Source organism: Ruminococcus sp., assembly GCF_017549005.1.
GTDB lineage: Bacteria > Bacillota > Clostridia > Oscillospirales > Ruminococcaceae > Ruminococcus.
This window is the reverse complement of record NZ_JAFYYT010000003.1, coordinates 1-115343: the sequence shown is the minus strand read 5'-3', so window position 1 is coordinate 115343 and position 115343 is coordinate 1. Positions and strand designations below refer to the sequence as shown.

The following is a 115343-nucleotide window of genomic DNA, read 5'->3' as shown; positions in this document are numbered from 1 at the left end:
GGCTTCCGTCCGAATCAACGTCGAAGGAGCCGCAGCCCGCAGGTCTTTCAGTACCCTCCGTCTCCTCGGGGTCGTCAAAAGCCGCCGCAAGGGTCTTGCCGTTCATATACAGCACGTCCGAGCGGATAGAGCCTGTTCCCGAGGCTTCGTCGATGTACATTCCGAGGCTTCCGTTGGGGAGCTTTCCGTAGCTTATGTCAAACTCGCTGATATTGTCGCCCAGTTCCAGCTTTGACCTGTGGTACATACCGTTCCTGTCGAGCTTATACGACTCTGCAAGGGCAGGGTCGCCGTTTGAAGCCTTTGTGAACTTCAGGAGCTCATATTCGCTGTCAGCGTCAACGTCCTTTACGTCCATGAACGAATACGGCAGCGAGAACTCGGTCTCCTGCAGCTTTCCGTCGGAATAGATATATATGGTTACATTCTTCTCGGAGCGGTTTATGATACTCGTTCCGACAATGAGGTTCATGCGGTTATTCGAGCCGAGCTTCGATATCATGACCTCTTCTATCTCGCTGCCCACAGCCGCGAGGTCGTGGACCGACGTCCACCTGTCCTCCTTCATGTCGAGGACGTTTATACGCAGGGCGTTCTCATCGGGAGCATGGTTATTCCTCTCATAGAAAACGAGAGCCTCGTCGCCGCCGTCGCCGTCGATATCCTCGATGATGAAAGCCGACAGGTATTTGCCGGATTTCGGGTATTTAAGGCTTATCGCCGTACCCTCTGCCAGCGTCAGGGCGTCGTATATCTGTTCCTGCTCTGCACTGAGCTTCGGCGGAGCCATCAGAGTATCTATACTCGCGCCAAAGGTGCAGCCCGTAAGTGCAGCCCCCGTAAAGAGGGCTGCTGCGATAAATGACATTATCTTCATAGATCAGAGATTCATTCGCGCTCCGAGAGCTTTATGTATTCCTTTTCCTTTGCGATAGCCTTGTATGCAGGACGGATTATCCTTCCGCCAGTGAGTATCTCCTCCATACGATGTGCAGCCCAGCCTGCCATACGTGCGATAGCGAACAGCGGAGTGAACAGTTCGTCGGGGATACCGAGCATTCTGTAAACAAGTCCCGAATACATATCGACATTTGCGCACATCACCTTTGTGCTGCCCTTCATTTCCCTGAACACTTCGGGAGTAAGGCGCTCGATAGTCTCGAGAAGGCGGAACTCCGCCTCAATCTCCTTGCCCTTTGCGAGCTCGAAAGCTTTCTTCTTGAGTATCATCGCACGGGGATCGGAGATAGTGTATACAGCGTGGCCCATACCGTAGATAAGACCCGAATGGTCGTTTGTCTCCTTGAGTATGGTCTTTCGCAGATAATCAGCGACTTCGCCCTCGTCCTCCCAGTTCCTGATGTTCGCCTTGAAGTTGTCGAGCATATTGATGACCTGGAGATTGGCGCCGCCGTGACGGGGTCCCTTGAGGGAGCATATAGCCGATGAATAAGCGGAATACGGGTCTGTACCCGAAGATGTGAGGACGCGGCAGGTGAATGTGGAGTTGTTACCGCCGCCGTGCTCAGCCTGTAACATCAGGAGACGGTCGAGCATCTGCGCCTCTTCCTTTGTGTATTTTCTGTCGGGACGGAGCAGTGAAAGTATGCACTGAGCCGTGTTTTCCTCATAGTTTATGGGGTGCATTATCATGCTCTGATTGTCGAATACCCTGCGCTTTACCTGATAAGCGTTAGCCATGATGACAGGCATTTTTGCGATAAGGCTCACCGCAGTACGCATCTCGTTTTCGAGTCCCTTGTTCTCGCACTCGTCATCGTAGGAATACAGCGCCAGCACGGAACGTGCCAGCTTGTTCATGATATTCTTCGACGGAGCCTTGAGTATCATATCCTCAACGAAACCGTTGGGGAGGTCTCTCTTGACGGATATATAGGAGCTGAAAGTCTTGAGCTCCTTTTCGTTCGGCAGATGACCGAAGAGCAGAAGGAAAGCTGTTTCCTCATAGCCGAAGCGGTCGTCCTTTTCAACGTTCTCAACGAGGTCGTTGACATTATAGCCTCTGTATATGAGCTGTCCGGGTATAGGTTCTCTTTCTCCCTCGTTCATAACATAGCCGTGAACGTTGCATATATTTGTGATACCAGCCATTACGCCTGTACCGTCGCTGTTGCGGAGTCCTCTCTTGACATGATATTTTTCATAAAGCTTTGGATCTATAGCGGAATTATCAGCAAGCTTGCTGCATAAATCTGTAATATTGGCGCCCGAAATAAATGACGGCATCCTGATCACTCTCCTAAAACATATTCATTATTAATTATACACCATTTCTTATTTAATGTCAAACATTATTTCTTATCAGAGCTAAGAGCTGAGAACCGGGAACTAGGTTCCCAGCCATAAAAAATAAAAAAGACAAGGAGTAACGCTATGAAAAAACACGCCGCAGCAGTTCTGCTGCTCATTCTTTCCGTTGTGATGATACCCGCGGTACCTGCCTGTATATCGGGAAAGACCGACAGCTCCGCCGAAGACGCGGAACAGACCGAAGAATACACCACCGCCCCCGAAAAAGCGGACAAACAGCCCGTCTTTTCAGCCGAGCCCTACAAGGTCCTCGACATCGTAAGCGGAAAAGTCCTGGAAGTTCCTGTCCGCGATTACGTAATCGGAGCTGTCTGCGCGGAAATGCCTGCGAATTTCGGCATAGAAGCCCTGAAAGCACAGGCAGTCGCCGCCCACACCTACGCAGAACGCCGCCGAATAAGCGCGGAGAGCTCCCCCGACGGAGAGCTGAAAGGAGCTGATTTCTCCAACGACACTTCAAAATACCAGGGCTATTTCACAAAAGAACGCGCAAAGGAGTGCTTCGGGGAGAGATTCGAGGAGAACTACGCCAAGATATCGGCGGCTGTGGACGATGTGCTCCCCTACATAATCACCTATGAGAACGCGCCTATCATTGCTGCTTTCCACTCCATGTCAGGGGGCTATACGGAAAGCGCCGAGAACGTCTGGGGAGCTCCCGTGGACTACCTTGTGGAGGTGGACAGCCGCTCGGACATGACGGCTCCACATTTCCGCGAAAAGACTGCCTTTTCCCGTGAGGAGCTGAAGGCCGCCCTTGAAGCCGCTTTCCCCGATGTAAAGCTGGGCGGCGATATGAAAGAATGGCTGAAGGTGCTGACCGTTTCCGACTCGGGAACAGTACTGACCGCCGCTGTCGGCGATATGACCGTATCGGGCGGCGATATACGGGACGCCCTCGGGCTGCGCTCTGCAAGCTTCGAGGTCAGCGTCTGCGGCAATGAAGCCGAAATAACCACCAAAGGCTTCGGACACGGCGTAGGTATGAGCCAGTACGGAGCAAACGCCATGGCTGCCGATGGAAAGAGCTGGCGCGAGATACTCGGGCATTACTACCCGAACTGTATCATATCAGGGAACTGACAGGAGTTCCGACGATTTCCTTTTTTGTGCAAAGCGCAATAATTGGTTTCCATTTTTTGCCTAATATGTCAATTGATATTGACATAGCTCTTACGATTTGTTATAATTACTTTGTGTCGTTATTTGCGGCACGGCAAAAGAAAAAGAAAAAAATACAAATCAGAAGGAGACGATCCGTCTCGGCAACGGAAAAGGATATGAATAAAAATAAAGACCTGTATAAAAGATTTGTTACCTTTATCTCAAGCGTTCTGCTGCTCGCAATGATAACAGGGCTTTTCGCCTTTGTATGGTACAAGAATTACAGCGAACAGATAGTACTTCCCTACTACAGACGAGGAAACTGGGTGCTCATCGCTATCTACTGCCTGATAGTATGGCTCTTTTTCAGAGCCTACGGCGGTCTCAAGCTGGGCTACCTGAAAAAGACCGATATGTTCTACGCTCAGATGATATCCATGCTGTGCGTGAATACGGTATCCTACTTCCTGATAAGTCTTATCGGCAGACATTTCATGCCTGCCATGCCCATAGTTATCATGTCCTGCATAGATCTTGGCATACTGGCACTGTGGACGCTGCTCACGGGAAAGCTGTACTTCATGATCTATCCGCCGCGAAAGCTGGTCATCATCTACGGAAGCCACCGTGCGGCGTCACTGGTCCTGAAAATGAGCCAGCGCGTGGACAAATATATGATTTGCGAGTCTATCAGCATAAACGAGCCTGCCGAAAAGGTAAAGGAGCTCATAATGAAGTATGAGGGCGCTATAGTCTGCGATATTCCCGCGGAACAGCGCAACGACTTCCTCAAATTCTGCTTTGCACACTCAAAGCGCGCTTACATAGCGCCTAAGATATCGGACATTATAATAAGAGGCGCAGACGATATACGTCTGTTCGATACGCCTCTAATGCTCTGCCGGAACTACGGCCTCGACTTCGAGCAGCAGCTCATAAAGCGCACATTCGACATACTTTTCTCAGTAATAGCGCTTATCCCTGCCGCTCCATTCATGCTCATATCTGCCATCGCGGTAAAGCTCTACGACAGAGGCCCCGTGCTTTACAAGCAGAAGCGCCTTACCCTCAATGGCAGGGAGTTCTACGTGTACAAGTTCCGCAGCATGATAGTTGACGCTGAAAAGGACGGCAAGCCCCGTCTTGCCACCGAAGAGGACGACCGCATAACTCCCGTCGGAAAGATACTGAGGAAATTCCGTGTGGACGAGTTCCCCCAGCTTTTCAACATACTGAAGGGCGATATGTCCGTGGTAGGTCCCCGTCCGGAACGCCCGGAGCTCACCAGGGAGTACGAGGAGGAAATGCCCGAGTTCGGATTCCGCCTTAAAGTCAAGGCAGGTCTCACGGGCTATGCACAGGTAACGGGAGCTTACGATACCACTCCTTACGACAAGCTGAAAATGGATCTTATGTATATCGAGAATTACTCTATACGCCTTGATCTTCAGATAATACTCATGACATTAAAGACTATGTTCTTCCCGCCAAAGAATAATGCTGAAACAACAGAAGCACTTATCATGCCGAAGAACACCGAAAGGAAGGAAAACACAAAATGAAGATAACAGCAGTCATCATGGCAGGCGGCAGAGGTGAACGTTTCTGGCCGAAGAGCAGAAACAACAACCCGAAGCAGTTCCTCTCCCTCACCAAGGACGGAGAGACCATGATACAGAAGACCGTAAAGCGTCTGCGCCCTCTCGTTGAATCCGGGGACATCTACGTTGTCACAAACGCAGCGTATAAGGAGCTCGTATTCGATCAGCTCCCCGATATACCGAAGGAGAACGTGCTCCTCGAGCCCTGTGCAAGGAATACGGCTCCCTGTATCGCATTTGCAGCAGCTGTGATAAACAGGAAATACGAGGACGCTATAATGCTCGTACTTCCCTCGGATCACCTCATCGGCTATGAGGATATTTACATCAACACCCTTAAAAAGGCTATCAAGGCTGCCGAGAGCGGCAAGCGCCTTGTTACTATAGGCATTACCCCCGAGTATCCCGAAACAGGCTACGGCTACATCAATTTCGGCGCTGCAAAGGAGGACGTTTACGCAGTTGAGCGCTTCGTTGAGAAGCCCGACCTCCCTACTGCAAAGGAGTACCTCGCTTCGGGCAAGTACCTCTGGAACAGCGGTATGTTCGTATGGAAGATATCTTCCGTAATGCTCAATATCAAGACCTTCATGCCCGATATCTATGACGGAGCCGTCCGCATAGGACAGGCTTTCGGAACTCCTGAGTTCAATGAAGTCCTTGTCAGGGAGTTCACCGCTTTCAGGAGCGAATCCATAGACTTCGGCATCATGGAAAAGGCAAAGCACATCTATACTATCCCCGGCAGCTTCGGCTGGGACGACGTGGGAAGCTGGCTCGCCGTTGAGCGCATAAACGAGACCGACGACGACAAGAACTTCATCGACGGCGACGTTGTGACAGTTGACACAAAGCGCACCACTATCTGCGGCGGCAAGCGCCTTATCGCCGCTATCGGCACAAGAGACATCATCATCGTCGATACCGACGATGTGCTCCTCGTTTGCTCGAAGAACAACACTCAGGACGTTAAAAAAGTCATCGCGCAGCTCAAGGAACAGAACAGGAACGAGTTCGTCTGATCTGCCGGCGAAATGCAATAAAAAAGGAGAAGAAACTAATGAAGAACGCACTTATCACAGGAATCACAGGTCAGGACGGCTCATATCTTGCAGAGCTCCTGCTCGAAAAGGGTTATAACGTTTACGGTATCTGGAGAAGAAAGGCTACTGCCGATTACGGCAATATCGCTCATCTCAAGGACAAGGTAACTCTCATCTACGCTGATATGACAGACCCTATCTCTCTCATTTCGGCTATGAAGATATCACAGGCTGACGAGGTATACAACCTTGCTGCCCAGTCATTCGTTGCTACAAGCTGGGATACTCCCCTCGGCACAGCCGACATCGACGCTATCGGCGTTACGAATATGCTGGAGGCTATCCGCACAGTTAAGCCCGAGGCACGCTTCTATCAGGCTTCCACATCAGAGATGTTCGGACTTGTACAGGAGATACCTCAGAAGGAGACAACTCCTTTCTATCCGAGAAGCCCTTACGGAGTTGCAAAGCTCTACGGTCACTGGATAACAAAGAACTACCGCGAGAGCTACAACCTCTTCGCCTGCTCGGGAATACTCTTCAACCACGAGTCTGAGCGCCGCGGAATCGAGTTCGTTACACGTAAGATAACAGACGCAGTCGCACGTATCAAGCTGGGCGTACAGGAGTACGTAGAGCTCGGAAATATGGACTCAAAGCGTGACTGGGGACACTCAAAGGACTATGTAAAGGCTATGTGGCTCATGCTCCAGCAGGACAAGCCCGACGACTATGTAATAGCTACCAACGAGACAAGAACTGTCCGCGAATTCGTTGAGACTGCTTTCGGCCACGTCGGCATCGACATCGAGTGGAAGGGCTCAGGCGTTGACGAGATCGGAATCAACAAGGAAAACGGCAGGACTATCGTCAAGGTAAACAAGAAGTTCTTCCGCCCCGCAGAGGTTGATATACTCCTCGGAGACCCCTCAAAGGCTGAAAAGGCTCTCGGCTGGAAGCGCGAGATTGACTTCTCTCAGCTCGTTGAGCGCATGGTAAAGAACGACCTTGCTCTCGTTGAAAAGGAAATAAAGGTCAAGGAAGTAATCGGCTGATATAAAAGCTTATACAGGGGAAAAACTATGGGCTTTGAAGTACTCAGATCCAAAAAAGGCGGATATGTAAAGAACGACGTAATTATGAAACTGGACGCACTCAATGCGCTCATTTTAGCTCTGGAAAACGGTATGCCGCGGGAACAGGCTTATGCGGAACTAAAAAAGACAGAGCAGATCGTATTGCGTAAGGAAAAGGGCGGTCTCTTCGGTGCATCAGGATTTGACACCGGGGACACCGACGCTTATATAGCAGACCTTACCGCAAAAATAGAAGATCTTATACGCTAAAAGAACATCAAAGGTGGAGAAGTTGATTTGAGGATAACATTCGACGCTGTACCCATATGCAGCGAAAAAATGACGGGCATAGGCTGGTGCGAGCTGGGACAGACTCAGACTCTCGCGGAGCTTTTTCCCGAAAACAGCTATGAATACAGCTTTTTCACAAGCGGTGACAAGGAGCGCGTAAAGCGTGTGAAGAAATTCGCAGGCAAACGCATAAAGCTCAATACTTCGGGATTTTCGGGGTTTGCATACCGTGCAGTCAGCACCTTCCTGCCCGTTCCCTATTCATTTTTCTTCGGCAGGAAGTCCGATATCACCCACTTTTTCAACTACATCGTTCCGCCCTTTGTCCACGGAAAAAAGGTCGTGACCGTACACGATATGGTCTACAAGTCCTTTCCCGGCACGGTACGCGGAAGAACGAAATATATGCTCGATATGGGTCTGAAACGCTCGATGAAGCGTGCGGACCTTATCGTTACCGATTCGGAATTTTCAAAAAAAGAGATAATCAGATACTTTCCGCAGCATGAAAGCAGGATCCGCGTCGTTCCCTGCGGAGTCGATACGGAACGCTTTCACCCCTGCACCGAGCCCGAAAGGATACCCGAGGTGAAGAAGTCGCTGGAAATAGAGGGAGATTACTTCCTCTACGTGGGTACTATCGAGCCGCGAAAGAACCTGGAACGCCTTATCACGGCATACGCCGCCTTTTTCAAGAAAGTCGGCGAGGGCTCTCCGAAGCTTGTGCTTGCAGGCGGAAAGGGCTGGCTCGACCAGGGAATATACAGCCGCGTTGAAAAGCTCGGCATGACAGAAAATATCATCTTCACAAAATACGTACCGTCCGAGGACATGAATCCCCTCATGTGCGGTGCGCTGGCGTTCGTTTTCCCGTCCCTTTACGAGGGCTTCGGTATGCCGCCTCTCGAGGCTATGGCCTGCGGAGTTCCCGTACTTGCTTCGGGCGAGGCTTCACTCCCCGAGGTAACGGGCGACTGCGCCGTGATATGCGACGCTTATGATACCAAGAGCATAGCCGCGGGTATGTACAGACTCTACAGCAGCGAGGAGCTCCGCAGAGAACTGAGCCGGAAGGGACTTCAGCGCGCACAGGGCTTCACATGGAAACGCTCGGCGGAAATGCTCATGGACGTGTACAGGGAGCTTGCAAAATGAAGAAAAAGCTTAACATACTTGAAGTAAACAAGGCTTATTTTCCGCATATCGGCGGTATCGAGACCCTCATACGGCAGTATTCCGAGGAGCTCGGCAGGCTTGACGGCGTAAGCGTAAAAACTCTCGTCTGCCGCGACGGACGGGGCAGGACTATCCGCGAGAAGATATGCGGAGTCGACATAACCCGTGCAGGAAGCTTCGGCACGTATTTCAAATGTCCGATATCCGTTTCTTTCTTCGCTTATATGCGGAAAATGGCTAAAAAAGCCGACGTAGTCCACATACACGTACCATTCCCCCTTGCCGACGCAGCTCTCATGCTCTCGGGCTTCAAGGGAAAAGTTGTAGTTTCGTGGCACAGCGATATCGTCAGACAGAAGAAGCTCATGCTCTTCTACAAGCCTTTCATGCGCTATCTGCTGAAAAGAGCGGACGTTATCCTCACAGCTACGGAGGGACACGTGAAGCACTCCCTCTATCTCCCAGAATACAGGAGCAAATGCAGGGTTCTGCCCTACGGGATAGTCCAGGAGGACTACCTATCCGTGAAGCGCGTACCCTTCCTGACGGAAAAGGCTTCCGACAAAAGCAGCGTGAAAGTATTCTTCACAGGCAGGCTCGTCTACTATAAAGGAGTCGAAGTCCTGCTGAAAGCCTTTGAATCCGTGAAAGGCTGCGAACTTTTCATCGCAGGCACGGGAGATCTTGGCGACAAGCTCAGACACTTCGTTTCTGCGCGGAATATGGGGAACAAAGTCCATTTTCTCGGATTTCTCCCCGATGAACAGCTGAAACAGGCATACGCCGACTGCGATATATTCGTGCTGCCGTCGGTAGCGACCAGCGAAGCCTTCGGCATTGTGCAGCTTGAAGCCATGATATACGGCAAGCCCGTAATAAACACGGCTCTCAGATCGGGAGTCCCCTACGTAAGTCTCAACGGCAAAACGGGCATCACCGTTCCGCCCTCAGACCCGAAAGCTCTCGCAAAGGCGATAAACACCCTTGCAGAGAACAGGGAGCTCCGCGAGAAATACGGAAAAGCTGCCGCCGAAAGAGTGCAGAGCAGCTTCAATGAGAAGAATATACTGAAACAGCTTTACGATATACTGAAATAGAACGATTTTTGCAATGGAGGGCAGCCCCTTGAAAGCATTGATAATTGGTGCGGCAGGCTTTGTGGGCGGATACCTTATCCGCGAGCTCAGCTCCGCAGGCTGGGAAGTTCACGCGACCTGTCTGCCGAACGAAGAAATAAAAGAGGAATGTCATATCCACAGGCTGGATATCATGAAAAAGGACGATATAGCGCAGATACTCGCTGAAACTGTCCCCGATGTGGTCTATCATCTTGCCGCTCAGAGCTCCGTGTCGGTCTCATGGAAACGGCCGCAGCTCACAGCGGAAATAAACATCGTTGGAACTATAAACGTCCTCGAAGCCCTGCGTAAAGCCGAAAAACAGGACACAAGAGTGCTCCTCATAGGCTCGGGCGAGGAATACGGCTATATCCGCGAGGGAGCCTGTCCGCTTTCCGAGTCGGAGCCCCTCAATCCCGGCAATATCTACGCCGCAACCAAAGCCTGTCAGGGAATGATAGGCGAAATATATGCCCGTGCCTACAAAATGGACATCGTAATGGTGCGCGCTTTCAACCATTCGGGCCCCCGTCAGAGCGAGATATTCGTTATTTCCGACTTCTGCAAGCAGATAGCGGAGATAGAAAAGGGCTTACGCGAGCCCGTCATCAGCGTGGGGAATCTCTCCGCAAAGCGCGATTTCACCGACGTCCGCGACGTTGTCAGAGCCTACAGGCTCCTCGGTGAAAAGGGCAGGAGCGGAACAGTATACAATATCGGCAGAGGAAAGGCTGTGGCAATAAGCTTCATACTGGAAACGGCGCTTTCTATGGCGAAGAAGTCCATAGAAGTAAGGCAGGATCCAAGCCGCATGAGAGCCTCTGATATCCCCATAATAGAGCCCGACGTTTCGCGTATCCTGGCAGATACGGGCTGGAGTGCCGGTATAAGCATGGAACAGACCATTGAGGATACCCTTGACTACTGGAGAGAAATGCTCATGGCTTAGTGCTTGTCACAGGGAAACGGCTGAAAAGCCCAAAAGATAAGGAGTGAACAGAATGTCTGATATGAAGCTGACCAAAGACAGAATGCTTACATTCAGCGGACATGAAAAGATAAGTACCCTTAAAGCAGGTGAAAAGCTCACGGAATTCGGCGATAAGCAGAACAACGCCAACGAGCTCCTCGCCGCAAATATAAACGACCTCATCAAAAGAGTCTGCGCCCTCGAGGACCAGCAGCTGAAAACCGCAGAGGTCATGCGCCGCATTGCCGACGAGCTCAATGCGTTCAAAAAGGAGCTCGACCGTATACGCCTTGCGGAAAAACTCAACTCCGGCGCTATTGAACGCCTCGACCGCGCTATAAAACTCTCGGAAGGCGACGGTAAATGACCATGATCCCCGTATGGGGCTTTATATGTAACTATTGAGGGAAACCCTTTGGAAAGGGGGGCGGAGAAGAACCTTTCCTCAGAAAGGTTTGCCCCGATAAATGCATATAAGCTCCCATATGAGCATTATGATTATTATTTTAATGTGAATTTTTTCTCAAAGTCTTGACAATGACCCTTTTTTGTTATATTATATATAAGTGGACACGATATTCCCGCAGCTTGAAAAAGTCCGTCGGACGCGTATCTGTACATTATCAGGACTCAATCAACGGAGATTTGTGTAATTGCAGTCTCCGTTTTATTATTTTGGCGCATTGCCTTACTGAAAGAAGGTGTTATCATGGCAGAAGAGCTGATGGAACAGCTGGACAATCACACCGCCTTTACGATACCTGTATTCGGCGGTATCCCCGTTCCCGATTCATGTGTGGTAACTTGGATAATAATCGCAGTGCTCGTACTGCTTTCCATAATACTTACAAGAAAGCTGAAAAAAGTGCCTACAGGCTCTCAGTGTATACTCGAAGCCTTCATGGACTTCCTTGACAACTTCTTTACGGGGATACTCGGACCAAAGGGAAAGAAGTACGTACCGATACTCGAGACCTTCATTATTTACATAGGCTTTGCGAATATCATCGGCGTATTCGGATTCGTTCCGCCCACAAAGGATATAAACGTGACGGCTGCCCTTGCAGGAATGGCTATCATACTCGTGCAGGCGTCGTTCATAATCGAAAAGGGACCCGTAAAATGGCTTAAAAGCTTCCTGAACCCCATAAACCTGCTTGACCTTGTCACGAGACCGCTGTCGCTGTGTATGCGACTTTTCGGTAACGTTCTCGGAGCTTTCGTCGTTATGGAGCTCATAAAGCATCTCATACCGGGAGGAGTCCCCGTTATCGCAAGCGGATATTTCGATCTTTTTGACGGACTGCTCCAGGCATATGTATTTGCGTTCCTCACCTCGCTGTATATGGCAGAGGCTCTTGAGGAAGAAGAAAAACACGAAAAAAAAGCTAAAAAAAGAGTACAGCTTCACGGAGGTAAATAAATATGGGAATCATCGCATTGGGCGCTGCTGTTGCCGTTCTTACAGGCGCAGGCGCAGGCATAGGTATCGGCTTGGCTACAGCTAAAGCAACAGAATCAATAGCAAAGCAGCCCGAAGCCAAAGGCGATATAAGAACCGCGCTCCTGCTGGGCTGTGCCCTTGCAGAGGCTACCGCTATCTACGGCTTCGTTATAGCGCTTCTTATAATCCTTTCACTCGGAAACAAATAATGATATTACATCTGGAGGTATATTAAAATGGGAATCATCGCATTAGGCGCTGCTGTTGCCGTTCTTACAGGCGCAGGCGCAGGTATCGGTATAGGTCTGGCTACAGCCAAGGCTACAGAGTCAATCGCAAGACAGCCCGAAGCTAAGGGCGACATAAGAACCGCGCTCCTGCTGGGCTGTGCCCTTGCAGAGGCTACCGCTATCTACGGCTTCGTTATAGCGCTCCTTATTATCCTTTCACTCGGCAGCAAATGATCCACTGCAAATCCACATAAGGAGGGCCAATAATGCTTAAATTTGAATTCTGGAGCATTTTCTGGGCTGTTTTCAATACGGTACTGCTTTTCGTACTGCTCAGGATATTCCTTTTCAAGCCTATAAACAAAATGAAGAACGAGCGCACCCGTACTATCCAGGATAACCTCGACTCCGCCGAGAAAGCAAAGGCAGAGGCAGAGGAGCTCCGTCAGCAGTACGAGGACTCGATCAGCGAAGCAAAGGAAAAGGCTAATCAGATTATCATGAAAGCCCATGAGGACGCAGAGTCCGAAAGAGCCGCAATTATAAAGAAATCTCAGGAAGAGGCTGAAAAGATAGTTTCAGAGGCTGACAGGACCATAGAGAACGAGAGAAAGCGCGTTCTCCGTCAGGCTCAGTCCGAGATCGCAGACCTTGCTATCGAGGCTGCTTCAAAGATCATCGGCGAAAACGTTGACGACGAAAAGAACCGCCGTCTTGTTGATAAGTTCCTTTCCGAAGAGGAGGCTAAGAAATGAGAGACTCAGACAGAGAGCTGCTGAAAGAGCTTGTCCGCCTTGACGTTTCTCAGACAGACTGCTCCGAAACAAGAAAGGTGCTCGAGAACTGCCCCGACCTGGGAGATACGCTTTCAAACCCTCTCGTCACCCACGACGAGAAGAGAGCCGTGATAAGCAAGCTTTTCCCCGAGAATATGCAGAAATTCCTGTTCAGCGCAGTCCGCGGAGGAGCTATCGGGCGCATAGACGAGATACTCGACGAATATGAGGACATCCTCCTTGACAAGCAGGGCAGCATCAAGGCTGTAGTACGCTATGTTACGCCGCTTACCGAGGCTCAGCAGGCAGACCTCAGACAGTTTATCATGGATAAATTCGTCAAAGAGGACGTTGATATCGAATACAAGCACGACCCCGACATCATAGGCGGATTTATACTCAATGCGGGCGACCTTGAATACGACAAGAGCTACCGCACAAGCCTCCGTCTCATGAAGGACACTCTGCAGAACAAGGCTACGGAATACGTGGAATCTGTTTCTGCTTCAAAGAGCAAAAACAGCGATATCATCTCAGTACTCAAAACAGAGGTGCGCGATTTCGACGTAAAGTCGGGAGCTACGGAAACAGGCTTCGTTACGCGTCTCGGCGACGGTATCGCAAGAGTTTACGGTATGAATTCCGTAATGTACGGCGAGCTTGTTGAATTTGAGACAGGTATCAGAGGCATCGTTCAGAACCTGGAGGAAAAGTCCGTCGGAGTTGTTCTTCTCGGCGACGACCACGGCCTTACGGAGGGCTCTTCCGTTATCAGAACGGGCAAAAGAGCAGGTATCGGCGTAAGCGACGAGCTCCTCGGACGAGTAGTCGACGCTCTCGGAGCGCCTATAGACGGTCTCGGACAGATAAAAGCCGAGGACTACTTCCCCATAGAGCGCGAAGCTCCGGGCGTTATCGAGCGTAAGCCCGTAAATACGCCTTTGCAGACGGGTATACTCGCTATCGACTCAATGTTCCCTATCGGACGCGGTCAGCGTGAGCTCATAATCGGCGACAGACAGACAGGCAAGACCTCTATCGCCGTTGACACCATCATAAATCAGAAGGGTCAGGACGTTATCTGCATCTATGTCGCCATAGGACAGAAGTCCTCGACTGTTGCACAGATAGTCAACACCCTTAAAAAGTACGGCGCTATGGATTATTCGGTAGTTGTATGCGCTTCCGCCAGTGATCCCGCACCGTTCCAGTATATCGCCCCGTATTCGGGCACGGCTATTGCGGAGTACTTCATGTCCAAGGGCAGGGACGTACTCATAGTATACGACGATCTTTCAAAACACGCCGTTGCCTACAGAGCCATGTCGCTTCTGCTCCACCGTCCTCCCGGACGTGAAGCTTACCCCGGCGACGTATTCTACCTGCATTCGAGACTTCTCGAACGCTCCAGCCGTCTTGACGACGAGCACGGCGGCGGTTCGCTGACGGCTCTCCCTATCATCGAGACCCTTGCAGGCGATATCTCCGCATATATCCCTACAAACGTAATATCTATCACCGACGGTCAGATATTCCTGGAGAGCGAGCTTTTCAACTCGGGTCTCCGTCCTGCGGTAAACTACGGACTTTCCGTATCCCGTGTAGGCGGCGCCGCTCAGACAAAGGCCATGAAGAAGGCTTCGGGAAACCTCCGTATCGACCTTGCACAGTTCAAGGAAATGGAGATATTCACACAGTTCTCCTCTGAGCTGGACCAGTCCACAACGGAGCTCCTTGACCACGGCCATATGCTTACGGAGCTGCTGAAGCAGCCTCTGTACAATCCGCTCCCGCACTATGAACAAGTGATACTTCTCTACGCCGCACAGCACGACTTCTTCAGGGGCATTCCCCTCAAGGAGCTGAGAGAATACCGCACAGACCTCATGAACTATATCAGAAGCTACGGTCAGGACATAATCACTGAAATAGAGGAGAACAAGGTCCTCACAGACGACCTGGCAGAGCGTATCGAAAGAATACTCACAGCTTTTGAAGAGTAAGGCGGTGGACTGCTATGCCAAATATGAGAGAGATCCGCGAAAGGATCGGAAGTATCCAGCAGATACTGAAAATAACCAATGCTATGTACCTCATGTCGTCCTCAAAGCTCAAAAGGGCAAGGGCTTCACTGGAGTGTACAGAACCTTACTTCTATAAGCTCCAGTCAACTATCGAAAGCGTGCTGGAGCATACTCCCCACACCCGTCAGCTCTACTTCGACAGACGTGCGGATATCCCCGAGGATAAGCGTAAAAAGGGATATATCGTAATAACAGGAGACAAGGGACTGTGCGGAAGCTACAATCACAACATACTGAAATATACCGACCAGAAGCTTGATGAAGCTGCCGATCTGGACAACTGCTACCTCTTTGTAATGGGGCAGGTGGGAAGAATGTACTACCAGCGCCGTATCAACAGCGGTAAAAAGGCTTCCGTGGACGGTGAGTTTCTCTATACCACTCAGAACCCCACCCTTTACAGAGCCCGTGAGATAGCCGAGCTGGTACTGGATAAGTTTGAAAAGCTCGAGCTTGACGAGGTATACCTTATCTATACGGACATGGTAAGCTCCAACGTTCAGGAGCCGAGGACCCTGAGGCTTCTCCCGTTCGAGAGAAAGCATTTCGGAAAGGCTGCCGACGGCACCATGAAAAAGCTGCCAAAGGCTTCGTTCATGCCGTCGCCCGAGGAAGTTATGAACTACCTTATCCCCCAGTACGCAAAGGGCATAATCTACGGAGCTATGGTCGAGGCGTTCTGCTGCGAGCAGCAGTCGCGCATGACGGCTATGGACGCAGCTACCACAAGCGCAAAGGACATGATAAAGGATCTGTCCCTCCGCTACAACCGCGCAAGACAGGCGGCTATCACTCAGGAGATAACCGAGGTCTGCGGAGGAGCGCAGTCTCTCGTTGAATGACTGCAGGGACGCGAATTGCGCGTCCGCATAATACAGGCGCACACTGTGCGCCCATACAAGTTCTCTTAAACAAAGGAGAAAGCAATGGAAAAAGGCAGGATAACACAGGTCATCGGACCTGTTATTGATGTCGAGTTCAGCACGGGAAAGCTCCCCATGATAAGGGACGCTCTCACCGTTGAGGTCGACGGCAGAAAGCGCGTTATGGAAGTCGCTCAGCATATGGGCAACCACATCGTGCGCTGTATCATGCTGGCGTCCAGTGAGGGACTCAGCAAAAATATGGAAGTCAGCTCCACAGGCTCGTGTATAAAGGTGCCTGTCGGCGAGGCTACTCTCGGACGTATGTTCAACGTTCTCGGCGAGCCTATCGACAAGAAGGGCGACGTTGTCACCGAGGAAAAATGGGAGATACACAGAAAAGCTCCTACTTTTCAGGATCAGAGCCCTGTTGTTGAGGTCCTCGAAACGGGCATCAAGGTCATAGACCTTATAGCTCCCTATGCAAAGGGCGGTAAGATAGGACTTTTCGGCGGCGCAGGCGTCGGCAAGACAGTCCTCATTCAGGAGCTTATCAGAAATATCGCCACCGAGCACGGCGGCTACTCTATATTCACAGGAGTCGGCGAGCGTTCCCGTGAGGGCAACGACCTCTGGAACGAAATGCAGGAATCGGGAGTTATCTCCAAGACCGCTCTCGTTTTCGGTCAGATGAACGAGCCCCCCGGATCGCGTATGAGAGTTGCTCAGACAGGTCTTACTATGGCTGAGTACTTCCGTGACCGCGAACACAAGGACGTTCTTCTCTTCATCGACAATATCTTCCGTTACGTACAGGCAGGCTCGGAGGTATCCGCTCTTCTCGGACGTATGCCCTCAGCCGTTGGCTATCAGCCTACCCTTGCTACGGAAGTCGGCGAACTGCAGGAGCGTATCACTTCCACCAAGAACGGCTCCATTACATCGGTACAGGCTGTTTACGTCCCTGCGGACGACCTTACAGACCCTGCGCCTGCGGTAACTTTCGCTCACCTTGACGCTACTACCGTTCTTTCCCGTAAGATAGTGGAACAGGGTATCTACCCCGCTGTAGACCCTCTTGAATCGAACTCGCGTATCCTCGAACCCGAAATAGTCGGCGAGGAGCACTACAAGGTTGCAAGACAGACACAGGAGCTTCTCCAGAAGTACAAGGAGCTCCAGGACATCATCGCCATACTCGGTATGGAGGAGCTCAGCGACGAGGATAAGCTTGCGGTATACCGCGCAAGAAAGATACAGAAGTTCCTCTCACAGCCATTCAATGTTGCGGAGAACTTCACAGGCCTCAAGGGCAAGTACGTACCGCTCAAGGACACTATCGAGGGCTTCAGAGCCATCATCGACGGCGACATGGACAAGTACCCCGAGGCAGCCTTCCTCATGGCAGGAACTATCGACGACGTTCTCATGAAAGCCCGTCAGATAGACGAGGAATAAGGGAGGCGGCTGACTATGGCTAAGACCTTTCACCTTGAAATAATCGCTACAGACCGCATATTTTTCAGCGGAGAGACCGAGCACCTCGTTGTTACGGCTATAGACGGACTTCTCGGAATAATGGCAGGGCATGAACCCCTTGTGACCTCGCTCCCCACGGGCGAGCTGAAATACCTCGTTGACGGCGTATGGAAGTACGCGGCCATATCCGAGGGCTTCATACAGGTAATGCCCGATTCTTCCATAATCCTCGCGGATACCTGCGAGCTTCCCGAGGAGATAGACATCAAGCGGGCTCAGGAAGCCCGTGAACGAGCCGAAGAGCGCCTCAGGCAGAAACAGAGCATAAAGGAGTACTACGAAACTCAGGCTGCTCTCAACCGCGCCATGAACCGTCTGAAAATATCGCAGAAGCACTTCAAATGATCTCAGAAAGCACTCCGTCGGGGTGCTTTTTTAGACGTCCATGCAGCCGCAATTTGTTCATAATTCCGAAAAAAACCGTTCTTAATTGTGCATATTTTTGAAATGGAGACTTTTTCCGTTCAGATACTTGACTTTTTTGCAAAAATATAGTACAATTATTGTAATTGTCAAAGAGACAGGAATAATGGGCTCATGCCTGTTCCGCACACTGTGGGAACGGTCTCAGAAGCCCGATTTTTAGGAGGCATGACTGTGAAAAAGACAGGCAAAAAAACTTTCTTCATTGTCGTTGCTTTTATCGCTGTGTTCGCTGTTACAGCCGTAATGGGTATTGATAAGCTCTTCGGCGATAACAGAACTACTTATGTCAAGGGCGTTGACGATATCCGTCTTGGTATAGATATCAAGGGCGGCGTTGACGTTACTTTCGGTCCCGCAGGCGACTTCGACGCTGACTCAGATCAGCTCGCTTCTGCTACCGAAGTAATCAAGACAAGACTCGCTTCACTCGGTATCACCGATAACGAAGTATACAGCGACGAAAAAAGCGACAGAATTATCGTCCGCTTCCCCTGGAAGGTCGGCGAATCAAACTTCGACCCCGAGGCTGCCGTTAAGGAGCTCGGTGAAATGGCTGAACTGACATTCCGTAAGGGCACAGATACAACCACCGACGAGGACGGAAATACTATCCCGTCAGGCGAACTGGTCCTCAACGGCGACGACATCGAATCCGCACAGATGGGTTATATGCCGACTGATGACGGTTCGAGTGCTGAGTACATCGTAAGCCTCAAGCTCAAGACCAGCAGCGCTGACGGCGGAAAATCAGGCTCCGAGAAATTCGCTGAAGCTACTTCCGAACTGGCAGGCACTGATACACCTATATCGATCTGGATGGACAATACCATGATCTCGGCTCCGAGAGTAAACGACGCTATCTCAAACGGAAGCGCTCAGATCTCGGGCAGCTTTACCGCCGAGACTGCTACAAAGCTTGCCAATCAGATCAACTCCGGTGCTCTCCCCTTCAAGATGGAGACCAAGAGCTTCAGAACAATATCACCTACAATGGGTGAAGGTTCACTGGGCGCTATCCTTCTTGCAGCACTTATCGCATTCTGCTTTATCGCTGTATATATGATAGTTCTCTACAGACTCCCCGGCTTTGTTGCTGTTATCGCGCTCTGCGGTCAGGTCGCAGGCTCTCTTGCAGCTGTTACAGGCTGGTTCGGATTCATGAACGGCTCAACTCTCACAATCCCCGGTATCGCAGGTATCATACTTGCAGTCGGCATGGGCGTTGACGCCAACATCATCACAGGCGAGCGTATCAAGGAAGAGCTCAGAACAGGCAAGTCTCTCGACGCTGCCATAAAGATCGCCTACAAGAAGGCTTTCTCAGCTATCCTTGACGGTAACATCACAAACGTTATCATTGCCGTTATCCTCATGGGCGCTTTCGGTGTTCCCGACAGCTTCTTCTCGAAGATCCTCAACAAGACTATCTTCTTCGCATTCGGCGCTACTGCTGAGGGCGTTGTTTACTCCTTCGGATTTACCCTGCTCGCAGGCGTTATCTGCAACTTCATCTTCGGAGTATTTGCTTCAAGACTTATGGTAACATCACTCTCCAAGTTCAAGTGCTTCAGAAACAGAAAGCTTTACGGAGGTGACGAAAAATGAGTAAAAACAACACTCAGACAGAAAAAGTAAGTACTCCCGCAAAGGTTTATGACTTCTGTTCAAAGAAAAGGCTCATCCTCGGCGTTATCATCGCTGTTCTCGTCATATTTGCAGCAGGCGCGATAATCAGAGGAATACACTTTGCTATCGAGTTCAAGGGCGGTACGCTCATTACCTATACCTATCAGGGCGATATCAATACAAACGATGTTGCTTCCGCTGTCAAGGAGATCGTCGATTCAAATGTTACTGTAAGAACAGGTGAGAGTCTTGATTCCGGCGGAAAACAGGTAACTATCTCATTCACCTCCGATCAGGGCCTTACAGCCGACAGACAGACCGAGCTCACAACAAAGCTCAGGGAAAAGTTCGCAGACAACGACCTCGTTATCTACGACTCAAACGACGTTAACCCTGCGTCAGGACGTGAATTCCTGCTCAAGTGCTTCATCGCAGTACTCTTTGCAGCTTTCATCGTTATCATCTATATCGCAATCAGATTCAGGAATATCGGCGGCTGGTCGGCAGGCGTATGCTCTATATTCGCCCTCTGCCTCGATATTTTCGTAGCCTTCACAACTACGGTAGTATGCAAGTTCAGCATCGACTCAAATATCGTTGCCGTTATCCTTACTATCCTCGGCTACTCTATCAACAACACTATCGTTATCTACGACAGAATCAGAGAAAACCGCAAGCTTATGCCAAAGGCTTCACTCAATGAGCTTATCAACGTAAGCTGCGCACAGTCTCTTACAAGATCTATCAGAACATCGATCACAACTATCGGCACAATGCTCGTTATCACCATCGTTGTTCTGGCAACAGGCTACAAGTCGCTTCTCAGCTTCTCTGTACCGCTTATGATGGGTCTTATCTCGGGTACGTTCTCCTCACTCTTCGTTGCACCTGTTACATGGTCATGGTGGAAGAACAAGTCCGCAGCAAAGAAAAAGAGCTCAAAGTAATATCAAGGGACCGTCCTTCGGGGCGGTCCTTTTATTTAGCAGTCATTTCGGGCTGCGTCCTCTGCAAATAATACTTGCTCTTGATATTTTTGATATGTTATGTTATAATAGAAAACAGAATAGCCGAAAGGAGTGGTAACGTGGCAAAGCTCAGATTCACAGAAAAAAACGGCGAGGTATCCATTGTATGCAGATTCACAGGCAATGAAATGCTCAATGACGCCGAATATCAGTATTTCATCGACAACCGCATAAAGGGCTGGCTCGTTCCCGACGCGCTCTCCGGCGATAAGCTCGTCTTCACAGGCGCTCATGGATTACCGCTCATAAATGTGCTCAAAAACGGTATCGACAAGACGCAGTATTTCCGCATAGTCCTCAATCTGCTGAATATTCTCGAAATTGCGGACAAATGCGGCTTCAATATGCAGAATATCGTTCTCGACCCCAATTATATCGTCGCCGAGCCGCATAAACTGGATATCCACCTCTTCTATCTGCCGCTCTGGTACAACGAGAGCACCAACGACGGCATTATAAACTGCCTGAGGAAGATATCATCTTTCGCCAATTACAGCTCACAGTACGACTACGACCGTATCGACAGCTTCATGAGCTTCGTTATAAGCAAGCCTGCGTTCAGCATTTATGAGACAAAGGAGCGTATCCGCACGGAGGCTCCCGAGCTTTTTGCCGCACCCGACCGCAGCGAGTTCAGCAGACCTGCCTCACAGAGCGCAAACAGCGCCCACAAGCCCAAACCGCTGCCGCCTGTGCAGAGCAAGGGCGATACTCACCCGTTCGTGCTGCCAAAGTCTGCAAAAACCGCAGTTCCCCTGTTCAGCAGACCCGAGCCGAAGTCCATTCCGCCTCTTTCAGCAGAGAAAAAACAGGGGCTCCCCGAGCTGGTGAAAAAGGAGATACCGCGTACTGCTCCGAAGTATCCGACGCTTACACGCCGTTCCACGGGAGTTTCGGTGAATATCGACAGACCCGTTTTCAGGATAGGCAAGGAGCGAGACCGCGTTGACTTCTGCATAACCGAAAACCGCACTGTCAGCCGTCACCACGCCACTATCTACTGCCGCGACGGTTCGTGCTTCATAGAGGACAACAATTCCACAAACAAAACATATATCAACGGTACCCCACTTCTCCCCGAACGGGAGATAAAGCTCAAGGACGGCGACGTTATAAAGCTGTCCAACGAGGAATTTGATTTCACAGACAGGTAATACAATATGAAATACATTGCAGCCTGCGATACGGACGCAGGTATCTCGAAATACAAAAATCAGGACAGCGTTTGCGTCAAGACCGCCGATACAGGCAGCGGAAGAGCCGCTCTTATCATGGTCTGCGACGGAATGGGCGGTCTTTCACGGGGCGAGCTTGCAAGCGCAGAGGTCATACGCAGCTTTGCGGACTGGTTCGACAGAGAGCTCCCCTTTGAGCTCCCCGACTGGGACTGGGAAACTGCCGCAAGAAACGTTATCAGCCGCCTAAGAAGGCTCAACGCCATGATGGTGGACTACGGCATGAGGGAGCATATGCAGCTCGGAACGACCGCTACGGGTATAATCGCCGTAGACTCCAAACTCATGACCTTCCATGTGGGCGATACACGCATATATAAGATATCCGACAGGCTGAGTCAGCTCACCGACGACCATACCTTCGTCAACCGCGAGGTCAAGAACGGCAGAATGACGCCCGAGGAGGCTAAGACAGACCCACGCAGGAACGCTCTTGTGCAGTGCGTAGGCGTTACTGCCGATATCATGCCCGAAATAAACCTGGGCGATATCGAAAACGGAGCCAACTATATGATATGCTCCGACGGCTTCCGCCATGTGCTCACGGAAAAGGAGCTCTTCGAGGAGCTTTCTCCCGAAGCTGTCTCATCAAAAAAGGATATGCAGAAAAAGCTCCGCGAACTCATCGAAACAGTCAAGACAAGAGAGGAAAGCGACAATATAACCGCCGCAATGTTCCGCGCCGAGTTCTGAACCCACTTTTTTCGCACCAAAGCATTTACAAAGGAGACCACTTATGTCAACAGGTGAGATTCTTGTCATCGCAGCCGCTGCTGCGGTGTTTATAATCATCAATGTTATAATGTGGAGCATTATAATCGCAAAGGAACGCAAAAACGCCCCGAGACCCGAAAAAACCGTGGCGGCTGCCGCTCCTGAGGATAAAAATATAGAGCTCCCCGACAGCGTTCCCGCGTCAGCAGCCGAAATGGGCTTCAGACTGCTGGAAAATACAGTTATCGTCCATACGGACGACAGGATATAGGTGAATACTATGGACAAAACCGAATTGCTCCGCAAACAGGAGCTGAAAGCAAAGGAATTTGCTCATAATCTCACGCTTCTCAACAAGTGCAACAATAACTACAAAAGGCTTGTGATAGCTTATCTGTTCTCGCTTACGTTTTTTCCGCTGCTGTCGTTCTTCCTCATGCTGGGAAGCGTTTTTGCGGACGATACCATATTCCTGACCTTCGAGAGCATGATAGTCTACTCCCTTGCCATATACTGTGCATGGCAGGCGGCTCACAACAAACGCGACCTCTTTGTGCTCTTTACGGGCGGACTGGCAGTGTTCAACCAGATACTCCTCATTATTTTCAAGCGCTATGCCAACGGAGAGTACCTCAAATACTTCAAGTTCGACTCTGTAGGCTATACCTCCAGGATACACCTGGGACTTCTTCTGGTAATACTTATCATAGTTACTGTAAATATGAAGACCAACCGTACCTTCCATAAGCTGGAGGAAGCCGACGGCTACCCCAATTTCAACGAGAGGTTCTTTGAACAGGACATGACGAGCCGTCAGATGAAGATAAGCGACCCCTATCAGGAAAAATTCGACGCTCTCAGAAAGACTGCTTCAAGCGAAATGACGGAGATAGCCGTGAAAGACGGAACTCTCGCCGAACACGTTGACGATTACAGGAACGAATACATGAATGATGTGTAAATTATACAGAAATCAGGCAGAATTTCATTAAAACTAAGGCGGCTCCGGGCCGCCTTTTTTATTGACACGACGGCTGTATGATGATATAATTAAAGTGATATCCCTTGCGCTGAAAGCGCAGATAAATTTTCATTTTAAAGGAGAAAGTTTCAAATGAGCAGTAATATCAACAGCTATGAAAGCCCATTCTGCACACGTTATGCAAGTGAGGAAATGCAGTACATTTTCTCTGCGGACAAGAAATTCACCACCTGGAGAAAGCTCTGGGTAGCTCTTGCAAGAGCCGAAATGAAGCTGGGTCTGCCCGTCACCGAGGCGCAGGTAAAACAGCTCGAGGAGCATATCAGCGATGTGGACTACGAAATGGCGGCTGAACGCGAAAAAATAACACGCCACGATGTTATGGCTCATGTTTTCACATACGGTCAGGCTTGTCCCGACGCCGCAGGTATCATTCATTTAGGCGCTACTTCATGCTATGTCGGCGACAATACAGACGTCATCATCATGCGCGACGCTCTTAAAGTTGTCCGCAGAAAGCTCCTCAACGTAATGAGCAACCTTGCGAAGTTCGCAGACGAGTACAAATCGCTCCCCTGTCTGGCTTATACTCACCTCCAGCCTGCACAGCTCACAACCGTGGGCAAGAGAGCTACTCTCTGGCTCAACGAGCTCCTTATGGACTTCCAGGACTTAGAGTACAGAATGTCTACTCTCAGACTTCTCGGCTCAAAGGGCACAACAGGCACTCAGGCTTCATTCATGGAGCTTTTCGAGGGCGACACCGACAAGATAAAGAAGCTGGAGCAGATGATCGCAGAGGAAATGGGCTTCGACGCAGTTGTTCCCGTATCGGGTCAGACCTACTCGCGCAAGGTTGACTCAAAGGTGCTGGAGCTCCTCAGCGATATAGCGCAGTCCGCAAGCAAATTCTCCAACGATATGCGTATCCTCCAGTCCTTCAAGGAAATGGAAGAGCCCCGTGAGAAGAAGCAGATAGGCTCCTCCGCAATGGCTTACAAGCGCAACCCCATGCGCTGTGAGAGAATAACCTCTCTTGCGCGCTATGTAATGATAGACAGCCTCAACCCTGCATTCACAGCAGGCACACAGTGGTTCGAGAGGACGCTGGACGACTCCGCAAACAAGCGTATCAGCGTAGCAGAGGCATTCCTCGGCGTTGACGCCATACTCAACATCATGCTCAACGTCACAAACGGTATCGTTGTGTACCCCGAAATGATACGCCGCCGCGTTATGGCGGAGCTCCCCTTCATGGCAAGCGAGAACATCATGATGGACGCTGTAAAGAAGGGCGGAAACCGTCAGGAGCTCCACGACCGTATCATGGATTACTCCATGGAGGCAGGCGCTAACGTAAAGGTAAAGGGTCTCGACAACAACCTCTGCGAGCTCATCGAAGCCGACCCCATGTTCATGGTAACAAAGGAGGAGCTCGACGCAGTTCTCAAGCCCGAGAACTATACGGGCAGAAGCTCACAGCAGGTGGACGAGTTCCTTGCAGAGTGCATAAATCCTATCCTCGAAGCCAACAAGGATATCCTCGGCGAAAGCTTCGAGATGAAGAACTGACAGCTCCGCAGGTCGTCAGCTAAGAGTCACCCATTACATTCAAGAAGTAAGGTTTACTTCTTTCTTCCTTTACCTCTTGCTTTGCATATGATCTTTGTGCCTATCAACAATAAGCAACAGGTAAAGAAGTAAAGAGGTAAAGGGGGAATGTGTGTTTGGTTCCCTCCCGGAGCAGCGCATTGCATTCAAGATGTAAAGTTTATTTCTTTCTTCCTTTACATCTTGCTTATGTATACAATATACTTTATCAATTTAAATCATTCAAGATATAAAGATATAAAGATGTAAATGTTACCTGTAAAAAAACAAAGTCAAAGTAACGGACAGGGCTGACGGCTAAGGGCTAAGGGCTTAAAATCGGACTCTACGGAGCGCATACTCCGCATGACACCGTGATTCTACGCCCCATGGGTGTACTTTTTCTCCGCGGTATGATACACTTTTCTCAGAAAGGAGGACTCATGAATGGATCAGGTAAAGATCGGCAGATTCATTTCTCAGATGAGAAAAGAAAAAGGACTTACACAGAAACAGCTCGGCGAGGAACTGCTTATCAGCGATAAGACGGTTTCAAAATGGGAAACAGGAAAAGGTCTCCCCGAAGTATCGCTCATGCTGCCCCTCTGTGAGAAGCTGGGTATCAACGTAAACGAGCTCCTCACGGGCGAGCGTATCCCCGACGAGGACTACAAGAAGAAAGCGGAGGAAAATATTATGGATATCATGCGTGAAAAAGAAGAAAGCATAAGAAAGATAATCATTTCGGTGATAGTATGCGTCATCACCATACTTGCAGGCTGTACACTGATAATAGTCGCAGGTCTGGCAGAGCTTGAAACATGGCAGAGAGTACTGCTCATAGCTATAGCTGTCGTCGTAATGGCAGGCGGTATAGCAGTTGCCGTTCTGGAAGATATCAGCGCAGGCACCTACGAGTGCACTCACTGCGGAACACGCTTCGTTCCGTCTGCAAAGAGCTATATTTTCGGCGCTCATACTCTCACAAAGAGAATACTGACCTGCCCGAAATGCGGCAAGCATTCATACTGCACACGCAGACTGACACACTAATGATACGGGCGGATAATATCCGCCCCTACAGTATAAAAGGAACTACTATGAAAAAATCACTTGTCACGGGCGGTATTGCCGGCGGTCTGCTGCTCATTGCCGCACTTGTCATATACTTTTTCTTCCCGGGGATACTTACATATATCGATGTAAATGTGAACGACCCCCATATAAACGAAGCTGCGGAGGAATTTCAGAGGGTTGACGTTCCCGAAAGCTTCAGGAGCTTTTCCTCAAAGGGGATAAAGTTCAGTATGCCCGAGGGAGCCGAAAAAAACAGGAGCGGCTCGTCTGTGAGCAAGGACGAGGAGATCTCCGTAATCGTCATGGAAAACGACTCCTACTAGAGCTTTGTCCGTCAGCAGGAAATGGCTGAAAATCCCGACACTGATATAAGCACCGACCCGTGGGAAAGCTTCCTCTACGATGAGGAGACCTACCGGCATTTCTACAAGTCCATGAAGGCTCAGTACCCCACCGAGTACGACGCCAGGACAGAATTGCTGTGGTTCATAAAGGACGGATTCACCGCAAAGGACTGCCTGAAACTCCGCGGCACGGACAGAAAGGTGTTCAAGGAGTTTGCGGACATAAAGGAAGAAGCTGTTGCCTACGAGGACGTATACAAGCTGAAAGGCAACGGATTTTTCGCCTATGTATGCCGCATAAAGAAAGCGTTCAGCGCCGAAACCGAAAATGAAGAGGAAGTCACCGGGCACTTCCGTTGGTCATGCACTCTTTTCCCCGATGACAGCACCACAAAGTACTATTTCCTGATGATATCGGGCGAAAACGACGATATCAAGCCACAGGTGATAAGCTCTATAGAACTGGACAAATAAGGAGATACGATGAAAAAGGAATTTCTCGAAGCGGGCAGAATAGTCACCACCCACGGCATACGCGGAGAAGTGAAGATAATGCCCTACACTGACAGCCCTGAGCTTCTTGCGGAGTTCGACAGGCTTTTCATAGGAAAAAACCACGAGGAAGTGAACATTGAGCGCTCCCGCGTGTTCAAGAATACAGTCATTGCAAAGATAGAGGGAGTCGATACTCCCGAAGCTGCGGAGAAGCTCCGCAACAAGGTGCTGTATATGCACCGCGACGACCTTGAGCTTGACGAGGACACCTATTTCATACAGGACCTTATGGGACTTGAAGTCCGCGACGCCGATACAGGGCAGGTCTACGGCAAGATAGCCGACGTTATGCAGACAGGCGCAAACGACGTTTACGTCGTAAAGGGCGACGACAGGGAGTACCTTGTCCCTGCTATTGCGGACGTTGTGGTCTCCACGGACATCGACGGCGGAGTTATGACCATACGTCCCCTTGACGGGCTTTTCGACTGAAAAGGCTTTAACAACACTTTAAGGCACAAATGGAGCAATTCAACATGAAAAAAATACTGACAGGTATCATCACACTTGCCGTCGCAGCAGCAGTACTGCTTTTCTTCTTCCCTGCTCTGCCGAAATACGGTTACATCAGAATAACGGACAAATATCCGTCGCTGAACACGGAACTGAAAGAATATGACCTTTCGGGTGTTACGGTCCCCGACGACCTTGTGGAAATAAAGGAAGAACACGGGCTCTCTGTGAAGATAGCTCCCGATATGAAGCTGAAAGAGGACTCACGCTACCCTACATACATAAACAGCGACAAATCAGCGGTGCTGATAGTCAAATATGACGAACTTCCGCCTGCTGACGCGGACGAGCAGTTCAGTCCCGCCACACACAAGCAGATAGAGAAGTTCTTTAAGGCCCGCAATATGCCTGTTCCTGCTTCACAGTATGAATTTCTGGATTTTACCTACTCACTGACCTATGACGACTTCAATATCCGAAGTCTCAGTGACGAAAAGATATTCAGAAAACTGGCGGAGTCAAAGGAAGAGCTGTTTGAAGCCACAAGCGGAGCCTATTCCTTCCATTCGGGAGACAACTGCGGCTTTGTGGAATGTCTCGGCAAAAAGGAAAATGCAGAAAGATACGCAGTTTCGCTGTATACAGGCGATGCTCACGAAAACTCGTTCATGGTGATAATAAGCAGCGAGGATATCGGGCTTGCAAAACAGATGATAGCTTCGATAAAGATAGAAAAATAATGCAGAACAAAAGAAAAACGGCTTGAACAAGCCAAAAGGAGGCAAATATCATGAAAAAATTCTTCGGCATACTGTTTTTACTCATTCTCATAGCTCTCGGAGTCTGCGCGTATTTCTTCCCAGGGCTGCCCTATTACTACAAGACAAAGCACGAGTTCAAAGAAACAGGCAGCATATGGTATGAGCTCCCCGATGAGCTCCCTAAGCTCCCCTCTGACAGCTTTGACCAGTATTCCTCCCTCGGAGTGCGTATAACTGCATGGAAAGGCATGGAGCCCGTCCACACCGAGGAAAAGGACGCTGTAATGTGGGGCAGCAAGGACACCAACCTGTTTGTGTCAGTTTGTCAGGACACTCTCGGCGAGAACTTCGATTTTCTCGATATGACAGGCATTGACCCCGAGGACCTCGACAGCTACTGCAAGAAAAAGCAGAAATCGACTCCGCAGAACAAGGGCGAATTTGTCCGTCTTGCGGCAATGCTGAACATGAAGGACATTGATATCCACAGCAGCAGGAACGCAAAGACTTTCTATAAGATAATGAACTGCAAAAACGACCTTATACTTGCAGACGCAAGCACTGTTAAGTTCTACCCCGTGGAGGGCGTAGGATTCCGCGGATTTTTGCAGACCAACGACGCTCCCGACGGGCAGTACGCATTTATCAATATCTACCCCGAAAGAGACAAGAAACACCGCTATATCCTCTCCATGAGCGTTACCGACTGGGACGAGGTCATCGCCATGGCGGAGAGCATACAGCTTACAGAATGAAAATCATGAGACCGCGCTTATTGCGGTCTCTGTTCATAAAAGGAGAATACTATGCATATTGAGATAGCAACGCTTTTCCCCGAGATGTGCGAAGCCGTTCTCGGCGAGAGCATTGTCGGCAGAGCCCGCAGGGCAGAAAAGATAAGCCTGCACTGCCGTCAGATAAGGGAATACACTCAGGACAAGCACCGAAGAGTCGATGATACGCCATACGGCGGCGGAATGGGCATGGTCATGCAGTGTGAACCCATATACAACTGCTACAAGGCGGTCTGCGAGGACCTGGGCGCTAAGCCCCATACTATCTATATGTCCCCGAAAGGCAGGCTCTTCGACCAGAAACGCGCAATAGAGCTCTCAAAAATGGACAATATCCTTATAATATGCGGTCACTATGAGGGAGTCGACCAGCGCGTCATCGACAAGATAGTGGACGAGGAGCTCTCCATTGGCGATTATGTACTCACAGGCGGCGAGATACCTGCAATGGTCGTAGCTGACGCAGTAGCCCGTATGTGTGACGGAGTCCTCTCCGACGAGGTGTGCTTCACAGACGAGAGCATTTACAGCGGACTTCTTGAATATCCTCAGTATACCCGTCCCGAGGTGTGGGAGGGCGAGGCTGTCCCACCTGTTCTGCTGACCGGTCATCACAAGAATATCGAGACATGGAGGCATGAACAGAGCCTGAAGCTCACTGAGGAGCGCCGCCCCGATCTTTTAGCTAAATACAAATTAAACGATGACTGAGCGTTTATTGCTATTATGATTTAAAATTTGACAATTATTGCTGTTCCACATATTAACTGGGCGTATATCCAAAAAAACATTTTCCCTTTAGAAGATATTAACATAATCTCACGTTGAATAATATGCATTTTCAACAATGAAAATCAACATTTTTTTGTAGTTATAATATACAAGCAAGCTGATAAAAATTCGTTCACATTTAATCTAAATGTAGAATTTAGAGAAAAGATGGATTATAATCGCAAAAATCCGTTGACGAAGGAAAAAATAGAATGTATAATAAAATCAGCAAGAAAACAATTGCAAACGACAACACAGTCCTTATAAAAATGAGAGGGGCTGTAACCACAGAGAATAGGAGAGTTGTTTATGTTTGTTAGAGAAGTAATGGTAAAGAATCAGGTTGGACTTCACGCAAGACCCGCTACTTTCTTTATTCAGAAAGCTAACGAGTTCAAGTCATCAATCTGGATCGAGAAGGAAGAGCGCAGAGTAAATGCAAAGAGCTTACTCGGTATCCTTTCACTCGGAATCGTTGGCGGTACCAACGTTAAGGTAATTGCTGACGGAGCTGACGAGAAGGCTGCAGTTGACGCACTCATCGAGCTCGTTGACAGCGGTTTCAGCGAAGAAAACAGATAATTAAAGAAGATAATAACTTGGGGCGTTACGATAAGTAACGCCCGCTTTTATTTTGCCTATTCAAGGCTTTCAGCCATGTTTTCGGCAAATATGCCGTAGCCGCGCGACGGGTCTGACACAAGCACATGGGTTATGGCTCCTGCCAGCTTTCCGTCCTGAACTATGGGACTGCCGCTCATTCCCTGAACTATGCCCCCTGCGGCTTCAAGGAGCCGTTTGTCGGTTATGCGTATCACCATATTTCTGGTGCTGCCGCTGCTGTAATCGACTTTTTCTATCTCGGCTGTATATTTTTCGGGATAAGTTCCCGATATCGTGGAGTAGATCTCCGCAGGACCCGTCTTTATTTCCTGACTGTACGCCATTGGAAACTCTTTGCAGTCCGCAGAGAGCCCGCTGAGGGCTTCCGTCGATAATACGCCGTAGATACCGCTTGTCTTGTTCCTGTCAAGGACTCCGAAGCTCTCCCCGTCGGAAAAGCTGCCCCGAAGCTCCCCGGGTACTCCCTGAGCGCCGCGGCGGATATCGGTAATTTCCACAGGTACGGCTTCACCGCTGTGGACAGGGACTATCCCTCCCGTATCCGAGTCGCAGATAGGATGTCCGAGACCGACAAAATGTCCTGTTTTCGGGTCAAAAAACGACATCGTACCGATACCTGCGATACTGTCGCGCACCCACATTCCGCCCTTCCATTCCGAGCTTCTGCGGGAGAGAACAGGCTGCAGTCCGACGGAAAACACCCTGCCCTCACGCTCTACGGAAAGTTCCACAGTCCTGCCCTCGGAGGCGGATATGAGCTGCTGGAGCCTGTCATTTGAGGTGAGAGCCTCGCCGTTCGCAAGACGTATGACATCGCCTGTGCGGATACCTGCTTTTTCCGCAGGACAGCTGTATTTGCCGTTTTTGTCCTCAACATCGCCGAGACCTGTCACCATAACGCCCTCCATGAGGAGCTTTATGCCGAAAGGACGGCCTCCGACTGCAAAAACAGGAGCTTCTGCGTGGCGGACTTCCACATTTTTGACGGGAATAATGCCGAAAAGCGAAAGCGTTACCTGTTCAGTGCCGCTGTAAGTCCCCGAAACAGGTACTGCCCTGTCGCAGGAGCTTGTGCAGCAGAGCTCGGGAAATTCCGCAAGTTCAAGGGCTCTTCCCGTTTCCACCGTAACTGCCGAGGGCAGCTGCGAAGAATAATAGCCTGCCGTTCCGAATAATACGATAAATCCGACAGATAATAAGGCTGCGGCTGATTTTATTATTTTTCTTTTCAACAACATTTTGTTTTTCCTTTCATGTTCCCGAAGGAACATATTTATTATGCTTCGGCTATGTGATATTATAAATGTGAAATGCACACAGCCGAAAACTACTTATGGAGTTAATATGAGCCAGAAAAAAAAGAAATATCTTCAAAAAAAGTCATCGAAGCTCATGACTGCCGCAAAAATATGCACCCTTTTGCTGAGCGCGTTTTTTTCGGGAGCTATGACCGCTCTCAGCGGCGCAGGACTTGTATACAACCGCGGAAGCTACGGGGAAAGCCTCGCCGATACCGGCTTTTTCCTCATTATTTCCGCCGCCCTTATGGTTTCGGGAGCTGTTCTGTGCCTTTTCAGGAAGAATTTACCGGATATCCTTTCAATTATCCTCTCATTTGCAGGGCTTGTCCTGTGCATGGTCATGCTGAAAAAACTGACAGGTCACGCCGACGCAAGCGGCTGGACGGACAAATACACCCTTGAGCCCGTGAGCGGTATGTATATACGCAGGATACTGCCCTGTATCGTGCCTGTGCTCATGTCGGGAGCAATAGCGGCTGTGCAGCTCGGCTCATATGAGCTGAAAGAGCAGCGGAGAGCGAAAAAAGCGGAGAAGAACGCTCCTGCGCCTCCGATAATCGACGAGGAATAAGCTGCCTTGCATTTTCAAAAGCCGCCGCGAAAAATATTATACAACTGAAAGGACGGGAAAACCGTCCTTTTTTGCGTATCAGCAAAAAAATTCACCTGCAAATGCGATTTTTTATACTTTTTATCTTGAAATTTTTATCTTTTTGTGGTACAATGTTATCAATATTACCGAAAGGAACACTTAGCCATGAATGTAAAATCCGAATTACTCGCTAATCTTGCCAATGCAGGCGGCGACTACATATCGGGTGCTGCACTCGCAGATAAGCTCGGTGTGAGCCGCAATGCTGTATGGAAAGCCGTCAAGGCTCTTGAAGCAGAGGGCTTTTCCATAAGCTCAATAACCTCAAAGGGTTATAAGCTCAACGAAGACAATAACAGACTTTCGGAAGATCTTATCTCTCCCTTCCTTACAACAAAGGAAATGGGAAGGACCATAAAGGTGCTTGAGGAAGTCGATTCCACAAATAATGCTGTGCGCGAGCTCGAGACCGAAAAAGCGCCCAACGGCACTACCGTCGTTGCCGATTCGCAGACCGCAGGCAAGGGACGTATAGGCAGGCATTTCGTTTCGCCGCAGGGTACGGGACTCTATATGAGCGTCCTCGTGCGCCCTCATTTCGACCTCGAATTCGCCCCCATGATAACCGCAGCCGCCGCCTGTGCTGCCGCAGAAGCCGTTGAAGAGCTGTGCGGAAGCAAGGTCAGTATAAAATGGGTCAACGACCTCTATATGAACGGCAAAAAGATATGCGGTATACTCACTGAGGCTTCTCTCGGACTTGAAATGCGCGAGCTTGACTGCGCTACTATCGGCATAGGCATAAATGTACGCAGTATAGGCAAAGACTTCGACCGCGAGCTCAGAAAGAGAGCTACCTCCATAGAGGACGAGACAGGCGTTGTTATCAACAGGAACAGGCTCTGCGCCGAGGTACTCAACCGCCTTGAGCCCTATCTCGGAAAAATTTCCGACAGGAGCTTCCTGAAGGCATACAGAGAGCGCGAAATGCTTACAGGTCACAAGATAACCGCTATGGTGGGCAATGAGCAGCTTGTAGGTGAAGCTCTCGGTATAGACGAGAATGCAAATCTTATAATAAGACTCCCCTACGGCGAGATAAAGTATCTCAGCTCGGGAGAGGCAAACCTTTGCAGGATAGCAGACTAATGTCAGTGTGCGGTATTTCCGCATAATATAAATTAATTTATTTCAGGGAGGTATATTGATATGAGATATACTATTATCGGTCAGACAGTTCCTGCCGTTGAATGTGAGCTCAATGCAGGAGAGTCGATGTTCACGCAGTCAGGCGGAATGATCTGGCAGTCACAGGGAATAACTATGTCAACCAACGCAAGAGGCGGCGTAGGCAGAAGCCTCGGACGTCTTTTCACAGGCGAATCGATATTCATGGCAAACTATAAAGCGGACGTTCCGGGCGCAAAGATAGCTTTCGGCGCTACAGTTCCCGGTTCTATCGTTCCTGTCAATATATCCAGCGGCGGTCTTATCTGTCAGAAGGGCGCTTTTCTCTGCGCTGAGCAGACAGTAGACCTCAAGGCAGTTTTCACAAAGAAGATACTCTCAGGTCTCTTCGGCGGTGAGGGCTTCATTCTCCAGCAGCTCTTCGGAAACGGTATGGCTTTCCTCGAAGTAGACGGAGATATGGTGGAGCGCGTTCTTGCTCCCGGTGAAGTTATCAAGGTAGATACAGGCAACGTTGTTGCTTTTGAGCCTACAGTCCAGTACGAGATCGAGACTGTAAAGGGCCTCGGAAATATATTCTTCGGCGGAGAGGGACTCTTCCTCACAAAGCTGACAGGTCCCGGCAAGATCATACTCCAGACACAGAACTTCAACGACTTTGCAGGAAAGATCCTGTCACTCGCAGCTAAGAAGTAAAAATGAAACAATGGCTTATAGCTGCCGCAGTCGCCCTGATATACCTGCTTTTCAGCGTATTTACGGGATTGTGGGCAATTTCATGGGTAATATGGGTATTCTATGCAATATACAGGATAGCTGATTATATAAAGTCGCAGCAGTAAAAGCTGCCTGTACATCTCTTACGGCACTTTATGGTATTGAGGTGAAATGTATGTTTATATTTGGTTTCCCTGTCATGGGATTACAGTATATGGCAAACGGCGAAGCTCTTTTCCGCATGGCTGCCGAAAACAATGCCGTCCCGGGGTGGCACGGCGCTAAATGGCGCTGCGTATGCGGAATGGAGAACGACACTAAATTCTGTCCCGAATGCGGAGCTAAAGCTCCCGTAAAGCCTTGGAAATGCAGCTGCGGCAAGGATTGCGGTACCAATTTCTGCCCCGACTGCGGCGCAAAAGCCCCACTGTAACAGATCCGCAGTGAACGGCGTCTCTGCCGTTCACTGCAAACAACTGACGGCTAAGGGCTGATTTTGAAGAGCAAAATCATTCCGGGGCTTGACAAATATGCATTTACAGTGTATAATACATTTATTATAATCAACAAATGCGATGAAGGGAAACAAAGCTTGGATCAGTTTTCACAGAGAGCCGTCGGTCGGTGTAAGACGGCAGACAGATACAAGTCATAGCTCCTCCCTGAGCAGTCGGCTGAAAGCTTCGGCAAATAGGCTTGAACGGGCTCTCCCGTTACAGAGATATGCGTTGATCCGACGCAGACGAGTGGGTGTATTCTTACATCAAGAAGAGTGGTACCACGGAGTATTATTGCAGCTTCGTCTCTTCCATGCCGTTGCATGGAGGAGATTTTTTATACCCTCCGCAATGACATAACGGATCGGAATGGAGGTCATACAATGAATAACGTCAGCAAGTACACAAGGCAGTTCTTTGAAGCGCCGAAAACTTCAATGAAATGGACGGAAAAGTCCTATATCGACAAGGCTCCGCAGTGGTGCAGCGTCGATCTCCGGGACGGAAATCAGGCGCTTATAATCCCCATGAGCCTCGGCGAAAAGCTTGAATTCTTCCAGCAGCTGGTGGATATCGGCTTCAAGGAGATAGAAATAGGCTTCCCTGCGGCTTCCGAGACAGAATACGACTTCTGCCGCACCCTTATCGAGCAGAAGCTCATACCCGACGACGTTACCATACAGGTACTCACGCAGTCGAGAGAGCATATCATAGAAAAGACCTTTGAAGCCCTGAGAGGCTGCAAAAACGCCATAGTACACCTCTATAATTCCACTTCCGCCGCCCAGCGTGAACAGGTCTTCCGCAAAAGCAAGGAGGAGATAACAGAAATCGCTGTCAGCGGAGCAAGGCTCTGCAAGGAGTACCGCGAAAAATACGAGGGGAACTACAGGTTTGAGTACTCCCCCGAGAGCTTCACGGGAACAGAGCCCGAATTTGCACTGGAGGTCTGTAACGCAGTCCTCGACGTATGGCAGCCCACTCCCGAGGACAAGGTCATAATCAACCTGCCCGTAACGGTGCAGCTCTCAATGCCTCACGTCTACGCAAATCAGGTGGAGTATATGTGCGAGAACCTGAAATACCGCGAAAACGTCATAGTTTCCCTCCACCCCCACAACGACCGCGGCTGCGCGGTGGCTGACACGGAAATGGGACTTCTTGCAGGAGCGGAGCGCGTCGAGGGAACTCTCTTCGGAAACGGCGAGCGCACGGGGAACGTGGATATAGTCGTCCTCGCAATGAATATGTACTCGCAGGGCGTTGACCCCCAGCTCGATCTCAGCGATATCCCGTCAGTTTCGGAGCTCTACACCAGAGTTACGCGAATGAATATATACGAGCGCCAGCCCTATTCGGGAAAGCTGGTTTTCGCAGCCTTCAGCGGCTCACATCAGGACGCTATCGCCAAGGGTCTGAAATGGCGTGAGGAGGGGCATACTCAGTACTGGACGGTCCCATATCTCCCTATCGACCCCGAGGACGTAGGCAGGGAATACTCCGCAGACGTTATCCGTATCAACAGCCAGTCGGGCAAGGGCGGTATCGGCTATATACTCGAAACACGCTTCGGCTACGACCTTCCCAAGAAAATGCGCGAGAGCGTGGGATATCTCGTCAAGGGCGTATCCGACCGCAAGCACAAGGAGCTCCTCCCCGACGAGGTCTACGAGATATTCAAGAAGAATTACGTGGATATAACCTCCCCGATACACATAGGCGAGACCCATTTCGTGCAGCGTGATGGTATCGAAGCTACCATAAGCTTCGATTACAACGGCAGGAAGGTAACAGTTACCGATACGGGAAACGGCCGTCTTGACGCCGTAAGCAACGCCGTAAGGTCCTATACCAACGCCGACTACAGCCTGAACAGCTACTCCGAGCACGCTCTGGAAGTCGGCTCTGCTTCAAAGGCTGTTTCCTACGTGGAGATAGTCACAGGAAACGGTAAGAGCTTCTGGGGCACAGGCATAGACAACGATATCATCACCTCCTCGGTCAAGGCGCTCATCAGCGCTGTAAACAATATGCTCAGCGCAGGCTGAGGACCGCAAACACAAAAGTAAAGGACATGATACTATGAAAATATCAGGTGCAAAAATAGTCGTTGAGACCCTCATCGAACAGGGCTGCGATACAATTTTCGGCTACCCGGGCGGACAGGTCATAGACCTCTTCGACGAGCTGTATTCCGCAGAGAGTCGCATAAAGCACATCATCGCCGCACATGAACAGGGAGCTGCCCATGCTGCGGACGGCTACGCCCGTTCAACAGGAAAGGTGGGCGTAGTCATCGCTACATCGGGTCCGGGTGCGACAAACCTTGTAACAGGCATAGCTACGGCATATCTGGACTCTGTTCCAATGGTTGCCATTACGGGAAATGTTGCCTGCAGCCTCATAGGACGGGACAGCTTTCAGGAAGTCGATATCGTAGGCATAACCATGCCTATCACCAAGCATAATTTCATAGTAAAGGACATAAAAGAGCTTGCGGACACTCTCCGCACAGCCTTTAAAATAGCCAAATCAGGCAGACAGGGTCCTGTCCTTGTGGATATACCGCAGGACGTTCAGCAGGCTCTCTGCGAGTATGAATCCAACGCACAGCCTGTCATACCCTATCCGCTCACCTTTGCCTCAGAGGATAAGCTGCAAAAGGCGGCAGCTCTCATAAACAGCTGTGAGAAGCCATATATCTACTTCGGCGGCGGAGTTATCAGCGGCAAGGCTTCACAGCAGGTAACGGCTCTTGCCGAGAAGATAGACGCTCCTCTGGGCTGCTCTCTCATGGGACTTTCCGCAGTTTCCTGCGATCATCCGCGTTTTCTCGGTATGCAGGGTATGCACGGGCATTTTGCCTCGACTGTGGCTCAGAACGAGGCTGACCTGGTCATAGCTCTCGGAGTACGCTTCAGCAACAGGGCGGCAGGCGATGATTCGCGTTATCCGAAGCATACGAGCATTATCCACATAGATATCGACGGTGCGGAGCTCCACAAGAACGTCCCTGCGGACGTTGCCATAAAGGGCGACCTTCACGACTCCCTCGAAAGGCTCATTGCAATGGCTGAGGAGAAGAAGCACCCACAGTGGTGGGAACGCATAGGACAGCTCCGTACCGAGGAAAAGACTCATACCGCGGCAGCTCTCAGCGCTGCAAAGGCAAGGAGAGGCGGCAGGAAGCTCAGCCCCTATGAGATAATCGACGCCATAAGCTCCCGTGCAGGCGAGGACGCAGTTATCGTTACGGACGTCGGTCAGCACCAGATGTGGACTGCTCAGCGCTATCCGCTGAAAAAGCCGCGCACCTTCCTGTCCAGCGGCGGTCTCGGTACAATGGGCTTCGGTCTCGGAGCAGCCGTAGGCGCAGCCTGTGCTACGGGCAGGCGCTGCATACTCTTCACAGGTGACGGCAGCTTCGGAATGGACCTTTGCGAGCTTGCAACGGCAGTTTCGCAGAAGCTCCCCATAACTGTAGTTATAATGAACAACGGCGTTCTCGGAATGGTTCGCCAGATGCAGACGCTTTTCTATGACAAGCGCTATTCAAACACCACCCTCGACCGAAGTACGGACTTCGCAAAGCTTGCGGAGGCTTTCGGCGCAAAAGGCGGTCATGCGGCTTCCGCGGAAGAGCTTGAAAAGCTTGCGGACGAAGCCCTTTCCTGCAATACTCCTTTCGTTATCGACTGCGAGGTAGACAGCGACGAGCTGGTTCTCCCCATGCTCCCCAACGGCGGCTCGATAGACGATATGATAACAGAGATAAAGTGAGGTGACATTATGGAACAGCAGTATGTTATAGGCGTTATAGTTGCCAATGTTTCGGGCGTACTTTCGAGAGTTTCGGGTATGTTCACACGGCGCGGCTTCAATATCGACAGCCTTACCGTGGGCGAGACCGAATCAAGCGGCTTTTCGCGCATAACCATTGCCTTTCACGGCGACGAGGACATAAAGGAGCGCATACTCCAGCAGCTTCAGAAGCTCCATGATGTCAGGGAAGTAGAGGTGCTGGACAACAAGGACACGGTAATACGTGAACTTCTCCTCATAAAGGTAAGAAACAAGGCTGAAATAAGGCAGGATATAATGACGGCGGTGGAGATATTCCGCTCAAAGATAGTGGACTATTCCCCAACATCGCTGACCTGCGAGCTCACGGGCGAGACCTCGAAGATAGACGCATTTATCGAGCTCCTCAAGCCCTTCGGCATAATGGAGATGTGCCGCACGGGAATAGTTGCTATAGAGCGCGGCGAGAACTGCCTTAAAACAGTGAAATAAACCCGATAAGCATATCTTATCGAAAGGAATGATAAAAATGGCAATGACAATGACGCAGAAGATACTTGCGGCTCACTCGGGCAGGGAGTCGGTCAGCGCAGGGGAGCTTATCCTCGCAGACCTCGACCTCGTTCTCGGCAACGATATAACTTCTCCCGTGGCTATCAAGGAGTTCCGCAGGCTCGGCAGGGACAGCGTGTTCGACAGAGACAGGGTCACAATGGTCATGGATCATTTTGTCCCCAATAAGGACATAAAAGCGGCGGAGCAGTGCAAAATGTGCCGCGATTTCTGCACGGAACAGAACGTCACCCATTTTTACGACGTGGGAGAAATGGGCATAGAACACGCCCTGATCCCCGAAAAAGGTCTTGTTACTGCAGGAAATGCCGTTATCGGCGCGGACTCACACACCTGCACCTACGGCGCACTCGGAGCTTTTTCCACAGGCGTGGGCTCTACGGACATGGCCTGCGGCATGGCAACAGGCAAGGCGTGGTTCAAGGTGCCGTCGGCTGTGAAGTTCGACCTCACAGGCAAACTCCGCAGATATGTCTCGGGCAAGGACGTTATACTGCATATTATCGGTAAGATCGGCGTTGACGGAGCCCTCTACCGCTCTATGGAGTTCACAGGCAGCGGACTTGCTTCACTTTCAATGGCAGACCGCTTCTGCATGGCAAATATGGCTATAGAGGCAGGCGCAAAGAACGGCATATTCGAGGTGGACGAGACAGCTCTCGGCTATATGCGCGGGCACGGCTGTGCTGAGCCGACTGTGTACAAAGCCAATGATGACGCAGAATACGATGAAGTCATTAACATAGACCTCTCCGTGATAGAGCCCACGGTGGCTTTCCCACATCTGCCCGAAAACGCCCGTACCTTTGCAGGAATAGGCGAAGTCAGGATAGACCAGGTGGTAATAGGCTCCTGCACCAACGGCAGACTGGAGGACCTAATCGCTGCCGCTGAGATAATGAAAGGCAGAAAAGCTGCCAAAAACGTGCGAGTTATCGTTATCCCCGCCACTCAGAAAGTATATCTTGACGCAATGGAAATGGGACTTCTCAGAACATTTATCGAGTTCGGAGCAGTTGTGTCAACGCCTACCTGCGGTCCGTGTTTAGGCGGATATATGGGCATTTTAGCCGCAGGAGAAAGAGCCGTTGCAACTACCAACCGCAACTTCGTCGGACGTATGGGACACCCGGAATCAGAAGTTTATCTCGCAAGCCCTGCAACTGCCGCCGCAAGCGCAGTAACAGGCAGACTTACAAGTCCGTGGGAGGTGGCTGAGCTATGAAATACACGGGAAATGTTATAAAATACGGCGACAACGTGGACACGGACGTTATAATCCCTGCCCGTTACCTCAATACCAGCGACCATAAGGAACTTGCCAGCCACTGCATGGAGGACCTGGACAGTACCTTCGTGAGCCGCGTAAAACAGGGAGATATCATCACCGCAGGGCTGAATTTCGGCTGCGGCTCCTCCCGTGAACACGCTCCCATAGCCATAAAGGCAAGCGGAGTTTCACTGGTCATCGCCAAGAGCTTCGCCCGTATCTTCTACAGGAACGCTATAAATATAGGTCTCGCTATCGTGGAGTGTCCTGCGGCTGCGGATGAGATATCCGAGGGCGATACCGTAGAAGCCGACCTCGATAACGGCATTATCCGCAATATCACCACGGGCAGGGAATATAAAACGGCTCCTTTCCCCGTGTTTGTGCAGAAAATAATCGAAAACGGCGGACTTATGGAGGCTATTGCCAACGGCGTTATTTGAGCCGTTAAGGCTAAGAACCAAGAACTGAGAAATAAGTGTATGGGACGGCGTCCTCGCCGCATCTGCAATTCATGATAAAGCCAATGGCTATAAAGGCTGAAAACAGAAAGGAGTATATTATGGAACTGAAGATCGCATTGTTAAAGGGCGACGGCATTGGTCCCGAAATAGTGGACAGCGCCGTAGCGGTACTGGAAAAGGTGGCGAAGAAATTCGGACACAGCTTCACCTTCACGCCTTACCTCATAGGCGGCTGTGCTATCGACGAAACGGGAGTTCCCCTGCCGCAGGAAACTGTGGACGGCTGCCTTGCGTCAGACAGCGTTCTCCTCGGAGCTGTGGGCGGTCCCAAATGGGACAGTCTCGGCGGCGATGTCCGTCCCGAAAAGGCTCTCCTCGGCATACGCTCCGCACTGGGACTTTACACCAATCTCCGACCTGCAAAGCTCTATCCTGCGCTGAGAAACGCTTCTCCTCTCAAAGACGAGATAGTGGGCGACGGCTTTGACCTCCTCATAGTCAGGGAGCTCACAGGCGGTATATACTTCGGCGAGCGTGGTCTCCGCGAGGGAAAATACGGCACGGAAGCCTTCGACACCGAGGCTTACAGCATAACCGAGATAGAGCGCATAGGCAAGGCTGCCTTTGAAGCCGCTATGAAGCGCAGAAAGCGCGTATGCAGCATTGACAAGGCAAATGTACTGGAATCCTCGCGGCTCTGGAGAAAGACAATGCATGAGCTTGCGGAGAAGTACCCCGAAGTACACTACACGGATATGCTCGTTGACAATGCGGCTATGCAGCTCGTCCGTGACCCGAAACAGTTCGACGTCATAGTTACGTCCAATATGTTTGGTGATATACTTTCAGATGAAGCCTCACAGATAACGGGCTCCATAGGTATGCTCGCCTCTGCTTCTCTGGGAGCTTCCAAACGCGGACTGTACGAACCAATACACGGCTCGGCTCCAGACATAGCAGGCAGGAACCTCGCAAATCCTATTGCCACCGTGCTTTCCGGAGCTATGATGCTCCGCTATTCATTCGGTCTCAACAAGGAAGCCGACGCTATAGAAGCGGCTGTGGACAAGGTGCTCGCAGAGGGCTGCCGCACAGCTGATATCATGGGCACGGACAAGGAAACAGCTCCTCTTACCTGTTCGGAAATGACAGAAAAAATATTAAAGGTTATATAAACGCATTACAAGTTCATATGAACTTAACGAAAAATTTAAAAATTACTCCTTGACTTTGCTTCGCATTTGTATTATCATTATTGCAATACGAACCGCAAACGGCTCGTAACAAGCTATAAATCATTTATAAAGGAGTAATATCATGAATAAGAGATTATTGGGGTTAACATCATCAGCATTCATTTTTGCAGCAGCTCTCACAGGCTGTACAATCAGCAGCGGCGATTCGTCCTTCAGCTTTTCAGTCTCAAAGGGCGACGACAAGACGGTCTCAGACAAGTCCGCAGATACTGCAAAGGATAAGAAGTCGGACAAAAAGGCTGACAAAGGCGCTCTTCCCGATATAAAGGACTACACGGGCAGCTATACCTGCAACGGCTACGGTTCCTGGGGCGGAGACAAGTATCCCAACTGCGAAACCATACAGAACGACCTTGAGAAGGATCCTATGACTATCTCAGATGACGGCACTCTGCACTTCCACGGCGGCGATTACAGGCTCGTTCCCGAGGGAACAAAGGACGACGCGGAAATATTCAGTATCGAAGGTATCAGCTTCGACTTCGACCAATATCCTTACTACAATATCACGGACAAGGACTCTGAGGGCGTTGTTTATTTCGTAAAGGAAACTCAGCACATGACTGTAAACGATGTGGACTGTCCGTATGAGACATACAAGGTGTGCCTCACAGCAAAGGACGACACTTCAAGCTCCGCTTACATATCGTTCAGCAAGGACTGAGTTCTGAAAAATATCATTTAATAAACGGAGGTATCTTTTTATGCTCACAATCAGTACAAACAAAGCTCCTGCAGCTGTAGGACCTTACTCGCAGGCTATCGTTTCACACGGAATGGTCTACACAAGCGGTCAGATCGCTATCGACCCCGAGACCAACACAGTCAAGGGGAAAACTATCACGGAACAGACCGAGCAGATAATGAAGAACCTCGCAGCTGTCCTCGAGGAGGCAAACTCAGGCTTCCACATGGCTGTGAAAACTACCTGTTTCCTCGCGGATATGAACGATTTTGCAGCTTTCAACGAGATATACGGCAAATATTTCACTTCTCTCCCTGCAAGGAGCTGTGTTGCGGTAAAGTCCCTTCCCAAGGGCGTGCTCGCAGAGGTCGAGGTACTTGCCGAGGTGTGTGATTATTCTTATTGATATCTCTGTTGAACATTAACTATTCATTGTAGGGGCGGTCAGCGGTCGTCCGCTTAGTATAACAATTTTTAAGCGGACGTGCAATGCGCGTCCCTACATTATATATGGATGGAAAAAGCAGTTTTGAACACCGAGAAAGGAAATGTATGTCTTTTAAGATCAGGCACGAACAACGAAGTATATCGATAATTTTAATAGTCTCGCTTCTTCTTTTATGCGGTTTATCCTGTTTTTTTATTGTCAATGAAATGTATCTCCGGCTTCAATTCAGCCTGATACTTCAAATCCTGTTGCTTGCCGTTTTAATTATCGAGCAGAATGTCAGGACGGTTATAACAGTTGATGACGATACTGTAGAGATAAAGCATATTTTCAAAAGGATAACACTTGATATCGGACAGATAAGCGATATTCAGGCTGAACGATATCAAAAAGTGCACAAAAGAAATGATATCGAACCCCGTTTCAGAATGATAATAAGTCTTGACAGCGGCAAAAAAGTTTTGCTCAATGATACAGCAGCGGCTGGCGGGATACCTTTCGGAATACTGACATACAGAAGAAAGAAACTTCCTCTCAACAAAATCGAGCTTTTCAAAGCATATCGGTTTATCATGAAAAAGTGGCTTTACTGACAGCACGGGACGTCGTTCCCTGCAAATCTATTCACTTCTCCGTTGATTATGACGGAGAAGTTTCTTTTTTGCTTGAAATAATATCTGATATGTGGTATAATGTTAAAATAGGCTTATTGTAATTTGAAATCCAGAAAGGAAGTATATCCATGACTGTCCGTGAATTACAGGATAATATCATAAAGCTCAAAAAACAGACCAATACCGCTATCCTCGCGCACTGCTACCAGGCGCGTGAAATATGCGAGATAGCCGATTTCGTCGGCGACAGCTACAAGCTCAGTGTTGACGCTAAAGGCATCTCTCAGGAGAACATCATCTTCTGCGGAGTACACTTCATGGCGGAAACAGCTAAAATGCTCTCCCCTCAGAAGCGCGTTTACCTTTCCAGCAAGCACGCAGGCTGCCCTATGGCAGAGCAGATGGACAGGGACATGATAAGCGCTATCCGCGCTCAGGAGCCCGACCGCACCGTAGTTGCCTATATCAATACGACTGCGGCTCTCAAGACCGTCTGTGACGTGTGTGTTACTTCTTCAAGCGCACTAAAGATAGTAAAAGCGCTCGACAGCGACAAGATACTCTTTATCCCCGACTGCAATCTGGGAGACTACATCAAGAAGCAGTGCCCCGACAAGGACATAAAGCTTTTGCAGGGCGGATGTCCCACTCATGCAAGGATAACCGTGAATGAAGTCCTTGCGGCTAAAAAGGAACACCCCGACGCTCTCTTCCTCGTTCACCCCGAATGTACTCCGAAAGTAGTGGAACTTGCGGATTATGTGGGCTCCACCACGGGTATAATGGACTATGCAAAGAAGTCAGACAAGAAGGAGTTCATCATCGGTACGGAAAACTCCATCGTGGAGCATTTACAGTACGACTGCCCCGAAAAGAGCTTCTACCCTGTGAGCCGCGACCTTGTGTGCCATAATATGAAGCTCACAACTCTCCCCGACGTGTACAATACTCTCCTTGCCATAAGCGGAGAGGACCGCGAAGCCTGCGAGATACTCATGGACGACGAGCTCATCGCACAGGCAAGAAAGTGCATTGACGAAATGATAAGGCTGGGCGGCTGATATGACAGGATTAGTCGAAAAGCTGTACCGGACAGGCGACCTCACAGACAATGAGCTGAGGGAGCTGATAAACACTGATGATACAGACGCTGCGGAGCTCCTCCGCAGACGGGCTGATGAAGTAAGACAGAAAAGCTACGGGAAAAAGGTGTTTCTCCGCGGACTTATCGAGGTCTCCAGCTACTGTAAGAACAACTGCCTTTACTGCGGCATACGACGCGGAAATGCTGAAGCTGACCGCTACCGCCTTTCCCGTGAAGATATACTGAAATGCTGCGAAAACGGCTATGAGCTGGGCTTCCGCACATTCGTAATGCAGGGCGGCGAGGACGCATTTTTCACCGATGATTTCCTATGCCCTCTTATATCCGAGATAAAGACAAAGTACCCCGACTGTGCAGTGACGCTTTCCCTCGGAGAGCGCTCCTATGAGAGCTACAAAAGGCTGAAAGAGGCAGGTGCAGACAGATATCTGCTCCGTCACGAAGCCGCTTCTCAGGAGCTGTATTCAAAGCTCCACCCTGAGGAAATGAGCCTTGAAAACCGAAAAAACTGCCTGTTTCAGCTGAAAGAGCTGGGCTATCAGGTCGGTGCGGGCTTCATGGTGGGAGCTCCCTGTCAGACTGTGGAGCATCTGATCGCGGACCTGCGCTTTTTGCAGGAGCTCCGGCCGCAGATGATAGGCATAGGCCCCTTTGTTCCCCACCACAAGACCCCATTTGCCGCTGAAAAGGGCGGAACTCTTGAACTTACGCTGAGACTTCTCGGAATACTCAGGCTGATGTTCCCGAAAGTCCTGCTGCCTGCAACGACTGCTCTCGGAACTATCGCTCCCAACGGCAGGGAGCTCGGCCTGCAAACGGGCTGCAATGTTGTAATGCCCAATCTTTCGCCTGTTATGGTGCGTAAGAAGTACGACCTGTACGACAATAAGATATGCACGGGCGAGGAGGCGGCAGAGTGCCGCAGCTGCCTGCAGAGAAGGATAGGATCCGCAGGCTACGAGGTTGTCTCGGAGCGCGGAGACTGCATTGATCAGTTGAAAGTTTAGAGTGCAGAGTTGAGAGTTAAGGGGCTTGCTCATATTATTTAAATCCTGTCGCCGAAGGCAGCAGGAGAACTTTCAACTCTCGGCTTTGCGCTTCTGTGCAAAATTTTGATTTAAGGAGAAATTTATGCGAGTACGTTTTCATCTGCCCGACTTTTCGGGTAATTTCAAGCTGAATCTGCTCTTTGCGGAGCTCCTCGAGCATAATCCCGGGTTCTTCCGCGAGGGAGTTGAGATAGCGTCATTCTACGGAGTTTTTCCGCCCTCCATATGGAACGGCGGCAGGACTCAGGGCGGAGTATGCGACAAGACCTTTGTCAGAGCCGTTATCAAAGCCTTCAACGACAAGGGCATACCTCTCCGCTTTACATTCACCAACCCGGCACTTGAAAAGAAACATCTCAGCGACCAGTTCTGCAATATGGTCATGGCTATGGCGAACAACGGGCTCAATGAAGCTATCGTCATGTCGCCTCTGCTTGAGGACTATATCCGTCATAATTTCCCCGATTACAAGCTCACAAGCTCCACCTGCAAACGCCTGAATACTATTGAGGGTCTTCTCGGGGAGCTGAAAAAGGACTACCACATAGTCGTTATGGACTATGACCTCAATAACAGGTTCGACCTGCTCGAACAGGTACCTATGGAGGACAGACCTAAGATAGAATTTCTGTCAAACGCCTGCTGTGAACCGAACTGCCCGAGGCGCTCGGCTCACTATCATTCCATAGGCGTTCAGCAGATAGCATATAACGAACATATCAAGAAGTACCCGAATCTCCCGTTTGACGCGGCAAAATACGACCCTGACCACTTCCGCGACTGCCCTTACTCCCAGAGAGGTCTCTTTGAGATAAGAAACCTCCGGACACATATCTCTCCCGACGATATATGGGAAAAATACGTGCCTATGGGCTTTGAGCAGTTCAAGATAGAGGGCAGGACCGCAAGTCCCATAAACGTCCTCGAGACATATATGTACTACATGGCAAAGCCCGAATGCCGCGATGAAGCGCGTTTCACGCTGCTGAAGGCTATGGAGAACACAGGCGCACTAAGTTTTAAGTAAAAAGGGGAAAAATTATGAAGATAGCAGCTGTTTTCAGTGACAACATGGTGCTTCAGCGGAACAAGAACATCCGCGTTTTCGGCACCTGCACCAACAAGGAAAAGGTAATCACAGTAAGCATTCCCGAGCTCCAGAGCTCGGCGCGTGCAGTCATAAAGGACGGTAAATGGGAAGCTGTGCTCCCTCCGAGACGTGAGCTGGGCTCATGCACCCTCGAAGTCTGTTGCGGAGCTGTAAAAAAGGTTTTCAATAACGTCGCTATCGGCGAGGTATGGCTCGCAGGCGGACAGTCAAACATGGAGTTCGAGCTGAAGGACGAGCGCAGGGGCGCTGCTGCCCTTGCAGGCTGTACAGGCGAGAATGTGAGATTCTACTATACTCCCAAATGCCCGATGGCAAACGAGGAGCTGACCGCTGCTGAAAAGGAGTCGGGCTGGCAGCTGCCCTCTCCCGATAATTCGCGCTCATGGTCGGCTGTGGGATACTATTTCGCAAAGGAGCTCAGCCGCAGACTCGGCGTTACAGTCGGCATAATCGGCTGCAACTGGGGCGGTACTTCCGCTTCTGCGTGGACAAGCCGCAGATATCTCGAATATGACAGCCGTCTTCGCCCTTATCTTGACGACTACGATAAAGCCATAGAGGGCAAGACCGACGAGGAAATGATAGCCGAGTACGACGCATACTCCGAAAAACAGGGAAAATGGGACAGAGAGATCAACGAATACCTCAAAGCTCACCCGAATACAAAGTGGAGCACCATTATTGCAAAATTCGGCGAAAGTCTGTACCCCGGTCCTATGAATATAAAGAATCCCCTGCGCCCGGGCGGCCTTTATGAGACCATGCTCAGCCGCGTATCGCCCTATACTCTTGCAGGCGTGCTGTGGTATCAGGGAGAATCCGACGACTTCCGCGCAAAGACCTACGATGTGCTGCTTAAAACCCTTATCGAGAACTGGCGCAGCGACTGGCACGACGACGAGCTTCCTTTCCTTATCGTGCAGCTGCCTATGTTCAGGTACGAGGAGGAGCCCGATAATCAGAGCTGGGCTTACGTAAGAGAAGCACAGGAAAGGGTCTTCCGCACTGTAAAGAATACGGGTCTTGCTGTGGCTCTCGACTGCGGTGAATTCAACAACATTCACCCCGTGGACAAGTCACAGGTGGGACACAGGCTCTACTTGCAGGCTATGAATATGGTATACGGCATACTCAGCGACAGCGATACTATGCCGCCTATGTACGACAGCTATGAAGTATTGGGCAGCACCATGCTCATACACCTTAAAAACTGCGAAAAAGGACTTGGCGGCAAGGACGCAAGATGTCTCGAGGGCTTTGAGCTTGCCGGAGACGATGGTGAGTTCTTCCCTGCAAAGGCGACGGTCAGACTGCCGTATATAGAGCTTCGCAGCGATAAGGTTAAGATACCTGTTTCTGCCCGCTTCAAGTGGACGAACTATGCAGACGTCGGACTTTTCGGCATAAACGACCTGCCGCTTCCGCCGTTCCGCACGGATAAATAAGAGCTCCTGTTTTTTAAGGAGCTGCCGGCGTTCACAAGCTCCCGACAGCAAAATAAACCATGTAAAAAGGAGAATTTTTATGCTTTTAGCAGTAGATATCGGTAATACAAACATTGTTTTCGGCTGCGTTGACAGCAAGGATCAGGTTGTCCTCTTTGAGCGCATAAGCACCAATCACAACGCAACTGCCGCGGAATATGCCGTTCTTATCAAGACTATCCTCGAAATGAACAGCTTCAACATTTACGACATAGACGACGCTATCATGTCGTCGGTAGTTCCATCGGTAACAAACACTGTAAAAGAGGCTATCCGCAAGCTCTTTGACGTTGACGTTATGATTGCAGGTCCCGGCGTGAAAACAGGTCTCAATATCCTTATCGACAACCCCGGACAGCTGGGAAGCGATCAGGCTGTGGACGCTGTTGCCGCTATAAATCAGTACCCCGTTCCACTTATCATCATTGATATGGGCACGGCTACTACACTTTCCGTCGTTGACAGCAAGAAAAACTACCGCGGCGGCGTTATCCTCACGGGTATGAAGGTATCCGCTGACGCTCTTACCGCAAGAACGGCACAGCTCCCCAAAATTAATTTTGAAGTTCCGCCCCATGTTATCGGCACGAACACTGTTGACTGCCTCAAGAGCGGAATCCTCTACTCCAACGCAAGCGCACTCGACGGTATCATCGAGCGCATGGAGGAGGAGCTCGGCGAGAAGTGTACAGTCGTTGCTACAGGCGGCCTTTCCGAGCTCGTCGTGCCTCTGTGCAAAACAAAGATAATCCTCGACAGCAATCTGCTTATCAAGGGTCTTGCCATTATCTACAGGAAGAACAAAAAGTGAGTTAATAGTTATCAGCAGGCGGCTTTGCCGCCTGTTTTTTATGTGTGAAAAAATGTCTTTCTATAAGGGGGCAAAAAAAGGGGTTATTAAACGGAAACCCGTTTAATAAGAAAAAAATAATTTTCAACTTTGTATGTCTGCACAAAATAAAAGCTCTTGTACTGTGATAATTTCACAATACAGGAGCTTTTTTATTATTCATTGGCTAACGGCTATTTCTTGCTGACCGTCAGGGAACTTGCCTTCCATTTTTCGTCCTGCTTAACGGCTTTAAGCGTGAATATCTCGGAAACGCCGAGAGTGTTCACGGATACCTTCGCTGTGAAGGAATCTGCCGCAGCTTCGGTTATCTCGGGAGTTCCCGTATACTCAAAGCCGCTGCCCCTGCCCTCATGGGTGAAGTAAAGATTGCCGTTGTACGTTCTGAAAGAGGCGTTCTCGCCGTCGTATATGTTCTTGTACTTTTCGAGGAGCTCACCGCAAAGGAAGTCGTTCACGAACTGCCTTACCTGGTCGAGGTTTGTGAAGCGGCTGTCGTTCACAAGATAATACACGGAAGTGACCTGACTTTCGTTTATTTTAAGGGTAAATTCCCTGGAAACGTCCTCGTTGACGTCAACTCCTGCGCCTGCCTGCATCATATCCGCAGTATTAAGAGCTTCAAACAGCCTTACTGCGTCGGGAAGACGGTCGTCAGCGGAGTCCGTTACAGCTTCGGCAGTAGTCTCCTCGGGAGCTGCTTCTGCCGTAGTTTCGGCTTCTGTGGTAGCTTCCGCAGAAGTGACAACTGTTGTTTCCTTAGTCTCGGCAGCAGTTGTGGGAGCGGTGGTAGCAGCCGCAGAGCTGCCGACAGGTGGTTTTTCTTTATCGCCGCAGGAAGCTGCCGAAAAACACAGCAATGCGGCTGCCATAAGGCAGATGATCTTTCTTTTGTTCATATTTATCCTTTCTTTTTGCCTTTTAAATACGTCTGCACATAATATGATACACATTTTTGACGGATAATTCAAGATATAATATTCACAAACTTTATGGGTGCATTGCCGCTTTTTAGTGTAATTAGTGCAGATTCCGAAAGCCCGCTGCAGGGAAACATGGAAGTATCGGTGGTTTTATGGATATATGCATTTCATATATATATACCAATTATAATACGTGTGAGAATTGATTTTACAGGGATTATGTGATATTATTAAGGTGACAAAGAGTACGTTACAAAAATTCATAAAAGGGTGCGACGCTGCAGCTGTTTTTTACGTCTGATCGATAGGAAATATAATAACGCCCGTTTTTAAGGAGTTGATATTATGAAAAAAGCTAAAAAGATAACAGCCGCTTTAATATCGGCTGTTATGACGATAGGAATGACATCGGGACTGAACGCATTTGCTAATATACCTGCTGCTTATGACAGTGAAATATTAGCGGAAAAACTTGAAGGATACACACAGATAGAGGATCCGTCATCTATCGAAGCTGCAGAGGATATGTTAAGTTTAAAAAACGGCGTTCAATATTATGTTAATGAGATCGGAAAAATAAAAATCGTTGTTCTGCCGAAAAATTCTTTCACTATTGAATTGCCAATCGACGTTTCTGATGAGGAATTTGAGCAGACCATTGAGAGCATTTGTCCGAATGCTGATTTTCATAAAGACAATCTATATGTCGCCACGAAGTTATGGCAGGTAACTGCAAAACCATATGAAGACTTAACACTTGAACAGGCAAAAAAGGTTTATGAAAAATTCAAGGATAAAACACTGAATTTTAAATATTACTATGGCAGATATGCACTTTCCTCTCCTGATTATTACTGTAAACTTGAAGACAGCCCGGCAAACAGCTTGAATGATTTCACATTATACAAAGGAATTGAAAATAAAGACGCATTGCAGGCATTTATTGATGAAAGCAATGTTAAATGCCATTTAGAACTGCATGAAGCACTTGATTTCATAGATTTAGTACCTGACACAGAACTGTCATATTCCGAAGAGATATCTCTTGCAGGAAGTATTTATAAAGCGACAGGTCTGAGAAATTATCATGCTTTTTCTAAAAATCTCAATAATCCTCCAGCATTTCCAAGAAATGAAACAATCATAGATATGCATAACTCCGTTGACGGTGACGCAAACTGCGACGAACAGCTTGATATGTCGGACGCAGTGCTTATCATGCAGGCGCTGGCAAATCCGAACAAGTACAGCATATCCGCACAGGGCAGCTTTAACGCAGACTTGGGCGGCGACGGTATCACTGTAGGTGACGCTCACGCGATACAGAATATTCTCCTCGGACTTGAATAATAACAATTCACAAACAGCAAAAAGCTCCGCGATTGCGGAGCTTTTTCGTTATATTAAAGTCTTAGCCCTCGATCTTGGGAAGATTTGCAAGTGACTTTGCAATTTCCTCGTCTGTTGGGATATAGTCGCTCATCTTGCCGTCGTTGTATGCGCCGTAAGCGTACATATCAAAGTAGCCTGTACCTGTGAGACCAAAGAGGATAGTCTTCTCCTCGCCTGTCTCCTTGCACTTGAGGGCTTCGTCGATAGCTGCGCGGATAGCATGGCTGCTCTCCGGAGCAGGGAGTATACCCTCAACTCTTGCGAACATCTCAGCAGCCTCGAATACAGATGTCTGCTCAACAGAAGTAGCTTCCATGAGACCCTGATCGTAGAGCTCAGAGAGTATGGAGCTCATGCCGTGGTAACGGAGACCGCCTGCGTGGTTAGGTGAAGGCATGAAGCCGCTGCCGAGTGTGTACATCTTCTGGAGAGGGCAAACCTTACCTGTGTCGCAGAAGTCGTAAGCGTATGTACCTCTTGTAAGGCTCGGGCATGATGCAGGCTCAACAGCGATGAAGCGGTAATCAGCTTCGCCGCGGAGCTTCTGGCCCATGAATGGTGAGATAAGTCCGCCGAGGTTTGAACCGCCGCCTGCACAGCCGATGATGATATCAGGCTTGATGTTGTACTTGTCCATAGCAGCCTTTGCTTCGAGACCGATGATGGACTGGTGGAGAAGAACCTGAGCAAGAACGCTTCCGAGAACGTAACGGTAGCCTTCCTTGGAAGTAGCAGCTTCAACTGCCTCTGAAATAGCGCAGCCGAGGCTTCCGTTAGTGCCGGGGAATTCCTCGAGTATCTTTCTGCCGACCTCAGTTGTTGTGGAAGGAGAAGGGGTTACGTTTGCGCCGTATGTACGCATAACCTCGCGGCGGAAGGGCTTCTGCTCGTAGCTTACCTTTACCATGTATACGTTGCAGTCGAGGCCGAAGTAAGCACAAGCCATTGAAAGAGCTGTACCCCACTGGCCTGCGCCTGTTTCTGTTGTAACGCCCTTGAGGCCCTGCTTCTTTGCATAGTAAGCCTGAGCGATAGCGGAATTGAGCTTGTGGCTTCCGCTGGTATTGTTACCCTCGAACTTGTAGTAGATCTTTGCAGGTGTGCCGAGCTTCTTCTCGAGGAAGTAAGCTCTTACGAGGGGTGACGGACGGAACATCTTGTAGAAGTCCTGTATCTCGGCAGGAATGTCGATATAAGGTGTTGTCTCGTCCATTTCCTGCTTTACGAGCTCGTCACAGAAAACGTGGCTGAGCTCCTCTGCTGTACAGGGCTTGCCAGTACCGGGATTGAGAAGAGGTGCGGGCTTTTTTTTCATATCAGCACGTACATTGTACCACTGCTTTGGAAGCTCGTTCTCCTCGAGATAAATTTTGTAAGGCATTCTTTCATCTGACATTGACATAATAAATCTCCCTTTCATTAATTATTAACGGGTTCATGGTATGCCGGAAACAAAAATAAAAAGCTCCTGTCCCGGCAAAAATGCGGGGACAGAAGCTGTATATCCTTCTGCGGTGCCACCCTGCTTGACGCATTGCGTCCACTCATTACGTACTTGTATACGCCGACTTTGTTAACGCAGGTCTCTGCGTCTTACCTACACAATGCAAACGCATCTTCAGTTCGCCCTCCGAAGTCCATTCACTCTGCCATACTTACCTGCTCACAGCGACCGCAGGCTCTCTGAAAAGGACAGACATGAGCTACTCACACTTCTTCATCGGTTTACTACAATGAATTATATCACAGATAGTGCACGATGTCAATAGAGGCGGCTTTTTTTCCACGAAAGCAACTAATAAACCGATTTGATATCAATGAAAATTGTAGTGAAATTTCAAAAAACTTGTATCCGTTGTTGCTGATATACGGTCAATTGCATGATTATTTACCGAAAAGCACAGCATAAAATCAGAAAAGGTCTTTTCAACAGTGTGGAAAAGTGGTATAATATTATTTGATGTCGCTTCTGTACTTTGCACGTGTACGAGAGATACTTTCCTCGCTGCGCTTGATGAGGTTGAGGAGAGAGGACGAGTACTGAGCATAATCCTTCTGGAGAGTTGCAGTTGTAACATAGAGGGTATCGAAATTGTTTACGCAGTCGTTTCCGTCAAGGGCGATTCCGCTGGAAGCCGCCTTGATATTGGCTTCGCTCATTGAAACGATAGCGTTGGCGCTGTCGTTGGCGATGACCTTGGGGATACGGAAAAGCTTCTGGTCGTTGTGAGGGTTAGCGTTGTAAACGATACGGAAAAGCTTGTATACCGACAGCATAAGGTATGAGGATACCTCCTTGATGAGGGTTATGCTGTTTGCTTTCTGAGCAAGGCTGAAAAGCAGACTGATAGAGTTGTTGATGATCCTTCTGTTGAAGTTGATGATCTCGGGGGACGGCATTTTCATGCTGTTGTTTCCGTCGTCGTCAGGTATATCTTCAATAGTTATGGTTTTTCCCTCGGGTTCGGGAGTTCTGCCCAGCAGATAGTCGCAGGAAACATTGTAATAGTCCGCGATCTTTACAAGGAAGTTAAGGCCACACTCTCGAATGCCTTTTTCGTAGTGTGAGAGAAGAGCCTGCGAAATGCCCAGATCCGTAGCAGCCTGCTTCTGACTGATATGCCTCTCCTTACGCTGTAAAGTAATAATTCGTGCGAAATCCGAGTTCATTGAAATTCCTCCAAATCGTGATATTTTCAAAAAATTCTATATATATATTATAATACAAAATGTATAATTTGTAAATATGCAGAAATGTGAAAGAATTTGTAAGAAATAGTAGTATTTTTCGTGAAATTTACTAAGAGTTAAAAAAACGAGCAGTATTTTTGTGCAAAATTATCCTACCTGTATGAATGATCATAATACACATACACAGGTTATATGCATATAAATCGGGACATAACCTTTCTTCCGAAAGGTTTTCCATGTGAAAAAGGAGAGTGCCATGAAAGGTTACAGGATAAGCGTGCTCCGTCACGGAATGACGGAAGCCAACGAAAAGGGCATATACATAGGCAGCACCGACCTGCCGCTGTCGGACAAGGGCGCTGCCGACCTTGCAGCAAAAATGGACGAGTTCGACTATCCCACGGTACACCGCGTCTACTCGTCGCCCCTGAGAAGATGCACCGAGACTGCGGAGATACTTTTTCCGTATACCGAGCTGCAGACCGTGGACGACCTCAGGGAGCTCAACTTCGGCGATTTCGAGAACAAGAGCATTGACGAGCTTGCAAAACGCGCCGACTACAATCAGTGGCTCCGCGGCACTAAGGAGAGCAGACCGCCCAACGGCGAGAGCCTCGAGGAGCTGACAGCGCGTACTTACAAGGCGCTCCACGCGGTGATAATGGATATGATGGAGTCGGGGCTCACCCACTGTGCGATGATAACCCACGGAGGTATCATATCCAATATGCTAAGCTGCTTCGGTATACCGAAGTTCCCCCCCTCACAGATAACCGCAGAGGCAGGAGGCGGCTTCGATATTATTGTTACCGCTCAGATGTGGCTCAATTCACAGGCGTTTGAAATTCTCGGCTACTGCCCCTACGACAGGATACCCGAGGACGAATATTGAGATATTCTGAATAATCTCAGGAAAAACTGTCCATAATATCTGCAAAAACATTCTTCGGAGGCGCAGATATGAAAATCAGGGAGCTTATCCGCTATTCAAACAGACTGCTCAGGGGCAGACGTGCAGGGACTATGATGATATGCATTCTCCCCCTCGGTGCGGAGCTCTTCTTCCGCTTCGCAGAGGCGGCTGTGTACAGCCTGCTGCTGTATTTCGGCAGCCTGCCGCCTATAAGGCTGTTCGGCGGCGACGAGCCGCTGCAGCTTGCTGTAACGACGGTCAGCACCGTTCTCAGGTGCGTCACAGTTGCTCCGCTGACCTATGCGGCGGCATACAGGCTTTACGGCATGACAGGCGAGCGTCCGTGCAGAAAGGCTTGCAGCCTTTCGCGGATACTGCTCAGAAAATGCACCCTGAAACGCAGTATTTCCGCTGCTTTATGGACTAAAGCCGTAAGTCTCCTGGCGCTTGCGCCTGCAATATTCTTCGGAGTTTCCGCATACGGCATGATACATGAGAAAATGTACGCAGATGAAGCCTTTATCGCCGCAAATATGGTATTTCTTGCAGCTGTTTCGGTTTTTATGTGGCTTTCCCTGAAGCTTAGCTTCTCGGCGGTACCCTATCTGCTGGTACGATTCCCGAAGCTCACCGCTTACCGTGCAATGGTCTTTTCCGTAAGGTTCATGAGGGGCAGAAAAAGCGTATTTCTGCGGCTTCTGACAGTTTATCTGCCGCAGATGCTGACCATAGCAGGGCTCCCTTACGGTCTGACCAAGCTTATGACAGCTTTTTCGCTGAGTATAGATATTTTCATCAAGGAGGACGAGTACCTTGAAGCTGATAGAGCTGAAAGTGGACGCCGAAAAGCCCGTAACACTGGAAAAATTCCTCACAGGTCAAAAAGGCGTGTCAAGGCGGCTGCTGACAAGGCTTAAACGGCAGAACGGCGGTATCACCCGCAACGGCCAGCTTGTACGCAGCATCGACGAGGTCCGTCAGGGCGACGTTATAGTCCTGCGGCTGGAGGACGACAGCTTTCTCGAACCAAACGGCAGCCTGAATGTTCCTGTTGTCTTCGAGAACGAAAGCCTTGTGGTTTTCGATAAGCCCAGCGGAATGCCTGTACATCCGTCTATCCGCCATCAGGGCGACACTCTCGGCAATTACTTCGCGTACCTTTATCCGGAACTGACCTTCCGCTCGGTGAACAGGCTCGACCGCGATACCTCGGGGCTCTGCGTCATCGCAAAGGACGCTCTTGCGGCAAAGCTCCTACAAGGCAGCTGCAAAAAAGTCTACTACGCCGCTGTACACGGCATTATCCCCGAAAGCGGCACTATAGACGCACCCATAGCCCGTGAGAGGGTGTCCATAATTCTCAGGTGCGTCCGCGAGGACGGACAGCGCGCCGTGACTCACTACAAGCGGCTGAAATGCAGCGGAAAATACTCCCTTGCGGAGATAGACCTAGAAACGGGCAGGACTCATCAGATAAGAGTCCATTTCGCACATATCGGAGCTCCCCTTGCAGGAGACGACCTGTACGGCGGACTCCGCGATGATATTGGCAGGCAGGCTCTGCACTGCGGCAGTATGTCATTCAGCGACCCACTCACCGGGGAGCAGATAACAGTGACCTCGGAGCTTCCCGGGGATATACTTTCACTTTTTGAACAGGAGAAATAACTATGGAAAAAATAGCAAGCTTTCAGGTAGACCACACAAAATTCAGCGTTGGAATGTACATATCGCGTATCGACGACGATATCGTTACATATGACGTCCGCATGGTAAAGCCCAACGGCGGCGTATACCTTGCAACTCCGTCAATGCATACCATCGAGCATTTATTCGCAACTTATGCGAGAAATTCGGAGTTCGGCAGGAATATCGTCTATGTCGGACCAATGGGCTGCCGCACGGGATTTTATCTCCTCACAAGGGGACTTTCCCACGAAAATGCCATTAAACTTGTGCGTGACGCATATACTTTCATAAGGGACTACGAGGGCGAGATACCGGGCTGCACAGAGGTAGAGTGCGGAAACTACCGCGAGCATGACCTTGCCTCCGCAAAAAGGGACGTAGTGCCCCTGCTTGAAAAGCTGGAGGGATATACGGTGGAAATGCTTGACTATTCGTGGCATTTCGGCAGATAACAGGGATTTTTTCAAGCAAATCTTGATATTTTCAACATTTTGTGTTATAATGAATGTTATGCAATAACCGCCGTAAGGCGGTTATTGCCTTGAACTTTGTTCAATGAGCGCAAATTCTTTTAAAATGCGGCTCATTTTGCCCTTTCGTGCAAGACAAAGTGCAAGAAAAAGAAGTTTTTAGCAGACATTGATACGGTCTGTTTGATGTTAAAGCTCTGAGGAAAGGAGATGCGGATATGGGCAGTAAGCGTCATGAGTACAATTACGTCTATAACGGACAGCGTACTCTGCCACAGGGAAATAAGCCCGAGCCTGCACCTGTAAGGCAAGCTCGCGAAAAAGTGGATATGACCGGATTTTTTCCGAAGTTCGGTGCCTTTGCCGTAAATATCGCAAAAGCTCTCCTTATCGGACTTGTCAAGGCCGCAAAATTCATTCTTTCCGACCTTCTCAGCCTTGCAGTTTCTGCCCTCAAGGGGCTGAAATGGCTTTTCATGGAGCTGACAGCTCCGTTCAGGGAACGCTTCAACCTCAACAAGGGACTGACGAAAAAGGTACACAAAGCTAAAAAAGAAGGCGAAGAAGCATACAAAAAGGCTCTTGTGGAGTTCTGGTGCTCCTACCTTTTCGGCGAGGACGGAGTTTTCTACACAGCCTTCAATTATATACTCCCCGTGGTGTCTATCGCCTTTCTTGTGGGAATAATCCGCTACGGCTCGGGACTTGAATACGGCCTGAGCGTCGAGTACAACGGCAGGGAGATAGGTATGATAACTGCCGAGGCGGACTTTGAAGAGGCTGAGCGTGAGGCTCAGCAGCGAATATCCTACGTGGACAGCGACCAGACTATCGACCTCTCCGCGAAGTATTCGCTCAGGATAATCAACGAAAACGACAAGGTTTATTCGGCTTCACAGCTTGCCAATGAAATGCTTGCAGCTTCCGACCATGCGCTTACGGAAGCTTACGGTATCTATATCGACGGCAAATTCATCGGAGCTGTAAGAAACAAGGAAGCCGTTCAGGACGCACTCAACGAGAGGATACTCAACTTCCGCGTGGACGGCGTTATAAAGGACGTTGGCTACAAGGGCGAAGTGGAGTACACAAAGGGTATGTACCTTTCCGACAGCGTCATGACGGACAAGGAAGCTATAGAGCTCCTTACCTCCTCAAAGGAGAAGAAGTCCGTATATATCGCAAAACGCGGTGATACAGCCGTTACTATCGCAGAGCAGTACAACATGGACCTTGCGAAGCTCGAGGAGCTCAACCCCGAGATTACCTCAAACTGCCGAAAGGGAATGCTTGTAAACGTTATCGAGACCGAAAGCTACCTGCCAATACAGTATGTACGCGAGATATCACCCATCACTTTCCTCGATTATGAGACTATCGAGGTGGAGACGAGCTCCCTCAACGCGGGAACACGCGACGTTATCGCAAGAGGTCAGCGCGGCGAAAAGCTGAGCAACATCGAGGTAACATACGTGGACGGCAAGGAGTACTCCCGTAAGACCATAAGCACCAAGATAACAAAACAGCCCGTTGTGGAAAAGATAGGTATAGGAATATACGCCGCAAGACCGGACAGCCCCAGCACTGTGCTCACCGGCTCGGGAGAGTTCGGCTGGCCTGTGGACGGCGGTTATGTCAGCGACCCCTTCCTCAGCGACAGAAACCATAAGGGTATGGACATTGCGGCTAATACGGGAACCGAGATTTACGCGGCGGCTGACGGTGTAGTAGTGTCGGCTGGCTGGAACTCGGGCGGATACGGCTATTTCGTCCAGCTCGGACACACCGACGAATATCAGACGGTATACGGTCATATGAGCACTGTCCTCGTTGTGGACGGACAGGAGGTCTCAAGAGGACAGCTTATCGGAAAGGTCGGAAGTACAGGCGATTCAACAGGTCCGCACTGCCATTTCGAGGTACGCCATAACGGAATATGCCTCGACCCTGCAATGTATATCAATACTGCCGACAGCTTCAACGAGGAAGCCAACAGACAGTATGAGGAAAGAAAAAACAACAGATAAAAAGCTCCGCAATTGCGGAGCTTTCTTTATATTACAAATTATTCAAGCACAGCATAAAACTTTTCGCCGTCCTTTGGATCAGCAGCATTGAACCCGTCAGAACCCTCTGCAATATATATCAGGGCATTGTCTTCATACCTGAAGCGATTTGTGCCGAACTGTCCTGTCAGCACAACAGTATCCCCCGATATCGTCCATGTTCCCCAATCACGAGCAGCACTGAAATATTTCTGCCCACAGTAATATTCACCGTTCTCGCCGAATGATATTGAGTCTATTGGATATACATCAGAATCAAGAGAGCTTTCATGTATAAAATATCCGTTTGCTATCAAATACCTGTTGATTCCCTGAATATTTGCTCTATCGAAGCCGAGAAGCTTCCTCTGTATCGTCAGGGCGTCGCCTGTTGTTATACCGTCGCCGCCCAGGTCTGCGTTGAACCTGCCCTGTGCGGAAATACTGTACTTGTTGGGATTTGCAAGGGATTGCATGATGAGCACTGCGTCCGCCATATCAAGCTGACCGTCGCAGTTGGAATCGCCCTCAACGGAGTTGTGCATATCAATCTCCGAGCCGCCGCCCGAAGCCGACGCAGCCATCATCCAGAATCCGGGCTTTAAGCCTGTTTCCTTGTATATCTGCCCTGCGAGCTGTATTTCCTCAATGTAGCTGATCTCGCTGTCGGGAACTACATCGACCGCATTGACAGTTTCATGAAGCTCGATATGACAGCTGTTATCGTTCTGGTCGATAAAGGCTTGCAGCTTTTCCTGATTATCAAGACCTTCGTACATCGTATAGCTGTATTTGCCCTTTATATCGCCGCCGTAGAGGTCCTTGAAGTATTTGTGGTTCGACAGCTGATACTGAGGCTGATTCCACTGGTATCTGTCGCAGAAGTACTTGAAGCCGACCACGCTGTCTCCGACTTCCCTGCATACATTTTCAGCCATTTCCATAGTGATATCCGAGCCGATTTTTCCGATGACCTCAAATATTTTAGTGTCAGGCGCATCAGTAGAAGCATTGCCCTTGTGAAACTCGGCGGCTTCGGGACAGAACCTGTAGACCGTCTCCTCCAGCCTGTCATCGGGATAATCAACAGGGACCTCGATAACAAACGAATTCGGCATTGCCTTGATGACCATCATATTTCCCGATTCATTTATAAAATATGAAGAGCCGCGGTCGATATTGTATTCCTGCATTTCAAAAGCGGCAGGGTCTTCGATCTGTGTGTAGCCTTCAAGAAGCTTTGCGGCTTCATCGCTGCCGCCAACAGATACGACCGCAAACGTGCTGAGACCCGATGTCATTCCGAATGTCACTGCTGCCGATATCAGAGCGGCTGTAATTCTTTTGGCTTTTTTCATAATATCAACTCCTTTTTGTTTTTTTGCGGCTGTTTTTTGCTTTTCACTAATTAGACGTAAATAAAAGCTTGAACGTCGCAGGGCTCAGCTATATGCCATTCGTATATACGTATATAATTCCTGTATAACATTAAAAGCTCCGCAGTTGCGGAGCTTTTTGCTTTAAATGTTCTGTTTTCAGCCGAGACTCAGGAGCATATTCTGTATAGCCTGTGCGTCGCCGACTGTAATGCCGTCGTCGTTGAAGTCTGCATTGAACCTGCCCTGTGCGGTCATGCTGTACTTGTTCGGATTTGCAAGCGCCTGCATGATAAGAACAGCGTCAGAAAGGTCGAATGCATCATCACAGTTGGAGTCGCCTGCAAGAGCGTTGAACATATCTATCTCCGTACCCGAAAAGAGGTCCAAGCCGCCCATGATCGCACCTGTAGGAGCACTTAAACCTGTTCCGTCCTGTATCATGCCTGATAAAGCCAAAAGGTCGGAAGCGTCGTAGTCATAATTCGGAGTTACCTGAATGCTGTCCGTAAGTCCGAATAAAAGTGAAGTCAGATCAGTATCATCGAATGCAGAGTAGTCAACAGTGCAGTCGAGACCGGTCTCATCTATGAACTCCTCAAGAGTACTGAAAATATCATCGGTCCCGTCCGAAGGATATCCTGTAAAGTTCAGCAGATAGTCCAGTGTCGAGCCGATATATGTGTCGGCAAGGTAATTGAATCCCTCGATATAGCCCTTATCGTTGAGAGCTTCAAATATTTTCTTTGCCTGACCAACGGAAATATCGGAGCTCATCATATCCTCCAGGGATATATCGTCGGCGAAGAGATAGTAAAAGCTGCCGTCAAGCACATCTGTATCTCCAAGAGCTGTATTCATGTTGAGATCTATTACTGCGTCGGGGCATATCGACTTTATAATACGCTCGCAGTCGTCGAGATCAGCGCCTTTTTTGATATCAAAGCTTATTTTGTTTGCCTCTCTCTGCTCAAAAAGCACCTTTCCGAGGTCATTGATAAAAACACGGCTCGCCTCTTTTAAGCTGAGCTTATCCTTCCACTGTTCAAGCAGGGTATCAGGATCATTGGCTTCTATCATTCTGTAAATCGTTTTCAGCCTTTTGGCAAGCTCGTCCTCTTCCGCATGAGAGACCATAGGTACAGCCATTGAAACAGAAGTGCAGAGCGCCGTTAAAGCAGCTGTGAATCTGGTTATTTTCTTCATAAAATCAACTCCTTATTAAGAAACGGGTATCATATTAATCTTATAATAGCACAAAATCCATTTGAAATCAATAGTTATGCATAATTTTAGCTATTTACCCTCAGCTTGCAGGGAACGGCGTACCGCCCGCAAAATGGCGGTACGACCAAAAAGGCGCCCCAAAGGGCGCCCATGCAGATCAATGTCTGATATTTTCCAAAGCTGCGGTAAACTGTCTGTACATATAAAGCGTGCCGAGCGCAATGAGAGGAAGTCCTCTTTCCGCTGCATAGCCGTATGCAGCTCTTACGCCCTCGGAGTAGTCCTCGCAGGCTATCGCCTTAACGCCCTTGCTCCTGAAAGTTTCGGCAAGCGCTGAACTGTTGAGAGAACGGGGATTATCGGGCTTTACGGTAAACACCGTATCTGCCAGCTCTCCCAGCATATCTGCATAGAGCCCGTACTCCTTGTCAGCCATAACGCCTATCAGCATAACGACTTTTTTGTGGAAATATCGGCGTATACTGTCAGCCGCGCAGCGTATCCCGTCGGGATTGTGAGCTCCGTCGTAAATGACAAGGGGCTCATTGCACAGTACCTCAAAGCGTCCGTGCCACTTCACAGCGGCAAGCCCCTCGCGGACTGCCTTTGCAGGGATATCCATGCCCTCGCGCCTGAGTATCTCAATGCAGCTGAGCACGTTAACCGCATTTTCGCACTGATATGTGCCAAGAAGCGGTATGTGGAGCTTTTCACCCTTATATGTGATATCCGCACCGTTTATGGTACAGCTTTCGTCAGTCCATGAAAACTGCGAATAATCGGGAAGGAACAGCTCCGCTCCCTTTTCTTTCGCAGTATCGGCGGCAATTTCGTAGGCTTCCTCGCTGTCGCCGCCGAAATAAACAGGTCTGCCCTGCTTTATAATGCCGCATTTATGCGAAGCTATCTCCACGATAGTATCTCCGAGGAAAGCGGCATGGTCTTTCTGAACGTTGGTAATTACCGATAACACGGGAGCTTTCACCACATTTGTGGAATCGAGGTCGCCGCCCATTCCGCACTCAACGACTGCGATATCGCAGTTTTTCCTTACAAAAAGCTCGTATGCGGCAGCCGTAAGGACTTCAAACTCAGTGGGCTTTTCGTCCATGCTCTCGCAGATGGGAGCGATATCGCCGATAAGCTCCGCGAAATCATCCCCTGATATCTCCTCGCCGTCAATGCGGAAGCTGTCCGTGACCCTCGTGATAGCAGGTGAGGAAAATCCTCCGACCCTGTACCCTGCACTTTTCAACACAGAGGTCAGCATAGCCCCGAAAGAGCCTTTGCCGTTGGTACCTGCAATGTGGACGACCTTCACCTTGTCCTGAGGGTCTCCCATAAGGCTGAGAAGCCCGGTGATCCTTGCAAGTCCCAGTATGCTGCCTCTTCCGGCAGCTATTTTCATGTATTCAAGCGCTTCTGAATAATTCATTTCCTTTTTATCTTCTCAAGCTGAGCCGAAAAGGCTTTGTTGTTCATGAGCATATAGATGATGAATGTCTCGATAACAGCCATGATAACGTTGGTAACAGGTCTCCAGATGAGCTGCGGTCTCATTGCAGGGAAGAGGAAATACAGACCCGTTGTGTTTATCATCAGCGAGCCTACCAGCCTTGCCAAAGCTACTGCACAGGCAATTCTCGGGAGGAGCCTGCTCCTGAACACATGATTGTATGCAAGACCTGCAAAAAAGCCTGTAGCGGCAGCTCCGACTGTGATAAGAGGCATCGGAGTCATACCTGTCGCCAGACAGCCGATAAGATCTGCGCCTGCGCCGACTGCCGCGCCGATAAACGGTCCGAAGAAAATTCCTGCCATGAGTATGGGCAGAGTCTCCGCACTTATCCTGATAACGCTGAATATATCAACTCTCAGGGATTTTCCCACAACGCTGACAGCAATGAGCAGCGCTGCGAGCACCAGTACCTTTGTGCTGCCGAAAAGTCTGATATCCGACTTTAATGCAGCTCCCTTATTGTTTGTAGTCATAAAAAAATCCTCCTTTTCCTCACTCATACGACAAGAAAAGAAGGCATAGTCTCTTTTTTGGTTGTCCTATGAAGCGGGATGCAAAATACGAACCGTAAGCCGAAACTTTTCGTTTGACCGACAACTCCCCGTTCGGTCAACACTGGAATACCCGTAGGTATAACGAACGCATTTTTACTCTTCAAACATTGATGTGCAGTTCCTGACTGCAAGTATATTATACAGCGTAAGACCGTCTTTGTCAATAGTCTTATCCACGAAAAATCGCTGATTTATACTCTTTGTCAATTTGCTCTAAATGCACATAGGCAGGTGGTAAAATTAGGTCAAAAAGCCGAAAATGTATAAACCCCTTGACAAAACATCACAATAGTGATAAATTATAATTAGCACTCAGAGAGATAGAGTGCTAACGAGATTGAAAGGTTGTGAGTACAGTGGACGACAGAAAGCTGAAGATACTTGCTGCCGTGGTTGACGAATACGTCAGAACAGGCGAACCTGTCGGATCGAAATCGATCTCGCAGCTTGAAAATATAAATGTTTCTTCCGCTACTATCCGTAACGATATGGCAGTGCTGGAACAGCTCGGCTACCTCGAACAGCCTCACACCTCTGCGGGAAGAGTTCCTACCTTCAAGGGCTATCGCCTTTATATAGACGAACTCATGACGCCTCACGACCTTCCCGAGGAAGAAAAGCGTATGCTCGACGAAATGCTGGGCGACAAGGACACTCCCGAGGAGCTCCTTGTGCAGAACGCAGCCACAGCTCTTACGGAGATAACCCACTGCGCCGCGGTCGTTACCAATGCAGCACCGCGATTCTCGGTGATATCAAAGGTAGAGGTCATTCCTACAGGCAAGCGCCTCTACGTTATCCTGCTGATAACCTCAAGCGGAAGTATCAAAAACAAGGCTTGCAGGCTCGAATTTGACCTGAGCCATGAACAGCTCGATTTCTTTACACATTATATAGAAGAAAACCTCAGCGGCGTGTCGGTAGACGACCTCTCCGAGGAAATGTTCGACAAAATGGTGGCGGCGGTAAGCGCTTATATGGTGTCGCTTTCACCTCTTGTCAAAGGCATATGCGAGCTCTCCGAGGACCTGCGTCAGCAGGAACTGACAGTCAGCGGAAGCGAAAAGCTCCTCTCCTGTGAAGAGCTGGATAAAATGGAAGTAGTCAAGTTCATCGAACACAAGGACGGACTTTCCGAAATGCTCGAAAACGCATTCAGCGGCATACAGGTAAAGTTCAGCTCGGAGAACGACAGCTTCGCAATAGGCAATTCAAGCCTTATAGTCTCCAAGTACCGAAAAGGCGGCAAGGAGGCGGGTTCGCTGGGAATAATAGGTCCTATGCGAGTGGATTACAAGAAGATAATCCCTTACGTCGAGTACCTGACGCAGAAGATATCTGCTCTCATGGACGGCGACGATGACATAATAAACGCTCCGTCAGATATACAGGAGCCATAGAAAGGAGCAATGACCGATGGCGGAAAAAGAGAATCTCCCGGAAGAGCTCGAAAACGAGCTTGACGAGGACATGGCAGAGGAAGCCGCTGAAAATACCGACGACCTCGACGAAGCGGACGCTGCAAGCGAGTACAACGACTCGGCGGCACAGTTCGCAGACCTGGAAGACGCCCTCGCAGAGGAAAAGGACAAATACCTGAGGTTGTTCGCGGAGTACGACAACTACCGCAAAAGGACTGCAAAGGAGAAAACGGAGACCTACCAGAACGCTTCCGTTCAGTGTGTGGAGAAGCTTCTCCCCGTTCTCGACAGCTTTGAAAGGTCCCTTGAAGCGGAATGCACCGACGAAAACTTTAAAAACGGCATGAATATGATCTACAATCAGTTCAAGAACTTCCTTACGCAGATGAATGTCAGCGAAATAGAAGCTCTCGGGGCTGAATTTGATCCGAACATACACAATGCCATACAGCAGCAGGACGGTACGGACTACGCAAGCAACTATGTGTGCGCGGTTTTCCAGAAGGGCTATATGCTCGGGGATAAGCTGGTAAGGCCTGCTATGGTGGCAGTGGCGGTATAGCCGTTAGCCATCAGCCCTTAGCCGTCAGGCTGAGCGGCTTCAAATCAATCAAAACAATCAAATATGTCCGCAAAGCGGACACCATCGGCTAATGGCTGATGGCTCATAATAGATCAGGAGGAATTAATTATGGGAAAAATCATTGGTATCGATCTTGGTACAACAAACTCTTGCGTAGCTGTTATGGAGGGCGGTAACGCTGTAGTTATCCCCAACAGCGAAGGTGCAAGAACAACTCCTTCAGTCGTTGCTTTCACAAACAACGGCGAGCGTCTCGTTGGTCAGGTTGCCAAGAGACAGGCTATCACAAACCACGACAGAACAGTTTCTTCTATCAAGAGACACATGGGTTCTGATTATAAAGTTGCTATCGACGGCAAGAACTATACTCCTCAGGAGATATCAGCTATGATACTCCAGAAGCTCAAGGCTGACGCAGAGGCTTACCTCGGCGAGCCTGTAACAGAGGCTGTTATCACAGTTCCTGCTTACTTCACAGACTCACAGAGACAGGCTACAAAGGACGCTGGTCAGATCGCAGGTCTTACCGTTAAGCGTATCATCAACGAGCCTACAGCAGCTGCTCTCTCATACGGTATCGACAAGGAAGAGGAGCAGACCGTTATGGTTTACGACCTCGGCGGCGGTACATTCGATGTATCTATCATCGAAATGGGCGAGGATGTTCAGCAGGTACTTGCTACAGCAGGTAACAACCGCCTCGGCGGCGACGACTTCGACCAGCGTATTATCAACTGGATCGTTGAGGAATTCAAGAAGACTGAGGGCATCGACCTTTCACAGGACAAGATGGCTGCTCAGAGACTCAAGGACGCAGCTGAGAAGTCAAAGATAGAGCTTTCTTCCACAACAACATCAAATATCAATATCCCGTTCATCACTGTTGACGCTTCGGGCACACCTAAGCACCTCGACCTTACTCTCACACAGGCTAAGTTCAACGAGCTCACAGCTGACCTCGTTGAGGCTACAATGGGACCTGTAAGACAGGCTCTCAGCGACAGCGGACTCAGCATCTCAGAGATCAACAAGGTCCTCATGGTCGGCGGTTCTTCAAGAATCCCTGCTGTACAGGAAGCTGTAAAGAAGCTCATCGGCAAGGAGCCTTTCAAGGGCATCAACCCTGATGAGTGCGTAGCTCTCGGTGCTGCATACCAGGGCGGCGTTCTCGGCGGCGACGTTAAGAACGGACTCCTCCTTCTTGATGTAACTCCGCTTTCACTCGGTATCGAGACAGCAGGCGGCGTTTGCACAAGAATGATCGAGAGAAATACAACTATCCCTACTAAGAAGTCACAGGTATTCTCAACATACGCAGACAATCAGCCTGCCGTTGATATCAACGTACTTCAGGGTGAGCGTGAATTCGCACGCGACAACAAGCAGCTCGGAACCTTCCGTCTCGACGGTATCGCTCCTGCACCAAGAGGAATCCCTCAGATCGAGGTAACATTCGATATCGACCAGAACGGTATCGTTCACGTTTCCGCTAAGGACCTCGGTACAGGCAAGGAGCAGAATATCACTATCACTTCTTCCACAAATATGTCCAAGGACGACATCGACAAGGCTGTCAAGGAAGCAGAGCAGTACGCTGCTGAGGACAAGAAGCGCCGTGAAGCAGTTGACAACAAGAACGAGGCTGAAAACCTTGTATTCCAGTGCGAAAAGGCTCTCACAGACTTCGGCGACAAGGTATCTGCTGATGAGAAGTCAAATATCGAGGCTAAGTGCACAGCCCTCAAGTCTGCTATCGCAGCCGACAACAACGACGAGATAAAGTCCCTCAAGGAAGACCTCCAGAAGGCATTCTACGACCTCTCTGCAAAGATCTACCAGCAGGCAGCTCCTAACGGCGGACAGGGCGGTATCGACCCTTCACAGTTCGCTAACATGGGCGGTGCAGCTGACGCAGGCGCTCAGGGCGGAAACGACGACGGAGTAGTTGACGCAGACTTCACGGAAGTATAATGAAAAAGCTCAGAACGATATTGCTCATAGCCGCTTTTGCAGCACTGATATGCATTGCGTTCAAGTGGTTCTACGGACTTGCCAATGACAATTATTCAGACTACGACGGCGGCAGGGGAAAATACGAACAATCGGTAGAAGACAGTTTATAATGCTTTAGGGCGGAACATATTTCCGCCCTAATGGTGTATATATGAATACTTTGGTGCACGGAGACTCTCCGCCACCCTAAAGGTGTATTTGCGTTTACTTTTGTAGGGACGGCTATCAGCCGCCCGCAACCTGCCCCAAACGGCATGGGCGGATAGTATCCGCCCCTACAAAATCTTTCCGTGTATAACGGAAGAATGGAGTTATCTATGGCTGAAAAAAGAGATTATTATGAGATCCTCGGTATACAGAAGGGTGCTTCCGAGGACGAGATAAAAAAAGCCTTCCGTAAAAAGGCAAGAGAAAACCACCCCGACCTTCACCCCGACGATCCCTCATATGTTGAGAAGTTCCAGGAGATAAACGAGGCTAATGAGGTGCTTTCCGACCCTGAAAAGCGCGCACGCTACGATCAGTTCGGTCACGCAGGCGTTGACCCGAGCTACGGCGGCGGCGCTGACGGCATGGGCGGCTTCGGAGGCTTTGCAGATATGGACGATATCCTCGGAAGTATCTTCGGCGGCTTCGGCTTCGGAGGCGGCGCAAAGCGCTCCAACGCAAACGCTCCGCGCAGAGGCGCAGACATACAGGAGACTGTTTCCATAAGCTTTATGGACGCCTGCAACGGCAAAAAACAGGATATCAAGATAAACCGTATGTGCGTCTGTGAATCCTGTAAGGGTACGGGCGCAGAACCCGGAACTCAGCCCGATATTTGCCCGGACTGTCAGGGCAGAGGCTCGATAAAGGCTACTCAGCGTACTCCTTTCGGAGCTATCTCTTCAACAAAGGCTTGTCCGCACTGCGGCGGAAAGGGCAAGATCATCAAGAGCCCCTGCAGCAAGTGCCGCGGCGTAGGACGTATCAGGGTCCAGAAAACAGTATCCGTTGATATCCCAGCAGGTATCGACGACGGACAGACACTCCGTATCGGCGGTCAGGGTGACTGCGGCGTAAACGGAGGTCCGAACGGCGATCTCCTCGTTGGTATCAATGTGAAGTCCCACCCTATTTTCAGGCGTGAGGGCTACGACATACACTGCGATATCCCTGTTACTTATATGGAAGCCGTTCTCGGCGCGGAAATTACTGTTCCGACTATCGACGGCGATGTAAAATATACTATCAGCGAGGGAACTCAGACTGGCACTATCTTCCGCCTCAAGGGCAAGGGAGTTACACGTATACACCGCACAGACCGCGGAAATCAGTACGTGAAGATATATGTGGAAGTCCCGAAGAATCTCTCGAAGAAGCAGAAAGACCTGCTCAAGCAGTTTGAGGAGTCGCTTACCGACAAGAACTACGCTAAACGTCAGAGCTTCTTTGAAAAGCTCCGCTCAAAGCTCGATTTCTGATAATTATGCCGACCTGCACTGTATGGTGCAGATCGGCATATGCATATTTATATGATACAGGGGGACTATTTATGTTTGAAAACGATTACATCATGCGACAGATCAAGGAACTGACAGCTGTTATCGCTAAAATACTGTTCGGCGCAAAAAGCGAGTCCATGTCGCTCATGCTCCAGCAGAGGGAACGCCAGAAAGTGGAATTTCTCGTTGAAAAGATGAAAAACGGCGAGATACAGGACGCTGTCGACGAAATAAACCGCCTTGCTGACAATAATACCAAAGAAAATCTACTTATCGGTCTTGAGTTTTATTCGCAGCTCGGCGATATGGGCGACGATTTCTTTGCGGAAAAGGGGTACAATTTAGTAAAGGCAAGGGAATCCTTTGAGATATTCGCTGAAAAGTTCGGCCTGCAGCAGATGACGAACCTGTATTTCAGCGATGATGATGACGATGACGATAATGAATAACAAAAAGGCTTACGATTTACGTAAGCCTTAACTTTTAATATTTAGGTTTTGCAGGCAATCCCCACTGGTTTTCGCCCACGCTTGGTCTGCACCAGAATATGATGTTCAATATTAATCCCACAAGAGATACAGGAAGTACCAGACAAGCAAGTCCGCCTGCGAGCTCTACCGGAACGTTTGGGATCAGTCTGAGTAATGTAGGGATATAGCAAACCAAGAGTAACAATACCCATAATCCCGATTTTCCTGCGTCGTGAAGTCTTCTTACCGAGCTCGACCATGATGGTATCGCAAGTGCAAGACTAATGATGTAGAATACTACCGTAATGCCGATCGAACCCGCCGACATATAATCAAATGCAGAAAATGACGAATATGGTGAATACGATGACGTTGATGCAAATTTTGGTAAGTTAGACATAATTGACGAATATACTACAGCAAATAATATGCAGCCGAGAACCAGGCTCACTATGAAATTGAACAGGAAACCGAACCAGAACTCGCTTCGTGTGGAACGTCCCTTGAAATTAAAGTAGTTCTTGAAATAAAGCTTGATAGCCTCGCCGAAGCCCACATATTTAGGACTTCCGTCGCTCTCATTGAAGGGACCCTGGAAGCCGTATATGGGTCCGTTGTACATATTCTGCTGTCCATAGCCGTACTGCTGCTGACCGTAGCCGTATTGCTGCTGTCCGTAGTTATTGGACTGACCATAGCCGCCGCCCTGCTGTCCGTAACCTGTTGGCTGTCCGTAGTTGTTGGGCTGACCGTAGCCGCTGCCCTGCTGTCCGTAACCTGTTGGCTGTCCGTAGCCGCTGCCCTGCTGTCCGTAACCTGTTGGCTGTCCGTAGTTGTTGGGCTGACCATAGCTGCCGCCCTGCTGTCCGTAGCCTGTTGGCTGTCCATAGCTGTTTGACTGTCCGTAATTAACGTTCTGACCGTTACCTGCGGACGATGTGCTGTCTGACGAAGTACCGGATGTTACTGTCGGCATTGCGGAAATATCGTCCATTGCCCCTGACGACTCTTCAAGAGAAGCCCCGCAGTTCTCGCAGTATCTGTCTCCGTCCTTGTTTTCATAGTTGCAGTATTTGCATTGCATGATGATTCCTCCCTTTATCATGATAATTAATGTCTGCTCAACAACTCATAATTGGCTTTATACAGCTTTTAAAAGCCAATTATGAGTTGCCAAAGTGCAAGAAAAACTTGTTTCTGGCACTTTGTTTTGCCCTTTAGGGCAAAATGAGCTTGACATAAAGAAATGTGATGTGCAAATTCCCTGTTTTATAATGAATCTGCGCTCCCCGAACGAAGTTCGGGGCAATAACCGCCTTATGGCGGTTATTGAGGACACATTAATTATATTTTATCAGAAGATAATCTGTTTGTCAATATATTTTGTCGGAATAGGACTATATATAACAAAAAGCTCCCTTTTTAGGGAGCTCGGTCTTATTCGATCGTAACAGAGACCTTCAGGTCCTTCTTAGCTGCACCTGCACGCATGATCGTACGGAGAGCCTTTGCTATCCTGCCCTGCTTGCCAATAACTCTTCCCATATCGTCGGGAGCAACGTTAAGGTGAAAAACGATAACGCCCTCTTCGTCGGGTGCGTCCTCAGTGATATTGATGGCAGTTTTATCTTCTACGAGACCTGCTGCGATGGCATAAAGTAAATCTTTCATTGTAAAAACCTCCGTTAAGCTGCGGACAGAGGCAGAGACTTAAGCCTCTCCTCCTCCATTTAGCTTATGATCAAAGAACTCCCTCTTTCTTGAGGATAGCCTTTACTGTGTCTGTAGGCTGAGCACCCTTTGCGATCCAGTCCTTAGCCTTATCTGCGTCTATCTTAACAACAGAGGGCTCCTTAGTAGGATCATAGTAACCGATCTCTTCAACGAAACGACCGTCTCTGGGGTATCTTGAATCAGCAACTACTACACGATAGAAAGGTGCCTTCTTAGCGCCCATTCTTCTGAGTCTGATCTTTACTGCCATTGTATTCACCTCCGAAAAAAGATTATATATTCAAGCGGCGGGAGACCGCATTGAAAGCTATATAAATGCATCTGCTGTCTCCGGTATGACCGCGGCGATCAGCAGTACCCATGACAGACCAAACATGATCTTCGGGATGATCGAGCCTTTTTTGCCATTTTCAGGCTCACCTTTTATTACGCTGATGACAATTGAAACCATCAGCAGCAAAATAGCGATACTGCTTAAAAACTTACTGCACCGGAACGGAATTTCATTCCGTGAAGCAACGCACATAACATATCACTTATAATGCCGCTCAGAACGGAAGATTTCCTCCGCCCTTGCCTGTATACTTGTCAAAGTTCATGCCTGCAAGGTTCTTTCTTGCCTTACGGAGCGACATCTTGCCGCCCTTGCCTGTGAATTTCTTCATCATGGACTGCATTTGCTCAAACTGCTTGAGCAGACGGTTAACGTCCTCAACCTTTGTTCCCGAGCCCTTGGCGATACGCTTTTTACGGGAGGGATTGATGATAGAGGGCTTTGCACGCTCAGCCTTTGTCATGGAGGTTATCATAGCCTCTATCCTGCCGAGCTGGCTCTCGTCGATATCTGCGTCCTTGATCTTGTCTCCGACGCCCGGAAGCATTCCGAGTATGGATTTCATTGAACCCATGCGCTTGATCTGCTTCATCTGGTCAAGAAGGTCGTCCATATCGAACTTGTTCTCCTTGAACTTCTTTGTGAGCTTCTCAGCGTCCTTCTGGGTCATTACGTTCTCGGCTTTTTCGATAAGTGTGAGCACATCGCCCATGCCGAGTATTCTCGAAGCCATTCTCTCAGGGTGGAACTGCTCGAAATCGTCGAGCTTTTCGCCCATACCCACGAACTTGATCGGCTTACCTGTTACTGAGAGTACGGACAGAGCCGCACCGCCTCTTGTATCTGAATCAAGCTTTGACATGAGCACGCCTGTGATACCCACGGCGTCGTCAAAGGCTTTTGCAACGTTTACTGCGTCCTGACCTGTCATAGCGTCAACTACGAGCATTATCTCGTCAGGCTGTGTTTCATTCTTGATGTTTACGAGCTCGTCCATAAGGGTCTCGTCGATATGCAGACGTCCTGCGGTATCTATGATAAGTATGTCGTGACCGTAGTCCTTTGCGTAAGCAAGAGCCTTCTTTGCGATCACAACAGGGTCTGTCTGACCCATTTCAAACACCTTTACGTCAGCCTTTGCTCCAACTACCTGCAGCTGATTGATAGCGGCAGGACGGTAGATATCGCAGGCTGCAAGCAGAGGACGGTGTCCCTCTTTCTTGAGGAGCTTTGCAAGCTTTGCGGCATGGGTGGTCTTACCTGAACCCTGAAGTCCGCACATCATGATTACCGTAGGCGGCTTTGAAGCCATATTTATACGGGCGTTGCTGTCTCCCATAAGGGAAACGAGCTCGTCGTTCACTATCTTTATTACCTGCTGTGCAGGGGTAAGGCTTGCAAGAACCTCTTCGCCGACTGCGCGCTCTGTGACGTTCTTTACGAAGTCCTTTACGACCTTGTAGCTTACGTCAGCCTCGAGAAGTGCAAGGCGCACCTCGCGCATAGCCTCTTTAACATCTGACTCTGTGAGCTTTCCTCTTGATTTGAGCTTTTTAAAGACGTTGTTAAGTTTTTCGGAAAGTCCCTCGAATGCCATTGTCAAGCCTCCTGTTTATGGAATAGCGGGGTGCTCACAGGAGCTCCCTCACTTTTTTGATATCGTTGGTTATTTCGTTTTTAATATCCTCGTCGGTTATATGCTCTGCTGCGGACTCGATACGCCCGAAGCACTCCCGCATTTTCCCGAGCCTTGCTGCGAAGCCGAGCTTTTCCTCATAATTGAGGAGTATCTCCTCTGTACGCTTTATGATACTGCGTACCGCCTGCCTTGTTATCTCAAGGGGCTGACCTATCTCCGCAAGAGAGAGGTCCTCGCAGTAGTACATCTCCATGATACTGCGCTGGTGGTCTGTAAGAAGGTCGCCGTAGCAGTCGAGGAGCATTACGAATTTAAGTTCTTTAGCCATTTTTCGCGTACCTCGCATAGGTGTAATGCAAAATCACTTTACACATTATACTACACTTCCGACGATTTGTCAAGGGGTGATATGAAATTTATTTATGTTAAATAATCGGCAGGGGCGCCTGAACAGCGCCCCTCGGTCATTTTATTTGTTTTCGGCCTCTGATATGTCGGAATAGGTCAGCTTCAGGAAGTCCACTATGCCGTTCTCGTCAAAATCAACTATCAGGTAATGTCCCCTGACTACATCGTTCTGATCCTCGCCTTTCAAGATACCATAGGTATAAGTGTGCTTGAAAGGTATCTCCATCGTCTGCTCTTCGTCAGGCTTTCCAAGCAGCTTTTCCACGTCCGCGGCAGTTGACTCCGACGGCACGATACCGTAGATATCGCAGTCCTGTCTTGTTATGGAAATGCTGTATATCACACTTTCCTTTTCCTTGCCCGTATAGCAGTTCTCGAGAGAGACCGCCGCCATTTCACTGCCGTTGTATTTGAGCCTTGCGTAGCCGCTGCCTTCACTGAGACCATAGTCGTTCCTGTCGTAGAGCTCATATTTCCAGCCTTTATCAAGGTCTGAAAGCGGCAGAGGAAGGTCAAAATGCATACCCTTCATGTTGATATTGCTGCGGACTGCGTCAACATCGAAAACTCCGTCCTCAACGGTATACGGTTCTACTTTCGGCGGAAGCTCAACAGGGGTCTTGTCCCCGGACTCGCTGTCGCTGAGACAGCCTGCCGAAGCGCACATTATCGCACAGCAAAGAAGAAGCAAATATATCCTTTTCATATCATATCTCCTGATATCACGCTTTTTTTCCTATTTTTTCGCCGTATTTCACAACAGTTTCTATGCCCTCGGCGGAGTTCCTCAGTATGTCCTCATCGGGAACGATACTGCCCTTTTCAAACAGCAGAACTACCGTAGAGCCGCCGAACTCGAACCTGCCCTTTTCCTCGCCTCTGCGGAAAGAGCCCTCGCCATGCAGGTTCAGTATCCTGCCCACAAGCATAGCTCCCACCTCTGTCTGCACCACATCGCCGAAATTTTCGGTGTGGAGCACGGTATATTCGCGGCAGTTGCGCTTATATATGTTGTATTTCCCGAGAGCTATTGGGTTTACCGTATGGAGCTCTCCGCGGATATAGGTATTACCGCTCTTGACGCCGCTGTCGATGTAGCAGTAGCGGTGATAGTCGTCCACTTCGAGGCGGAATATACAGCAGTATCCGCCGCTGTAGCGCTTGGCGAGAAATTCGTTGTTAAGAAGGTCGGAAACGCGGTATCTCGAGCCCTTTATGCAGAAAAAGCTCCTGCTGCTTATCTTGTGCACGGTGAGCTTTGAATCGCAGGGGCTGATAAGGTGCCCGGGAGTGAAGTCCATAGGGCGCTTTCCGGGCTTTATCCTGCGCGTGAAGAAGTCGTTATACGAGCGGAATCCGCTCATGATATACTGCGAGGTGTCAATTCCGCTCTTTTTTATGAAAGGCTTTATGAGAGCCTTTGACGCAGGGGAGTCCATGAAGCAGCCTGCGGCTTTGGAAACAACGGGAGCTGTCAGCGTTTTCAGCAGCACTCTGCCCCAAACGCTTCCGTACAGTTTTTTCAGAAGCTTGTTCTGTTTTTCGTTTGATACTACGACCTGTCCTGTTCTTGTTTTTATCATATAAAGCTCCTTGTAGGAGGCTCAGAGCCTTGCATTTGCAAGCATGAGCTTTATGCGGTTTTCCTGATTTACTCTTGTTGCGCCGGGGTCATAGTCTATAGCGACTATATTCGCGTTGGGATTGTCCTGCTTGATAGCTCTTGACATACCCTTTGCAACGATATGATTGGGCAGACAGCCGAATGGCTGAGTGCAGATGATGTTCTCTACTCCCGACTTTGCAAGAGCTGCCATTTCCGCAGGTATGAGCCAGCCTTCGCCCATTACCACGCCCTGATTTATGTACTTGTCCGCAAGCTTTCTAAGGTGCTCGAAATCGTGAAGGGGCTCGAAGCTGCCCTGCTCCTTCATCACCTTTATGAGCTCCTTCTGCTTTGAGTATATGAGCTCATATCCTATTTTATTGAATATTGACTCCTTGGTGACGTGGTCGTATATCTTTGCGTCGTTGAAGGTACCTGCAGCGCAGTACATCACGAACTCAAGAAGCGAGGGCACAACAGGCTCGCAGCCCTCGGAGATGAGGAAGTCCTCAAGGTGATTGTTCGCAAGGGGAGAGTATTTAACGTATATCTCGCCCACTATGCCTACTCTTATCTTCTTTTCGCTGCTGAGGGGAATGGACGCGAAGTCGTTGAGTATGTCCCTGTAGACCTTCTTGGTCTTAAGGAACATCCTGCTGCCTTTCAGGAAGATATTGCAGAGTCTCCTGTGCCATTTGTCCAGCATTTTCTTTGAGTCGCCCTTGTTTATCTCATAGGCTCTGCACTTGTTATAGCAGGTCATGAGGAGGTCGCCGTAAAGCACGGCATAGAGCATTTGCAGGAACATGGGCGCTGTTATCTTAAAGGCGCTGTCCTTTTCAAGTCCGCTGAAATTAAGTGATACCACAGGTATCTGCGGATAGTTCTTTGCAACTGCCTTTCTCAGCAGATGTATGTAGTTTGAAGCTCGGCAGCCGCCTCCCGTCTGAGTTATCAGCAGGGCTGTCCTGTCGGGGTCGTACTTTCCGCTTTTCAGCGCGTCCATGAACTGTCCGATGACGAGCAGTGCAGGATAGCAGGCGTCATTGTGGACGTTTTTCAGTCCCTCGTCAACCACTGCACGGGAGTCGTTGCGGAGAAGCTCAAGCTTATAGCCCTTTGCTTCAAATATGGATATGAGCATTTTGAAGTGTATGGGCAGCATATCGGGAACGAGGATAGTATGGGTCTTTATCATATCCTCGGTAAATTTTGCATATTCGGGCACTTTTATCCCTCCGTATTTATTTCTGTTCCATAGCCGCAACAAGGCTCCTCAGTCTTATCCTTGCGGCTCCGAGGTTGTTTATCTCGTCTATTTTCAGCTGTGTATAGAGCTTTCCGCGACTCTCCAGTATATGTCTCACCTCGTCGCCCGTTACGGCGTCGATTCCGCAGCCGAACGATACAAGCTGTATGAGCTGCATATCGGGCTGAGTTGTGACGTACTTCGCAGCGCGGTAGAGACGGGAATGATATGTCCACTGGTTGAGGACTCCGAGCTTGGGAGTATCCGCAAGTCCTGCTATGCTGTCTTCGGTTATGACAGCCATTCCGAGGCTCGATACCAGCTTGTGTATGCCGTGGTTTATCTCCTTGTCGATGTGATAGGGACGGCCTGCGATAACGATTATCTTTCGTCCCTCGGCTCTTGCCTGGCTGATTATCTCCATAGCCTTGCGCGTAACGCTGTTATGGTAGGTCTCAAGGGCTTCGTAAGCCTTGTCCACAGCCGCAGGTATCTTTCCCTTGACATTGTACTTTTTCAGAGCCTGTCCCAGTACCTTTATGACGTTTTTCCTGATGTTGAGGTCAAGGTAGGGGTGTATGAAGTTGTCGTCATTAAGACGCGGATTGTTGGCTTTGAGAAGCTCGGGATAGTAGGCGACCACAGGGCAGTTGAAGTGGTTGTCGCTTCCGCCCTCGTCGAGGTTGTAGCTCATGCAGGGGTAGAATATGAAATCAACGCCCTTGTCGAGGAGGTTCTCGATGTGTCCGTGGGTGAGCTTTGCAGGGTAGCATACCGTATCCGAGGGGATCGTATGCTGTCCGAGATAGTACATATCACGGGAGCTCTCGTCGGAAATGACCGTTCTGAAGCCCAGCGTCGTGAACAGCATATGCCAGAACGGCAGCTGCTCATAGAAGCCGAGAGCAAGGGGAAGTCCCACAGTGCCGCGGTAACGCCTGGGCTGGTGGGTCTTCACAGTATTGAGTATGCTGTCGTATTTGAACTCGTAGAGATTGGGGACTGTGTTCTTGTTTGCGGAGCCGCTTCCCTTTTCGCAGCGGTTGCCCGATATGAAGCGCCTGCCCTGTCCGAAGCTGATGATGTTCAGCTGACAGTGAGCCGTACAGCCGCCGCAGTTTGCGGAACGGGAGGTGTATGTGAAGTTTTCCAGTTCCTCTGCGGAAATGAGCTTTGAAAGCTCGCCGTCTGCTCTCTCCTTTGCGTAGAGGGCGCAGCCGAAGGCTCCCATAAGTCCCGATATGGCAGGACGGATAACATTTCTGCCAAGCTCCTTCTCAAATGAGCGGAGTACCGCGTCATTGAGGAAGGTTCCGCCCTGTACTACGATATTCTTGCCCAGGTCGTCGGGAGAATTTGCACGTATGACTTTATAAATGGCGTTCTTGATGATAGACGAGGAAAGTCCTGCGGAAATATCCTCAACTGTAGCTCCGTCCTTCTGAGCCTGCTTTACCGAGCTGTTCATGAACACGGTGCAGCGTGAGCCGAGATCGACAGGGTGCTCCGCGAAAAGTCCGAGCCGCGAGAACTCCGCTATATCGTAGCCGAGAGCCATCGCAAAGGTCTGTATGAAAGAGCCGCAGCCCGATGAACAGGCTTCGTTCAGCATGATACTGTCTATGCTCTTGTTCTTTATCTTGAAACATTTTATGTCCTGTCCGCCGATGTCTATGATGAAATCAACGTCAGGGCAGAAGTAAGCCGCTGCCTTGAAGTGGGCAACTGTTTCGACTATGCCGTGGTCAACGGAAAGTCCGGCTTTTATGAGGTCCTCGCCGTAGCCGGTTACCGCCGAGCCCTTTATGGTGATGTCAGGGTTCATTTCGGCGTAGATACGCTTCAGCTGGTCGGCTATCTTGTCAAGGGGCTGACCCTGATTTGAGGAATAGTGATTGTAGAGCATACGGCCGTCCTCAGTGATGAGCACAAGCTTCGTGGTTGTGGAGCCTGCGTCTATTCCGAGGTACGCGTCGCCCTTGTATGTATGTATATCCGCATATTTCAGGTCGAACTTCCTGTGGCGGTCTATGAAGCCCTCGTATTCAGCCTGTGAGCAGAAAAGAGGGTCGCCCGTAACGATATTGTCGGAAGTCCTTGCGTTCTGTATCTTCTCGATTATATCCTCAATTGTGAAAGCGTCCTCGGCAGCAGCCGCATATATTGCACAGCCGTATGCCACGAATACAGAAGCTTCCTGCGGAAATACCGCGTGTTTCTCGTCAAGTCCGAGAGTCTTTACGAAAGCCTTTTTCAATCCGCTCAGGAAGAAAAGAGGTCCGCCGAGGAAAAGCACCTTTCCCTCGATAGTACGTCCCTGTGCAAGTCCCGAAACTGTCTGGTCAACTACAGCCTGGAAGATACTTGCGGCAACGTCCTCGCGTCTTGCGCCCTGATTGAGAAGGGGCTGTATATCGGATTTTGCAAAAACTCCGCAGCGTGAAGCTATTGGGTATATCTTCTGTGCATGGAGCGACAGCTCGTCAAGCTCGTCGGCTGTGATACCGAGAAGTGTTGCCATCTGGTCTATGAAAGCTCCCGTACCGCCTGCACAGGTGCCGTTCATACGCTGTTCCACGCCGCCTGTGAGGAATATTATCTTGGCGTCCTCGCCGCCCAGCTCTATGACCGCGTCAGCGTCGGGCTGCTTCTGCTTTACAGCAAGGAATGCCGCGTGTACTTCCTGTACAAAGGGTATGCCTGCGGAATTGGCAAGTCCGAGACCTGCCGAGCCTGTTATGCAGACCGCGAACTCCTCATCGGGATAGTCCGCCTGTATTATTTTGAGCTGGTCTGTGACGGTCTCCTTTACCTTTGAAAGGTGGCGCTGATACTTTGAATAGAGTATCTCTCCGTCAGTGTCGGTAATGACCGTTTTTACGGTGGTCGAGCCTACATCTATGCCGAGTGAATACTTGTTTGCCATTATGCACCTCAATAACAGAAGTAATTATGCAGCGGATACCGATCCGAAACCGCCGCCATCTTTTAATTATACCATTCTTTAATATAATTGTAAAGCGAATATTTTCGTTTGGTGTCAAAATGCGTTGAAATAGCTGAAAAATTATGATATAATAGCGTATATTCGGTATTTTTAAGTACTTATCAAGTATATCACGAAAGAACTGCAATGTCAATTTGAAATTTTTTTCTGTAATTTTGTAACGAAACGTGTAGTTCTGCAACTAATAAGTGAACGTTCGGAAAGGAGGCGGTGTCGTGTCGTCAGATATGGAGCAGTATTACAAGGAAAACGGCAGAAAGGTGTTCCTGTACCTTATGACCCTGTGCGGAAACGCCGATACCGCCGAGGAGCTCACTCAGGAGACCTTTTACCGCGCTCTGCGGTCTGTGAACAGGTTCAAGGGAGAAAGCTCCGTATATACGTGGCTGTGCAGCATTGCGCGGAAGGCATGGCTTGAGGAGCTCCGCAAGCGCAGAAAACACACAGGCGAGGAGATAAGCGAGCTCGTCGAGGACACTTCTCCCCGTCCCGATGAGGAGGCGGAAAGCTCCGACAGCAGGCTGCGGCTGCTGAAAAGGATCCACTCCCTGCCCGAGACCGAGAAGGAGATAGTGCTTCTCCGGGCCACACAGGAGCTGAGCTTCCGCGAGATAGGGGAGATATTCGGAAAGACCGAAAACTGGGCGCGAGTGACCTACTACCGCGCAAAGCAGAAACTAATGTAGGGGCGGCGTTCAGCCGCCCGCTAAGTTGAGAGTTGATGTATCGCCTTTCGGCGATAAAATTTAAATTAGTCTGCGAAGCAGACACCTTAACTCTACACTCTCAACTGCAAGGAATGGAGTGATCTTATGAAATGCAACATAATAAGAGACCTTTTGCCGCTGTATTGCGACAAACTTACCTCTCAGGACAGCAACGAGGAGATAGAAAAGCACCTCCATGAGTGCGAGGAGTGCAATGCCGTCTATGAGAGCATGAACAAAAAGGAAGATGATATAAAAGTCCCCGACAAGGACGTAAAACCGCTGAAAAAAGCTAAAAAGCGCATCACGCTCAGGGCGTTTGCCATATTTTTCGGAACATTGGCGGTGCTTGCTGCTGCTTTTGTTTTCCTGTTCGTGGGAGTTATACCTATAAAATCGGATAAGCTACATTATACCGTTAAAGCATATGAATTAAAATCATACTGCGTCAAAAGTGAAAAAACCGACGAAGACGGTCAATATCTCACGGAGTATCGTTCCGAATTCAACGATAATTTCTATCCTATCCCCGAAGGCGTAAAGGTTAAGACGGAACACATGATAGATTTTGAATTTGAGGGCGATTGCAGCTGCACCAACGAGCGCACAGACACAAAACATAAATATATCGTCAATGACGAGGGCGTAGAAGACGTAACAAGCCACTATCATATCTGGATATACCCCGTTGTAAAGCTCCCCTTTGACGACCGCGGCAAGTACCCGAATCAGTACTCGTGGGGCACAAATGACGTAAAAGAAGGCACTACACTCACTATCCACTACCGCGACAAGACCGAAACTATCGACCTCTGGGAGCTTTATCAGAAAACTGTCGAAAAATAACATCTTTCGGACGGCAATTGCCGTCCGATTTTTTTGTTGACAATAAATTCCGTAAGTGATATAATGAATTATATATGTATATTTGCGGCTGTATGCCGTATATGATATATAACACAAAATAAATATGCGGAGATAATTGAGTTGGTAAAAACAGTAAACGGTTTGAAGATAAACTACGAGGAAAAGGGCGAGGGCGACCTTATCGTCCTGCTCCACGGCTGGGGCAGCAATATCACCCTTTTCGCCAATATGATGGAGCTCCTCTCCAAGAAGTACAAGGTCGTAGCTATGGATATGCCCGGCTTCGGCAAGAGCGACGAGCCTAAGGAAGTATGGAACGTCAGCTCCTATGTGCAGTTCGTCATCGACTTCCTCAAGGACTACGATACAAAAGAGGTCATGTTCCTGGGACACAGCTTCGGCGGACGTGTCATCATAAAAATGCACAGCCGCAACGACCTGCCATTCAGGGTGACAAAGGTCATTCTCGTGGACAGCGCAGGCATAATGCCGCCAAAGTCCAACAAGAAAACATGGCGCACACGCTACTACAAAATCGGCAAGACCGTCCTTTCGTGGGGCATAGTAAAAAAGCTCTTCCCCGACGCACTGGAGAACTTCCGCAAGAAAATGGGAAGTGCGGACTACGCCGCGGCTTCGCCTATGATGAGACAGGTCATGGTAAAAGTGGTAAACGAGGATCTGGAGCCGTATCTGCCTAATATCAAGGCTCCTACCCTGCTTGTATGGGGCGTGAACGATACTGCAACACCTCTCTCCGACGGTGAGAAAATGGAGAAGCTCATCCCCGACGCAGGCCTTGTAAAGCTTGAAAACGCAGGACATTATTCCTTCCTGGAGCAGCAGTTCACCTTTAACCGCGTAATGTGCAGCTTTATGAAAATAAGTGATTAGTTTTTAATCAATGAGCAAAGCGAACACCTAAACTAATCACTAACCACTAATCACTAATAACTCTTTAAGGAGATTAAGTATGAATTTGGTTTTATGGATAATATATGCGGTCATTGCGCTGACGGCGACGGTCTTTCTCGGGCTGAGGGAGTTCCATATGCTCCAGCTCAACGGCTACAAGACTCCCGAGCATTCACGCTGGATGAAAAAGAACAGAAAGCGGTATATACTGCCTGCGGTGCTGTTCATAGCGCAGTTCCTGCTCATTCCTCTTCAAAACCATGACGGTCCTGCCATTGCTCTGCTGATAGCGCTCTGCTTTTTCAATGCAGTTATCGCTCTTCTCAACAAGCCCGGCAGGAAGTTCAAGAAACCGCTTGTCTATACAGCCCGTATGAAGCGCATGATGATAACCTTCGGCATACTCGCTGCGGTATTCTATGTGCTTGCAATTATCAACGGAAAGACGTTAGTACAGGTAGACACTGTCAGCGGCGGCTACGAGGAAACACGCTGGTTCATAAATGCTCTGCCGTATATTTTCGCAGGCTCTGCACTGTACCTCACACCCATTCTCGTCCCACTTTCCAACCTTATCAACAAACCCGTGGAAAAGGCGGTACAGAACTGGTACATCAACGACGCAAAGCGCATACTTTCCGAGTGCCCCACGCTTCATAAGGTGGGTATAACGGGAAGCTACGGCAAGACCAGCATGAAGTTCTACCTTGACGAGCTTCTCAATTCTCAGTACAACACGCTGAAAACTCCCGAGAGCTTCAATACGCCTATGGGAGTTACCATAACCATACGCCGCGACCTGAAACCCACACACGAGTACTTCATCTGCGAAATGGGCGCGAGACGTGTCCATGAGATAAAGGAGCTCTGCGGCATTGCAGACCCCCACGACGGTATCATAACATCGGTAGGTCCTCAGCATCTGGAGACCTTCGGATCTATCGAGAATGTGGTCAATACCAAGTTCGAGCTTGCCGACCATGTAAAGGCTAAGGGCGGCAAGATATACCTCAACGGCGACAACGAGCTTATACGAAAGAAAGCTCACGAGTACCCGAATGCGGTGCTTTACGGACTTCAGGAGGGCAACCACTACCGCGCAACTGATATTTCCGTTTCCGACAGAGGCACGGAGTTCACGGTAACAGCTCCCGGCGGCGAGACACAGCGCTTTTCAATGAAGCTCCTCGGCGAGCACAATGTACAGAACGTCCTCGGGGCTATCGCTTATGCTCACGGTACGGGAATAGCTCTTGACAAGCTTACCCTCCCCGTCAAGCGTATCGCCGCAGTTCCCCACAGACTGCAGCTCCTTGACAAGGGCGGCAATATGACATTTATAGACGACGCATACAACTCAAATCCAAACGGCTGCCGTGCAGCTCTCAGCGTTCTCGGACTTTTCGACGCCTGCCGCATACTTGTTACACCCGGTATGGTAGAACTTGGCGAAAAACAGAAAGAGCTCAATTTCGAGTTCGGTCAGGAGGCTGCAAAGGCCTGCGACCATATAGTGCTCGTCGGCAAAAACCAGACAGTTCCCATATACAACGGTATCAAGGACGCAGGCTACGATATGGACAACGTTTTCGTTGCGGACAGTCTCAACGAGGCTCTCGCCCACGTAAACGCATATCAGACAGACAGGAAGAAGATAGTTCTTCTTGAAAACGATCTGCCCGATAACTATTGATAAATGCGTAACTATTGTGTCCGCCTGCGCGGATAAATTATGAATGACACACTGTAGGGGACGCCGCCCTCGGCGTCCCGCGAAACACCTTATATAACCAACGGGAGCCCGAGGGCGGGCTCCACTACAAGCTAAGGGCTAAGGGCTCAAACAAAAGGAGTAATTACAATGAAGATAAATCTGGCAGTTCTTTTCGGCGGAAGAAGCGTCGAGCACGAGGTATCAGTCATCTCGGCAGTTCAGGCTATGGCAAGCATCAACAAGGAAAAATACAACATTATCCCCGTTTATATGACCAAAAAGAGCGAATTTTTCACAAGCGAAAAAATGCTGGATATCAACAGCTTCAAGGACATTCCTGCTCTGCTCAGTGAATCAACAGAGTGCGTATTTGTCCGCAGTACAGAGGGCAAGGTACAGCTTCAGAGCCTGAAAAAGAAGATGTTCGGCTCCAATGTCATCTCCGACATCGACGTTGCATTCCCTATCGTTCACGGCACAAATGTTGAGGACGGCGCTCTGCAGGGCTATTTACAGACTCTCGACCTGCCCTATGTGGGCTGCGACGTACTGGCTTCGGCTATAGGCATGGATAAGTTCGTAATGAAGATACTCCTCAAGGACGCAGGTTTCCCTGTGCTTGACTGCTGCCGCTTCTCCTCATACGAGATAAACGAAATGGACAGAATGGTGGAGGAAGTCGAGAAGAAGTTCGGCTATCCCGTCATTGTAAAGCCCATAAACCTCGGCTCCAGCGTAGGTATCTCAAAGGGCAAGGACAGAGACAGCCTTATAAAGTCTATCGAAGAAGCTTTCGAGTTCGCTGACCGTATCCTCATCGAGCCCTGCGTTGTACAGCTGAAGGAGATAAACTGCTCAGTTGTGGGCGACAGCGAGTCCGCAGAGGCTTCCGTATGCGAGGAGCCCGTACAGGCAAGCGGCGACGATATCCTCAGTTACGACCAGAAGTACGTAGGCGGCGGCAAGGGCGGCAGCAAGGGCATGGCTACCCTCAAGAGAAAGATACCTGCCGAGATAACTCCCGAGCAGGACGAGTTCATCAGAAGGACTGCCATTGACGCATTCCGCTATCTCGGCCTCAACGGCGTTACACGTATCGACTTCATGATAGATATGGCCACAGACAAGGTCTATATCAACGAGATAAACACTATCCCCGGCTCTCTCGCATTCTACCTCTGGGAGCCAAAGGGCGTCAAGTACCCCGAGCTTCTCGAGAGACTTATACAGCTTGCTCTCAAGCGGTACAGACAGGGCGAGAAGATAAGCTATACCTTTGATACCAATATTCTCTCTATGGGAGGCAGCTTCGGCTCAAAGGGAAGCAAGCGCTGATAAATAATGAGGAAACTCAATATACTTCCTTTGGCGGAAAAGGTCAGCATATCCGGAGCAAATGAGCCTGTTTATACAAAAAAAGGATTCGGCATAAATATTCCGGACAAAGTTTTTTTAATAATGTTCATCGCAACGTGTATAACTCTGTTTATATATCCTTTTGCCGTGTTTTTCATGCTTGGCGGCGTATGTTTTCTTTACGGCATAAATAAAGCTAAGACGCCCCCCACACTTAGAAGAACTACAGTCATTCTGCCCTCAGGCAGCATACAGGAGGCAGAAGATGAAGCAGAGGACCTCGCACGTACAGAAGTAGTGCACAAGGACATCAGAAAGCATGAAAGCACTTTCTATAATAATCTGCGTTTCTTTTTTGTCGGAGCATTTCTGATATTTATAGCTGTGGGTTTCATTAAATATCAAAACAGCGACACTTTCGACAGAGAATATACCGATACATTTGTGAAGTGCTTTGATATTGCTCTGGCAGCTGTGACCGCAGGCAGAGGAATATTCCTTTTTACCGAAGCCAGAGCAATATCAGACAGGAAAAAGACCTGTACCGTCAATGTTGGGGCAACGCATACGGGAAACACCGTAAACAACGATGTCAAGTCAATATATGCAACCAAACCACCGTTTGTCAAGCCTATTTTTACCTACTCCTATAATGATGTCACTTATCGTCTGACAGATCACATGAATATGTACAGAGATGAAGGCGATATAGAATTATTCATTGATCCGGATGCTCCCGAACGCTATTATTCAATGAAACTTTTCTGCTATAACAAGGAAGATATACGTCAGTATTTTTTCAATACCTTTTTTATAGCTGCCTTTACATTCGTTTTATGGGTCCCATATCTTATAACATGGATCAGCGGTTTATAAGGATAATAAAAATATACCATATCAAAATCAAGGAGGGTTTAAAATGACCGAAAAGGAAAAACAGCAGGCAGGAGAGCTCTACGACGCAAGCGACAGAGAGCTCTTCACAGACAGAGTCAAGGCAAGAAAGCTCTGCGGAGAGTTCAATAATCTTGAATACAACGACTTTCAGAAGAAAGAAAGAGTCATCGACAGGATAGTTGCGCTTAAAGGCGACGATGTTTCCGTGGAAGCAGGATTTCTCTGCAATTACGGCTACAATATCGTTATCGGAAACAACTTCCACGCAGACGTCAACTGCGTAATGATAGACAACGGAGAAATAACCTTCGGGGACAACGTTTATGTCGGTCCCAACTGCTGCTTCTGTACGGCTGAACGCCCTCTTGAAGCAGTCGTGAGGAACACGGGCGTGGAATACGCAAAGCCTATAAAGGTGGGCAGCAATGTCTGCTTCGGCAGCAATGTGACCGTTGCGGCAGGAGTAACTATAGGCGATAACGTTGTGATAACCACGGGCAGCGTTGTGACAAAGGATATCCCCTCTGACTGCATAGCTTCGGGAAATCCCTGCCTGCCAACAAAGGTGACCGAAAGAAGCGCAGCTCCCGAAGCTCCGAAAGCAGCAGAGGCAAAGCCTGCGGAAGCACCTGCTGCAAAAGCTCCCGAGCCTGCGGCAGAAAAGCCCAGAACAAGACATCTCGAGGTACGCCGAGTAGACACTCCGCCACATAACAACGGCGGAACTCCCGACAGACGACGTTGACACAAGGAGGACTGGACCATGAACACACTTCACTTCAAATATGCTGTTGAGATCGAAAAAACACGCTCTATAACACAGGCTGCCGAAAATCTCTACATGGCTCAGCCCAATCTGAGCAAGGCTATAAAGGAACTGGAAAATACCCTCGGTATCACTATTTTCAGACGTACTTCAAAGGGCGTTATCCCTACGGATCAGGGTCTCAAATTCCTCGATTATGCCAAGCAGATACTCATTCAGATAGACAATATGGAGGCGATACACTCACCTGACAAGCCGAAAAACAGCCGTCTCCGCATATCCGTGCCAAGAACTGGCTATATTTCCAAGGCTTTCTCGGAGTACATCGCAGGTCTGAACGCTCCCGAGGATATGGAGATATTCTTCTGCGAGACCAATTCTCTCAGAACTATCGAAAATGTCCGTGAAAACGGCTACGATTTCGGAGTTATCCGCTTCAATGCCGCTCATGAGAAGTATTTCACCGACTTCCTTGCTGAAAAGAATCTGGACAGCAAGCTCCTGTGGGAGTTCGAGATGCTGGCGGTAATGTCCTCAGAGCACCCTGCCGCAAATGCCGAGACCATAACCTATTCCGACCTTTCGTGCAGCTATACGGAGCTCGGACAGGGCGACGACGCTGTTCCCTATGTTTCGGGAGCCGTTGAGAAGCTCTATGCCTCAAACCGTCCTGCGGACGTGCCCGTGAGAAAGGTTTGTATGTACGACCGCGGAAGCGCTCTCGACTTCCTGCTGACTGTGCCTCAGGCTTTCATGCTGGACTCTCCCATGCCTGCAAGTCTCTGCGGAAAATACGGTCTTGTGCAGCGCAAGTGCGCTTTCCCCGACAATAACTTCAAGGATATGCTCATATACGCCTCGGGACATAAGCTCTCGGACAATGAACTGAAGCTCGTGAACCGTCTTTACGAAGTAAGGAACGAGAGCGCCTTTGCCGAATACAAGTAAGTTTTCATATGTGATAACATATGTGTATATTCCGATATTGAATAGCAGATGTATATTTTTTACAGCTTATTTAACTATATCGCCGCAAGGTGATATGATAGCTGCTCACTGAGCGCTATTATCTGTTCACTTAGAAAAGCCATAAAGAAGCAGCAGCTTCTTTATGGCTTTTCTGCTTATGGATTGTCTGTTTCGTAACACGGATATCGATATCGGAATATCGATATTCCCCTGTTATATTTGTGCAACATCGGGTTTTTGTGATATAATATTGAATATATCAATGCAATGCCTGTATCATATGAAGTCAACGGCGACGGACATGAAGCTCCTGCATTGCAAATCTATGGCAAGGAAGGTATGGACAATGTTTGAAATTCTTGAAAAAAGAAGTCTCAATCCCACTGTTACCCTTATGCGTATAAACGCTCCCAAAGTAGCAAGAAAGGCTGAGCCGGGACAGTTCATAATACTGAGAACTGACGCTGACGGCGAGCGTATACCGCTCACTATCGCAGATTTTGACCGTGAGAGCGGCTCTGTTACTATCATTTTCCAGATAGTCGGCGCTACAACCGAAAAGCTCAATCATATGAACGAGGGAGACTGCTTGCAGGACTTCGTAGGACCTCTCGGCAGAGCCACAGAGACGGAGGGTCTCAAAAAGGTGGCAGTTGTCGGCGGCGGAGTCGGCTGCGCTATCGCTTATCCTGTTGCAAAGAAGCTCCATGCCCTCGGTGTTGAGGTACACTCCATAGTAGGATTCAGAACAAAGGACCTCGTTATCCTCGAGGACGAGTTCAAGGACGCAAGCTCCAAGTTCGTTCTCATGAGCGATGACGGCTCTGCCGGTGAAAAGGGTCTCGTTACCGACGCCCTCAAGAAGCTCATCGACAGCGGCGAGAAGTATGACAGGGTCATCACTATCGGTCCTCTCATAATGATGAAGTTCGTCTGTAAGCTGACAAAGGAGTACAGCGTACCCACTGTTGCTTCCATGAACCCGATAATGATAGACGGAACGGGAATGTGCGGCGGCTGCCGCCTTACAGTAGGCGGAGAGACAAAATTCGCCTGCGTTGACGGTCCCGAGTTCGACGGACACCTTATAGACTTCGATCAGGCTATGGCAAGAGGCGCTATGTACAAGCCTTTCGAGCGCCACGCCTATGAAGAAGCCTGCAATCTGTTCAAGGAGGTAAAGTAATATGCCGAATATGTCAGCTAAAAGAAACGAGATGCCTGTACAGGCTCCCGACGTAAGAAACAAGAACTTCAGCGAGGTCGCACTCGGCTATACCGAAGAACAGGCTATTGACGAGGCTAAACGCTGTCTCAACTGCAAGAACAAGCCCTGCACATCAGGATGTCCCGTTCAGATAGACATTCCTGCTTTCATCGCTCAGGTGGCTGAGGGAAACTTCGCAGAGGCTTATAAGATAATCACAAAGTCAAGCTCTCTCCCTGCTGTATGCGGCAGAGTATGTCCTCAGGAGACACAGTGCGAGAGCAAGTGCGTAAGAGGTATCAAGGGCGAGCCTGTTGCTATCGGAAGACTGGAGCGCTTCGTTGCCGACTGGCATAACGCACAGCCCGAGGCTGCTCCCGAAATACCTGCAAAGAACGGTCATAAGGCTGCTGTTATCGGCTCGGGTCCTTCGGGTCTTGCCTGTGCAGGCGACCTTGCAAAGAAGGGCTACGACGTTACTATATTTGAAGCTCTCCACGTTGCAGGAGGAGTTCTCTCATACGGTATCCCAGAGTTCAGACTTCCGAAATCCATCGTTCAGAAGGAGATAGGCGGACTTAAAGCTCTCGGCGTTAATGTGGAGACAAACACAGTAGTCGGCAAGACCATTTCCATTGACGAGCTCATGAAGGAAGAGGGCTTCGAGACCGTATTCATCGGTTCGGGCGCAGGTCTCCCGAGATTCATGAATATCCCCGGCGAGAACCTCAACGGAGTTTACTCCGCTAACGAGTTCCTTACACGTATCAACCTCATGAAAGCCTATAAAGAGGGCAGCGCTACTCCTATCAAGGCAGGCAGCAAGGCTGTTATCGTAGGCGGCGGAAACGTTGCTATGGACGCAGCACGCTGTGCAAAGAGACTTGGCGCAGAGGTATATATCGTTTACAGACGTACTGAGGCGGAGCTCCCTGCAAGAGCAGAGGAAGTCGAGCACGCAAAGGAAGAGGGCATTATATTCAAGTTCCTCACAAATCCTGTTGAGATACAGGCTACCGACGACGGCTGGGTAAAGAGCATACACTGTCAGCAGATGGAGCTCTCGGAGCCCGACGCTTCAGGCAGAGCAAAGCCTGTTCCGATAGAGGGCGCTTTCATAGACATCGAAGCTGACTGCGTCATCATGTCTATCGGTACTTCGCCCAATCCGCTCATCAAGTCCACAACATCAGGTCTCGATACTCAGAAATGGGGCGGAATCATCGCAAACGAGGACGGCCTTACCTCAAAGGAGGGCGTTTACGCAGGCGGCGACGCCGTAACGGGCGCTGCTACTGTTATCCTCGCTATGGGCGCAGGCAAGAAGGCTGCCGCTGCTATGGACGAATATATGCAGAAAAAGTAAGTCCTCTGAACGGAGGTACGCTATGGACAAAAATATTACCTCTCAGACGCTTGCGCGGCTGCCTGTGTACTTCAACTACCTGAGATCGCTGCCGGAGGAACGCAAAAAGGGCAATATCTCCGCTACAGCTATTGCGGAAGCCCTCGGGCTCAACGATGTACAGGTGCGGAAGGACCTCGCTTCCGTGAGCAATGGCGGCAGACCAAAGGTCGGCTATGTCACCTCTGAGCTCATGAGCGATATAGGCAGATTTCTCGGCTTCGAGAACCGCGACGGCGTAGTTGTCGCAGGTATGGGCAACTTCGGCAGGGCTATGCTGGAGTATAACGGCTTCGAGGCTTACGGCTTCGATATAGTCTGCGGTTTCGACTGCAACAGGGAACGTGTGGGCAGCACTATCAACGGCAAGCCCGTCCGCCATATCGACGAGCTGGAAAGCTTTTGCAGAAGCGGCGATATACGCATCGGTATCATTACCGTTCCCGAAGCGGCTGCACAGGAGGTCTGCGACAGAATGGCAAAGGCAGGGATAAAGTTTATCCTCAACTTTGCCGCAGTACATCTCAATGCTCCAAAGGGCGTTGCGGTGCACAATGAGAATATTTCCCTTACTCTTGCAATGCTTGCAAGGTGTAAAGGATAAGGAAAAGGGACTGCTTCGGCAGTCCCTTTTTATGGCTAAAAACACAGGCGCTAACGGCTGCGGGCTAACGGTCTGCAAAATGGCTGAACCAATTTCACAGGCTTCAACAGCCGTGTTTTTGCATATTCCCTAAAATTGTACTGGTCGTAAAAGATTTTTTCTATATTGCAATTTGCACCGATTTATGTTATTATATAAGGTAAGAAGTTGCGCCATGACGTTTCATGGCAAATATATCAACGTGCATTTTTCAGTGTACGGGTCAGGAGAATAATATGCCAAAAAGACAGGATATTAACAAGATCATGATAATCGGTTCGGGTCCTATCATCATCGGACAGGCCTGCGAGTTCGACTATTCGGGTACTCAGGCTTGTAAAGCTCTCAGGAAGCTCGGATACGAGATAGTTCTCGTAAACTCAAACCCCGCCACTATCATGACAGATCCCGATGTTGCTGATATTACTTACATCGAGCCCCTCAACCTCGAAAGACTTACACAGATAATCGAAAAAGAACGTCCTGACGCTCTCCTCCCCAATCTCGGCGGTCAGTCGGGTCTCAACCTCTGCTCGGAGCTTGACAAGGCAGGCGTACTCAAGCAGTACGGCGTTCAGGTCATCGGCGTTCAGGTAGACGCTATCGAGCGCGGCGAGGACCGTATCGAATTCAAGAACGCTATGAAGGCTCTCGGTATCGGTATGCCGAAGAGCGAAGTAGCTTACTCTGTGGACGAGGCTGTTAAGATCGCTGAAAAGCTGAAATATCCTGTAGTTCTCCGTCCTGCCTACACCATGGGCGGCGCAGGCGGCGGTATGGTATACAATGTAGATGAACTGAAGGTCGTTTGTGCAAGAGGTCTCCAGGCTTCTCTCGTAGGTCAGGTACTCGTTGAAGAATGTATCTTCGGCTGGGAAGAGCTTGAGCTCGAGGTAGTCCGTGACGCAGAGAACAACAAGATCACCGTCTGCTTCATCGAGAACATCGACCCTATCGGCGTACATACAGGCGATTCCTTCTGCTCCGCACCTATGCTCACTATCCCCGAGGACGTTCAGAAGGAACTCCAGGAGATGTCATACAGGATCATCGATTCCATCGAGGTCATCGGCGGCTGCAACTGCCAGTTCGCACGTGATCCCGAGACAGGACGTATCGTTGTTATCGAGATCAATCCGAGAACCTCACGTTCTTCCGCTCTCGCTTCAAAGGCTACAGGCTTCCCGATTGCTCTCGTATCGGCTATGCTCGCCTGCGGTCTTACACTCAAGGACATCGAGTGCGGCAAGTACGGCACTCTTGACAAGTACGTTCCCGACGGCGATTATATCGTTATCAAGTTCGCACGCTGGGCATTTGAGAAGTTCAAGGGCGCTGAGGACAAGCTGGGCACTCAGATGAGAGCTGTCGGTGAAGTAATGAGCATCGGCAAGACCTACAAGGAAGCTTTCCAGAAGGCTATCCGTTCACTGGAGACAGGAAGATACGGTCTCGGCTTTGCCAAGAACTTCAACAAGCTGACAAAGGAAGAGCTCCTTTCACAGCTCCGTTTCCCAACAAGCGAGAGACAGTTCGTTATGTATGAGGCTCTCCGCAAGGGCGCTACAATTGACGAGCTCTATGAGCTCACAAAGATAAAGAAGTACTTCATTGAGCAGATGAAGGAGCTTGTTGACGAGGAAGAAGCTCTCCTCGCAAACAAGGGCGCAGTTCCTGCCGAGAATGTTCTCAGACAGGCTAAGCTTGACGGCTTCAGCGACCGCTACCTCAGCTCTCTCCTCGAAGTTACAGAGGAAGAGATAAGAAACGCACGTATCGGCTTCGGTATAAAGGAAGCATGGGAGGGCGTTCACGTAAGCGGTACTAAGGACGCTGCTTACTACTACTCCACATATCACCTCGACGAGGACAAGAGCCCTGTAAGCACAGAAAAGCCCAAGATAATGATACTCGGCGGCGGTCCAAACAGAATAGGTCAGGGTATCGAGTTCGACTACTGCTGCGTTCACGCTGCACTTGCCCTCAAGAAGCTGGGCTTCGAGTCGATAATCGTTAACTGCAACCCCGAGACAGTTTCAACCGACTATGATACATCTGACAAGCTCTATTTCGAGCCCCTTACTCTTGAAGATGTACTTGCTATACACGAAAAGGAGAAGCCCGTGGGCGTTATCGCTCAGTTCGGCGGACAGACTCCTCTCAACCTCGCAAACGACCTCAAGAAGTACGGCGTAAATATCCTCGGTACAACTCCCGAGACTATCGACCTCGCAGAGGACCGTGACCACTTCCGCGCTATGATGGACAAGCTCGGTATACCGATGCCTGAGGCAGGCATGGCTGTAAACGCAGACGAGGCTATCGCTATCGCAAACAAGATAGGCTATCCTGTAATGGTTCGTCCTTCATACGTTCTCGGCGGACGCGGCATGGAAGTAGTTCACGACGACGAGATGATGAGAGTCTACATGAACGCTGCTGTTGGTGTAACTCCTGACAGACCTATCCTTATCGACCGCTTCCTCAACCACGCTACAGAGTGCGAGGCTGACGCTATTTCCGACGGTACACACTGCTTCGTTCCATGTGTTATGGAGCATATCGAGCTGGCAGGCGTACACTCGGGCGACTCCGCTTGTATACTTCCTTCCAAGAACCTGACAGAAAAGCAGGTGGCTACTATCAAGGAGTACACAAAGAAGATAGCTGTAGAAATGAACGTATGCGGACTTATGAATATGCAGTACGCTATCGAGGGCGATACAGTATACGTGCTCGAGGCTAATCCCCGTGCTTCAAGAACAGTTCCGCTGGTATCGAAGGTATGCGATATCAACATGGTAAAGATAGCTACCGACATCATCACATCTTCAATTACAGGCAGACCTTCACCCGTTCCCGAACTCCGCGACAAGCAGATCGGTCACTACGGCGTAAAGGAAGCTGTATTCCCATTCAATATGTTCCAGGAGGTAGATCCTCTCCTTGGACCGGAAATGCGTTCAACAGGAGAAGTTCTCGGTATATCGCCTTCATTCGGAGAAGCTTACTACAAGGCTCAGGAGGCTACAAAGAACAAGCTTCCTCTCGAGGGAACAGTTCTCCTCAGCGTATGCGACAGAGACAAGCCCGAGCTTGTTGATATCGCCAGATCTTTCCACGAACTCGGTTTCCACATCATCGCTACAGGCAAGAGCTATGAGATGATAAAGGAGGCAGGTATCCCCTGCGACAAGATCTTCAAGATCTACGAGGGACGTCCGAATATCGCCGACCAGATCGCAAACGGCGAGATACAGATGATAATCAATACTCCCGCAGGCAAGACCAGTGCTCACGACGACAGCTATATCCGTAAGGCTGCTATCAAGCACAGAGTTCCTTACATGACAACTATGGCTGCTGCAAAGGCAAGCGCAGAGGGTATAAAGGCTATCAAGCACAATACTCATCTCGGCGTCAAGTCACTCCAGGCACATCACGCTGATATCAAGTAAAAAGCGAGCATTAAATAGTAAAGGACGCACAGTTGTGCGTCCTTTTTCAATATCCGTGCGTTCGCAGCCGCGATACTGCTTAACTCTTAGTTCTGCTCGCTAACAACTAAAAAAGCCACAAAGGACCGGTCCTTTATGGCTTTTCGTCTTACTTCTTGTTCTGCTCCTTGAGGAGGTCTCTGATCTCTGTGAGAAGCACCTCTTCCTTCGGTGGCTCTGCAGGCTTTTCCTCTTCCTTCTTCTTGCCTATGCTCATTGCCTTGTTGATAGCCTTGAGCAAGCAGAAAAGGATAATTGCGATAATGAGGAAATTAAGTACTGCCGACAGGAATGCACCATAGTTGAAGTCAACGCCTCTTACTGTGAACTTGCCGCCTACGAGCTGCATTACGCCGTTTTCGTCCTTCTGTACGCCGCCTGTGATAACAGCGATAAGAGGAGTGATGAAGTTATCTGTAAGCGCACTTACGATACTTCCGAATGCAGCACCGATGATAACACCGATAGCCATGTCCATTACGTTGCCTTTGAGTGCGAATTCTTTGAATTCCTTCAAAAACTTCTTCATTTTTTACAACATCTCCTTGATAAGGTATAAAATTGATTTATTAAATTTCCGGCAAGCCGGGAATTTCCACTGTGTTTCTTGCGGTCTTCTTTGCTTTCATCTCTTCGGGAAGCTCGATCGCGTCTATTTCGTCGTTGTAGGTCTTTGCCTTCTTAGGCATTGCCTGAACTGCTTTATCCGCCTGCGCCATCATAGAGCCTCTGCGCGGATTAGCCTTTGCAGCTTCCAGCTCGTCTGCGTTCGCCTGCATAGTTCCGCCCATCATGTTCCTTGCCCTGCCCCTTTCGTTTGCAAGCAGGTTGGAAGCGTCAACATTCTTCGTTGAGCCCATATAATTAAAGCGTAGGGATTCCTGATTGGCTTTGAGGTCGTCAGCATTGACAGTATCAGCGGACTTCATATAAAACTTGTTGAATTTTGCGGATTCGTTCTTTTTCAGAGCGCTGGCGTCAACAAGAGGGGTATCGTTCATATACGGGTTGCCCTTTTTCTCGAAGCGCTTCATGCCGTCTATCTCGTCACCGCGCTTGCCGAAGAAGTCGTCGGTGTCCATTTCGGCGTGCTCCGTAGCCTTTCCGCCGTCGAAAAATTCCCAGAAATCGTCGGGAACTTCCACCTTTTCCTTATCCTCAACGGGAGGAGGTACAGGCTGAGACTGCGCGAACTGATTCGCAGGGATACCGCCCATATTCGGAACTGCCTGCATACCTGCCTGCGGCGCCGCGCCCTCAGGCAGTTCGCCCATCTGCGGCTGATACATGACAGGTTGTCCGTAAACAGGCATACCGTTCTGGTCGTAACCGATTATCTGAGGCTGGTACATAACAGGCTGTCCGTAGACAGGCATACCGTTCTGGTCGTAGCCGATAAGCTGAGGCTGATACATCACGGGCTGTCCGAAAAGGGGCTGTCCGTTCTGGTCGTAGCCTATGAGCTGAGGCTGTGCAAGCATAACAGGCTGACCGTAAACAGGCATACCGCCCATCTGCTGTGCTCCCTGAGGCGCAGGTATTCCCTGCATAGCACCCTGCGGTGCAGGAATGCCCTGCATAGCGCCCTGTGGGGCAGGTATACCCTGCATAGCGCCCTGAGGCGCAGGTATTCCCTGCATAGCGCCCTGTGGGGCAGGTATGCCCTGCATAGCACCCTGAGGCGCAGGTATACCCTGCATTACGCCCTGCGGACGGAAACCGCCTGCGGCGTTCTGCATCTGTGCCTGCCTTACAGCCTTGGACTGCTCGGGCAATGTAACTCTGCCCGTATCCAGCTTGGGGATAAAAGGCTCGTCTATATCGTCAAAGCTGCTGAAATCGAACTCTTCATCCGAATCATTCAGTTCAGCGGCGGTATAAAGGTCTGAAGAGGAGTCCCTCGATGATGTGTCGCTGATGGTGAAAGTGCCGCTGCCGAGGGTAAATCCGCCTGTTGCAGGATCGTCTTCAGAATGATATCCGCCCATATCTAACTGTTCAATGTTAATATCCTGCGGATCTTCAAGGTTAACTCCGCACTTAACGCAGAACCTGAAACCCGCTTCATTATTCGTTCCGCACTGTGGACATTTCATAAACATCACTCCTTAAGGCGAAAATACAGAAAAACCGCAGAGCCGAAAACATAAGCAGAACGTGCTGTTGCAACGCCGTTCCCCCTGAATACAGCTCTGCCAATACATACTTTCACATCTATATTATAACATTAAGTTAATGGTTTTTCAAGTAGTTTAATAAAAGATTGTGCAATACGGCGCTAAATCAGCTCGGATTTTGTACAGAATAACGCTATATGCCTGATTTATGGGAGTTTCAGCGCGAAATCATGGCAGTTACGGTGGATAAAGTTCCTCCCCATTAGTGAAATACTACAGTTAATTCCGCTTTATTGTTATTCATATACCGTGATTTTACAAATATAACCCTGACCCCCTATATTTTTACAGAGAAATATGTTATAATATAAGAAACTATCCCGATATTCGGAAAACAGAGATAAAAAGAACAAAAGTCAAACATTGTTATGCTGTATTGTGACAGCGGATTGGAGCAGACATATGTCTAAGAAAAGAATAAGCAAAGAAAAAAGTATCAGGCACGCCAAGACCACTACCGAGGTTATCATCAGCCTTGTTCTTCTCGGCACCTGCGGATTTTTTGCAAAGAGCGCTTTTACCGACGTTACAAGGGTGGAGCAGTCCCCTTTTTACGATAACAGGGATATAGCCTCCACAGATACGACTGCGACAACTCCCCAAGACCCTAACCAGATCATATATGAGTCGCGCCTGGTCGAAAGCAAATCCAAGTTCTACGGAGACCTTATCTTGATCAACAAGGATCATCAGTACTTCTCGTCGCACAATGAGGACCTCGTCAGCATTATAGAAATGAACCAGGAGAACGATCGTACCTGCTTTACTGCCGTTGACAGTACCTATACCATACTCAAGCAGGTCTATGTTCCTATGGCGAATATGATACAGGACTTCTACAATGAGACGGGTAACGATACCCTTATAATCTACGGTTCATACCGCACCAATGAGTTCCAGGAGGAGCTCTATCAGGCTGATCTCGATAAAACAGGCGATTCTGAGTCAAAAAGCGTGGCACCTCCCGGATACAGCGAGCATGAATCGGGTCTTGCTTTCGACTTCTCGGAAACTACCAACTACGATTATGACGGCAAGGGCGATTTCCAGTGGCTCAACGCAAACTGCTACAGATACGGATTTATAGTCCGCTACACCAAGGATAAAGAGGATATCACAAAGTTCAAGGACGAGCCCTGGCATTTCCGCTATGTGGGAATACCTCACGCTTACTATATGGACTCCAACGACCTCTGCCTCGAGGAGTATATAGACCTTATCCGCAAGCACCCCTATGACGGCGAACATCTTGAGTTTTCGAACGATACCAGCGACTATGAGGTATACTTCGTTCCCTCGGACGACGGCGCGGAAACTACCAGCGTTCCTGTTCCGAACGGAGTAAGATACGAGATCTCGGGCAATAACGTGGACGGTTTCATAGTTACTGTATATAAGGGTCAGAAGCCCCTTGTAGAAGAAGCCCCCACTAAGGCTTTTGAGGAAGCTCCCGAGCTTACAAGTGCAAGCGAAGAAGAAGAGACCACTGAGCTCTACGAAGAAAATGAATAAATAATTAACGGACAGATGCGCAAATTGCGTGTCTGTCTTCTTTTTTGCCTGTTTTGTTGCATAGTGCATAATTTTATGTTGAAAAGGTTGATAAGTTGGTTGAAAAAGCAGATTTGCATTTTTTATTTGCAAAAATCCCGGTATATTGCCGTTTTTTGCCTGCCTGCGGAAGTTTCCGGCAGATGAGTTGATTTTTATTTTTAACGCATCAGGATTCATCTCAGCTCACAGATTGACCGTGCAAGGCGATATTCCGTCAGTTGTCCTACCACTTTCAAAAATTTGACAATCAGCTCCCCTCATGCTATAATGCAAATGTCAAGAGGTTCAGATGACAATCAAACAGGTTGCAATGAACTCAAAAAATGACAGCCATGATTTAGGAGGGTTTATTTATGAAAAAGGTATTATGTTTAACATCCGCACTCGTTTGCTGCACAGTTGCTCTTGCAAGCTGCAATGTAAAGTTCAAGGTAACTAAGGATTACGACTCTGACGGAAAGAATTCAAAAAAGAGCGTTTCGGACTATGTAGGCAAGTGGGAGTGCAGCGAGATCGAAACAGACGGCGAAAAGACAGATAACTTATGGGGCGCAGACGTCAATACTCTGTTTCAGGTAGAGCTTATGGAGGGCAATAAGGGTACATTCTTCTCGTTCCTTACAACTCTGGTCCAGCCCGAGCCTTTTGACCTCACCTGGGAGGACAAGGGAAACGGCGAGATCATCATGAACATTGATCAGGCAGACTCCGACGAGCCGCTTACAATGACTTACAAAAACGGCAGAATGATAATGGATCAGAGCGACGAGTATTCAAGCTTCATAGCATACCTCGATAAGGTTGACAAGTTCACACCTCTCTCCGAGGATACAGAAATGTCGTTCAGCTTTTCGGGCGACTCAGAGGCTTCATTCAGCTTCACGGACGACGGCGATATGGAGATCGAGCCCGAAACTGAATCTGCAACAAAGAAACACCTGAATATCTACTGATAGCTTTTTGGATATGTAAAGAGAATGCGGCAGGCACAACTGCCGCATTCTCTATTCTGGTCAGAAATTTTCAGGAGTAAAAACTTGATTTAATGACGGATCTGTGATATAATATTTTATGTGTATGCCCGAAAAACAGATGAGTATACAGTTAAAACTATCCCGCTAAGGAAATGGGTGACATAAAAATGAAAATGAGCGATGAATCAACATTGCGTTTTTACAATGTGTTCGGAAAACTCGCAGCAGCTACCGCAAATGTTGATATTTCCGCTGATCTCAAACTTGTAAAGGATTTACTGAACGAGATAGCGCCGATGTTCAGACTTTCCGGAATAACGGCGCATATATACCGCAGTCCTGCGGAGGAACAGATTGGCAGAGGCGAGACCCTTATCTGCTTCGATACCGGAAAAAACGGAAAGCCAGTACATGAACTGCGTATTGTTACAAAGCTTATGTCCATAACGACGATGACTGTATATATGGACGAAAATGAAGCTCCGCTCTCTGATGACGAATTTGAAAAAGTCGATCTTACCGCAAGAACAGTGCTTGCTTTTATCAGCCGCAGCAAGTTCCAGGACATAGCAGAAGAGCTTGCATTCTATGACGATGACGGTTTCCGTAATATCCGCAGCTTTTTCAATTACCTCGCATGGAAGGGAAAGTCCGGGGATCTGGACAATATGTCCTCCGTAAACTATAATATCAGGCATTTTTCGCTTGTTAACGAAGAATTTGGCAGGATCGCAGGCAATATCGTGCTCCGCGCACACTACGAAACTATACGCAGAATGATAGGCGATACAGGTATAATTGCTCGACTCGGCGGCGACGCATTTGTATGCATTTGCGACAGATCAGTGCTTCCCCAGCTGCTGGAATACCTTACGGAAGCAAATGTCCCTTACGATAATGACGGAGGAATGATCTCCCTCACCTCCTGTGCAGGAGTATTCAATATCCCTGACGGATATGAGGTCCGCAATCCCAACGATATAATGGGAAAGATAATGCACGCCTATAATACCGCGAGAAACGGCGGACATACCAATATAGTGTTCTTTGACGATAAAATGATCTATGAAAGAGAATATTCCAAGAGAATACAGCAGCATTTCACGGAAGCTCTGAGAAATAAAGAGTTTCAGGTGTTTTATCAGCCAAAGGTGAATATAAACGGCGAGATGTGCGGCGCAGAGGCGCTCTGCCGCTGGTTCCGCAACGGAGAAATAGTTCAGCCTGTAAAATTCATACCGGTTCTCGAAGAAACAAGCGATATATGCAAGCTCGACTTCTATATGCTCGAACAAGTGTGCAGCCATATACGCAAATGGATAGATGAGGGACGCGAAGTGGTACGTGTGTCCGTAAACCTCTCAAGAAAGCACATGATGGACGTTACTCTGCTTGATTCTATCATGGATATCATTGAAAGATACAACATTCCTCATGAATATATTGAGATAGAGCTGACCGAGACCAATACGGACGTTGAGTTCAAGGACTTGCAGCGTATCGTTGGCGGCCTGCAGAAGGAAAGGATATATACCTCTGTCGATGATTTCGGAATGGGTTATTCCTCGCTGAACCTGATACGCGTCATCCCCTGGAACGTTATCAAGGTCGACCGCTGTTTTCTGCCCTGCGGCGAAGAAAACGAAAACAGCACCTGTAATATCATGTTCAAGCACGTTGTCTCAATGGCAAAAGAAATGGGACTCGAATGTATCGTTGAAGGCGTGGAAACGCCTGCTCAGCTCGAAGTCCTGAGAGAGAACGACTGCGAGCTCGCACAGGGTTACCTGTTTGACAAGCCCATGCCTGTTGAAGAGTTTGAAAAAAGGCTTGATATGAAGGTTTATGCTATATAATTATGCTTAGACAGCAGAAAAGGGACTTTCCGAACGGAAAGTCCCTTTTTGTGTATCTCCTTTATTCAGATGTCGTTTCACTTTATATACTCTGCTAAAGGTACATTATATCCTTTTGCAGTCGATAGATATGAATAGTATGAAAGTATATTGGAAGCATCGACTGCATTGACCTGACCGTCACAGTTTACATCTGCCGCCTTTTTTTGATCATTATTGAGATCAGCGTCTTTATTTGTCGATATCATTGCATAGTACGCAAGAACAGCTGAAGCGTCCACGGCATTGATCTGACCGTCGTTATTCAAATCCCCAAGAGGCAAATTCGGAGAATTCAGCGCAAGTATCTTATCGATACGTGGAGTATCTGTATCATTGACTTTAAGATATTCAAAGCTTACGGTTATTTCATCTCCGATCTTATGCTTCAAAAGCTGATCTTTGATTGCATTTGAAAGATAACGATATCTTCCATGCTTCTCAAATCGGATCGTAAAATTATCGATATCTTTTATTATGTCTGTAAACATATCAGTGCCATAATACTCCAATGTTGTAACTATACCCGTAGTTACAGTAACGGTTGTGGTTTTAGAAGCAGACTTTGTATTTACATATGTTGATGTGGTTCCGGTAAACACAGGATATATCGAGGGAGTGCCTATGTAATTTCCATTATCCCAGTCTTTATCAACTGATACTGACTTTATGATATCATTATTTTCAGCTTTTGAAAGCTGTTCTTTATTGAGCTTACAGAGGATAAATCCGTAATTCGGATATTCAATATCTTCAGTAATTTCAACACCGATATCTTCAAGTACAGGTTTCGCAAGATCTTTTTTAGCTTTTTCCATCAGTTCTTTTGAAAGCCTTTCATAATTCACGTTAAAGTATTCTCTTTGCATACTCAATCGTTCAAGTTCTGTATACTTTAACACGTCAAGGCTGTCATAATACTCTTTACTGAGTTCCTCAGCCTTTTGATGCGCTTCACCTTTAACTTGGTCAAGTATTTTAGCATCAAAATTGAAAAGTATCCTTACGTCGACAGTCTCTTCACCGCTGTCAAACTCAGAACGGGTATTGTCCGTTACTATTCCCGCATCTGTACTCAGCGGTACAACTGCTGTGCAGGCGAATAGTGCCATTGAAGTGATAACAGCTAAGGTTTTTCTCGCTTTTTTCATAACAAGACCTCCTTTTACCAAGAACACTGCGGCTTACTATAAAAAATATTTACAAAAGTAAGCTGCTTATTATATACCTTTCACTAATTAGACGTATGAAAAAGCCGAAACTCTCACACATTCCCGAAAATTATTTTTGCGTTGTGCACTTTCAACTATATGTTGACAAATCTGTTGAATTGTGATATAATAAATATATAGAAATCGAGGCTTCTGTCTTAAAAGAGGTGATACAAATGTTTATTGCATGATAAAGTCTGATATTAATGTATAAACTCCACGAACATGGCAAATCCAAGCCTAAAAAAGGAGGATCAACTATGCGTGCAGCTGTTTTTGACTATAATGACAATGATTTTATAACGCCGTTCAACAATAAAGTTGGCGTTGACTCCAAAGGCAACTTAATGCGCCGATTAGATGATTATGTTGCCATGGATATGAACTCGGGCAAGTTTCACTATACATCTCCCTGGCCGGAAGATGATAATAATAAATAGTATGAAAAAGCAGTCGTTATCGGCTGCTTTTTTAATCCATATTCAGAATACGGCGTTAAACCGTTCATCATATATATCGCCCCAGTCTGCCCCAAGATATTCCTCAGCCATTGATTCTATATACAATGACTGCATGGTCAAAATCATCAAAGTCTTTATACTCTTTGATCTCACCTTCAAATGCAGAAAAAACTTTACCGTCAGATCGCGAAATATAAGCCGTTTCACCGCCACCAATCATCGAAGCGATTATAACAATATCATTATAAATTTCAATTGTACCTTTACAGGAAACGAAAACTCAATAAATCCATCTAAAATATCAGATTCGGATAAAAGCAAAAGCCAGCTTTTGCCCTTGACGCTGATATACGGCTCGAACGTGAAACAGTCCACTGACGATAGCAGCCTTTGCGGGAATATTCTTATTTTACAGGCAACGTAAACATAAACGTCGTACCCTTACCGACTTCACTTTCTGCCCATATCTTTCCGCCGTGGGACTCGATTATGAATTTGCATATGAACAATCCCAATCCTGTTCCTGTTTCGGAGTGCTTACCCTTGTAATAGCGCTCCCAGATATGAGGCATATCCTCTTCAGTGATACCGCTTCCCGTATCTTTTACGGTGACTTTGACGAAGCTCTCTTCTTTCTCTGCCTTAACGAGTATTGTGCCGTTTTTTGTATGTTTCAGAGCATTAGAGATGAGATTGACGAATACTCTCTGCAATCTTGAACTGTCGGCTTCGACCTTCGGCAATTCGAGCGGTATACGGAGCGCAAGGCGGTTGTTGTTCTTGTTTAGGACAGCAAAATAGGTTTCAACAGTCTCGCGCACAAGGCTTTCAATATCGCAGGGAGCAAGTTCAAGAACCATGCGTCCTTCCTCAATTCGTGTAGCATCGAGAATCTGCGTCACCATGAGAGCCATACGATTGGATTCGGAACTGATACGCTTGAGTTTTTCCTGTATAAGAGCTGTATCGCCGCCGTTTATCAGCTCCATTTCCGCATTCTGGGCATAACCTGACATTGCTGCAAGAGGCGTTTTCAATTCGTGAGAAGCGTCAGAGAGGAAAGCGGTCTTCATTTCGTTTACCTTTACGAGCATATCATGCTCAGAAACGACAGGATCCGCAAGCTTTTTGGAAAGAATAAAGGAAATGATGATAAACAGCAGAAAAACTCCGCCTAAAAAAGCGAGCATTATATAAACGTATTTCCTGAACATGGTATTTAATCTTCTGTTGAGCGCGACCGTCTCGATTTTGGCAACTTCATTCACAGGTTCTACGAGCCAGTTATTGGCGTTATTTACTATTATACCGTAACACAGGTCATATTCCGAGTAGTTTATGAGGTTGTCCCATGCGATTATCTGACCTTTTCCTGCTTTTAAGTAATTTCCGCCCGGAGTTTTGCGATGATTATAGACAAAATCTCTGAAAGTCGGATAATATCCGTAGTATTTCGGCGATTCTTTCACTATCTGATCAAGGGTCTCAAACAATTCTTCTGCAAGCTGATCGCAGCTTTCATCATATTGTAAATTTATGCCCTGTATACTGTCCTTTGTAAGTATAAAGAATATTCCGCTTGAATGACACGAATCACTTAAATACGGCTGCGCACTTGGCGCCACATATGTGATAAGTTCTTCCTGATCGCTGAAATGCTGATCATACGCACTAATTTCAGTACCTATATTTCTGCCGAATAAAGACATTGTCCCCTGTGCTGCTGCGAGATTCATCTGATAATACGCTTCAGAAACAATATTTACCGTTTTATCGGCAAGCTCTGTGGAGTGCTTATCAACGCTTTTCAATGCCTGATGATACATAACATTGAAAATAACGGTGCATATGCCGATAACAGCCAGAAGACTGGTAGTAAACGCGATAAGAAGCCGCCTTTTAAGCAAACGGCTTTTAGAACTGTTATTTTTCATATTTATTTGCTCCTTAAAGGGATTTACAACTTTTGTTACGAACATTATATCATATTTTCAGGCCAAAGTATATAGGATTACAAATCTGTAATTATACAACATTCCTTGCCGCAATGTTGTATAATAGCATTATAGACATGACAAACGACCCTGAAAAAAACATTAAAGGAGGATTATTATGAAAAAGATAGTTTACGGTCTTGCAATACTTACAATGCTGTCTGCAACAGTTTCATGCGGACGTACATCATCAGAAAACGGCGGAGTATCATCAAAGATCACAGCTTCCATAACAGCAGTGTCAACAACGGCTGCTTCGACAGTAAGTCAAACAGCTTCAAACACTGCAAATGCAAAGGATAACACCCAAAAAACCAAAACCAAAGCAAATGAAAACGCTTCAACAGCAGAATCACTTGCAAGCAGCGGTGCTTCACCTATAAACAAGTCTGATTATATGCTTATAGTTGGTACGTGGTATGAAGAAAACGCCCTTGATCCGCGTACTCTTACCATAGATGCTGACGGCTCATACGAGCTTGCATACCGCGGTGGCGGAAAAGAATACGGCAAAACTGAAATCGAGATACAGGACCTTGACGGTACACATTCTGACACATGGTACTGTTTCTTCAAGGCTGACGGCAGCAAATGGGAGGATCTCAGACTGAGCTGGTCAGATGATATGCCGCCGAGGCTCTGCTCGGGCTTTGATCCATCTGCTCTATCCTTCGTCATGTCAGGAGACTATTCTCCTGCAGAAGAAAACACCCTTCCTGTAACAATTGAAGATCCATTTGAGGAGTATATCGGGCAGTGGGCGAGTGAAACGCAATGGAACGGCAATAATTATTACATTCAGATCAGCAGGAATCGCGAATCCATTAACGCAGAAGTTTCCGCACACAGTGCGGTTGCGGACTATATATGGAATTACAGCTGCGTATGCAGTGAAGACGGCACATATATCGAATGCACCGACGGAGGAACGCTGAACAGAACAGATCATGCACCGAACGGTGATATTCAGGAGCCCGTGACGGTTTACAGTGACGGCACAGCAAGATTCGATATCAAGGGCGGTACGCTCTTTTGGGAAGACTGCAAGGAAGGTACTGCGCGTCAGGTCGGTTTCAGCAAGATCGGATAATACATATATGGCTGCTCATTAATTAACTGCCATTTTAAATTATATCAGGCACAGCCTGTACGGAAACGTACAGGCTGTTTTTTATTATGTAATAACTATTAATTCAGAAACATTGATTTAACAATAACTTTTTGATACAGTTGTTGCTATTTTGGCTTATGTATGGTATAATGTAAAATATACTTATTTTATTGGCAAAGTAAATATAAACGCAGTACCCTTACCGGCTTCGCTCTCTGCATTGACTTCAGCAGATCAATAGGATCGCAAAGTGCAAGGCGATTATTGTTTTTGCCCGGAACTGCGGAATAAGCCTCAACGGTCTCGCGTACAGGGCTTTCAGTATCGCAGGGAGCAAGTTCAAGAATCATGCGCCTTTCCCATCGATATGTGCTGCGTCACCATATTATTTTTACTTATAAGCGGACTGGATTACAGAACTGTAATCAGGGGGATTTTTTATGTCACACATATTATTAGTAGAAGACGATTCCGATATCATGCGAATCAACCGTTCATTTCTTGAAAATGAAGGATATACCGTTCATTGTGCGGATTCGGTGCAGACTGCCGCATTCAAACTGGAGGAATGTGTTCCCGACCTTGTACTCCTTGACGTTATGCTTCCCGACGGAGACGGAATGGATTTCTGCAAGATACTCAGGCAGAAAACAAATGCTCCCGTTATATTCCTTACAGCCCGCGATGAAAATGATGACGTGATAATGGGCTTCCGCAGCGGAGGCGACGACTACATAACCAAGCCCTATGACCTTAATGTATTAAAAGCACGTATAGAGGCTCAGCTCCGCCGCAATGTCAGACAAGCGCCACAGCACCCTAAGATAGAACTGCCATATCTTACAGTAGACCTTTTTGCGGGTTCTGCCGTTCTTGACGGCACAGAGTGCTCACTGCCCCAGCGTGAGCTTCAGATACTGTATATGCTTGCCTCACGGTTGGGAGAGCGTATCAGCTACCGTGATATATACACAAACATCTACGGCTGCGATGTTGAGGACAGCAAAAACACAATAAGAGTCAATATTTCCAGGCTGAAAAAGCATCTGAATATGGACGATATGAGCACATATGAAATAGCTTCCACCTCTGATGGTGAGTATGTTCTCAGACGAGTTATATTCTGAAAAATATTCTCCGATTACAAATTTGTAATTATACAACATGATCTCTGTCAATATGCTATAATGGCATTGTCAACAGAGATCGTGTGCTTCTCTGAATTAAAAACAAAGGAGCGTTTATTATGAAAAAAACAGCTATATGTCTTGCAATACTTACAATGATGTCATCAATGGTATCATGCGGAAAAACAGAAACAGACGGAACTTCCGGAAATGTTACGACAGTTGCAACAACATCATCTGCTGCAGCTACAGCGGCAGGAAATGAAAAAACAGAATCAGAAACAGCTGCTTCGGCTGAAGACAAAACACAGGAAAAAGCTTCGGATAATGCTCAGGCTCCTAAAGAAGCACAGAGTGAAGCTCTTGTTTTAGATGATCGTTACCGTTTATTCGGCGGTTACGTTGCTACCGATTCAGGCGACCTGAACCTGAGAGCAGAACCGTTCCCGACAGCAGATATTTTAGCTTCTATACCCAAGGATACCCAGATAGATGTTTATTCATGCGGCAAGGCTGGCTGGTACTGCACAAGCTATAATGGAAAAACAGGTTATATAAGCGCAGATTATGTCAGGGAGATCCCCACAGACGCTATGCAGGCTTTTATTACTGATATCAGCGAGCTTGTTGGTCAGTGGAAATACCAAATAGCTCCGGAAGGTATGAATATCACAGCAGGAGCAACAGACAATGGCGTAATCGATATAAAGTCAGACGGTACATACGTCTATACCGACCTTGACGGCAAATCCCATTCGGGTACGGTAAAGGTAGATTATGATACATTCGGCGAAGATTACAGTATTCCGTTCTTCGCTTTCTATGAGGGCGATGAGTTCTTTATCGGCTGTTACTGCCATGATACTCATTCTGACGTATATATGACAGGCAACGGCGGTATGTCACAGATAACACGAATCAAATAACTGCTGCACTCTTTCAGGAACGGTTTTGACCGTTCCTTTTTTTATTAAGTCCGATTACAATTTTGTAATTCTCAGCACAGAGAGAAATATATATGCTATCATATAATCGCAGAAAGGCATTCAACTGAATTAAAACTGACAATTTTAATACGGAGGTAATAATTATGAAAAAAATAATTTCCTGTATCGCTTCACTGGCATTATTAGCGTCATTTCCAGCAGCTGCAGCATTTGCAGCCGACATTGAGCCAGCATCAGAACCGCTCTCAGCTTTATCAGCTGATGATAAAACAGATATAAGCAATATCGTTGGTCATTGGAAATATCAGGTAGCCGAAGAAGGAAAGAATGTTTTAACAAGTTTAACCGACAGCGGCTTTATTGACGTAAAAGATGACGGAACATTCATATACACAGATATCGATGGCAACACTCAGAACGGTATAGTAAAATTAGAGTTCGACACATTCGGCGGCACCGACCGTGTACCATATTTCTCTTTCTATGGCGATAACGGATTCTATACAGGCTGCTACTGCCACCAGAATGACAGCGATGTCTATATCACAGGCAACGGCGGTATGTCTCAGCTTGTACGCGTCACACAGAGCAATGATAACACAGAAAAAAATGCTCTTCCCGAAAGCTCAGATGAAAAAACTGCTGATAAAAAAGAAATAGCCGCTTCAAGAATGAAAGACTTCAATACCATTATGGCTGTTATGAACGCAAGCCCGATGTATACGGTGGTTGACGCTGTTATAGACAATTATGTACTTGTAACAGACGCCCGATTTACTTCAATTGCCGATTTCAAGAGTTTTATCGCTGATACTATTACAGGTGAACTCAGAGACAGATTTATCAATGAATGTGATTACTGCTTCACTGAATATAACGGCTCGCTCTATGTAAGAACAGTTGGCCGTTCATTCTTCAGTTTTGAAACGGAGTACGGAATTGCTGTTCTTGATCCTGCTATGGACGGATTTTCAGCAATAACGATAGGCGGAAATCAGCTTTTCGGCAACGGCAAAGCAGAGTTCAGAATTGATGACGGCAAATGGAAGATAAGCAGCTATGAATACGGCGAATGGCGCGACATCATGGCAGTTGAAAACTACGATTTTTCAAGTGTTGCAGGTATCTGGTATGAGGATACCGAAGGAAGCTGTAATGTTCTCAATATCAGAACAGACGGCAGATTTACATATTCCTATTCCGGCGGTAACGATTTCGGTACTTTGCAGGCTGTGTACTGGCTGAATGAGAATGAAGAAAAAATAATAGGTCTTGAGCTTGTCAAAAACAGAGAAATGTCTTTCCATGCAGGCTTTAAAGCTCCCGAAGAAAGTCCTTGCAATGACATTTATTTAGCTCAGGAAGGCAGCCCGACACATTTTATTCGCCGTGAAGAACCCGGCAGGTACACTGTTGAACAGCTCTCTGACATGGCTGCAAAGGATTATGAGGGAAAGACAGGTATCAGACCTGCAAATACGCTGCCAATGATAAATGCAGATGATTCAGTAACTGTAGCTCTTTACGACGAAAACAAAAAACCTTTCGACGCATACATTCTTGACCCTGACACTGGAACAGGCGAGCTCCACTCAGACAAGAGCGCAGTCAGTCTCCCGCAGACAGGCAACAATTCAATGGTAATGGCAGGAACTATTGCCGCAGCAATGGCACTTACTGTTGCAGGTGCGTTCGTTTTGACAAAATCAGGAATGCTTCGCAAAAAAGAAGATAAAGATCAATAACTGATACTTCTGCGTTAAAACTTACCATGATGTGCTTTTGATTCAATTCGCAGCTGATTGTTCATACAAGAAAAACAGCCTTCCGTGCATTGGATAAGCACCGAAGGCTGTTTTATTATTACGGTTTAAGATACTTATCAAGGATATTGCAAAAGTCGAATGTTGCAAAATAGTCGGCAGGCGTTTCAGCACGGCGTATCATTTTTACACTGCCGTCTTCGCAGAGAAGAAGCTCGGCGGAGCGAAGCTTGCCATTGTAATTGTATCCCATTGAGAAACCGTGAGCTCCTGTATCGTGGATATATATCAGATCACCGATATCGACAGGCGGAAGCATACGGTCAATCGCAAACTTATCATTATTCTCGCACAGTCCTCCTGTTACGTCGCACTTATAAGTGCATGGTTCGTCCTCTTTTCCGAGTACGGTGATATGGTGGTATGCTCCGTACATTGCGGGGCGCATCAGATTTGCAGCGCAGGCGTCGCAGCCGACATATTCTTTATAGATGTGTTTTTTATGCAGTACCCGGGTTACAAGCGCTCCATAAGGCGCAAGCATAAATCTTCCCATTTCTGTAAATATAGCAACGTCACCAAGTTCTGCAGGGACGAGTATTTCCTCAAAGACCCTGCGGACTCCTTCTCCGATGGCAATAATGTCATTCGGCGTCTGTTCGGGTCTGTATGCTACTCCTACGCCGCCTGAGAGATTGATGAACTTTATATCCGCGCCTGTTTCCTTTTTCAGATCAGCAGCAAGTTGGAACATCTGCTTTGCAAGCGTCGGATAGTAGTCATTTGTTACGGTATTGGAAGCAAGAAATGCATGGATTCCGAAATGCTTTGCACCTTTCTGCATAAGAAGTCTGAAGCCTTCAAACATCTGCTCGCGGGTAAAACCGTATTTTGCGTCCTGAGGCTTGTCCATGACAAAAGTTGAAATGGTAAAGTTACCGCCTGCATTGAAACGGCAGCATATAGTCTCGGGAATACCTGTCAGCTTTTCAAGATAATCAATGTGAGTGATATCATCAATATTTATATATGCTCCGAGCTTGTATGCAAGTTCATAATCTGCCGCAGGCGTAACATTTGACGAAAACATAATGTCACTGCCTGAGAAACCACAGGCGTCTGACAGTTCAAGCTCGGTGAGGGAGGAACAGTCAACGCCGCAGCCTTCTTCCTGCAATATTTTGAGAATAAACGGGTTCGGAGTCGCCTTTACAGCAAAATATTCCTTGAATCCTTTATTCCATGCAAAAGCCTTTTTTACAAGTCGTGCATTCTCTCTGATACCTTTTTCGTCATAGATATGGAAAGGTGTCGGAAAATTCTGAGCTATCTCCTCTGCCTGTTCCTTTGTTATAAAAGGTGTTTTTTTCATAGTTTTTTCTCCTGTTTAATATACGATATCGGTTTGATATTACGGGCTGTTTAAGCAATATAACGACAGAAACGCCCATCATATCGGCCTAAAAAAGACAAAAAGGAGCTGAAAAACAGCTCCTTTGCTTAACATAATAATTATACACTATTCAGGACTTTTTGTCAAGCAGTATTATTTTCTTGACAAATCTGACTGTTCGTGTTATAATGCAGATAAAGAGCAAAGGCGCTTCTCGTTTTGAGGAGCGCCTTTTTGTATATATACGGTTTAAGCAATGGAGCTTCACTTTTGTGGAGCTCCTTATATTCTGGAGTGAAAACATTGAAACTTGAATTTCCGCCCATAGGGGCAAGGATAATGAAATCTGCAATTGCAGTCGGCTTATGTATGCTTGTATATTTCGCGAGGACGCTTCTGCCCATAGGCAACGGCATACCGTTTTACGGTGTGTTAGCAGCTTTGTGGTGCATACAGCCGTATAATGACACCACAAAAAACAACGCAGTTCAGCGTTCTATGGGAACGCTTATCGGCGCGGTATACGGACTTCTGTTCCTGCTGCTGTTTCGTCTGATAGATGTTACCGTTCCGATGATAGTTTATATTTCAGCAAGTGCAGTGATAATACCTGTGATATATACAACTGTGGTGCTGAACAAGCGCAACGCTTCGTTTTTCTCCTGCGTGGTATTTCTCAGTATCGCGCTGACGCATTCATTCGACAGTAACCCGTATTTCTTCGTTCTGAACAGAGTTACTGACACCTTTATCGGAATAATCATCGGTGTAGCGGTCAACGATTTCCGTCTGCCGATAAAACATGATACCGATAATCTTTACGTCAGCGGCATTGACGACGTGCTTGTTTCCGCAGGACATTCCGCCGCATACAGCAAGGTTGAGCTGAACAGGCTTATCCGCAGCGGTGTCAAATTCACCATATCCACTGTCCGCACTCCTGCTGTGCTCATGGACATAATGAAAGGTGTGGAGCTGCAACTGCCTGTTATCGTTATGGACGGAGCGGCGCTTTATGATGTGAAGGAAAAGCGGTATCTTGAAACGGTCTTTCTTCCGTCCGACGTATCGTCAGAGGCGGAGAAGATCATCGCTGACTGCGGTCTGCACTGCTTTGTGAACGCAATGCTCGATTCAACGCTGCTGATATATTACGGCGAGTTCAGAAACGCCGCCGAACAGGAGCTTTTTGAGTCCTGCCGTCGTTCTGCATACAGAAATTACGTCAGCTCGGAATACCGCAGAAAAGATGATAAGGAACGTGTGCTGTATCTGACGGTTCTTGCCGACAAATTCAGCATTTTCATGCTCGAAGGGAAGCTGCGGAAACAGCTTGGAGAGCGTATAAGAATAAGCATTTCCGAGTCCGGATCTGAAGGCTTCATGTATCTGAAAGTATTCTCTCCGCTGGCTACAAAACAGAATATGATGGAAAAACTCAAAGAGTATGCAAAGGCGGAAGATGTCATAACTTTCGGCAGTATCAAGGGACAATATGACGTTTATATCAATGACGGCGGCGGAAACGGAACTGTAAAAAGGCTTAAAAAGATATGCCGCATAAACGGACTGGATCTCAAAGAAATCAATATGGAATAATATCAGTCAGGAGAAATAATAAGATGATAGCTTTGAACGATTACTTATTCTCGGGAAATACGGTGCTGAAAATACTGCACCAGTATTCCAACGACCTGCGAAACAGCGCAAAATCGACGCATAACAGCATTGACCTTGCACACTCGAATTTCCTTATCCAGATAATTGAGCTCCTTGAACATAACGACTTCCTTACATCACAGTCCCAGCGGATAAAGGAGTTTTACAAATACCCGTTTTTAGCTTTCACTTTCAAAGGACGTATCAAATCTCTGATACGTTCCGAGGAAAAATTCAACGGGTACATTCTCGAATTTATCTATAAATATTACAAGGCAAACGGTAAGTTTCCGTCAGAAGCCGAAATAAAAAGCAAGCTGATATGTTTCCGCGATCTTATCGCATACCGCATAGTCATATCAATGCCTGCCTGTCATATAAAAAACGGCGAATCAAGAAGTGAAGTTGAGCAGAAATACCTCTATGAGATAGCCGATGTCCTTCCTGAATTTCTTGAAGAAAGAGGCTTTACAGCGGAGCTTTCGGGCTTTGCCGAGGAGAGATATTCCGACCGCCTGAAAGAAGAAGTCAGACCCTATTACCGCGACTATGTTTCAACTCCGCGCAGTACTGGCTACAAGTCTCTGCACATAACCTTCTATGACAATCTTGCGCGGTGCTATACGGAAGTGCAGCTCCGCACAAAGGAAATGGACGACTTCGCTGAAATAGGCGACGCCAATCATTTCGGCTATGAAAGATTGCAGAACGCAAGGCGTACAAAACGTGATGAGATACCTATGGGCGAGTGCATTTATTTTGATGAAGCCTATGAACGCCTTACAAAATTGCAGGAGCTTGAGCTTGCGGATTTAGATGTGAATATGTTCAGCGCCATAAATAATCAGCTCATAAATGATGGCTGCGGACTGTTCCGAGGCAGACAAATTTTGCCTTTTGAGCATTTGTCTCGTTTTCAGAATGATCTTATTGATTAGAAATGGAACTGTATACAAGCCAGTTCTTTTTGTGTTTAAACCGCAAAAATATATGTAATTCTAACAAAGTTGCAAAAAGGGGATTGACAAATCATTTCCGAGGGACTATAATGGCATTGTAAACAGCAAGGGAGCTGCGGACCACAAGTCTGCAGTTCTCTTTTTTTGGTTTATAGCGCTAATTCCATACACAAAGGGGTGTATGATGTACTGAGCTATCAGTATGTCATATGCCCCTTAAATTTTATGCTGTAACTTTTCAAGGAGGTATTTCTATGGACTCTCAGACAATATTACAACAGGCCATGGACGGGACAAATGGTATAGTCTTTGGCGTATGGTTCCTTATAGGCGCTGCACTCGTATTCTTTATGCAGGCAGGCTTCGCAATGGTGGAAACAGGCTTCACCCGTGCAAAGAATGCAGGCAATATCATCATGAAGAACTTAATGGACTTCTGTATCGGTACAGTAGTTTTCATTCTCATAGGCTTCGGTCTTCTCTTCGGTGAAGACTTAGTCGGTATAATCGGACAGCCCGGATTTGACATCTTCACTTCCTACGGCTCATTCGACTGGTCAAACTTCGTATTCAACCTTGTATTCTGTGCTACAACAGCTACTATCGTTTCAGGTGCAATGGCTGAAAGAACAAAGTTCTTATCCTACTGTGTATACTCGGCTATCATCAGTGCAGTCGTTTATCCTATCGAGGCTCACTGGGGCTGGGGCGGCGGCTGGCTCAGCCAGTGGGGATTCCACGATTTCGCAGGTTCAGCACATATCCACATGGTCGGCGGTATCGCAGCTCTCGTA

The 115343-nt window shown here is 48.4% G+C and carries 111 protein-coding genes, 1 riboswitch and 2 other annotated features (1 of these 114 running past the window's edge); of the genes, 86 read left to right on the top strand and 25 right to left on the bottom strand.

Features of this window, described 5'->3' with window-relative positions:
• Together IKW96_RS01940 and IKW96_RS01935 are read right to left on the bottom strand one after the other, a co-directional pair.
• Window positions 1-877, bottom strand: the 5' portion of a protein-coding gene (locus IKW96_RS01940; protein WP_296569689.1) for a hypothetical protein. Its footprint begins 443 nt before the window's first position; the window shows 877 of its 1320 coding nt (coding positions 1-877); the start codon lies at window positions 875-877; its stop codon lies off the left edge, out of view.
• 11 nt (window positions 878-888) lie between these two features.
• Window positions 889-2247, bottom strand: a complete 1359-nt coding sequence (locus tag IKW96_RS01935) for a citrate synthase (protein ID WP_296569688.1) — start codon at window positions 2245-2247, stop codon at window positions 889-891.
• A 147-nt stretch (window positions 2248-2394) separates the two neighbouring features.
• Between IKW96_RS01935 and spoIID the strand changes: the two genes are divergently transcribed.
• From spoIID to IKW96_RS01775, 32 genes are all read left to right on the top strand, one after another.
• Window positions 2395-3414, top strand: coding sequence for a stage II sporulation protein D (gene spoIID / locus IKW96_RS01930; protein ID WP_296569687.1), 1020 nt, complete (start codon window positions 2395-2397; stop codon window positions 3412-3414).
• 197 nt (window positions 3415-3611) lie between these two features.
• Window positions 3612-4997 (top strand): sugar transferase, encoded by a 1386-nt coding sequence (locus tag IKW96_RS01925; RefSeq protein ID WP_296569685.1) that lies wholly within the window; start codon window positions 3612-3614, stop codon window positions 4995-4997.
• Window positions 4994-6058: a mannose-1-phosphate guanylyltransferase gene (locus IKW96_RS01920; RefSeq protein ID WP_296569683.1), complete on the top strand. Its 1065-nt coding sequence runs from the start codon at window positions 4994-4996 to the stop codon at window positions 6056-6058. Before IKW96_RS01925 ends, IKW96_RS01920 begins: the two co-directional genes overlap by 4 nt.
• 38 nt (window positions 6059-6096) lie before the next feature.
• Complete coding sequence (gene gmd / locus IKW96_RS01915) at window positions 6097-7134, top strand: GDP-mannose 4,6-dehydratase (protein ID WP_296569681.1); 1038 nt, start codon at window positions 6097-6099, stop codon at window positions 7132-7134.
• A gap of 27 nt (window positions 7135-7161) precedes the next feature.
• Window positions 7162-7425, top strand: coding sequence for a hypothetical protein (locus tag IKW96_RS01910; RefSeq protein ID WP_296569679.1), 264 nt, complete (start codon window positions 7162-7164; stop codon window positions 7423-7425).
• A 27-nt stretch (window positions 7426-7452) separates the two neighbouring features.
• Window positions 7453-8601: a glycosyltransferase family 1 protein gene (locus IKW96_RS01905; RefSeq protein ID WP_296569677.1), complete on the top strand. Its 1149-nt coding sequence runs from the start codon at window positions 7453-7455 to the stop codon at window positions 8599-8601.
• Window positions 8598-9719 (top strand): glycosyltransferase, encoded by a 1122-nt coding sequence (locus tag IKW96_RS01900; protein ID WP_296569675.1) that lies wholly within the window; start codon window positions 8598-8600, stop codon window positions 9717-9719. Before IKW96_RS01905 ends, IKW96_RS01900 begins: the two co-directional genes overlap by 4 nt.
• Before the next feature lie 28 nt (window positions 9720-9747).
• The gene (locus IKW96_RS01895; protein WP_296569673.1) at window positions 9748-10689 is read left to right on the top strand and encodes a GDP-mannose 4,6-dehydratase; all 942 of its coding nucleotides are present in this window, start codon (window positions 9748-9750) and stop codon (window positions 10687-10689) included.
• A 52-nt stretch (window positions 10690-10741) separates the two neighbouring features.
• Complete coding sequence (locus tag IKW96_RS01890; RefSeq protein ID WP_296569670.1) at window positions 10742-11077, top strand: hypothetical protein; 336 nt, start codon at window positions 10742-10744, stop codon at window positions 11075-11077.
• Between the two features lie 342 nt (window positions 11078-11419).
• Entirely contained in the window at window positions 11420-12133 is a 714-nt protein-coding gene (locus IKW96_RS01885) for a F0F1 ATP synthase subunit A (protein WP_296569668.1), read from the top strand.
• Window positions 12134-12135: 2 nt separating this feature from the next.
• Entirely contained in the window at window positions 12136-12363 is a 228-nt protein-coding gene (atpE, locus tag IKW96_RS01880; protein WP_295085431.1) for an ATP synthase F0 subunit C, read from the top strand.
• 27 nt (window positions 12364-12390) lie between these two features.
• Window positions 12391-12618 carry an ATP synthase F0 subunit C gene (gene atpE / locus IKW96_RS01875; RefSeq protein ID WP_072948036.1) on the top strand — a complete coding sequence of 76 codons (228 nt, stop codon included), beginning with the start codon at window positions 12391-12393 and terminating at the stop codon, window positions 12616-12618.
• Window positions 12619-12650: 32 nt separating this feature from the next.
• On the top strand, window positions 12651-13139 hold the full coding sequence (gene atpF, locus IKW96_RS01870; RefSeq protein WP_296569666.1) for a F0F1 ATP synthase subunit B: 489 nt from the start codon (window positions 12651-12653) through the stop codon (window positions 13137-13139).
• The gene (gene atpA / locus IKW96_RS01865; protein WP_296569664.1) at window positions 13136-15163 is read left to right on the top strand and encodes a F0F1 ATP synthase subunit alpha; all 2028 of its coding nucleotides are present in this window, start codon (window positions 13136-13138) and stop codon (window positions 15161-15163) included. Before atpF ends, atpA begins: the two co-directional genes overlap by 4 nt.
• Window positions 15164-15177: 14 nt before the next feature.
• Window positions 15178-16086, top strand: a complete 909-nt coding sequence (atpG, locus tag IKW96_RS01860; protein WP_296569661.1) for an ATP synthase F1 subunit gamma — start codon at window positions 15178-15180, stop codon at window positions 16084-16086.
• Between the two features lie 84 nt (window positions 16087-16170).
• Window positions 16171-17565: a F0F1 ATP synthase subunit beta gene (gene atpD, locus IKW96_RS01855; protein WP_296569660.1), complete on the top strand. Its 1395-nt coding sequence runs from the start codon at window positions 16171-16173 to the stop codon at window positions 17563-17565.
• A 15-nt stretch (window positions 17566-17580) separates the two neighbouring features.
• Window positions 17581-17991, top strand: coding sequence for an ATP synthase F1 subunit epsilon (atpC, locus tag IKW96_RS01850; protein WP_296569659.1), 411 nt, complete (start codon window positions 17581-17583; stop codon window positions 17989-17991).
• Between the two features lie 252 nt (window positions 17992-18243).
• Entirely contained in the window at window positions 18244-19677 is a 1434-nt protein-coding gene (gene secD / locus IKW96_RS01845) for a preprotein translocase subunit SecD (protein WP_296569657.1), read from the top strand.
• Window positions 19674-20645, top strand: a complete 972-nt coding sequence (secF, locus tag IKW96_RS01840) for a protein translocase subunit SecF (protein WP_296569655.1) — start codon at window positions 19674-19676, stop codon at window positions 20643-20645. The genes secD and secF overlap by 4 nt, the downstream gene beginning before the upstream one ends.
• A gap of 140 nt (window positions 20646-20785) precedes the next feature.
• Window positions 20786-21880 (top strand): FHA domain-containing protein, encoded by a 1095-nt coding sequence (locus IKW96_RS01835; protein ID WP_296569654.1) that lies wholly within the window; start codon window positions 20786-20788, stop codon window positions 21878-21880.
• 6 nt (window positions 21881-21886) lie between these two features.
• On the top strand, window positions 21887-22654 hold the full coding sequence (locus tag IKW96_RS01830; protein ID WP_296569652.1) for a PP2C family serine/threonine-protein phosphatase: 768 nt from the start codon (window positions 21887-21889) through the stop codon (window positions 22652-22654).
• A 43-nt stretch (window positions 22655-22697) separates the two neighbouring features.
• Complete coding sequence (locus IKW96_RS01825; protein WP_296569649.1) at window positions 22698-22946, top strand: hypothetical protein; 249 nt, start codon at window positions 22698-22700, stop codon at window positions 22944-22946.
• A 9-nt stretch (window positions 22947-22955) separates the two neighbouring features.
• Complete coding sequence (locus tag IKW96_RS01820) at window positions 22956-23636, top strand: hypothetical protein (protein ID WP_296569647.1); 681 nt, start codon at window positions 22956-22958, stop codon at window positions 23634-23636.
• A gap of 153 nt (window positions 23637-23789) precedes the next feature.
• On the top strand, window positions 23790-25229 hold the full coding sequence (gene purB / locus IKW96_RS01815; RefSeq protein ID WP_296569646.1) for an adenylosuccinate lyase: 1440 nt from the start codon (window positions 23790-23792) through the stop codon (window positions 25227-25229).
• Between the two features lie 465 nt (window positions 25230-25694).
• A complete protein-coding gene (locus tag IKW96_RS01810; RefSeq protein WP_296569644.1) occupies window positions 25695-26300 on the top strand; it encodes a helix-turn-helix transcriptional regulator in 606 nt (201 codons plus the stop codon).
• Between the two features lie 47 nt (window positions 26301-26347).
• Window positions 26348-26647, top strand: coding sequence for a hypothetical protein (locus IKW96_RS01805; protein ID WP_296569641.1), 300 nt, complete (start codon window positions 26348-26350; stop codon window positions 26645-26647).
• A gap of 21 nt (window positions 26648-26668) precedes the next feature.
• Window positions 26669-27142, top strand: a complete 474-nt coding sequence (locus IKW96_RS01800) for a hypothetical protein (RefSeq protein ID WP_296569640.1) — start codon at window positions 26669-26671, stop codon at window positions 27140-27142.
• Between the two features lie 9 nt (window positions 27143-27151).
• Window positions 27152-27655, top strand: a complete 504-nt coding sequence (rimM, locus tag IKW96_RS01795) for a ribosome maturation factor RimM (RefSeq protein WP_296569638.1) — start codon at window positions 27152-27154, stop codon at window positions 27653-27655.
• Between the two features lie 44 nt (window positions 27656-27699).
• On the top strand, window positions 27700-28416 hold the full coding sequence (locus tag IKW96_RS01790) for a hypothetical protein (RefSeq protein WP_296569637.1): 717 nt from the start codon (window positions 27700-27702) through the stop codon (window positions 28414-28416).
• 50 nt (window positions 28417-28466) lie between these two features.
• Entirely contained in the window at window positions 28467-29192 is a 726-nt protein-coding gene (locus tag IKW96_RS01785) for a hypothetical protein (protein WP_296569636.1), read from the top strand.
• Window positions 29193-29243: 51 nt separating this feature from the next.
• Window positions 29244-29942: a tRNA (guanosine(37)-N1)-methyltransferase TrmD gene (trmD, locus tag IKW96_RS01780; protein ID WP_296569635.1), complete on the top strand. Its 699-nt coding sequence runs from the start codon at window positions 29244-29246 to the stop codon at window positions 29940-29942.
• A 369-nt stretch (window positions 29943-30311) separates the two neighbouring features.
• Window positions 30312-30584, top strand: coding sequence for an HPr family phosphocarrier protein (locus IKW96_RS01775; protein ID WP_019679940.1), 273 nt, complete (start codon window positions 30312-30314; stop codon window positions 30582-30584).
• Window positions 30585-30640: 56 nt separating this feature from the next.
• Here IKW96_RS01775 and spoIVB read toward each other — a convergent pair whose 3' ends face one another.
• Window positions 30641-31864 carry a SpoIVB peptidase gene (spoIVB, locus tag IKW96_RS01770; RefSeq protein WP_296569634.1) on the bottom strand — a complete coding sequence of 408 codons (1224 nt, stop codon included), beginning with the start codon at window positions 31862-31864 and terminating at the stop codon, window positions 30641-30643.
• Between the two features lie 106 nt (window positions 31865-31970).
• Here spoIVB and IKW96_RS01765 point away from each other — a divergent pair, with 106 nt between their 5' ends.
• The 19 genes from IKW96_RS01765 (at window position 31971) to IKW96_RS01675 (ending at window position 49592) form a co-directional block, all read left to right on the top strand.
• A complete protein-coding gene (locus tag IKW96_RS01765; protein ID WP_296569633.1) occupies window positions 31971-32498 on the top strand; it encodes a hypothetical protein in 528 nt (175 codons plus the stop codon).
• A 186-nt stretch (window positions 32499-32684) separates the two neighbouring features.
• Window positions 32685-33668, top strand: a complete 984-nt coding sequence (locus IKW96_RS01760; protein ID WP_296569632.1) for a biotin--[acetyl-CoA-carboxylase] ligase — start codon at window positions 32685-32687, stop codon at window positions 33666-33668.
• A gap of 60 nt (window positions 33669-33728) precedes the next feature.
• Window positions 33729-34403, top strand: a complete 675-nt coding sequence (locus tag IKW96_RS01755) for a TIGR00266 family protein (protein ID WP_296569631.1) — start codon at window positions 33729-33731, stop codon at window positions 34401-34403.
• A gap of 2 nt (window positions 34404-34405) precedes the next feature.
• Complete coding sequence (locus tag IKW96_RS01750; protein WP_296569630.1) at window positions 34406-34549, top strand: hypothetical protein; 144 nt, start codon at window positions 34406-34408, stop codon at window positions 34547-34549.
• A 50-nt stretch (window positions 34550-34599) separates the two neighbouring features.
• On the top strand, window positions 34600-34857 hold the full coding sequence (locus IKW96_RS01745; protein ID WP_296569629.1) for a hypothetical protein: 258 nt from the start codon (window positions 34600-34602) through the stop codon (window positions 34855-34857).
• A gap of 133 nt (window positions 34858-34990) precedes the next feature.
• Window positions 34991-35234 (top strand) — a binding site (T-box leader).
• 70 nt (window positions 35235-35304) lie between these two features.
• Complete coding sequence (locus IKW96_RS01740; protein ID WP_296569628.1) at window positions 35305-36969, top strand: 2-isopropylmalate synthase; 1665 nt, start codon at window positions 35305-35307, stop codon at window positions 36967-36969.
• Between the two features lie 34 nt (window positions 36970-37003).
• A complete protein-coding gene (gene ilvB / locus IKW96_RS01735) occupies window positions 37004-38701 on the top strand; it encodes a biosynthetic-type acetolactate synthase large subunit (protein ID WP_296569627.1) in 1698 nt (565 codons plus the stop codon).
• A gap of 9 nt (window positions 38702-38710) precedes the next feature.
• Window positions 38711-39214 carry an acetolactate synthase small subunit gene (ilvN, locus tag IKW96_RS01730; protein ID WP_295085548.1) on the top strand — a complete coding sequence of 168 codons (504 nt, stop codon included), beginning with the start codon at window positions 38711-38713 and terminating at the stop codon, window positions 39212-39214.
• A gap of 37 nt (window positions 39215-39251) precedes the next feature.
• Window positions 39252-40520: a 3-isopropylmalate dehydratase large subunit gene (gene leuC, locus IKW96_RS01725; RefSeq protein ID WP_296569625.1), complete on the top strand. Its 1269-nt coding sequence runs from the start codon at window positions 39252-39254 to the stop codon at window positions 40518-40520.
• A complete protein-coding gene (leuD, locus tag IKW96_RS01720) occupies window positions 40517-41008 on the top strand; it encodes a 3-isopropylmalate dehydratase small subunit (protein WP_296569623.1) in 492 nt (163 codons plus the stop codon). Before leuC ends, leuD begins: the two co-directional genes overlap by 4 nt.
• A 119-nt stretch (window positions 41009-41127) precedes the next feature.
• On the top strand, window positions 41128-42204 hold the full coding sequence (gene leuB, locus IKW96_RS01715) for a 3-isopropylmalate dehydrogenase (RefSeq protein ID WP_296569622.1): 1077 nt from the start codon (window positions 41128-41130) through the stop codon (window positions 42202-42204).
• Between the two features lie 142 nt (window positions 42205-42346).
• The gene (locus tag IKW96_RS01710; protein WP_296569621.1) at window positions 42347-42949 is read left to right on the top strand and encodes a hypothetical protein; all 603 of its coding nucleotides are present in this window, start codon (window positions 42347-42349) and stop codon (window positions 42947-42949) included.
• A 40-nt stretch (window positions 42950-42989) separates the two neighbouring features.
• A complete protein-coding gene (locus IKW96_RS01705; protein ID WP_296569620.1) occupies window positions 42990-43376 on the top strand; it encodes a RidA family protein in 387 nt (128 codons plus the stop codon).
• A 146-nt stretch (window positions 43377-43522) separates the two neighbouring features.
• Complete coding sequence (locus IKW96_RS01700) at window positions 43523-44011, top strand: hypothetical protein (protein ID WP_296569617.1); 489 nt, start codon at window positions 43523-43525, stop codon at window positions 44009-44011.
• Between the two features lie 149 nt (window positions 44012-44160).
• Complete coding sequence (gene nadA, locus IKW96_RS01695) at window positions 44161-45093, top strand: quinolinate synthase NadA (RefSeq protein WP_296569615.1); 933 nt, start codon at window positions 44161-44163, stop codon at window positions 45091-45093.
• Between the two features lies 1 nt (window position 45094).
• The gene (hydE, locus tag IKW96_RS01690) at window positions 45095-46144 is read left to right on the top strand and encodes a [FeFe] hydrogenase H-cluster radical SAM maturase HydE (RefSeq protein WP_296569613.1); all 1050 of its coding nucleotides are present in this window, start codon (window positions 45095-45097) and stop codon (window positions 46142-46144) included.
• 124 nt (window positions 46145-46268) lie between these two features.
• A complete protein-coding gene (locus IKW96_RS01685; protein WP_296569611.1) occupies window positions 46269-47213 on the top strand; it encodes a hypothetical protein in 945 nt (314 codons plus the stop codon).
• A 14-nt stretch (window positions 47214-47227) separates the two neighbouring features.
• Window positions 47228-48742, top strand: a complete 1515-nt coding sequence (locus IKW96_RS01680; RefSeq protein ID WP_296569609.1) for a sialate O-acetylesterase — start codon at window positions 47228-47230, stop codon at window positions 48740-48742.
• A gap of 79 nt (window positions 48743-48821) precedes the next feature.
• Window positions 48822-49592, top strand: a complete 771-nt coding sequence (locus tag IKW96_RS01675; RefSeq protein WP_296569607.1) for a type III pantothenate kinase — start codon at window positions 48822-48824, stop codon at window positions 49590-49592.
• A gap of 212 nt (window positions 49593-49804) precedes the next feature.
• On the opposite strand, the gene IKW96_RS01670 is transcribed toward IKW96_RS01675, so the two are convergent.
• Complete coding sequence (locus IKW96_RS01670; protein ID WP_296569605.1) at window positions 49805-50530, bottom strand: hypothetical protein; 726 nt, start codon at window positions 50528-50530, stop codon at window positions 49805-49807.
• A gap of 369 nt (window positions 50531-50899) precedes the next feature.
• Between IKW96_RS01670 and IKW96_RS01665 the strand changes: the two genes are divergently transcribed.
• Window positions 50900-51904 carry a dockerin type I repeat-containing protein gene (locus IKW96_RS01665; protein WP_296569603.1) on the top strand — a complete coding sequence of 335 codons (1005 nt, stop codon included), beginning with the start codon at window positions 50900-50902 and terminating at the stop codon, window positions 51902-51904.
• Window positions 51905-51965: 61 nt separating this feature from the next.
• On the opposite strand, the gene IKW96_RS01660 is transcribed toward IKW96_RS01665, so the two are convergent.
• Window positions 51966-53342 carry a TrpB-like pyridoxal phosphate-dependent enzyme gene (locus IKW96_RS01660; protein ID WP_296569877.1) on the bottom strand — a complete coding sequence of 459 codons (1377 nt, stop codon included), beginning with the start codon at window positions 53340-53342 and terminating at the stop codon, window positions 51966-51968.
• Window positions 53343-53429: 87 nt separating this feature from the next.
• Window positions 53430-53676, bottom strand: a binding site (T-box leader).
• A 223-nt stretch (window positions 53677-53899) separates the two neighbouring features.
• Window positions 53900-54616, bottom strand: a complete 717-nt coding sequence (locus IKW96_RS01655) for a helix-turn-helix domain-containing protein (protein ID WP_294753423.1) — start codon at window positions 54614-54616, stop codon at window positions 53900-53902.
• Window positions 54617-54893: 277 nt separating this feature from the next.
• Between IKW96_RS01655 and IKW96_RS01650 the strand changes: the two genes are divergently transcribed.
• The 5 genes from IKW96_RS01650 (at window position 54894) to IKW96_RS01630 (ending at window position 59736) form a co-directional block, all read left to right on the top strand.
• Complete coding sequence (locus IKW96_RS01650; protein WP_294753421.1) at window positions 54894-55529, top strand: histidine phosphatase family protein; 636 nt, start codon at window positions 54894-54896, stop codon at window positions 55527-55529.
• A gap of 68 nt (window positions 55530-55597) precedes the next feature.
• The gene (locus IKW96_RS01645) at window positions 55598-56467 is read left to right on the top strand and encodes a hypothetical protein (RefSeq protein ID WP_296569602.1); all 870 of its coding nucleotides are present in this window, start codon (window positions 55598-55600) and stop codon (window positions 56465-56467) included.
• Window positions 56364-57218, top strand: a complete 855-nt coding sequence (locus tag IKW96_RS01640; RefSeq protein ID WP_296569600.1) for an RluA family pseudouridine synthase — start codon at window positions 56364-56366, stop codon at window positions 57216-57218. The genes IKW96_RS01645 and IKW96_RS01640 overlap by 104 nt, the downstream gene beginning before the upstream one ends.
• Window positions 57219-57220: 2 nt before the next feature.
• Window positions 57221-57691: an S-ribosylhomocysteine lyase gene (locus IKW96_RS01635; RefSeq protein WP_296569598.1), complete on the top strand. Its 471-nt coding sequence runs from the start codon at window positions 57221-57223 to the stop codon at window positions 57689-57691.
• Window positions 57692-57927: 236 nt separating this feature from the next.
• Window positions 57928-59736: a peptidoglycan DD-metalloendopeptidase family protein gene (locus tag IKW96_RS01630; RefSeq protein WP_296569595.1), complete on the top strand. Its 1809-nt coding sequence runs from the start codon at window positions 57928-57930 to the stop codon at window positions 59734-59736.
• A 38-nt stretch (window positions 59737-59774) separates the two neighbouring features.
• Here the strand turns inward: IKW96_RS01630 and IKW96_RS01625 are convergent, their stop codons facing one another.
• The 4 genes from IKW96_RS01625 to IKW96_RS01610 form a co-directional block, all read right to left on the bottom strand.
• Window positions 59775-61112 carry a dockerin type I repeat-containing protein gene (locus tag IKW96_RS01625; RefSeq protein WP_296569593.1) on the bottom strand — a complete coding sequence of 446 codons (1338 nt, stop codon included), beginning with the start codon at window positions 61110-61112 and terminating at the stop codon, window positions 59775-59777.
• 177 nt (window positions 61113-61289) lie between these two features.
• The gene (locus IKW96_RS14795) at window positions 61290-62336 is read right to left on the bottom strand and encodes a hypothetical protein (protein ID WP_367112939.1); all 1047 of its coding nucleotides are present in this window, start codon (window positions 62334-62336) and stop codon (window positions 61290-61292) included.
• 178 nt (window positions 62337-62514) lie between these two features.
• The gene (locus IKW96_RS01615) at window positions 62515-63792 is read right to left on the bottom strand and encodes a folylpolyglutamate synthase/dihydrofolate synthase family protein (RefSeq protein ID WP_296569591.1); all 1278 of its coding nucleotides are present in this window, start codon (window positions 63790-63792) and stop codon (window positions 62515-62517) included.
• Window positions 63789-64349, bottom strand: coding sequence for a folate family ECF transporter S component (locus IKW96_RS01610; protein WP_296569589.1), 561 nt, complete (start codon window positions 64347-64349; stop codon window positions 63789-63791). Before IKW96_RS01610 ends, IKW96_RS01615 begins: the two co-directional genes overlap by 4 nt.
• 69 nt (window positions 64350-64418) lie before the next feature.
• Window positions 64419-64533, bottom strand: a riboswitch (THF riboswitch).
• Window positions 64534-64786: 253 nt separating this feature from the next.
• Here IKW96_RS01610 and hrcA point away from each other — a divergent pair.
• The 6 genes from hrcA to IKW96_RS01580 all read left to right on the top strand — a co-directional run bounded on the left by hrcA (window position 64787) and on the right by IKW96_RS01580 (window position 70383).
• Window positions 64787-65830 carry a heat-inducible transcriptional repressor HrcA gene (gene hrcA / locus IKW96_RS01605; RefSeq protein ID WP_296569587.1) on the top strand — a complete coding sequence of 348 codons (1044 nt, stop codon included), beginning with the start codon at window positions 64787-64789 and terminating at the stop codon, window positions 65828-65830.
• Between the two features lie 16 nt (window positions 65831-65846).
• Entirely contained in the window at window positions 65847-66413 is a 567-nt protein-coding gene (gene grpE / locus IKW96_RS01600) for a nucleotide exchange factor GrpE (protein ID WP_296569585.1), read from the top strand.
• A 129-nt stretch (window positions 66414-66542) separates the two neighbouring features.
• On the top strand, window positions 66543-68405 hold the full coding sequence (gene dnaK, locus IKW96_RS01595) for a molecular chaperone DnaK (protein WP_296569583.1): 1863 nt from the start codon (window positions 66543-66545) through the stop codon (window positions 68403-68405).
• Complete coding sequence (locus IKW96_RS01590; protein WP_296569580.1) at window positions 68405-68557, top strand: hypothetical protein; 153 nt, start codon at window positions 68405-68407, stop codon at window positions 68555-68557. The genes dnaK and IKW96_RS01590 overlap by 1 nt, the downstream gene beginning before the upstream one ends.
• 207 nt (window positions 68558-68764) lie before the next feature.
• Window positions 68765-69913 (top strand): molecular chaperone DnaJ, encoded by a 1149-nt coding sequence (dnaJ, locus tag IKW96_RS01585; protein WP_296569577.1) that lies wholly within the window; start codon window positions 68765-68767, stop codon window positions 69911-69913.
• A gap of 71 nt (window positions 69914-69984) precedes the next feature.
• Window positions 69985-70383 carry a DUF6483 family protein gene (locus IKW96_RS01580; protein WP_296569574.1) on the top strand — a complete coding sequence of 133 codons (399 nt, stop codon included), beginning with the start codon at window positions 69985-69987 and terminating at the stop codon, window positions 70381-70383.
• Window positions 70384-70417: 34 nt separating this feature from the next.
• Here IKW96_RS01580 and IKW96_RS01575 read toward each other — a convergent pair whose 3' ends face one another.
• From IKW96_RS01575 to IKW96_RS01535, 9 genes are all read right to left on the bottom strand, one after another.
• Window positions 70418-71488: a zinc-ribbon domain-containing protein gene (locus IKW96_RS01575; RefSeq protein ID WP_296569572.1), complete on the bottom strand. Its 1071-nt coding sequence runs from the start codon at window positions 71486-71488 to the stop codon at window positions 70418-70420.
• 353 nt (window positions 71489-71841) lie between these two features.
• Complete coding sequence (locus tag IKW96_RS01570) at window positions 71842-72075, bottom strand: KH domain-containing protein (protein ID WP_295095816.1); 234 nt, start codon at window positions 72073-72075, stop codon at window positions 71842-71844.
• Window positions 72076-72145: 70 nt separating this feature from the next.
• On the bottom strand, window positions 72146-72388 hold the full coding sequence (gene rpsP / locus IKW96_RS01565; protein WP_019679906.1) for a 30S ribosomal protein S16: 243 nt from the start codon (window positions 72386-72388) through the stop codon (window positions 72146-72148).
• Window positions 72389-72686: 298 nt separating this feature from the next.
• Complete coding sequence (gene ffh / locus IKW96_RS01560; RefSeq protein ID WP_296569569.1) at window positions 72687-74069, bottom strand: signal recognition particle protein; 1383 nt, start codon at window positions 74067-74069, stop codon at window positions 72687-72689.
• A 34-nt stretch (window positions 74070-74103) separates the two neighbouring features.
• On the bottom strand, window positions 74104-74439 hold the full coding sequence (gene ylxM, locus IKW96_RS01555) for a YlxM family DNA-binding protein (protein WP_296569567.1): 336 nt from the start codon (window positions 74437-74439) through the stop codon (window positions 74104-74106).
• 141 nt (window positions 74440-74580) lie between these two features.
• Window positions 74581-75225 (bottom strand): hypothetical protein, encoded by a 645-nt coding sequence (locus IKW96_RS01550; RefSeq protein ID WP_296569565.1) that lies wholly within the window; start codon window positions 75223-75225, stop codon window positions 74581-74583.
• A gap of 16 nt (window positions 75226-75241) precedes the next feature.
• A complete protein-coding gene (locus tag IKW96_RS01545) occupies window positions 75242-76102 on the bottom strand; it encodes a phosphatidylserine decarboxylase (RefSeq protein WP_296569563.1) in 861 nt (286 codons plus the stop codon).
• A gap of 21 nt (window positions 76103-76123) precedes the next feature.
• Entirely contained in the window at window positions 76124-77353 is a 1230-nt protein-coding gene (locus IKW96_RS01540; RefSeq protein ID WP_296569561.1) for a 2-hydroxyacyl-CoA dehydratase, read from the bottom strand.
• Between the two features lie 16 nt (window positions 77354-77369).
• Window positions 77370-80300 carry an acyl-CoA dehydratase activase gene (locus IKW96_RS01535; RefSeq protein WP_296569558.1) on the bottom strand — a complete coding sequence of 977 codons (2931 nt, stop codon included), beginning with the start codon at window positions 80298-80300 and terminating at the stop codon, window positions 77370-77372.
• 296 nt (window positions 80301-80596) lie between these two features.
• On the opposite strand from IKW96_RS01535, the gene IKW96_RS01530 reads away from it, so the two are divergent.
• The 12 genes from IKW96_RS01530 (at window position 80597) to carB (ending at window position 95285) form a co-directional block, all read left to right on the top strand.
• Complete coding sequence (locus IKW96_RS01530; RefSeq protein WP_296569555.1) at window positions 80597-81067, top strand: sigma-70 family RNA polymerase sigma factor; 471 nt, start codon at window positions 80597-80599, stop codon at window positions 81065-81067.
• Between the two features lie 126 nt (window positions 81068-81193).
• Entirely contained in the window at window positions 81194-81934 is a 741-nt protein-coding gene (locus IKW96_RS01525; protein ID WP_296569551.1) for a zf-HC2 domain-containing protein, read from the top strand.
• A 141-nt stretch (window positions 81935-82075) separates the two neighbouring features.
• Window positions 82076-82849, top strand: coding sequence for an alpha/beta hydrolase (locus IKW96_RS01520; RefSeq protein ID WP_296569549.1), 774 nt, complete (start codon window positions 82076-82078; stop codon window positions 82847-82849).
• 79 nt (window positions 82850-82928) lie between these two features.
• The gene (locus tag IKW96_RS01515) at window positions 82929-84563 is read left to right on the top strand and encodes a UDP-N-acetylmuramoyl-tripeptide--D-alanyl-D-alanine ligase (RefSeq protein ID WP_296569546.1); all 1635 of its coding nucleotides are present in this window, start codon (window positions 82929-82931) and stop codon (window positions 84561-84563) included.
• Window positions 84564-84731: 168 nt separating this feature from the next.
• On the top strand, window positions 84732-85919 hold the full coding sequence (locus IKW96_RS01510) for a D-alanine--D-alanine ligase family protein (protein WP_296569543.1): 1188 nt from the start codon (window positions 84732-84734) through the stop codon (window positions 85917-85919).
• 177 nt (window positions 85920-86096) lie between these two features.
• A complete protein-coding gene (locus IKW96_RS01505) occupies window positions 86097-86816 on the top strand; it encodes a hypothetical protein (protein WP_296569540.1) in 720 nt (239 codons plus the stop codon).
• Between the two features lie 43 nt (window positions 86817-86859).
• Window positions 86860-87582: a sugar O-acetyltransferase gene (locus tag IKW96_RS01500; RefSeq protein ID WP_296569538.1), complete on the top strand. Its 723-nt coding sequence runs from the start codon at window positions 86860-86862 to the stop codon at window positions 87580-87582.
• An 18-nt stretch (window positions 87583-87600) separates the two neighbouring features.
• Window positions 87601-88551: a LysR family transcriptional regulator gene (locus tag IKW96_RS01495; RefSeq protein WP_296569536.1), complete on the top strand. Its 951-nt coding sequence runs from the start codon at window positions 87601-87603 to the stop codon at window positions 88549-88551.
• A gap of 367 nt (window positions 88552-88918) precedes the next feature.
• Complete coding sequence (locus IKW96_RS01490; protein ID WP_296569534.1) at window positions 88919-89758, top strand: sulfide/dihydroorotate dehydrogenase-like FAD/NAD-binding protein; 840 nt, start codon at window positions 88919-88921, stop codon at window positions 89756-89758.
• 1 nt (window position 89759) lies between these two features.
• Entirely contained in the window at window positions 89760-91145 is a 1386-nt protein-coding gene (gltA, locus tag IKW96_RS01485) for an NADPH-dependent glutamate synthase (protein ID WP_296569532.1), read from the top strand.
• 22 nt (window positions 91146-91167) lie between these two features.
• Window positions 91168-91788 (top strand): redox-sensing transcriptional repressor Rex, encoded by a 621-nt coding sequence (locus IKW96_RS01480; protein ID WP_296569530.1) that lies wholly within the window; start codon window positions 91168-91170, stop codon window positions 91786-91788.
• Between the two features lie 275 nt (window positions 91789-92063).
• Window positions 92064-95285: a carbamoyl-phosphate synthase large subunit gene (gene carB, locus IKW96_RS01475; protein WP_296569528.1), complete on the top strand. Its 3222-nt coding sequence runs from the start codon at window positions 92064-92066 to the stop codon at window positions 95283-95285.
• A gap of 148 nt (window positions 95286-95433) precedes the next feature.
• Here carB and mscL read toward each other — a convergent pair whose 3' ends face one another.
• Window positions 95434-95853: a large-conductance mechanosensitive channel protein MscL gene (gene mscL / locus IKW96_RS01470; RefSeq protein WP_296569526.1), complete on the bottom strand. Its 420-nt coding sequence runs from the start codon at window positions 95851-95853 to the stop codon at window positions 95434-95436.
• A 40-nt stretch (window positions 95854-95893) separates the two neighbouring features.
• Entirely contained in the window at window positions 95894-97420 is a 1527-nt protein-coding gene (locus IKW96_RS01465) for a hypothetical protein (RefSeq protein ID WP_296569524.1), read from the bottom strand.
• A gap of 483 nt (window positions 97421-97903) precedes the next feature.
• Here IKW96_RS01465 and IKW96_RS01460 point away from each other — a divergent pair, with 483 nt between their 5' ends.
• From IKW96_RS01460 to IKW96_RS01450, 3 genes are all read left to right on the top strand, one after another.
• On the top strand, window positions 97904-99013 hold the full coding sequence (locus IKW96_RS01460; RefSeq protein WP_296569522.1) for a M15 family metallopeptidase: 1110 nt from the start codon (window positions 97904-97906) through the stop codon (window positions 99011-99013).
• 395 nt (window positions 99014-99408) lie between these two features.
• On the top strand, window positions 99409-100008 hold the full coding sequence (locus tag IKW96_RS01455; protein WP_296569519.1) for a hypothetical protein: 600 nt from the start codon (window positions 99409-99411) through the stop codon (window positions 100006-100008).
• A gap of 188 nt (window positions 100009-100196) precedes the next feature.
• On the top strand, window positions 100197-101885 hold the full coding sequence (locus tag IKW96_RS01450) for a GGDEF domain-containing phosphodiesterase (RefSeq protein ID WP_296569517.1): 1689 nt from the start codon (window positions 100197-100199) through the stop codon (window positions 101883-101885).
• 77 nt (window positions 101886-101962) lie between these two features.
• Here the strand turns inward: IKW96_RS01450 and IKW96_RS01445 are convergent, their stop codons facing one another.
• Window positions 101963-103075 carry a dockerin type I domain-containing protein gene (locus IKW96_RS01445; protein ID WP_296569515.1) on the bottom strand — a complete coding sequence of 371 codons (1113 nt, stop codon included), beginning with the start codon at window positions 103073-103075 and terminating at the stop codon, window positions 101963-101965.
• Between the two features lie 320 nt (window positions 103076-103395).
• On the opposite strand from IKW96_RS01445, the gene IKW96_RS01440 reads away from it, so the two are divergent.
• On the top strand, window positions 103396-103575 hold the full coding sequence (locus tag IKW96_RS01440; protein ID WP_296569513.1) for a hypothetical protein: 180 nt from the start codon (window positions 103396-103398) through the stop codon (window positions 103573-103575).
• 425 nt (window positions 103576-104000) lie between these two features.
• On the opposite strand, the gene IKW96_RS01435 is transcribed toward IKW96_RS01440, so the two are convergent.
• Window positions 104001-105530, bottom strand: coding sequence for a HAMP domain-containing sensor histidine kinase (locus tag IKW96_RS01435; protein ID WP_296569511.1), 1530 nt, complete (start codon window positions 105528-105530; stop codon window positions 104001-104003).
• Between the two features lie 178 nt (window positions 105531-105708).
• Between IKW96_RS01435 and IKW96_RS01430 the strand changes: the two genes are divergently transcribed.
• The gene (locus IKW96_RS01430; protein WP_296569509.1) at window positions 105709-106680 is read left to right on the top strand and encodes a hypothetical protein; all 972 of its coding nucleotides are present in this window, start codon (window positions 105709-105711) and stop codon (window positions 106678-106680) included.
• 188 nt (window positions 106681-106868) lie between these two features.
• On the opposite strand, the gene IKW96_RS01425 is transcribed toward IKW96_RS01430, so the two are convergent.
• A complete protein-coding gene (locus IKW96_RS01425) occupies window positions 106869-107051 on the bottom strand; it encodes a hypothetical protein (protein ID WP_296569507.1) in 183 nt (60 codons plus the stop codon).
• 90 nt (window positions 107052-107141) lie between these two features.
• Between IKW96_RS01425 and IKW96_RS01420 the strand changes: the two genes are divergently transcribed.
• The 3 genes from IKW96_RS01420 to IKW96_RS01410 all read left to right on the top strand — a co-directional run bounded on the left by IKW96_RS01420 (window position 107142) and on the right by IKW96_RS01410 (window position 110520).
• Window positions 107142-107828 (top strand): response regulator transcription factor, encoded by a 687-nt coding sequence (locus IKW96_RS01420; RefSeq protein ID WP_296569505.1) that lies wholly within the window; start codon window positions 107142-107144, stop codon window positions 107826-107828.
• 119 nt (window positions 107829-107947) lie between these two features.
• Window positions 107948-108754 carry an SH3 domain-containing protein gene (locus IKW96_RS01415; RefSeq protein ID WP_296569503.1) on the top strand — a complete coding sequence of 269 codons (807 nt, stop codon included), beginning with the start codon at window positions 107948-107950 and terminating at the stop codon, window positions 108752-108754.
• 164 nt (window positions 108755-108918) lie between these two features.
• Complete coding sequence (locus tag IKW96_RS01410) at window positions 108919-110520, top strand: LPXTG cell wall anchor domain-containing protein (protein WP_296569501.1); 1602 nt, start codon at window positions 108919-108921, stop codon at window positions 110518-110520.
• A gap of 118 nt (window positions 110521-110638) precedes the next feature.
• Here IKW96_RS01410 and IKW96_RS01405 read toward each other — a convergent pair whose 3' ends face one another.
• Window positions 110639-111910 carry a diaminopimelate decarboxylase gene (locus tag IKW96_RS01405; RefSeq protein ID WP_296569499.1) on the bottom strand — a complete coding sequence of 424 codons (1272 nt, stop codon included), beginning with the start codon at window positions 111908-111910 and terminating at the stop codon, window positions 110639-110641.
• A 324-nt stretch (window positions 111911-112234) separates the two neighbouring features.
• Between IKW96_RS01405 and IKW96_RS01400 the strand changes: the two genes are divergently transcribed.
• The 3 genes from IKW96_RS01400 to IKW96_RS01390 form a co-directional block, all read left to right on the top strand.
• Entirely contained in the window at window positions 112235-113530 is a 1296-nt protein-coding gene (locus tag IKW96_RS01400) for an FUSC family protein (RefSeq protein ID WP_296569496.1), read from the top strand.
• A 23-nt stretch (window positions 113531-113553) separates the two neighbouring features.
• Complete coding sequence (locus IKW96_RS01395) at window positions 113554-114528, top strand: guanosine polyphosphate pyrophosphohydrolase (RefSeq protein ID WP_296569494.1); 975 nt, start codon at window positions 113554-113556, stop codon at window positions 114526-114528.
• A gap of 275 nt (window positions 114529-114803) precedes the next feature.
• A partial coding sequence (locus tag IKW96_RS01390; protein ID WP_367112937.1) for an ammonium transporter occupies window positions 114804-115343 on the top strand: 540 nt, incomplete at its 3' end.

What these genes read in the sequence shown, in the direction of transcription:
- IKW96_RS01935 (WP_296569688.1), bottom strand. Translation starts at nt 2,247, where the DNA reads ATGCCGTCATTTATTTCGGGCGCCAATATTACAGATTTATGCAGCAAG.
- spoIID (WP_296569687.1), top strand. Translation starts at nt 2,395, where the DNA reads ATGAAAAAACACGCCGCAGCAGTTCTGCTGCTCATTCTTTCCGTTGTG.
- IKW96_RS01925 (WP_296569685.1), top strand. Translation starts at nt 3,612, where the DNA reads ATGAATAAAAATAAAGACCTGTATAAAAGATTTGTTACCTTTATCTCA.
- IKW96_RS01920 (WP_296569683.1), top strand. Translation starts at nt 4,994, where the DNA reads ATGAAGATAACAGCAGTCATCATGGCAGGCGGCAGAGGTGAACGTTTC.
- gmd (WP_296569681.1), top strand. Translation starts at nt 6,097, where the DNA reads ATGAAGAACGCACTTATCACAGGAATCACAGGTCAGGACGGCTCATAT.
- IKW96_RS01910 (WP_296569679.1), top strand. Translation starts at nt 7,162, where the DNA reads ATGGGCTTTGAAGTACTCAGATCCAAAAAAGGCGGATATGTAAAGAAC.
- IKW96_RS01900 (WP_296569675.1), top strand. Translation starts at nt 8,598, where the DNA reads ATGAAGAAAAAGCTTAACATACTTGAAGTAAACAAGGCTTATTTTCCG.
- IKW96_RS01890 (WP_296569670.1), top strand. Translation starts at nt 10,742, where the DNA reads ATGTCTGATATGAAGCTGACCAAAGACAGAATGCTTACATTCAGCGGA.
- IKW96_RS01885 (WP_296569668.1), top strand. Translation starts at nt 11,420, where the DNA reads ATGGCAGAAGAGCTGATGGAACAGCTGGACAATCACACCGCCTTTACG.
- atpE (WP_295085431.1), top strand. Translation starts at nt 12,136, where the DNA reads ATGGGAATCATCGCATTGGGCGCTGCTGTTGCCGTTCTTACAGGCGCA.
- atpE (WP_072948036.1), top strand. Translation starts at nt 12,391, where the DNA reads ATGGGAATCATCGCATTAGGCGCTGCTGTTGCCGTTCTTACAGGCGCA.
- atpF (WP_296569666.1), top strand. Translation starts at nt 12,651, where the DNA reads ATGCTTAAATTTGAATTCTGGAGCATTTTCTGGGCTGTTTTCAATACG.
- atpA (WP_296569664.1), top strand. Translation starts at nt 13,136, where the DNA reads ATGAGAGACTCAGACAGAGAGCTGCTGAAAGAGCTTGTCCGCCTTGAC.
- atpG (WP_296569661.1), top strand. Translation starts at nt 15,178, where the DNA reads ATGCCAAATATGAGAGAGATCCGCGAAAGGATCGGAAGTATCCAGCAG.
- atpD (WP_296569660.1), top strand. Translation starts at nt 16,171, where the DNA reads ATGGAAAAAGGCAGGATAACACAGGTCATCGGACCTGTTATTGATGTC.
- atpC (WP_296569659.1), top strand. Translation starts at nt 17,581, where the DNA reads ATGGCTAAGACCTTTCACCTTGAAATAATCGCTACAGACCGCATATTT.
- secF (WP_296569655.1), top strand. Translation starts at nt 19,674, where the DNA reads ATGAGTAAAAACAACACTCAGACAGAAAAAGTAAGTACTCCCGCAAAG.
- IKW96_RS01830 (WP_296569652.1), top strand. Translation starts at nt 21,887, where the DNA reads ATGAAATACATTGCAGCCTGCGATACGGACGCAGGTATCTCGAAATAC.
- IKW96_RS01825 (WP_296569649.1), top strand. Translation starts at nt 22,698, where the DNA reads ATGTCAACAGGTGAGATTCTTGTCATCGCAGCCGCTGCTGCGGTGTTT.
- IKW96_RS01820 (WP_296569647.1), top strand. Translation starts at nt 22,956, where the DNA reads ATGGACAAAACCGAATTGCTCCGCAAACAGGAGCTGAAAGCAAAGGAA.
- purB (WP_296569646.1), top strand. Translation starts at nt 23,790, where the DNA reads ATGAGCAGTAATATCAACAGCTATGAAAGCCCATTCTGCACACGTTAT.
- IKW96_RS01810 (WP_296569644.1), top strand. Translation starts at nt 25,695, where the DNA reads ATGGATCAGGTAAAGATCGGCAGATTCATTTCTCAGATGAGAAAAGAA.
- IKW96_RS01805 (WP_296569641.1), top strand. Translation starts at nt 26,348, where the DNA reads ATGAAAAAATCACTTGTCACGGGCGGTATTGCCGGCGGTCTGCTGCTC.
- IKW96_RS01800 (WP_296569640.1), top strand. Translation starts at nt 26,669, where the DNA reads ATGGCTGAAAATCCCGACACTGATATAAGCACCGACCCGTGGGAAAGC.
- rimM (WP_296569638.1), top strand. Translation starts at nt 27,152, where the DNA reads ATGAAAAAGGAATTTCTCGAAGCGGGCAGAATAGTCACCACCCACGGC.
- IKW96_RS01790 (WP_296569637.1), top strand. Translation starts at nt 27,700, where the DNA reads ATGAAAAAAATACTGACAGGTATCATCACACTTGCCGTCGCAGCAGCA.
- IKW96_RS01785 (WP_296569636.1), top strand. Translation starts at nt 28,467, where the DNA reads ATGAAAAAATTCTTCGGCATACTGTTTTTACTCATTCTCATAGCTCTC.
- trmD (WP_296569635.1), top strand. Translation starts at nt 29,244, where the DNA reads ATGCATATTGAGATAGCAACGCTTTTCCCCGAGATGTGCGAAGCCGTT.
- IKW96_RS01775 (WP_019679940.1), top strand. Translation starts at nt 30,312, where the DNA reads ATGTTTGTTAGAGAAGTAATGGTAAAGAATCAGGTTGGACTTCACGCA.
- spoIVB (WP_296569634.1), bottom strand. Translation starts at nt 31,864, where the DNA reads ATGTTGTTGAAAAGAAAAATAATAAAATCAGCCGCAGCCTTATTATCT.
- IKW96_RS01765 (WP_296569633.1), top strand. Translation starts at nt 31,971, where the DNA reads ATGAGCCAGAAAAAAAAGAAATATCTTCAAAAAAAGTCATCGAAGCTC.
- IKW96_RS01760 (WP_296569632.1), top strand. Translation starts at nt 32,685, where the DNA reads ATGAATGTAAAATCCGAATTACTCGCTAATCTTGCCAATGCAGGCGGC.
- IKW96_RS01755 (WP_296569631.1), top strand. Translation starts at nt 33,729, where the DNA reads ATGAGATATACTATTATCGGTCAGACAGTTCCTGCCGTTGAATGTGAG.
- IKW96_RS01750 (WP_296569630.1), top strand. Translation starts at nt 34,406, where the DNA reads ATGAAACAATGGCTTATAGCTGCCGCAGTCGCCCTGATATACCTGCTT.
- IKW96_RS01745 (WP_296569629.1), top strand. Translation starts at nt 34,600, where the DNA reads ATGTTTATATTTGGTTTCCCTGTCATGGGATTACAGTATATGGCAAAC.
- IKW96_RS01740 (WP_296569628.1), top strand. Translation starts at nt 35,305, where the DNA reads ATGAATAACGTCAGCAAGTACACAAGGCAGTTCTTTGAAGCGCCGAAA.
- ilvB (WP_296569627.1), top strand. Translation starts at nt 37,004, where the DNA reads ATGAAAATATCAGGTGCAAAAATAGTCGTTGAGACCCTCATCGAACAG.
- ilvN (WP_295085548.1), top strand. Translation starts at nt 38,711, where the DNA reads ATGGAACAGCAGTATGTTATAGGCGTTATAGTTGCCAATGTTTCGGGC.
- leuC (WP_296569625.1), top strand. Translation starts at nt 39,252, where the DNA reads ATGGCAATGACAATGACGCAGAAGATACTTGCGGCTCACTCGGGCAGG.
- leuD (WP_296569623.1), top strand. Translation starts at nt 40,517, where the DNA reads ATGAAATACACGGGAAATGTTATAAAATACGGCGACAACGTGGACACG.
- leuB (WP_296569622.1), top strand. Translation starts at nt 41,128, where the DNA reads ATGGAACTGAAGATCGCATTGTTAAAGGGCGACGGCATTGGTCCCGAA.
- IKW96_RS01710 (WP_296569621.1), top strand. Translation starts at nt 42,347, where the DNA reads ATGAATAAGAGATTATTGGGGTTAACATCATCAGCATTCATTTTTGCA.
- IKW96_RS01705 (WP_296569620.1), top strand. Translation starts at nt 42,990, where the DNA reads ATGCTCACAATCAGTACAAACAAAGCTCCTGCAGCTGTAGGACCTTAC.
- IKW96_RS01700 (WP_296569617.1), top strand. Translation starts at nt 43,523, where the DNA reads ATGTCTTTTAAGATCAGGCACGAACAACGAAGTATATCGATAATTTTA.
- nadA (WP_296569615.1), top strand. Translation starts at nt 44,161, where the DNA reads ATGACTGTCCGTGAATTACAGGATAATATCATAAAGCTCAAAAAACAG.
- hydE (WP_296569613.1), top strand. Translation starts at nt 45,095, where the DNA reads ATGACAGGATTAGTCGAAAAGCTGTACCGGACAGGCGACCTCACAGAC.
- IKW96_RS01685 (WP_296569611.1), top strand. Translation starts at nt 46,269, where the DNA reads ATGCGAGTACGTTTTCATCTGCCCGACTTTTCGGGTAATTTCAAGCTG.
- IKW96_RS01680 (WP_296569609.1), top strand. Translation starts at nt 47,228, where the DNA reads ATGAAGATAGCAGCTGTTTTCAGTGACAACATGGTGCTTCAGCGGAAC.
- IKW96_RS01675 (WP_296569607.1), top strand. Translation starts at nt 48,822, where the DNA reads ATGCTTTTAGCAGTAGATATCGGTAATACAAACATTGTTTTCGGCTGC.
- IKW96_RS01670 (WP_296569605.1), bottom strand. Translation starts at nt 50,530, where the DNA reads ATGAACAAAAGAAAGATCATCTGCCTTATGGCAGCCGCATTGCTGTGT.
- IKW96_RS01665 (WP_296569603.1), top strand. Translation starts at nt 50,900, where the DNA reads ATGAAAAAAGCTAAAAAGATAACAGCCGCTTTAATATCGGCTGTTATG.
- IKW96_RS01660 (WP_296569877.1), bottom strand. Translation starts at nt 53,342, where the DNA reads ATGTCAGATGAAAGAATGCCTTACAAAATTTATCTCGAGGAGAACGAG.
- IKW96_RS01655 (WP_294753423.1), bottom strand. Translation starts at nt 54,616, where the DNA reads ATGAACTCGGATTTCGCACGAATTATTACTTTACAGCGTAAGGAGAGG.
- IKW96_RS01650 (WP_294753421.1), top strand. Translation starts at nt 54,894, where the DNA reads ATGAAAGGTTACAGGATAAGCGTGCTCCGTCACGGAATGACGGAAGCC.
- IKW96_RS01645 (WP_296569602.1), top strand. Translation starts at nt 55,598, where the DNA reads ATGAAAATCAGGGAGCTTATCCGCTATTCAAACAGACTGCTCAGGGGC.
- IKW96_RS01635 (WP_296569598.1), top strand. Translation starts at nt 57,221, where the DNA reads ATGGAAAAAATAGCAAGCTTTCAGGTAGACCACACAAAATTCAGCGTT.
- IKW96_RS01630 (WP_296569595.1), top strand. Translation starts at nt 57,928, where the DNA reads ATGGGCAGTAAGCGTCATGAGTACAATTACGTCTATAACGGACAGCGT.
- IKW96_RS01625 (WP_296569593.1), bottom strand. Translation starts at nt 61,112, where the DNA reads ATGAAAAAAGCCAAAAGAATTACAGCCGCTCTGATATCGGCAGCAGTG.
- IKW96_RS14795 (WP_367112939.1), bottom strand. Translation starts at nt 62,336, where the DNA reads ATGAAGAAAATAACCAGATTCACAGCTGCTTTAACGGCGCTCTGCACT.
- IKW96_RS01615 (WP_296569591.1), bottom strand. Translation starts at nt 63,792, where the DNA reads ATGAATTATTCAGAAGCGCTTGAATACATGAAAATAGCTGCCGGAAGA.
- IKW96_RS01610 (WP_296569589.1), bottom strand. Translation starts at nt 64,349, where the DNA reads ATGACTACAAACAATAAGGGAGCTGCATTAAAGTCGGATATCAGACTT.
- grpE (WP_296569585.1), top strand. Translation starts at nt 65,847, where the DNA reads ATGGCGGAAAAAGAGAATCTCCCGGAAGAGCTCGAAAACGAGCTTGAC.
- dnaK (WP_296569583.1), top strand. Translation starts at nt 66,543, where the DNA reads ATGGGAAAAATCATTGGTATCGATCTTGGTACAACAAACTCTTGCGTA.
- IKW96_RS01590 (WP_296569580.1), top strand. Translation starts at nt 68,405, where the DNA reads ATGAAAAAGCTCAGAACGATATTGCTCATAGCCGCTTTTGCAGCACTG.
- dnaJ (WP_296569577.1), top strand. Translation starts at nt 68,765, where the DNA reads ATGGCTGAAAAAAGAGATTATTATGAGATCCTCGGTATACAGAAGGGT.
- IKW96_RS01580 (WP_296569574.1), top strand. Translation starts at nt 69,985, where the DNA reads ATGTTTGAAAACGATTACATCATGCGACAGATCAAGGAACTGACAGCT.
- IKW96_RS01575 (WP_296569572.1), bottom strand. Translation starts at nt 71,488, where the DNA reads ATGCAATGCAAATACTGCAACTATGAAAACAAGGACGGAGACAGATAC.
- IKW96_RS01570 (WP_295095816.1), bottom strand. Translation starts at nt 72,075, where the DNA reads ATGAAAGATTTACTTTATGCCATCGCAGCAGGTCTCGTAGAAGATAAA.
- rpsP (WP_019679906.1), bottom strand. Translation starts at nt 72,388, where the DNA reads ATGGCAGTAAAGATCAGACTCAGAAGAATGGGCGCTAAGAAGGCACCT.
- ffh (WP_296569569.1), bottom strand. Translation starts at nt 74,069, where the DNA reads ATGGCATTCGAGGGACTTTCCGAAAAACTTAACAACGTCTTTAAAAAG.
- ylxM (WP_296569567.1), bottom strand. Translation starts at nt 74,439, where the DNA reads ATGGCTAAAGAACTTAAATTCGTAATGCTCCTCGACTGCTACGGCGAC.
- IKW96_RS01550 (WP_296569565.1), bottom strand. Translation starts at nt 75,225, where the DNA reads ATGAAAAGGATATATTTGCTTCTTCTTTGCTGTGCGATAATGTGCGCT.
- IKW96_RS01545 (WP_296569563.1), bottom strand. Translation starts at nt 76,102, where the DNA reads ATGATAAAAACAAGAACAGGACAGGTCGTAGTATCAAACGAAAAACAG.
- IKW96_RS01535 (WP_296569558.1), bottom strand. Translation starts at nt 80,300, where the DNA reads ATGGCAAACAAGTATTCACTCGGCATAGATGTAGGCTCGACCACCGTA.
- IKW96_RS01525 (WP_296569551.1), top strand. Translation starts at nt 81,194, where the DNA reads ATGAAATGCAACATAATAAGAGACCTTTTGCCGCTGTATTGCGACAAA.
- IKW96_RS01515 (WP_296569546.1), top strand. Translation starts at nt 82,929, where the DNA reads ATGAATTTGGTTTTATGGATAATATATGCGGTCATTGCGCTGACGGCG.
- IKW96_RS01510 (WP_296569543.1), top strand. Translation starts at nt 84,732, where the DNA reads ATGAAGATAAATCTGGCAGTTCTTTTCGGCGGAAGAAGCGTCGAGCAC.
- IKW96_RS01505 (WP_296569540.1), top strand. Translation starts at nt 86,097, where the DNA reads ATGCTTGGCGGCGTATGTTTTCTTTACGGCATAAATAAAGCTAAGACG.
- IKW96_RS01500 (WP_296569538.1), top strand. Translation starts at nt 86,860, where the DNA reads ATGACCGAAAAGGAAAAACAGCAGGCAGGAGAGCTCTACGACGCAAGC.
- IKW96_RS01495 (WP_296569536.1), top strand. Translation starts at nt 87,601, where the DNA reads ATGAACACACTTCACTTCAAATATGCTGTTGAGATCGAAAAAACACGC.
- IKW96_RS01490 (WP_296569534.1), top strand. Translation starts at nt 88,919, where the DNA reads ATGTTTGAAATTCTTGAAAAAAGAAGTCTCAATCCCACTGTTACCCTT.
- gltA (WP_296569532.1), top strand. Translation starts at nt 89,760, where the DNA reads ATGCCGAATATGTCAGCTAAAAGAAACGAGATGCCTGTACAGGCTCCC.
- IKW96_RS01480 (WP_296569530.1), top strand. Translation starts at nt 91,168, where the DNA reads ATGGACAAAAATATTACCTCTCAGACGCTTGCGCGGCTGCCTGTGTAC.
- carB (WP_296569528.1), top strand. Translation starts at nt 92,064, where the DNA reads ATGCCAAAAAGACAGGATATTAACAAGATCATGATAATCGGTTCGGGT.
- mscL (WP_296569526.1), bottom strand. Translation starts at nt 95,853, where the DNA reads ATGAAGAAGTTTTTGAAGGAATTCAAAGAATTCGCACTCAAAGGCAAC.
- IKW96_RS01465 (WP_296569524.1), bottom strand. Translation starts at nt 97,420, where the DNA reads ATGAAATGTCCACAGTGCGGAACGAATAATGAAGCGGGTTTCAGGTTC.
- IKW96_RS01460 (WP_296569522.1), top strand. Translation starts at nt 97,904, where the DNA reads ATGTCTAAGAAAAGAATAAGCAAAGAAAAAAGTATCAGGCACGCCAAG.
- IKW96_RS01455 (WP_296569519.1), top strand. Translation starts at nt 99,409, where the DNA reads ATGAAAAAGGTATTATGTTTAACATCCGCACTCGTTTGCTGCACAGTT.
- IKW96_RS01450 (WP_296569517.1), top strand. Translation starts at nt 100,197, where the DNA reads ATGAAAATGAGCGATGAATCAACATTGCGTTTTTACAATGTGTTCGGA.
- IKW96_RS01445 (WP_296569515.1), bottom strand. Translation starts at nt 103,075, where the DNA reads ATGAAAAAAGCGAGAAAAACCTTAGCTGTTATCACTTCAATGGCACTA.
- IKW96_RS01440 (WP_296569513.1), top strand. Translation starts at nt 103,396, where the DNA reads ATGCGTGCAGCTGTTTTTGACTATAATGACAATGATTTTATAACGCCG.
- IKW96_RS01435 (WP_296569511.1), bottom strand. Translation starts at nt 105,530, where the DNA reads ATGAAAAATAACAGTTCTAAAAGCCGTTTGCTTAAAAGGCGGCTTCTT.
- IKW96_RS01430 (WP_296569509.1), top strand. Translation starts at nt 105,709, where the DNA reads ATGAAAAAGATAGTTTACGGTCTTGCAATACTTACAATGCTGTCTGCA.
- IKW96_RS01425 (WP_296569507.1), bottom strand. Translation starts at nt 107,051, where the DNA reads ATGATTCTTGAACTTGCTCCCTGCGATACTGAAAGCCCTGTACGCGAG.
- IKW96_RS01420 (WP_296569505.1), top strand. Translation starts at nt 107,142, where the DNA reads ATGTCACACATATTATTAGTAGAAGACGATTCCGATATCATGCGAATC.
- IKW96_RS01415 (WP_296569503.1), top strand. Translation starts at nt 107,948, where the DNA reads ATGAAAAAAACAGCTATATGTCTTGCAATACTTACAATGATGTCATCA.
- IKW96_RS01410 (WP_296569501.1), top strand. Translation starts at nt 108,919, where the DNA reads ATGAAAAAAATAATTTCCTGTATCGCTTCACTGGCATTATTAGCGTCA.
- IKW96_RS01405 (WP_296569499.1), bottom strand. Translation starts at nt 111,910, where the DNA reads ATGAAAAAAACACCTTTTATAACAAAGGAACAGGCAGAGGAGATAGCT.
- IKW96_RS01395 (WP_296569494.1), top strand. Translation starts at nt 113,554, where the DNA reads ATGATAGCTTTGAACGATTACTTATTCTCGGGAAATACGGTGCTGAAA.